The sequence below is a fragment of the Stenotrophomonas mori genome, assembly GCF_023556335.1.
GTDB classification, from domain to species: Bacteria; Pseudomonadota; Gammaproteobacteria; order Xanthomonadales; family Xanthomonadaceae; genus Stenotrophomonas; species Stenotrophomonas mori.
Genome location: NZ_JAIKTS010000005.1, coordinates 57672 through 171969, shown reverse-complemented (window position 1 = coordinate 171969; position 114298 = coordinate 57672). Strand labels below are relative to the sequence as shown.

The 114298-nt window shown below is 71.1% G+C and carries 96 protein-coding genes and 1 other RNA gene (2 of these 97 only partly in view); 37 read left to right on the top strand and 60 right to left on the bottom strand.

The genetic code is table 11. From position 1 onward, the window contains the following. Positions 1-881, bottom strand: partial view of a YihY family inner membrane protein gene (locus K5L01_RS13675; RefSeq protein WP_250065155.1) — the 5' portion only. Its footprint begins 394 nt before the window's first position; only the first 881 of its 1275 coding nucleotides appear in the window; its start codon is at positions 879-881; the stop codon falls past the left edge of the window. Between the two features lie 77 nt (positions 882-958). Here K5L01_RS13675 and wrbA point away from each other — a divergent pair, with 77 nt between their 5' ends. The 4 genes from wrbA to ybaK all read left to right on the top strand — a co-directional run bounded on the left by wrbA (position 959) and on the right by ybaK (position 2996). Continuing rightward, positions 959-1552, top strand: a complete 594-nt coding sequence (gene wrbA, locus K5L01_RS13670) for an NAD(P)H:quinone oxidoreductase (RefSeq protein ID WP_250065154.1) — start codon at positions 959-961, stop codon at positions 1550-1552. Beyond that, positions 1549-1893 carry a DUF2069 domain-containing protein gene (locus tag K5L01_RS13665; RefSeq protein WP_250065153.1) on the top strand — a complete coding sequence of 115 codons (345 nt, stop codon included), beginning with the start codon at positions 1549-1551 and terminating at the stop codon, positions 1891-1893. Before wrbA ends, K5L01_RS13665 begins: the two co-directional genes overlap by 4 nt. Before the next feature lie 140 nt (positions 1894-2033). After that, a complete protein-coding gene (locus K5L01_RS13660) occupies positions 2034-2519 on the top strand; it encodes an asparaginase domain-containing protein (protein WP_250065217.1) in 486 nt (161 codons plus the stop codon). Beyond that, positions 2520-2996, top strand: a complete 477-nt coding sequence (gene ybaK / locus K5L01_RS13655; RefSeq protein WP_250065152.1) for a Cys-tRNA(Pro) deacylase — start codon at positions 2520-2522, stop codon at positions 2994-2996. It begins immediately after the preceding gene. Between the two features lie 73 nt (positions 2997-3069). On the opposite strand, the gene K5L01_RS13650 is transcribed toward ybaK, so the two are convergent. Further along, on the bottom strand, positions 3070-4167 hold the full coding sequence (locus tag K5L01_RS13650) for a branched-chain amino acid aminotransferase (RefSeq protein WP_250065151.1): 1098 nt from the start codon (positions 4165-4167) through the stop codon (positions 3070-3072). Positions 4168-4239: 72 nt separating this feature from the next. Further along, positions 4240-4791, bottom strand: coding sequence for a putative Fe-S cluster assembly protein SufT (sufT, locus tag K5L01_RS13645; protein ID WP_250065150.1), 552 nt, complete (start codon positions 4789-4791; stop codon positions 4240-4242). Positions 4792-4901: 110 nt separating this feature from the next. Here sufT and K5L01_RS13640 point away from each other — a divergent pair, with 110 nt between their 5' ends. Next, positions 4902-5327: a hypothetical protein gene (locus K5L01_RS13640; protein WP_250065149.1), complete on the top strand. Its 426-nt coding sequence runs from the start codon at positions 4902-4904 to the stop codon at positions 5325-5327. Positions 5328-5378: 51 nt separating this feature from the next. Here the strand turns inward: K5L01_RS13640 and K5L01_RS13635 are convergent, their stop codons facing one another. Continuing rightward, a complete protein-coding gene (locus K5L01_RS13635; protein WP_250065148.1) occupies positions 5379-6827 on the bottom strand; it encodes an NAD(P)(+) transhydrogenase (Re/Si-specific) subunit beta in 1449 nt (482 codons plus the stop codon). Next, on the bottom strand, positions 6824-7132 hold the full coding sequence (locus K5L01_RS13630; RefSeq protein WP_250065147.1) for an NAD(P) transhydrogenase subunit alpha part 2: 309 nt from the start codon (positions 7130-7132) through the stop codon (positions 6824-6826). The genes K5L01_RS13635 and K5L01_RS13630 overlap by 4 nt, the downstream gene beginning before the upstream one ends. 132 nt (positions 7133-7264) lie before the next feature. Between K5L01_RS13630 and K5L01_RS13625 the strand changes: the two genes are divergently transcribed. The 3 genes from K5L01_RS13625 to K5L01_RS13615 are packed head-to-tail and all read left to right on the top strand — an operon-like array spanning position 7265 to position 8576. Next, positions 7265-7819: an RNA polymerase sigma factor gene (locus K5L01_RS13625; protein ID WP_250065146.1), complete on the top strand. Its 555-nt coding sequence runs from the start codon at positions 7265-7267 to the stop codon at positions 7817-7819. Beyond that, positions 7816-8172, top strand: a complete 357-nt coding sequence (locus tag K5L01_RS13620) for a hypothetical protein (protein WP_250065145.1) — start codon at positions 7816-7818, stop codon at positions 8170-8172. The genes K5L01_RS13625 and K5L01_RS13620 overlap by 4 nt, the downstream gene beginning before the upstream one ends. Positions 8173-8177: 5 nt before the next feature. Next, a complete protein-coding gene (locus K5L01_RS13615; protein ID WP_250065144.1) occupies positions 8178-8576 on the top strand; it encodes a DUF3106 domain-containing protein in 399 nt (132 codons plus the stop codon). Positions 8577-8770: 194 nt separating this feature from the next. On the opposite strand, the gene K5L01_RS13610 is transcribed toward K5L01_RS13615, so the two are convergent. After that, positions 8771-9874 (bottom strand): NAD(P) transhydrogenase subunit alpha, encoded by a 1104-nt coding sequence (locus tag K5L01_RS13610; protein WP_250065143.1) that lies wholly within the window; start codon positions 9872-9874, stop codon positions 8771-8773. Positions 9875-9958: 84 nt separating this feature from the next. Continuing rightward, positions 9959-12241: a DUF1631 domain-containing protein gene (locus K5L01_RS13605; RefSeq protein WP_250065142.1), complete on the bottom strand. Its 2283-nt coding sequence runs from the start codon at positions 12239-12241 to the stop codon at positions 9959-9961. Positions 12242-12478: 237 nt separating this feature from the next. On the opposite strand from K5L01_RS13605, the gene K5L01_RS13600 reads away from it, so the two are divergent. Genes K5L01_RS13600 through K5L01_RS13585 form a run of 4 tightly spaced genes read left to right on the top strand, consistent with a single transcriptional unit; the run spans position 12479 to position 15385 of the window. After that, the gene (locus K5L01_RS13600; RefSeq protein WP_250065141.1) at positions 12479-13063 is read left to right on the top strand and encodes a nitroreductase family protein; all 585 of its coding nucleotides are present in this window, start codon (positions 12479-12481) and stop codon (positions 13061-13063) included. 51 nt (positions 13064-13114) lie between these two features. After that, positions 13115-14035, top strand: a complete 921-nt coding sequence (locus tag K5L01_RS13595; RefSeq protein WP_250065140.1) for a 5'-3' exonuclease — start codon at positions 13115-13117, stop codon at positions 14033-14035. Continuing rightward, positions 14032-14583, top strand: coding sequence for an NUDIX hydrolase (locus K5L01_RS13590; protein ID WP_250065139.1), 552 nt, complete (start codon positions 14032-14034; stop codon positions 14581-14583). Before K5L01_RS13595 ends, K5L01_RS13590 begins: the two co-directional genes overlap by 4 nt. After that, entirely contained in the window at positions 14576-15385 is an 810-nt protein-coding gene (locus K5L01_RS13585; protein WP_250065138.1) for an N-formylglutamate amidohydrolase, read from the top strand. The genes K5L01_RS13590 and K5L01_RS13585 overlap by 8 nt, the downstream gene beginning before the upstream one ends. 336 nt (positions 15386-15721) lie before the next feature. On the opposite strand, the gene pip is transcribed toward K5L01_RS13585, so the two are convergent. From pip to K5L01_RS13570, 3 genes are all read right to left on the bottom strand, one after another. Then, complete coding sequence (gene pip / locus K5L01_RS13580) at positions 15722-16663, bottom strand: prolyl aminopeptidase (RefSeq protein WP_250065137.1); 942 nt, start codon at positions 16661-16663, stop codon at positions 15722-15724. A gap of 104 nt (positions 16664-16767) precedes the next feature. After that, positions 16768-19929, bottom strand: coding sequence for an efflux RND transporter permease subunit (locus K5L01_RS13575; RefSeq protein WP_250065136.1), 3162 nt, complete (start codon positions 19927-19929; stop codon positions 16768-16770). Positions 19930-20027: 98 nt separating this feature from the next. Further along, a complete protein-coding gene (locus K5L01_RS13570) occupies positions 20028-21155 on the bottom strand; it encodes an efflux RND transporter periplasmic adaptor subunit (RefSeq protein WP_250065135.1) in 1128 nt (375 codons plus the stop codon). Between the two features lie 100 nt (positions 21156-21255). Between K5L01_RS13570 and K5L01_RS13565 the strand changes: the two genes are divergently transcribed. The 3 genes from K5L01_RS13565 (at position 21256) to K5L01_RS13555 (ending at position 24081) form a co-directional block, all read left to right on the top strand. Beyond that, entirely contained in the window at positions 21256-21921 is a 666-nt protein-coding gene (locus K5L01_RS13565; RefSeq protein WP_250065134.1) for a TetR/AcrR family transcriptional regulator, read from the top strand. Positions 21922-22050: 129 nt separating this feature from the next. Continuing rightward, positions 22051-22698 (top strand): protein-L-isoaspartate O-methyltransferase family protein, encoded by a 648-nt coding sequence (locus K5L01_RS13560; RefSeq protein ID WP_250065133.1) that lies wholly within the window; start codon positions 22051-22053, stop codon positions 22696-22698. Positions 22699-22722: 24 nt separating this feature from the next. Beyond that, on the top strand, positions 22723-24081 hold the full coding sequence (locus tag K5L01_RS13555; protein WP_250065132.1) for a TolC family outer membrane protein: 1359 nt from the start codon (positions 22723-22725) through the stop codon (positions 24079-24081). A 725-nt stretch (positions 24082-24806) separates the two neighbouring features. On the opposite strand, the gene waaA is transcribed toward K5L01_RS13555, so the two are convergent. Then, positions 24807-26102, bottom strand: a complete 1296-nt coding sequence (gene waaA / locus K5L01_RS13550) for a lipid IV(A) 3-deoxy-D-manno-octulosonic acid transferase (RefSeq protein WP_250065131.1) — start codon at positions 26100-26102, stop codon at positions 24807-24809. Positions 26103-26185: 83 nt separating this feature from the next. On the opposite strand from waaA, the gene K5L01_RS13545 reads away from it, so the two are divergent. Beyond that, complete coding sequence (locus K5L01_RS13545) at positions 26186-27115, top strand: LpxL/LpxP family Kdo(2)-lipid IV(A) lauroyl/palmitoleoyl acyltransferase (RefSeq protein WP_250065130.1); 930 nt, start codon at positions 26186-26188, stop codon at positions 27113-27115. Here the strand turns inward: K5L01_RS13545 and K5L01_RS13540 are convergent. From K5L01_RS13540 to K5L01_RS13530, 3 genes are read right to left on the bottom strand one after another with little or no spacing between them, the layout of a single operon-like run. After that, positions 27097-28431, bottom strand: a complete 1335-nt coding sequence (locus K5L01_RS13540) for an O-antigen ligase family protein (protein ID WP_250065129.1) — start codon at positions 28429-28431, stop codon at positions 27097-27099. The two genes, K5L01_RS13545 and K5L01_RS13540, sit on opposite strands and share 19 nt — an antisense overlap. After that, a complete protein-coding gene (locus K5L01_RS13535; RefSeq protein ID WP_250065128.1) occupies positions 28412-29524 on the bottom strand; it encodes a glycosyltransferase in 1113 nt (370 codons plus the stop codon). The genes K5L01_RS13540 and K5L01_RS13535 overlap by 20 nt, the downstream gene beginning before the upstream one ends. 7 nt (positions 29525-29531) lie before the next feature. Next, entirely contained in the window at positions 29532-29726 is a 195-nt protein-coding gene (locus tag K5L01_RS13530) for a zinc-finger domain-containing protein (protein WP_250065127.1), read from the bottom strand. A gap of 185 nt (positions 29727-29911) precedes the next feature. Between K5L01_RS13530 and K5L01_RS13525 the strand changes: the two genes are divergently transcribed. Continuing rightward, positions 29912-31516, top strand: a complete 1605-nt coding sequence (locus tag K5L01_RS13525) for an N-acyl-D-amino-acid deacylase family protein (RefSeq protein ID WP_250065126.1) — start codon at positions 29912-29914, stop codon at positions 31514-31516. Between the two features lie 248 nt (positions 31517-31764). Next, the gene (locus tag K5L01_RS13520; RefSeq protein WP_250065125.1) at positions 31765-34851 is read left to right on the top strand and encodes a TonB-dependent receptor plug domain-containing protein; all 3087 of its coding nucleotides are present in this window, start codon (positions 31765-31767) and stop codon (positions 34849-34851) included. A 541-nt stretch (positions 34852-35392) separates the two neighbouring features. Here K5L01_RS13520 and K5L01_RS13515 read toward each other — a convergent pair. The 3 genes from K5L01_RS13515 to K5L01_RS13505 all read right to left on the bottom strand — a co-directional run bounded on the left by K5L01_RS13515 (position 35393) and on the right by K5L01_RS13505 (position 39972). After that, entirely contained in the window at positions 35393-37684 is a 2292-nt protein-coding gene (locus K5L01_RS13515; RefSeq protein WP_250065124.1) for an NADP-dependent malic enzyme, read from the bottom strand. 201 nt (positions 37685-37885) lie between these two features. Next, positions 37886-39157 carry a sensor histidine kinase gene (locus tag K5L01_RS13510; RefSeq protein ID WP_250065123.1) on the bottom strand — a complete coding sequence of 424 codons (1272 nt, stop codon included), beginning with the start codon at positions 39155-39157 and terminating at the stop codon, positions 37886-37888. 101 nt (positions 39158-39258) lie between these two features. Beyond that, positions 39259-39972: a response regulator transcription factor gene (locus K5L01_RS13505; protein ID WP_250065122.1), complete on the bottom strand. Its 714-nt coding sequence runs from the start codon at positions 39970-39972 to the stop codon at positions 39259-39261. A 148-nt stretch (positions 39973-40120) separates the two neighbouring features. Between K5L01_RS13505 and K5L01_RS13500 the strand changes: the two genes are divergently transcribed. After that, complete coding sequence (locus K5L01_RS13500) at positions 40121-40474, top strand: DMT family protein (RefSeq protein ID WP_250065121.1); 354 nt, start codon at positions 40121-40123, stop codon at positions 40472-40474. A gap of 439 nt (positions 40475-40913) precedes the next feature. Here K5L01_RS13500 and hemP read toward each other — a convergent pair whose 3' ends face one another. Together hemP and K5L01_RS13490 are read right to left on the bottom strand one after the other, a co-directional pair. After that, positions 40914-41111 carry a hemin uptake protein HemP gene (hemP, locus tag K5L01_RS13495; protein WP_250065120.1) on the bottom strand — a complete coding sequence of 66 codons (198 nt, stop codon included), beginning with the start codon at positions 41109-41111 and terminating at the stop codon, positions 40914-40916. 130 nt (positions 41112-41241) lie between these two features. Beyond that, positions 41242-42213 carry an aldo/keto reductase gene (locus tag K5L01_RS13490; RefSeq protein ID WP_250065119.1) on the bottom strand — a complete coding sequence of 324 codons (972 nt, stop codon included), beginning with the start codon at positions 42211-42213 and terminating at the stop codon, positions 41242-41244. Positions 42214-42398: 185 nt separating this feature from the next. Between K5L01_RS13490 and K5L01_RS13485 the strand changes: the two genes are divergently transcribed. The 3 genes from K5L01_RS13485 to dusB all read left to right on the top strand — a co-directional run bounded on the left by K5L01_RS13485 (position 42399) and on the right by dusB (position 46109). After that, positions 42399-43697, top strand: a complete 1299-nt coding sequence (locus K5L01_RS13485) for a NupC/NupG family nucleoside CNT transporter (RefSeq protein WP_250065118.1) — start codon at positions 42399-42401, stop codon at positions 43695-43697. Between the two features lie 176 nt (positions 43698-43873). Beyond that, a complete protein-coding gene (locus K5L01_RS13480; protein WP_250065117.1) occupies positions 43874-44827 on the top strand; it encodes a ribokinase in 954 nt (317 codons plus the stop codon). 292 nt (positions 44828-45119) lie between these two features. Continuing rightward, complete coding sequence (gene dusB, locus K5L01_RS13475; RefSeq protein WP_250065116.1) at positions 45120-46109, top strand: tRNA dihydrouridine synthase DusB; 990 nt, start codon at positions 45120-45122, stop codon at positions 46107-46109. 382 nt (positions 46110-46491) lie between these two features. On the opposite strand, the gene K5L01_RS13470 is transcribed toward dusB, so the two are convergent. The 8 genes from K5L01_RS13470 to olsF form a co-directional block, all read right to left on the bottom strand. Then, positions 46492-47091: a nitroreductase family protein gene (locus tag K5L01_RS13470; protein WP_250065115.1), complete on the bottom strand. Its 600-nt coding sequence runs from the start codon at positions 47089-47091 to the stop codon at positions 46492-46494. 133 nt (positions 47092-47224) lie between these two features. Next, positions 47225-48286 (bottom strand): metal-dependent hydrolase, encoded by a 1062-nt coding sequence (locus K5L01_RS13465; protein ID WP_250065114.1) that lies wholly within the window; start codon positions 48284-48286, stop codon positions 47225-47227. A 97-nt stretch (positions 48287-48383) separates the two neighbouring features. Continuing rightward, positions 48384-49508, bottom strand: coding sequence for an ABC transporter permease (locus K5L01_RS13460; protein ID WP_250065113.1), 1125 nt, complete (start codon positions 49506-49508; stop codon positions 48384-48386). Beyond that, positions 49505-50668 carry an ABC transporter permease gene (locus K5L01_RS13455; RefSeq protein WP_425603899.1) on the bottom strand — a complete coding sequence of 388 codons (1164 nt, stop codon included), beginning with the start codon at positions 50666-50668 and terminating at the stop codon, positions 49505-49507. The genes K5L01_RS13460 and K5L01_RS13455 overlap by 4 nt, the downstream gene beginning before the upstream one ends. A gap of 64 nt (positions 50669-50732) precedes the next feature. Beyond that, positions 50733-51743, bottom strand: a complete 1011-nt coding sequence (locus tag K5L01_RS13450; protein WP_250065111.1) for an HlyD family secretion protein — start codon at positions 51741-51743, stop codon at positions 50733-50735. Then, positions 51740-53095, bottom strand: a complete 1356-nt coding sequence (locus K5L01_RS13445) for a TolC family protein (protein WP_250065110.1) — start codon at positions 53093-53095, stop codon at positions 51740-51742. Before K5L01_RS13445 ends, K5L01_RS13450 begins: the two co-directional genes overlap by 4 nt. 105 nt (positions 53096-53200) lie before the next feature. Next, a complete protein-coding gene (locus tag K5L01_RS13440; protein ID WP_250065109.1) occupies positions 53201-54004 on the bottom strand; it encodes a UDP-2,3-diacylglucosamine diphosphatase in 804 nt (267 codons plus the stop codon). Continuing rightward, on the bottom strand, positions 54001-55713 hold the full coding sequence (olsF, locus tag K5L01_RS13435; protein WP_250065108.1) for a bifunctional ornithine lipid synthase OlsF: 1713 nt from the start codon (positions 55711-55713) through the stop codon (positions 54001-54003). Before olsF ends, K5L01_RS13440 begins: the two co-directional genes overlap by 4 nt. A gap of 345 nt (positions 55714-56058) precedes the next feature. On the opposite strand from olsF, the gene metK reads away from it, so the two are divergent. Further along, entirely contained in the window at positions 56059-57294 is a 1236-nt protein-coding gene (metK, locus tag K5L01_RS13430) for a methionine adenosyltransferase (protein WP_250065107.1), read from the top strand. Between the two features lie 310 nt (positions 57295-57604). Then, positions 57605-58102: an acyl-CoA thioesterase gene (locus K5L01_RS13425; protein WP_250065106.1), complete on the top strand. Its 498-nt coding sequence runs from the start codon at positions 57605-57607 to the stop codon at positions 58100-58102. A 33-nt stretch (positions 58103-58135) separates the two neighbouring features. Here the strand turns inward: K5L01_RS13425 and ppc are convergent, their stop codons facing one another. Beyond that, positions 58136-60847 carry a phosphoenolpyruvate carboxylase gene (gene ppc, locus K5L01_RS13420; protein ID WP_250065105.1) on the bottom strand — a complete coding sequence of 904 codons (2712 nt, stop codon included), beginning with the start codon at positions 60845-60847 and terminating at the stop codon, positions 58136-58138. A 417-nt stretch (positions 60848-61264) separates the two neighbouring features. Then, complete coding sequence (locus tag K5L01_RS13415) at positions 61265-63763, bottom strand: alpha/beta hydrolase family protein (RefSeq protein WP_250065104.1); 2499 nt, start codon at positions 63761-63763, stop codon at positions 61265-61267. A gap of 276 nt (positions 63764-64039) precedes the next feature. Here K5L01_RS13415 and ahcY point away from each other — a divergent pair, with 276 nt between their 5' ends. Next, positions 64040-65500 (top strand): adenosylhomocysteinase, encoded by a 1461-nt coding sequence (gene ahcY / locus K5L01_RS13410; RefSeq protein WP_250065103.1) that lies wholly within the window; start codon positions 64040-64042, stop codon positions 65498-65500. A 101-nt stretch (positions 65501-65601) separates the two neighbouring features. Continuing rightward, the gene (locus K5L01_RS13405; RefSeq protein ID WP_250065102.1) at positions 65602-66798 is read left to right on the top strand and encodes a GNAT family N-acetyltransferase; all 1197 of its coding nucleotides are present in this window, start codon (positions 65602-65604) and stop codon (positions 66796-66798) included. Between the two features lie 10 nt (positions 66799-66808). Here K5L01_RS13405 and K5L01_RS13400 read toward each other — a convergent pair whose 3' ends face one another. Together K5L01_RS13400 and K5L01_RS13395 are read right to left on the bottom strand one after the other, a co-directional pair. After that, complete coding sequence (locus K5L01_RS13400) at positions 66809-67363, bottom strand: DUF3228 family protein (protein ID WP_250065101.1); 555 nt, start codon at positions 67361-67363, stop codon at positions 66809-66811. Positions 67364-67441: 78 nt separating this feature from the next. After that, positions 67442-69049 (bottom strand): APC family permease, encoded by a 1608-nt coding sequence (locus tag K5L01_RS13395; protein ID WP_250065100.1) that lies wholly within the window; start codon positions 69047-69049, stop codon positions 67442-67444. 310 nt (positions 69050-69359) lie between these two features. Between K5L01_RS13395 and metF the strand changes: the two genes are divergently transcribed. After that, positions 69360-70190, top strand: coding sequence for a methylenetetrahydrofolate reductase [NAD(P)H] (gene metF, locus K5L01_RS13390; RefSeq protein WP_250065216.1), 831 nt, complete (start codon positions 69360-69362; stop codon positions 70188-70190). Positions 70191-70235: 45 nt separating this feature from the next. Here metF and K5L01_RS13385 read toward each other — a convergent pair whose 3' ends face one another. The 3 genes from K5L01_RS13385 to K5L01_RS13375 all read right to left on the bottom strand — a co-directional run bounded on the left by K5L01_RS13385 (position 70236) and on the right by K5L01_RS13375 (position 75723). Continuing rightward, the gene (locus tag K5L01_RS13385; RefSeq protein WP_250065099.1) at positions 70236-71183 is read right to left on the bottom strand and encodes a Nudix family hydrolase; all 948 of its coding nucleotides are present in this window, start codon (positions 71181-71183) and stop codon (positions 70236-70238) included. 588 nt (positions 71184-71771) lie between these two features. Beyond that, complete coding sequence (gene secA / locus K5L01_RS13380) at positions 71772-74507, bottom strand: preprotein translocase subunit SecA (protein ID WP_250065098.1); 2736 nt, start codon at positions 74505-74507, stop codon at positions 71772-71774. 265 nt (positions 74508-74772) lie between these two features. Continuing rightward, entirely contained in the window at positions 74773-75723 is a 951-nt protein-coding gene (locus K5L01_RS13375) for a M23 family metallopeptidase (RefSeq protein ID WP_250065097.1), read from the bottom strand. A gap of 12 nt (positions 75724-75735) precedes the next feature. Here K5L01_RS13375 and K5L01_RS13370 point away from each other — a divergent pair, with 12 nt between their 5' ends. Continuing rightward, on the top strand, positions 75736-76173 hold the full coding sequence (locus tag K5L01_RS13370; protein WP_250065096.1) for a DciA family protein: 438 nt from the start codon (positions 75736-75738) through the stop codon (positions 76171-76173). A gap of 181 nt (positions 76174-76354) precedes the next feature. Here the strand turns inward: K5L01_RS13370 and lpxC are convergent, their stop codons facing one another. The 14 genes from lpxC to mraZ all read right to left on the bottom strand — a co-directional run bounded on the left by lpxC (position 76355) and on the right by mraZ (position 92519). Continuing rightward, positions 76355-77266, bottom strand: a complete 912-nt coding sequence (gene lpxC, locus K5L01_RS13365) for a UDP-3-O-acyl-N-acetylglucosamine deacetylase (RefSeq protein ID WP_250065095.1) — start codon at positions 77264-77266, stop codon at positions 76355-76357. 395 nt (positions 77267-77661) lie between these two features. Further along, entirely contained in the window at positions 77662-78900 is a 1239-nt protein-coding gene (gene ftsZ, locus K5L01_RS13360) for a cell division protein FtsZ (protein WP_250065094.1), read from the bottom strand. A 174-nt stretch (positions 78901-79074) separates the two neighbouring features. Then, positions 79075-80310: a cell division protein FtsA gene (gene ftsA / locus K5L01_RS13355; RefSeq protein ID WP_054667596.1), complete on the bottom strand. Its 1236-nt coding sequence runs from the start codon at positions 80308-80310 to the stop codon at positions 79075-79077. Next, entirely contained in the window at positions 80307-81035 is a 729-nt protein-coding gene (locus tag K5L01_RS13350) for a cell division protein FtsQ/DivIB (RefSeq protein WP_250065093.1), read from the bottom strand. Before K5L01_RS13350 ends, ftsA begins: the two co-directional genes overlap by 4 nt. 97 nt (positions 81036-81132) lie before the next feature. Continuing rightward, positions 81133-82569, bottom strand: a complete 1437-nt coding sequence (gene murC, locus K5L01_RS13345; RefSeq protein ID WP_250065092.1) for a UDP-N-acetylmuramate--L-alanine ligase — start codon at positions 82567-82569, stop codon at positions 81133-81135. Beyond that, positions 82566-83624 carry an undecaprenyldiphospho-muramoylpentapeptide beta-N-acetylglucosaminyltransferase gene (gene murG / locus K5L01_RS13340; RefSeq protein WP_250065215.1) on the bottom strand — a complete coding sequence of 353 codons (1059 nt, stop codon included), beginning with the start codon at positions 83622-83624 and terminating at the stop codon, positions 82566-82568. Before murG ends, murC begins: the two co-directional genes overlap by 4 nt. An 83-nt stretch (positions 83625-83707) precedes the next feature. Beyond that, entirely contained in the window at positions 83708-85021 is a 1314-nt protein-coding gene (gene ftsW / locus K5L01_RS13335) for a putative lipid II flippase FtsW (RefSeq protein ID WP_250065091.1), read from the bottom strand. Continuing rightward, positions 85021-86106, bottom strand: coding sequence for a phospho-N-acetylmuramoyl-pentapeptide-transferase (mraY, locus tag K5L01_RS13330; RefSeq protein ID WP_250065090.1), 1086 nt, complete (start codon positions 86104-86106; stop codon positions 85021-85023). The genes ftsW and mraY overlap by 1 nt, the downstream gene beginning before the upstream one ends. Next, the gene (locus tag K5L01_RS13325) at positions 86096-87478 is read right to left on the bottom strand and encodes a UDP-N-acetylmuramoyl-tripeptide--D-alanyl-D-alanine ligase (protein WP_250065089.1); all 1383 of its coding nucleotides are present in this window, start codon (positions 87476-87478) and stop codon (positions 86096-86098) included. Before K5L01_RS13325 ends, mraY begins: the two co-directional genes overlap by 11 nt. Further along, the gene (locus K5L01_RS13320) at positions 87475-88962 is read right to left on the bottom strand and encodes a UDP-N-acetylmuramoyl-L-alanyl-D-glutamate--2,6-diaminopimelate ligase (RefSeq protein ID WP_250065088.1); all 1488 of its coding nucleotides are present in this window, start codon (positions 88960-88962) and stop codon (positions 87475-87477) included. The genes K5L01_RS13325 and K5L01_RS13320 overlap by 4 nt, the downstream gene beginning before the upstream one ends. Next, a complete protein-coding gene (locus K5L01_RS13315) occupies positions 88959-90818 on the bottom strand; it encodes a peptidoglycan D,D-transpeptidase FtsI family protein (RefSeq protein ID WP_250065087.1) in 1860 nt (619 codons plus the stop codon). The genes K5L01_RS13320 and K5L01_RS13315 overlap by 4 nt, the downstream gene beginning before the upstream one ends. Beyond that, positions 90815-91078 (bottom strand): cell division protein FtsL, encoded by a 264-nt coding sequence (ftsL, locus tag K5L01_RS13310; RefSeq protein ID WP_250065086.1) that lies wholly within the window; start codon positions 91076-91078, stop codon positions 90815-90817. Before ftsL ends, K5L01_RS13315 begins: the two co-directional genes overlap by 4 nt. Then, positions 91075-92058 carry a 16S rRNA (cytosine(1402)-N(4))-methyltransferase RsmH gene (gene rsmH / locus K5L01_RS13305; RefSeq protein ID WP_250065214.1) on the bottom strand — a complete coding sequence of 328 codons (984 nt, stop codon included), beginning with the start codon at positions 92056-92058 and terminating at the stop codon, positions 91075-91077. Before rsmH ends, ftsL begins: the two co-directional genes overlap by 4 nt. Positions 92059-92072: 14 nt before the next feature. Continuing rightward, positions 92073-92519 carry a division/cell wall cluster transcriptional repressor MraZ gene (gene mraZ / locus K5L01_RS13300; protein WP_336254142.1) on the bottom strand — a complete coding sequence of 149 codons (447 nt, stop codon included), beginning with the start codon at positions 92517-92519 and terminating at the stop codon, positions 92073-92075. Positions 92520-92852: 333 nt separating this feature from the next. Between mraZ and K5L01_RS13295 the strand changes: the two genes are divergently transcribed. After that, a complete protein-coding gene (locus K5L01_RS13295; RefSeq protein ID WP_250065084.1) occupies positions 92853-93611 on the top strand; it encodes an NRDE family protein in 759 nt (252 codons plus the stop codon). Here K5L01_RS13295 and tetR read toward each other — a convergent pair. Beyond that, positions 93608-94249, bottom strand: a complete 642-nt coding sequence (gene tetR / locus K5L01_RS13290) for a tetracycline resistance transcriptional repressor TetR (protein ID WP_250065083.1) — start codon at positions 94247-94249, stop codon at positions 93608-93610. The genes K5L01_RS13295 and tetR overlap by 4 nt on opposite strands. 73 nt (positions 94250-94322) lie before the next feature. Between tetR and tet the strand changes: the two genes are divergently transcribed. Beyond that, positions 94323-95561, top strand: a complete 1239-nt coding sequence (gene tet, locus K5L01_RS13285; protein WP_250065082.1) for a Tet(A)/Tet(B)/Tet(C) family tetracycline efflux MFS transporter — start codon at positions 94323-94325, stop codon at positions 95559-95561. A gap of 183 nt (positions 95562-95744) precedes the next feature. Here tet and rnpB read toward each other — a convergent pair. Together rnpB and rsmI are read right to left on the bottom strand one after the other, a co-directional pair. After that, positions 95745-96096: RNase P RNA component class A (gene rnpB, locus K5L01_RS13280), an RNA gene on the bottom strand. Positions 96097-96235: 139 nt separating this feature from the next. Further along, positions 96236-97060 (bottom strand): 16S rRNA (cytidine(1402)-2'-O)-methyltransferase, encoded by an 825-nt coding sequence (gene rsmI / locus K5L01_RS13275; protein ID WP_425603898.1) that lies wholly within the window; start codon positions 97058-97060, stop codon positions 96236-96238. An 81-nt stretch (positions 97061-97141) separates the two neighbouring features. Between rsmI and K5L01_RS13270 the strand changes: the two genes are divergently transcribed. From K5L01_RS13270 to K5L01_RS13250, 5 genes are all read left to right on the top strand, one after another. Then, complete coding sequence (locus K5L01_RS13270; protein WP_250065081.1) at positions 97142-98869, top strand: penicillin-binding protein activator; 1728 nt, start codon at positions 97142-97144, stop codon at positions 98867-98869. Further along, positions 98859-99233, top strand: coding sequence for a YraN family protein (locus K5L01_RS13265; protein WP_250065080.1), 375 nt, complete (start codon positions 98859-98861; stop codon positions 99231-99233). Before K5L01_RS13270 ends, K5L01_RS13265 begins: the two co-directional genes overlap by 11 nt. A gap of 107 nt (positions 99234-99340) precedes the next feature. Further along, on the top strand, positions 99341-99508 hold the full coding sequence (locus tag K5L01_RS13260) for a hypothetical protein (protein WP_250065079.1): 168 nt from the start codon (positions 99341-99343) through the stop codon (positions 99506-99508). A gap of 132 nt (positions 99509-99640) precedes the next feature. Next, positions 99641-101020 carry an FAD-binding oxidoreductase gene (locus tag K5L01_RS13255; RefSeq protein WP_250065078.1) on the top strand — a complete coding sequence of 460 codons (1380 nt, stop codon included), beginning with the start codon at positions 99641-99643 and terminating at the stop codon, positions 101018-101020. A gap of 28 nt (positions 101021-101048) precedes the next feature. Beyond that, positions 101049-101435 (top strand): nuclear transport factor 2 family protein, encoded by a 387-nt coding sequence (locus tag K5L01_RS13250; protein ID WP_250065077.1) that lies wholly within the window; start codon positions 101049-101051, stop codon positions 101433-101435. Positions 101436-101459: 24 nt separating this feature from the next. On the opposite strand, the gene thiL is transcribed toward K5L01_RS13250, so the two are convergent. The 9 genes from thiL to K5L01_RS13205 all read right to left on the bottom strand — a co-directional run bounded on the left by thiL (position 101460) and on the right by K5L01_RS13205 (position 110856). Then, positions 101460-102434, bottom strand: coding sequence for a thiamine-phosphate kinase (gene thiL / locus K5L01_RS13245; RefSeq protein WP_250065076.1), 975 nt, complete (start codon positions 102432-102434; stop codon positions 101460-101462). 96 nt (positions 102435-102530) lie between these two features. Beyond that, complete coding sequence (nusB, locus tag K5L01_RS13240) at positions 102531-103010, bottom strand: transcription antitermination factor NusB (RefSeq protein ID WP_250065075.1); 480 nt, start codon at positions 103008-103010, stop codon at positions 102531-102533. After that, positions 103007-103474, bottom strand: coding sequence for a 6,7-dimethyl-8-ribityllumazine synthase (gene ribH, locus K5L01_RS13235; protein WP_250065074.1), 468 nt, complete (start codon positions 103472-103474; stop codon positions 103007-103009). The genes nusB and ribH overlap by 4 nt, the downstream gene beginning before the upstream one ends. A gap of 83 nt (positions 103475-103557) precedes the next feature. Further along, positions 103558-104658, bottom strand: coding sequence for a 3,4-dihydroxy-2-butanone-4-phosphate synthase (gene ribB / locus K5L01_RS13230; protein WP_250065073.1), 1101 nt, complete (start codon positions 104656-104658; stop codon positions 103558-103560). Beyond that, the gene (locus tag K5L01_RS13225) at positions 104655-105257 is read right to left on the bottom strand and encodes a riboflavin synthase (RefSeq protein ID WP_250065072.1); all 603 of its coding nucleotides are present in this window, start codon (positions 105255-105257) and stop codon (positions 104655-104657) included. Before K5L01_RS13225 ends, ribB begins: the two co-directional genes overlap by 4 nt. 1045 nt (positions 105258-106302) lie before the next feature. Beyond that, a complete protein-coding gene (gene ribD, locus K5L01_RS13220) occupies positions 106303-107397 on the bottom strand; it encodes a bifunctional diaminohydroxyphosphoribosylaminopyrimidine deaminase/5-amino-6-(5-phosphoribosylamino)uracil reductase RibD (protein WP_250065071.1) in 1095 nt (364 codons plus the stop codon). A 462-nt stretch (positions 107398-107859) separates the two neighbouring features. Then, the gene (gene nrdR / locus K5L01_RS13215; protein WP_250065070.1) at positions 107860-108384 is read right to left on the bottom strand and encodes a transcriptional regulator NrdR; all 525 of its coding nucleotides are present in this window, start codon (positions 108382-108384) and stop codon (positions 107860-107862) included. Positions 108385-108731: 347 nt separating this feature from the next. After that, entirely contained in the window at positions 108732-109985 is a 1254-nt protein-coding gene (glyA, locus tag K5L01_RS13210; protein ID WP_250065069.1) for a serine hydroxymethyltransferase, read from the bottom strand. 421 nt (positions 109986-110406) lie between these two features. After that, positions 110407-110856, bottom strand: coding sequence for an RcnB family protein (locus K5L01_RS13205; RefSeq protein WP_250065067.1), 450 nt, complete (start codon positions 110854-110856; stop codon positions 110407-110409). 219 nt (positions 110857-111075) lie between these two features. Between K5L01_RS13205 and ettA the strand changes: the two genes are divergently transcribed. Together ettA and K5L01_RS13195 are read left to right on the top strand one after the other, a co-directional pair. Beyond that, entirely contained in the window at positions 111076-112740 is a 1665-nt protein-coding gene (gene ettA / locus K5L01_RS13200) for an energy-dependent translational throttle protein EttA (RefSeq protein WP_250065065.1), read from the top strand. Positions 112741-113105: 365 nt separating this feature from the next. Next, positions 113106-114298, top strand: the 5' portion of a protein-coding gene (locus tag K5L01_RS13195; protein ID WP_250065063.1) for an NCS2 family permease. Its footprint extends 124 nt past the window's final position; the window shows 1193 of its 1317 coding nt (coding positions 1-1193); its start codon is at positions 113106-113108; its stop codon lies off the right edge, out of view.

Sequence of the window (114298 nt, the reverse complement as noted above, 5' to 3'; positions counted from 1 at the left end):
CAGCCCTGCGGCAGGCGCAGCGCGGCCGGCTGGTAGCGGAAGGCGGCGATCGAGGAGGACAGCGAGGCGCCGAGCAGCACCGAGACCCAGCCCAGGTAGATCCACAGCAGCAGGATCGGCACGAACGCCACCGTGCCGTAGAGCTTCTGGTAGGACTGGAAGCTGCCCAGGTACATGCCCATGCCCCACTTCACCAGCTCCAGCATGGCCACCGCCAGCAGCGCCCCGGGCACCGCGTGCCGCCAGCGCACCGTATGGTGCGGCACCACCCGGTAGACCAGCATGACGCAGGCGAACTCGATCAGCACCGGCGCCAGCCGCAGCGCCAGGTCGGCCAGCCAGCGCCCCTCGACGGTGCCGAACAACGGCAGCGCGAACACCTTGGCCGACACCGCCAGCGAGGCCGCGGCCAGCATCGCGCCCAGGGTCAGCACCGTCCAGTAGACCAGGAAGCGGGTCAGCCGCGGCCGCGCCGAGGCCACCCGCCAGATCCGGTTGAAGATCTGCTCGACGCTGTTGAGGGTGATCAGCAGCGAGACCACCAGCGCGATGAAGCCGGCCGCGGTGAGCTGGCCGACACTGGTCGAGAACTGGCGCAGGTAGCCTTCCGCGGCCCGCGCGGCCGAGGGTACGAAGTTGGAGAACACATAGTCGCTCAGCGCCTCGCTCCAGCGGTCGAACATGGGGAAGGCCGACAGCACCCCGAACACCACGATCGCCAGCGGCACCAGGGCGAACACCGTGGTGTAGGCCAGCGCGCCGGCCGCCTCGAACAGGCGGTCGTCGAGGAAACGCTGCCACAGGAAACGGGCGAAGCTGGCCCGGCGTCCGCGGTCACGGACCCGTTCCATCCATAGATTGAGCGAATCCAGGGGTTCCATGCGGCAAGGGTACCCGATGCAAAGCGCGCCCCGCATCGCCGATACTGCCGCTCCCTGCGTGATGAGTGGATGGTGCGATGGCGGAGATCCTGGTGCTGTACTACAGCCGCGGCGGTTCGGTGGCGCGGCTGGCGCGGCAGATCGCCCGCGGCATCGGCGAGGTGCCGGGCATGAGCGCGCGCCTGCGCAGCGTGCCGCCGGTGGCCGCGATCACCCAGGCCAGCGCGCCGCCGGTCCCGGAAGAGGGCGCGCCCTACGTGGAGATCGCCGACCTGGCCGCCTGCGACGGCATCGTGCTCGGCAGCCCCACCCGGTTCGGCAACATGGCCGCGCCGGTCAAGCATTTCCTCGACGGCCTGGGCGCCGAATGGGTCAACGGCACCCTGGCCGGCAAGCCGGCGGCCGTATTCACGTCCACCGCCTCGATGCACGGCGGGCAGGAGTCGACCCTGCTGTCGATGCAGCTGCCGCTGCTGCACCATGGCTGCCTGATCGTCGGCATTCCGTTCACCGAGCCGGCGCTGAGCCACACCACCACCGGCGGCACCCCCTATGGCGCCAGCCACGTGGCCGGCGTGCAGGACGACCCCCAGCCCAGCGAGGACGAGGCGCAGCTGGCACGCGCGCTGGGCCGGCGCGTGGCCGACATCGCGCGGAGGCTGGCACGATGAACCGGACCGCGCCGCGCCACTCCACCCTGCTGCTGGCGCTGATGGCGCTGGCGGCCCTGTATACGTGGTGGTTCCTGCACGACCGCCATTGGCTGGCGACACAGCTCGTATTCACCGCACCGCCCCTGCTGCTGGCCATCGCCCTGCGCCTGGGCTGGCGGCGGGCGCCATTCTGGTCCGGCGTGCTGGCGCTGGGCTGGTTCAGCCACGGCGTGATGAGCGCCTGGAGCCACCCGGAAACCCTGCGCCTGGCACTGCTGGAGATCGTGCTGTCGCTGGTGGTGGTCACCGTGGTCAGCCTGCCCGGCCTGCGCGCGCGGTTCGGCAAGCGCAGCCCCTGACCCCGGGCCGCCCGCCCCGGGGCAGCGGGAGCCTGTTCCACGCAGGGCCGCGCCCGGGAGGCCGGCGGACGCGGCGCGGCACGCCCCGCATCCGCCACGCCTTATCATTCCCACCTTCACCGTTTGGATCCACCGCAATGATCGAAGACCTCCTGATCGTCACCACCGGCGGCACGATCGACAAGATCTATTTCGACGACAAATCCGACTACCAGATCGGTGACCCGCAGATCGGCATGATCCTGCGCGAGCTGGGCGTGACCTTCCGCTTCAACGTGATCCCGATCCTGCGCAAGGACTCCCTGCACATCACCGATGAGGACCGCGAACTGATCCGCGCCACCATCGCCGCGCAGCCCAGCCGCCACGTACTGGTCACCCACGGCACCGATTCGATGGTGGCCACCGGCAAGGTGCTCAAGGCCCTCACCGGCAAGACCATCGTGATGACCGGTGCGCTCAGCCCGGCGCGCTTCCGCGGGTCCGATGCCGAGTTCAACATCGGCTGCGCGATCGGCGCGGTCCAGTCGCTGCCCGAAGGCGTCTACATCGCCATGAACGGGCGCGTCTGGAACCCGGACAAGGTGCGCAAGAACGTCGAGGCCAACCGCTTCGAGCCGGCCTGAATGGCCCGGGGAACCCGCGCCACCGCCGCGCTGGACAAGGCCGGCATCGACCACGGCCTGCATGCCTACGATTATTCGGCCGAGGTGGACAGCAAGGGCCTGGCCGCGGCGCAGGCGCTGGGCATCGATCCGGCGCGGATGTTCAAGACCCTGATGGCCTGGGTGGACAAGCAGCCGGTGGTGGTGGTGATTCCGTCCGACCGGCGGCTGTCGCTGAAGAAGCTCGCCGCCGCCTGCGGTGGCAAGCAGGCGCGGATGATGGAGATCCCCGAGGCCGAACGCCGCAGCGGCTACCGGGTTGGCGGCATCAGTCCGTTCGCCCAGCAGCGCCCGGCAACCGTGCTGGTCGCCGACGCCGCGCAGGCCCACCCGCGCATCTGGATCAATGCCGGCCAGCGCGGCCTGCTGCTGGACATCGCCCCGGCCGACGCCCTGCACCTGCTGCAGGCCCGTGCCGCCGACCTCTGCGAAGAGTGACCCCGCGCGCCCCAACGCACGCGCCCCGCTCGAGGCGGGGCGCGTGCAGGCGGGCAGCTACTCCGGCGCGGACTCAGGCGTCCAGGCGCAGCATCCAGCCATGGCGGTCCGGCAGGCGTCCGTACTGGATGTCGGTCAGCTCGCGGCGCAGCGACAGGGTGACCTCGCCGGCCGGCGCTTCCAGGTCGCCCACCGAGAAGCCCTCGCCCTTGAGCTGGCCGATCGGGGTGATGACCGCGGCCGTGCCGCAGGCGAACACCTCGGTGATGTCGCCCGAGGCCACGCCCTGCTTCCATTCGTCGATGGTCACCTGGCGCTCCTCCACGGTCATGCCGCGGTCGCGCGCCAGCTGCAGGATCGACTCGCGGGTGATGCCCTCCAGGATCGAACCCGACAGTGCCGGGGTGACCAGCGTGTTGCGCTTGCCATAGACCAGGAACACGTTCATGCCGCCCAGTTCTTCGAGGTACCGGCCCTCGACCGGGTCGAGGAACAGCACCTGCGAGCAGCCCTGGGCCTGTGCCTGCTGCTGCGGCAGCAGCGAGGCGGCATAGTTGCCGCCGCACTTGGCCGCGCCGGTGCCGCCCTTGGCCGCACGCGCGAAATCGGTGGACAGCCAGATCGCCACCGGCGCCACGCCCTTGGCGAAGTACGGGCCAGCCGGGCTGGCGATCACGTAGTAGCTGGCCTGGTGCGCACCGCGTACGCCGAGGAACGCCTCGTCGCCGATCATGAACGGGCGGAAATACAGGCTGGCCTCCTCGGCATCGGACACCCAGTCCTTGTCCACGGCGATCATCTGCTTCAGCGACTCGACGAAGACCTCCACCGGCAGCTGCGGCAGCGCCAGGCGCGCGGCCGAGCGCTGCAGGCGGCGGCCGTTGGCATCCGGACGGAAGGTCCACACCGAGCCGTCGGCATGCCGGTAGGCCTTGATGCCTTCGAAGATCTCCTGGCCGTAGTGCAGCACCGCCGCCGCCGGGTCCAGCGCGATCGGGCCGTAGGGCCGCACCTCCGCGTCGTGCCAGCCCCCGTCCTTGTCCCAGCGCACGGCCACCATGTGGTCGGTGAAGTGCACGCCGAAGCCCGGCTTCTCCAGGATCCTGGCGCGCTCTTCCGCGCTGCGCGGACGGTCCGAACGGGTGACATGGAAGTTCAGGGACTGGGACACCGGATATTTCCTTTCCAGATTGCGGAGGGGAGCCGGCCGCCGCCCACGGGCGCGCCGGCATGGGGCACCACCTTACAACATGCCCGTTTCGAGCCGCGCCGCCTCGGACATCATGTGCCGCCCCCACGGTGGGTCGAACACCAGCTCCACGTCGGCCTCGGCGACCGTGGGGATCATCTCCAGCTTGCTGCGCACGTCGTCGACCAGGATCTCGCCCATGCCGCAGCCCGGCGCGGTCAGCGTCATCTTGACGTCGACCTCGCGCTGGCCGTCGTCCAGGTGCTTGATGTCGACCTCGTAGATCAGCCCAAGATCGACGATGTTGAACGGGATCTCCGGATCGAAGCAGGTCCGCAGCTGTTGCCAGACGAGCTTCTCCACGTCCTCGTCGCCGGCGTCCTGCGGCAGCTCCAGCGCCGCGGGCGGCTCCTTGCCGATCGCATCGCCGTCCTTGCCGGCGATGCGGAACAGGTTGCCCTCGACGAACACGGTATAGCTGCCGCCCAGGGCCTGGGTGATGTAGCCATAGCTGCCGGCGGGCAGGGTCACGCTGTCGCCCTGCGGCACCATCACGGCCGGGCAATCGCGTTCGAAATGGACGGGTTCGCTGCTGCGGGAATACATGGGAATCGATATGGGGACGCGGAGGCCTGCCCGCAAGACAGGCTATTTTATCCGACTGGGCGTGCCGGCCGCTGAAGGGCTATGCTGCGCCGATCTTTCCAGGAATGCCCATGCCTCCCCCTGTCCCGTCGCCTGCCGGCCGCTCCCAGCACTGGCTCTGGCCCCTGCTGTTGCTGCTGGGGAGCTGCACCCTGGTTGTCGCCTGGCTGATGGCCGCGCTGTATACCGGCACCCAGGCCGGCTGGATGGCCATCGCCGCCGCGCTGGAGGTGGTGTGGATGCTGCGCCTGGGCACGTTGGGACGGGGCCGGTTCCGCGTCCTGGTGGCCCTGCTGGCGACGCTGGCGATCACCGCGGCCGCCAACTGGGGCATCGCCGCCACCTACATCGGCGGCCCGATGGGCCTGTCGCCCTGGGAGTCGGCCCTGCGGCTGGGGCCGCACCTGGCCTGGACCCTGGTCGGGCTGGCCAATGGCGCGGTCGAGCTGGCCTGGTTGCTGGCCGCGTTGCTGCTCGCCTGGCGCATGGCCCGCTGACCACGGGCGGCGGCCCCCCCTCCGCGGCGGCCGGCCAACCGCCGGGCGTCCTCAGTGCCCGCCGTCCAGCGCCTTCAGCTCGCTGACCAGCGCGCTCGCCGCCTCGGCGCCGTCGCCGTACAGCATGCGGGTGTTGTCGGCATAGAACAGCGCATTCTCGATGCCGGCGAAGCCGGTGCCCTTGCCGCGCTTGATGACGACGGTGTTCTTCGAGTTGACCACGTCCAGGATCGGCATGCCGTAGATCGGGCTGCCCGGGTCGGTCTTGGCCACCGGGTTGACCACGTCGTTGGCCCCGATCACCAGCGACACGTCGGTGGTGGCGAATTCGGGGTTGATGTCGTCCATGTCGGCGATCAGGTCATAGGGCACGCCGGCCTCGGCCAGCAGCACGTTCATGTGGCCCGGCATGCGGCCGGCGACCGGATGGATGGCGAACTTCACCTTGACGCCGCGCTCGACCAGGCGCTGCGCGAGCTCCCAGATCTTGTGCTGCGCCTGCGCCACCGCCATGCCGTAGCCGGGCACGATCACCACCCGCTCGGCATAGGCCATCATCGCCGCCACGTCGGCCGCCTCGATCGGCTTCTGGCTGCCGGCGATCTCCGCCGCCGCCTGCCCGCCGCCGCCGAAATGGGAGAACAGCACCCCGCTGATCGGGCGGTTCATCGCCTTGGCCATCAGTCGGGTCAGCAGGATGCCCGCGGCACCGACCATCATGCCGGCGATGATCAGCGCCTCGTTGCCCAGCACGTAGCCCTCGAACGCCACGGCCAGCCCGGTGAACGCGTTGTACAGCGAGATCACCACCGGCATGTCGGCACCGCCGATCGGCAGGGTCATCAGCACGCCCAGCGCCAGCGCCGCCACGAAGAAGGCGATGATCGCCACCGGCTGCAGGCTCAGCGCCGCCCACACGCCCAGCGCCACCATCGCCACGGCCACCAGCAGGTTGAACGCCTGCTGCCCGGGAAAGGTGACGCGCTTGTCCAGGCGGCCGTCGAGCTTGGCCCAGGCGATGACCGAACCGGACAGCGACACCGCGCCGATGGCCGAGCCGATGATCGCCAGCACCAGCACGGTGGCCGAGGGCTGGCGTGCCGCTAGCGCGGCGATGGCTTCCGCGCTCCAGTGGCTGGTATCGCGCCCCGCCACGTCGGCGAAGCGCAGCAGCTCCACCGCGCCGATGGCCGCGGCCGAGCCGCCGCCCATGCCGTTGTACAGCGCCACCATCTGCGGCATGTCGGTGATGGCGACCTTCTTCGCCGACACCCATGCCAGGCCGGTGCCCAGCACCAGCGCCACCAGGATCAGCGCGAGGTTGTGCAGGCCCGGCAGGAAGAACGTGGCGACGGTGGCGAGCAGCATGCCCGCGCCCGCCCAGTGGATGCCGCTGCGCGCGGTCCTGGGCGAGGCCATGCGCTGCAGGCCGAGCAGGAACAGCGTCGCCGCCACCAGGTAGCTCGCGCTCACCAGCCAGGACAGCCCCTGCGCGGTCACCGCGGCGGCTCCCCGGCGCCCGGCTTGCGGCTGGACTTGAACATTTCCAGCATGCGCTCGGTGACCACGTAGCCGCCGGCCGCATTGCCCGCCCCCAGCGCCACGGCGATGAAGCCGATGATCTTCTCCAGCGGCGTGTCGGCGTGGCCCAGCACCACCATCGCGCCGATCAGCACGATGCCGTGGATGAAGTTGGAGCCCGACATCAGCGGCGTATGCAGGATCACCGGCACCCGCGAGATGATCACGTGGCCGGCGATCGCCGCCAGCATGAAAATGTACAACGCCACGAACCCGTCGCTCATTGTCGTCCTCTCCGCGGCTGCGGCCGCACAGCGCGCATCATAACCATGCGATGAACGCGCGCGCGACCCGGCCTGTCAACCGATGCGGCCTCCGGGCGTTGATACCGCCAGGACCGACCGGAACGCTACCCTGTGCTGGTGACCAGCTCCCCCATCGCCCCTGCCGCCGAGACCGCCCCCCCGGCCTCCCTGGACGCCTTCCTGGCCGGTATCGGGCCGCGCGCCTTCCGCTTCGCCGAGGCCGGCCTGCGCCAGCGCGAAGACGCCCTGGACGCGGTCCAGGACGCCATGGAGCGCATGCTCGGCTACCGCGGACAGCCGGCGAGCGAATGGACGCCGCTGTTCTGGAGCATCCTGCGGCGGCGCATCATCGACCTGCAGCGCCGCCGCAGCTTCCGGCTCCGCTTCTGGGCACCCGCGCAGGACGACGAGGACGCCAGCATCGACTGGGCCGACGACGGGCCCGGCCCGGCACAGCGGCACGAACAGCGCGAGGACTACGAGCGGCTGGTACGGGCGCTGCGGCAGCTGCCGGCGCGCCAGCGCGAGGCCTTCTCGCTGCGGGTGCTGCAGGAGCTGGACGTGGCCACCACCGCCAGGGCCATGGGCTGCTCGGAAGGCTCGGTCAAGACCCACCTGTCGCGCGCGCGCGACGCGTTGCAGAAACAACTGGAGGCCACGCGATGAACCGCCTGCCCACATCCCCGCACGGCGACCCCGACCGTTCCCTGCGGCACCTGCAGCGGCAGGCCGACGCCGCGCTGTCCCCGGCCACCCTGGCGCGCCTGCGCCAGGCGCGGCACCAGGCCACCCACGGTGCGCCCGCCCCGCGCCTGCGCCACCGCGGCTGGTGGCTGGCCACCGCCTGCTCGGCGGTACTGGCGGTGACCGTCGCGGTGCAGTTCCATCGCAGCGCGCCGCCGCTGCCGGCCGATGTCGCCGCCGATGCCAACCAGGCGCTGGCCGACGACGCCCTGCTGTTCGACGAGAGTCCCGAAATGTACCTGTGGCTGGGCTCTGATGCCCTGGCGATGGAGTGAGACCCATGAAGACCCGCCTGTACCTGTTGCTGCTGCTCCTGGCCTGCACCGCGCCCGCCTTCGCCCAGCCACGGCTGCCCGAATGGGACCAGCTCACCCCGGCCCAGCGCGAGACCCTGATCGCTCCGATGCGTGAGCGCTGGAACGCCTCGCCCGAGCGCCGCCAGCGGATGTACGACCATGCCCGCGGCTGGCAGCAGATGTCGCCGGAGCAGCACTCCCAGGCACGCCGCGGCATGCGCCGTTTCGAGAACATGTCGCCGCAGCAGCAGCGCGAGGCGCGCGCCCTGTTCTCGCGCATGCGCACCATGGACAAGGCCGAGCGCGAACAGCTGCGCGACCGCTGGCACCGGATGACGCCGGAGCAGCGCCAGCAGTGGCTGGACGCCCACCCCGAACACTGAGCCCGTACCCGCTGCTGACGGCGCAGCACTGGCCGGCGCCTGTCGAGGGCGGCCCGTGCCGGCCATCCGTACCGGCCTGCCTGCACCGCGTCCTGGTCACCGCATGACCGGACCCGGTGCGCACCGCCCCCGCCCACCGCCGTCCACAGGCCCCGGACACGCTTCCCCGGGGCGGTGGCTTGGGCCGCCGCCCGTCAGGCCGTGGGCGCGGCTGCGTCCGCGGGCCGTTCCGGCCAGACCGTCTTCGCCAGCAGTTCGTCGTCCCAGTCGAAGGCCAGCGCAGCGTCCTTCAGGAACAGTGCAACGAAGTTGAACACGTTGCGCGCGTACATCTCGCTGGCATGGACCGCTCCCATGCTCGCCAGGTCGAGCGGACCGGCGACGGTCACGCCGTCGACCTGGAAGGTTTCGCCCGGGCGCGTCGCCTCGCAGTTGCCGCCGGTCTCGGCCGCCAGGTCCACGATCACGCTGCCCGGTCGCATGCCGGCGACCATCGCCGCGCCGATGATCTTCGGCGCGGGCCGGCCCGGGACCGCCGCGGTGCAGATCACCACGTCCACGCTCCGGAGGTGTTCGGCCAGCCGGCGCTGCTGTTCGGCGCGTTCCTCCTCGGTGAGCGCACGCGCGTAGCCGCCCTCGCCGGCGGCGCTGACCCCCAGGTCCAGGAACTTGCCACCGAGCGACTCGATCTGCTCGCGGGTTTCCGGGCGTACGTCGAACCCTTCCACCTGCGCGCCCAGGCGCTTCGCGGTGGCGATCGCCTGCAGTCCGGCCACGCCGGCGCCCACCACCAGCACCCGCGAGGGACGGATGGTGCCGGCGGCGGTGGTCAGCATCGGGAAGAAGCGCGGCGCCAGTTGTGCGGCGATCAGCGTGGCCTTGTAGCCGGCCATGCCGGCCTGCGAGCTGAGCACGTCCATCGACTGCGCGCGGGTCGTGCGCGGCAGGCGTTCCAGCGGGAACACCCGCAGTTCCCCGGCCCGCAGCGCCGCGGCGCGTGCCGGGTCGGCGTCCGGATGCAGGCTGCCCACCAGCACCGTGCCGGGCCGCAGCTGCTCGATCAGGGCAACCGGCGGCGCCTGCACGCACAGCACCAGGTCCGCCTCGGCGAGCGCATCGTCGATCCGCGCCCCGGCATCGCGGTAGGCCTGGTCGGTGAACCCGGCGGCGCTGCCGGCGCCGGCCTGCAGCGCGACCCTCGCGCCCGCCGCGACCAGCTTCCCGACCGTTTCCGGCGTGGCCGCCACGCGCCGCTCGCCCACCGCGGCCTCCTTCAACACCCGTACCTCAACGGCCATGCCGGTCTCCGCTGCGCAGTCAAGAAGCTAGGCGCCGAATCGTAGCAAAGCCGGTACGGGTGCCGCGCCTCCCCCCGCCCGCGCTCAGTGCAGCGTGGCCGACGGCGGGCCCAGGCGGTCGATCACCCCCTGCATCGCGCTGTCGAACGCGCCGTCGTCCTCGTGTGGCCGCAGCCGCCCCAGCCGCTCCATCACCAGCAGCTCCTCCGGCGAGGCCACGCAGAAACGGATGCCGCGGCGGTTGACGAACAGCAGGCGCGAGGAGATCGGACTGATCCACGACAGCTTGCCCGCCTGCACCCGGCCGTCCTTGTCGACGAAATCCAGCCAGGTGCCGATCTCCATGCGCCGGAAACGCTCGGCGTCGGCCTGGTCGATGGCGTCGGTGCGGACGTCGGCGCCCAGGTCCAGGGCCACCGGCTCCGGCTCGGGCGCCGCCGGCAGGCTCACCCGCGGCAGTTCCGGCAACGCGCGTTCCAGGTCCGGGCGCGCCTGGGCGATGGCCTGCAGGGTGTCGTGCAGCGCCTCGATCGCCCCGGTGCTGCTCTCGCCGTGCAGGCCGACGCTGGCGAACACCTTGCGCAGCTGCGGCTGGATGGCCTGCAGCCAGGGCTTGCCGACGACATGCCGGCGCGCCTGCGCGACTTCCTCCAGCAGCACGTCGGCGGTGGCCAGCGCCTCGCCGACCGCGGGACCGTCCTCGCCCTCGCGCAGCAGGCTCAACACCAGGTGATGGTTCCAGGGCTCGCGCAGGAACCCCAGCACCGCCGCCGGCAGCATCCCGTCCTGCACCCGCGCCTCCAGCTCCAGGGCGGCGCGGGCGCGCGCCATCTCGAGCTTCTCCTGGCCGCGCTGGGTCTCGGCGGCACGGCGCTCGGCGATCTCGGAACGACGCCGGTGCTGGGCGAGGAAGTCGCGGAACTCCTCCTCCAGGGTCAGGAAGATCGTCAGGTTCTCGTTGAACCCGGCGATCAGCCGGTCCACGATCTCCTCGACCTTGCCCATCAGTGTCCGTTCGGCCTGGCTCTGCCCGGTATTGCCCTCGCAGGCCTCGGCCAGCGAATTGAGCAGGCGCCGCGCCGGGTGGGTCTTCTGCACGAACATGCGCCGGTCCAGCATCGCCACCTTGACGAACGGCACCACCAGGCGGCCGATCAGCTCGCGCGGCCGCCCTTCCAGCTCGCGCTCGTCGAGCATCACGTCGAACAGCATGCCCACCAGGTCGATGGCGTCCTCGTCCTTCGGGTCCAGCCGCGCCTGGCCCGGGTCCACGCCCAGGCGGGTGGCGCCGGACAACACTTCGTTCTTCAGCCGTTGCGCCAGCGACTCGCTCTGGTCGCCCACCGCCGCCCGCAGGGTCTCGGTCGGCGTGGCCTGCAGCAGCGACAGCACCGACATCATCTCGTGCTGGCTCAAGGGCCGCTCGTGCGCGCGCGGCTCCGGTGCGCCGGTAGCCGACGCGCCCCGTGCATCGCGCGACTGCGCGAGCAGTTCGTGCAGCGCTTCCAGGATCATGCTCTGGCTGCCCCCCGCGGCGTCGCCCTCCTGCGGGTCCGCCTGCGCGGCCCAGTGCGCGTTGAAGCGCCGCGCCCAGGCCGGCGGCTGCTGCATGCCGGCCGGGTCGGCATCGCCGGCCGGGCCGGCGTCGGCGCCCGGCTCGCCCGCCACCGGTGCCGGCCGCGCGGACGCATCGCGGCGCTGCAGCGGCGAGATGTCCGGCATCACTCCCGACTGCGCCAGGTGCTCGTCCAGCTCGCGGTAGATGCGCCCGGCCTGTGCGGCGAACTCGCGCTCGCACAGCTTGATCAGCACCAGCCGCACCTCGGCCGCCAGGTCGCACAGGCCGAAGGCCTCGTGCATGGCCACGCCGATGTGCTCGGGCCCGATCGGGTTGGTGTCCGCGTCCAGCGCGCCCAGCCCGGCGATGCAGGCCAGCCGGCGGTCGAGCCGCGCCAGCACCGGCTTCCAGTCGCGCAGCACCACGCCGGCGAAATTGCGCACCGCCAGCCGCGATTCCAGCTCATGCTCGGACACCAGGCTCAGGCCGGCCTCCTGCTGCCCGGGGCGGGCCATCACCGTCTCGGCCGACAGCGGCGTGCCCGCCTCCAGCGCGTCCCAGGCCTGCTGCAGGTGCGCGGCGAACCGCGCGGCGGCATCCTCGCGACGCCGGCGCAGTTCGCGCATGCCGTCCAGGAACGGGGTCTGCGCCGCGCCGGCATTGGCCGCGCGGTCGAACAGCACATCGTCGAAACCGGCCAGGGCCCGGCCGAACGCCGCCGCCAGCGCCGGCACCGCGATCCCGCGCGACAGCGCCAACAGTTCCGGCGTGCGTCCGGAACCTTCGGGAGACTGCGGATTGAAGATCATGCGCGACAACTCCGCACCCATGGCAGGTGACGATCGGCCATGGGCTGTAGGTGAGGAAGGCGGCCCCCTGCTTCCCGCTCCTGCATGGTAGAAGTCCCGGCCGGAACCGGCCAGTGATGCAGTCCGCACTTTGTGCCTCATGGTCGCCGCCGCGCGGTGCCGCGGTGCCGCGCACCTGCAGCGGCCGTGCAGGAACCATTGTCTATACTCGCTGGCCACCCTCACCGCACCCGAGCCATGACCGACTCCTGTTTCCTGCGTGCGCTGGGCCAGCGCCGTTCGGTGCCGTCGCTGCAGCTGGGCGAACCCGCCCCGGACCCCGCCACGTTGATGGCGATGCTGGCCGCGGCGGTGCGCGTTCCCGACCACGGCAAGCTGGTGCCGTTCCGCTTCCTGCGGCTGCAGGGCGACGCCCGCCATGCGCTGGGCGACTTCCTTGCCCGGCGCAGCCTCGAACGCACCCCGGACGCGTCGCCGGCGATGATCGAGAAGGACCGCCAGCGGTTCGCCCGCGCGCCGCTGATCGTGACCGTGATCGCGCGCCTGCAGGACAACCCCAAGGTGCCCGAGCAGGAGCAGCTGCTGACTGCCGGCTGTGTCTGCTTCGCCCTGCTGCAGGCGGCCCAGGGCTTCGGCTTCGGCGCGCAGTGGCTGACGGCCTGGATGGCCTACGACCCCGAGGTCGCCCGCCACCTGGGGCTGGCCGGCAACGAGCGCATCGTCGGCTTCATCCATATCGGCACTCCCCGTCTCCAGGTGCCCGAGCGCGAGCGCCCCGACCCCGCGCCCCTGCTGCAGGACTGGAGTCCCGGCCATGCGTGACCGGCGGCGGCCGCGCCCCGCCGCCCGCAGCCGCCCGCGGGGCGCGCCGGCATGACCCCGCTGTACCTGGTCGATGCCAGCCTGTACGTGTTCCGCGCCTGGCACTCGATGCCCGACAGCTTCCAGGATGCGCAGGGCTGGCCGAGCAATGCCGTGCACGGGTTCGCGCGTTTCCTGCTGGACCTGCTGGAACGCGAGCGCCCGCTGCACATCGCGGTGGCCTTCGACGAGGCGCTGGACAGCTGCTTCCGGCACCGCCTCTATCCCGACTACAAGGCCAACCGCGATCCGGCGCCGGAAGCCCTGCGCCGGCAGTTCGCCCACTGCAAGGCGCTGTGCGCGGCCCTCGGCCTGGCGGTACTGGCCGACCGCGACTACGAGGCCGACGACCTGATCGGCAGCGCCCTGCACGCTGGACGCGGCCGTGCGCTGCGCGGGGTGATCGTCTCCGCCGACAAGGACCTGTCGCAGCTGCTGGCCGGCCACGACCAGCAGTGGGACTACGCCCGCGACCAGCGCTGGGACGCGGCCGGGGTCAAGGCACGCCACGGCGTGCACGCCCACCAGATCGCCGACTACCTGGCGCTGTGCGGCGACGCCGTGGACAACATCCCCGGCGTCAGCGGCATCGGCGCCAAGTCCGCAGCCGTGCTGCTGGCCCACTTCGGCAGCCTGGACGCACTGCTGGCGCGCATCGACGAAGTGCCGTTCCTGCGCCTGCGCGGCGCCGCGACGCTGGCCACGCGCCTGCGCGAGCAGCGCGACCGCGCCCTGCTGTTCCGGCAACTGACCACCATCGCCCTGGACGCACCGCTGGACGGCGCGCCGGCGGACTTCGCGCGCGGCAAGGCCGATGCGGACATGCTCGCCGGCCTGTGCGAAGCGCTGCGCTTCGGCCCGCTTACCCGGCGCCGGCTGCTGGCCGCCGCCGGCCTGGACACCGCCGCCCCTCCCGCCCGTGAGCCCGCATGAACCCGAACTCCGCAGAACCCCGCATCGTCTATGAAGGCAAGTACCAGCGCATGGTCGTGCGCGGTACCTGGGAATACAGCGAGCGCACCCACGCCGGCGGCCTGGCCGCGATCATCGTCGCCGTCACGCCCGAGGACCGGGTGCTGTTCGTGGAGCAGTTCCGCGTACCGCTGCAGGCGCGCAGCATCGAGATGCCGGCCGGGCTGGTGGGCGATGTCGATGCCGGCGAGTCGATCGAGGCCTCGGCGGTGCGCGAGCTGGAAGAGGAAACCGGCTGGACCGCCGACCACGCCGAGGTATTGATGATCGGGCCCACCTCCTCGGGCGCCAGCAGCGAGCGGGTCGCCTTCGTCCGTGCCACCGGCCTGCGCCGCGTCGGCCCCGGCGGCGGCGATGCCAGCGAGGACATCACCGTCCACGAAGTGCCGCGCGCCGAGGCCGCGGCGTGGCTGGTGCGGAAGATGGCCGAGGGCTACGAGGCCGACGCCAAGCTGTGGGCCGGGCTGTGGATGATCGAGCACCACCTGGACGGCCGCCGCCGTGGCTGACGCCGGCCTGCCCCCCCTGCCGGCACTGCTGGATGCCGACGACCCCGCCGTCTACACCGTCCACCAGCCCGGCGGCAGCTCCCCGTTCCTGCTGCTGGCCGACCACGCCGGGCAGCAGGTGCCGCGCGGACTGGCCGGGCTCGGACTGGCCCAGGCCGAGCTGGACCGTCATATCGGCTGGGACATCGGCATCGCCGCCACCACCCGTGCGCTGGCCCGGCGGCTGGATGCCTGGGCGATCGAACAGACCTATTCGCGGCTGCTGATCGACTGCAACCGCCCGCTGGCCTCGCCGACACTGATCCCCGACGTCAGCGACCACACCCCCGTACCGGGCAATGCCGGGCTGAGCGATGCGCAGCGGCAGCAGCGCATCGCGGCCATCCACGCGCCGTACCATGCGCGCATCGCGGCCGAGCTGGATGCGCGCCGCGAGGCCGGCCGCCCGACCCTGCTGGTGATGATGCACAGCTTCACCCCGGCGATGAACGGCATGCAACGGCCGTGGCAGGCCGGCGTGCTCTACCACCAGGACACGCGCTTCGCCCATGCCCTGCTGGCGGCGCTGCGTGCCGAAGGCGACCTGGTGGTGGGCGACAACGAACCCTACGCGGTCACCCGCACCAGCGACTACGCCGTGCCGGTGCATGGCGAAGACCGCGGCCTGGTGCACGTGGAGCTGGAGATCCGCCAGGACCTGATCGCCGACGCCGCCGGCCAGGAAGCCTGGGCGGAGCGGCTGGCGCGGATTTTCCGCGACCTGCAGCCCGCACTGCTGGCACAGACCGCGGTAACGGCGTAACCGCGGCACCAGACCACAGCCGGAAGGACCGGACCGCGGGAACGCCCCGGCGGGGCACGGCCCCGCTCTACGGGAAACCAGCGGGTAGCGCCGGGCCATGCCCGGCCGGGATTGCCCGGGAACGCCCCAGCGGGGCGTGGCCCCGCTCTACGGGAAACCGGTGGGCAGCGCCGGGCCATGCCCGGCGGGGACTGCCCGGGAGGGCCTCAGCGGGGCAAGGCCCCGCTCTACAGGAAACCGACGGGTAGCGCCGGGCCATGCCCGGCGGGGACTGCCCGGGAGGGCCTCAGCGGGGCAAGGCCCCGCTCTACAGGGGACGGGTATGCAATCCCGGGCTCAGGCGAAGCGGTCGGTGGCGCGCACCAGGGCGTCCACGTTCTCCGCCTCGAACGCGGAATGCCCGGACGCCGGGGTGATCTCCAGCTGCGCCTTCGGCCAGGCCTTGTGCAGGTCCCAGGCGTTGCCCAGCGGACACACCACGTCGTACCGGCCGTGGACGATCACGCCCGGGATGTCGGCGATGCGGTGCACGTCGCGCAGCAACTGCTCTTCCACCTCGAAGAAGCCGCCGTTGACGAAGTAGTGGTTCTCGATGCGCGCGAACGCCAGGGCGAACTGCGGGTCTTCATGGCTGTCGACGAAGTCGTCGTCCACGTGCAAGAAGCTGGTCGCGCCTTCCCAGACGCTCCAGGCCTTGGCCGCGGCGAGCCGGGTGGCTTCGTCGTCGCTGGTCAGGCGGCGGTTGAAGGCCGAGATCAGGTCGTGGCGCTCCACCGCCGGGATCGCCGCGATGTAGTGGTCCCAGGCATCGGGGAACAGGCGGCTGGCGCCTTCCTGGTAGAACCACTCCAGCTCCCAGCGGCGCAGCATGAAGATGCCGCGCAGGACCAGCTCGGTCACCCGCTGCGGGTGGGCCTCGGCATAGGCCAGCGCGAGGGTCGACCCCCAGCTGCCACCGAACACCTGCCAGCGGTCGAGCCCCAGGTGCTCGCGCAGCTTCTCGATGTCGGCCACCAGGTGCCAGGTGGTGTTGTCCACCAGGTCGGCATGCGGCGTGGAGCGTCCCGCGCCACGCTGGTCGAACAGGATGATGCGGTACTTCGCCGGGTCGTGGAACTGGCGCATCTTCGCCGTGCAGCCGCCACCGGGACCGCCGTGCAGCATCACCACCGGCTTGCCATCCGGGTTGCCGCACTGTTCGTAGTACAGCGTATGGCGGTCGTCGACCTTCAGGGTGCCGACGTCGTAGGGAGTGATGGCGGGATAAAGCGTGCGCATGTGCGGACTCACTTGCTGGGAGAACCCCGATTGTAGAGCCGCGCGGCGCCGCGACGAACCCGGCACGCGGACCGCCGGGCGCCACTGCGCCACGGCGGACGCATTCAGTCCGCGAGCGGCTGTGGGCGCACCCGGAACCAGGCCGCATACAGGGCCGGCAGGAACACCAGGGTCAGCACCGTCCCGACGATCAGCCCGCCCATGATCGAGATCGCCATCGACCCGTAGAACGCGCTGCGCGACAGCGGGATCATCGCCAGCACCGCGGCCAGCGCGGTCAGCACGATCGGCCGGAAACGGCGCACCGTGGCATCGATGATCGCGTGCCAGCGGTCGTGCCCGGCGTCGATGTCCTGCTGGATCTGGTCCACAAGGATCACCGAGTTGCGCATGATCATGCCGGCCAGCGCGATGGTGCCCAGCAGCGCCACGAAACCGAACGGCACCCGGAAGATCAGCAGGAACAGGGTGGCGCCGATGATGCCCAGCGGCGCGGTGACCAGCACCATCGCCGCACGCGAGAAGCTGCGCAGCTGCAGCATCAGCAGGGTGACCACCACCGCCAGGAACAGCGGCATGCCGGCCTTGATCGAATCCTGCCCGCGCGCCGAATCCTCCACGGTGCCGCCCACCTCGAGCAGGTAGCCCTGCGGCAGGGCGGCACGGATGCCGTCCAGCGACGGCAGGATCTGCGCGGTGACCTCCGGCGGCAGCTTGCCGTCGGCGATGTCGGCGCGCACGGTGACGGTCGGCAGGCGGTCGCGGTGCCAGATGATGCCGTCCTCGAAGGCGTATTCCAGCCGCGCCACCTGCGACAGCGGCACCGCGGTGCCGCTGGGCGTGGGAATGGCCAGGCTCGCCAGCAGGTCCAGCTGCGCCCGCTCCTGCGCCGGCCCGCGCAGCAGCATGCCGATCTGGCGGTTGCCCTCGCGGTAGGTGCTCACCTCCATGCCCGACAGCGAGCTGCCCAGGAAGCGCGCGATCTGCGCGCTGCTCACGCCGAGCACGCGCGCACGCTCCTGGTCGACCACCAGCCGCACCACCTTGCTCGGTTCGGACCAGTTGAGGTTGACGTTGGCCACATGCGGATTGGCCCGCACCTGGTCGGCCACCTGGCGGGCGATGGCCTGCACCCGTGGCACATGCTCGCCGGACACGCGGAACTGCACCGGGTAGCCGACCGGTGGACCGTTCTCCAGCCGGGTCACCCGCAGCTGCACGTCGGCGAACTGCGGCACCACTTCGTCCAGCAGCCAGTCGCGCACCGCCTCGCGGGCATGGATGTCCTGCGCCAGCACCACGAACTGGGCGAAGTTGGTCGCCGGCAGCTGCTGGTCCAGCGGCAGGTAGAAGCGCGGCGACCCGCTGCCGACGTAGCCGACGTAGTTGGCGATGCCTTCGCGCTGCTGCAGCAGCGCCTCCAGCTTCCGCACCTGCGCCTGGGTCGCGGTCAGCGACGCGCCTTCGGCCAGCTCGATGTCCACCATCAGTTCGGGACGGGTCGAATCGGGGAAGAACTGCTGCGGCACGAAGCGGAACATCACCAGCGAGAACACGAACAGGGCCACGGTGCTGAAGATCACCAGCCAGCGCCGCCGCAGGCAGGCGTCCAGGAAGCGCCGGAACCGGCGGTAGAACGCGCTCTGGTAGGGGTCATGCCCGTGTTCGAGCTGCCGGGGCCGGACCAGGTTGGCCAGCGCCGGGTGGCGGTCCGCCCAGCGCAGGCGTGCCGCATGCCAGCGCGCGCCCAGGCTGCCCGGCCGCGGCGGCTGCGGGTTGTGCAGGTCCGGCAGCATCTTGTCGCCCAGGTAGGGGATGAACAGCACCGCGGCGATCCACGACACCACCAGGGCGATGGTCACCACCTGGAACAGCGAGCGGGTGTATTCGCCGGTACTGGACGCGGCGGTGGCGATGGGCAGGAAGCCGGCCGCGGTGATCAGGGTGCCGGTGAGCATCGGGAACGCGGTCGACTGCCAGGCGAAACTGGCCGCGCGCAGCCGGTCGTAGCCCTGCTCCATCTTGGTGGCCATCATCTCCACGGCGATGATCGCATCGTCCACCAGCAGCCCCAGCGCCAGCACCAGCGCGCCCAACGAGATCTTGTGCAGGCCGATGTCGAACTGGCGCATCACGAAGAAGGTCATCGCCAGCACCAGCGGGATCGACACCGCCACCACCAGCCCGGTGCGCCAGCCCAGCGAGAAGAAGCTCACCAGCAGTACGATCACCACCGCCTCGGTCAGCACCTTCACGAACTCGCCCACCGAGTCCTTCACCGTATGCGGCTGGTCGGAGACCTTGCGCAGCTGCATGCCGGCCGGCAACGTCTTCTGCAGCTCGGCGAACTCGTCGTCCAGCGCCTTGCCGAGCCGCAGGATGTCGCCGCCGCCCTTCATCGCCACCGCGATGCCGATGGCGTCCTCGCCCATGAAGCGCACCTTCGGCGAGGCAGGGTCGGCGAAACCGCGCTGGACCTCGGCGATCTCGCCGAGCCGCACGGTGCGGTCGCCGGCGCGGATCGGGAAGGCGGCGATGTCCTCGACCGACCGGAACGGGCCGCTCACCCGCAGCTGCACGCGGTCGCTGGGAGTCTCGAACCAGCTTGCCGGGACGATCGCGTTCTGGTCGGCCAGTGCCTGCTGCACCTGCTGCAGCGACACTCCCAGCGTGGCCAGCTTGGTGTTGGACAGCTCGATCCACACCTTCTCGTCCTGCAGGCCGAGCAGGTCCACCTTACCCACGTCCGGTACCCGCTGCAGCACCAGCTGGATGCGGTCGGCATAGTCGCGCATCAGCGCGTAGTCGAAGCCCTTGCCGGTCAGCGCATAGATGTTGCCGAAGGTGTCGCCGAACTCATCGTTGAAGAACGGGCCCACCACTTCGGCCGGCAGCTGCGCACGGATGTCGCCGACCTTCTTGCGCACCTGGTAGAACAGCTCGGGCACGTCCTTCGAGGGCATCGCGTCGCGGGCCATGAAGATCACCTGCGACTCGCCCGGGCGCGAATAGGACTGGATGAACTCGTACTGGCCGGTGTTCATCAGCGCCTTCTCGACCGGCTCGGTCACCTGGCGCGACACCTCTTCGGCGGTGGCGCCGGGCCACAGGGTCTGCACCACCATCGCCTTGAAGGTGAACGGCGGGTCTTCCGACTGGCCCAGGTGGCGATAGGACCAGGGGCCGATGAACGCCAGCGCGATCATCATGAACAGCACCAGCGGGCGGTTGCCCAGCGCCCACTCGGAGAGGTTGAAACGGCGCATGCCTCAGCCCTCCCCGCGCGCGGCGGGCGGTCGCCGGCCCGGCAGGACCGGCACCGCGGGCAGGCCGGCACCGGTCGCGCACCACCGAGCCGACACCCTCATCGCGGGGCCCCGTTCGACGCCGCCGGGGCGGGAGCCGCCACCGGCTGGTTGCTGCGGTCCACCGCCGCCACCGGCTGGCCTTCGCGCAGCAGGTGGCCGCCGGCCGCGACCACCCAGTCCCCGGCCGCCAGCCCGGACAGGACCGGCACCTGCTCGGCCCCGTAGGCACCCAGCCGGACCGCACGCAGGTGCACCGTGCCCTTGGCCGGGTCCAGTACCCATACCGCCGCCTGCTGCGGCGACGCGCCGGGCTGCACCGCCGCCAGCGGCACGCGCAGCGCACCGGTGCGCGGATGCGCGGCGAACACCCGGGCGCTCTGCCCCAGCTCCACCGCCTCCAGCGCCTCGTCGGCCAGGCTGACCCGCGCCGCATAGGTGCGTGCCTGGGCATCGGCCGCCGGTGCGATCTCGCGCAGCGTACCGGGCCAGCGCTTGCCCGGCCGGCTCCACAGCTCGACCTGCATCGCCTGGCCCACGGCGAAATCGCGGATGCTGCTTTCCGGCAGCGCGATGGCCACCTCGCGCGCGCCGTCGGCGGCCAGCGTGTAGATGGTCTGGCCCGCGGCGACCACCTGCCCCGCCTCGGCCTGGCGGCTGGCGATCACCCCGTCCTCCGGCGCGCGCAGCTGCGCGTACCCGGCCTGGTTGCGGGCGACGTCCAGATTGGAGCGGGCGGCATCGGCCTGCCCCTGCGCCGCCTTGAGCGCCGCGGTCTGCGCATCCAGTGCCGAGCGGCTCACCAACTGCTGCTCGGCCAGCGCCGCATAGCGCCGGTGGTCGTCGCGGGCACGCACCAGGTCGGCCTCGGCCGCAGCGTACTGGGCCTGCGATGCCCGCGCCTGCAGGGCGTAGTCGGCCACGTCCAGCTCGGCCAGCAGCTGGCCCTTCTTCACCCGCTGGCCGGCATCGACACTGCGCCGCAGCAGGTTGCCGCCGACCCGGAAGGACAGCGCGGCTTCCTCGCGCGCCCGCACTTCGCCGGGGTAGGCGGCCAGTGCCGCGCCCTCACCTTCGGGATGGACGACCAGGGCCGGGACCGCGGGGGCGGAGGCTGTTTCCGGTCCGCCGCAGGCGGCCAGTGCCGCCACCAGCAGGGAACCGCCAATCCATCGAACTGGGCTCATGGGTAAAGATCGCCTCGGGGGAGGAGGTAGGGGTATGGGCGTCCATACTGTACGAATCGGTATGGTATAAATATCGAACCCGCTGGTCTAGTATTGATCCATGTCCTCGCATCCTCGTCCCCGCACTCCCGGCAAGGCCACCGCGCGTGGTGCCGGTCCCGGCCGGCCCAAGGACCTGGGCAAGCGCGCGGCCATCCTGGAGACGGCCAAGGAGATGTTCATTGAGCTGGGTTTCAACGGCGTGAGCATGGACGGCATCGCGACCGGCGCGGGCGTTTCCAAGCTTACCGTCTACAGCCATTTCGGCGACAAGGAAACCCTGTTCACCGAGGCGATCCAGGCCAAATGCGTGGAAATGATGCCCGACGAACTGTTCGTGACCGACAGCGAAGGCCCGCTGCGCGAGCAGCTGCGGGGGATCGGCCACGCCTTCTTCACCCTGGTCAGCAGCGACGCGGCGATCGCCACCCAGCGCATGATGCTGACCCCGGAAACCGACGACCGGATCCGGCAGATGTTCTGGCAGGCCGGCCCGCAGCGCACCGAGACCGCGCTGGCCGAGTTCCTCGGCGCCCGCGTGGCGCGCGGCGAGCTGGCCATCGACGACCTGCCGCTGGCCGCCCGCCAGTTCTTCTGCCTGATCAAGGGCGAACTGCACGCGCACATGATGTGCGGGCTGTGCCCGGCACCGGCGCCCGGCGATGCCGCGGCCCATATCGACACCACCGTCGATTTCTTCATCCGCGCCTATGCACCGCGCGCGTAAGCTGAACGGACCGGAGGTCCGGATGACTTCCGGCACTGCGGCCGGTACGGGGGCGCGGCGATGCTTGCCACGCACCGGCGGCGCCAACAGGTAAAATGGCCGGCCCACTGCGCCGGATTGACGAGAACCATGACGATCGATTACTCCCACGCCCGCGAAATGATGGTCGAACAGCAGGTACGTCCCTGGGACGTGCTCGACCTGCGTGTGCTGGATGTCCTGGCGCGGCTGCCGCGCGAGGCCTTCGTGGCCGAATCGCACCGGGCCCTGGCCTATGCCGACACCGAGCTGCCGCTGGGGCATGGCCAGAAGATGATGAAGCCGGTCGTCGAAGGCCGCATGCTGCAGGCCCTGGACCTGCAGCCCGGCGAGGAAGTGCTGGAGATCGGCACCGGCAGCGGCTTCATCAGCGCCTGCCTGGGCGAGCTGGCACGCGAGGTGGTGAGCCTGGAGATCCAGCCCGAACTCGCCGCGCGCGCGCGCGCGAACCTGGACGCCGTCAAGCTGGGCGCGAATGTCCGCATCGAGGTCGCCGATGCGCTGCAGTGGCAGACCACGCGCCATTTCGATGCGGTCTGCGTCACCGCCGCGGTGGACACGCTGCCGACCCTGTTCCTCAATTGGCTGCGCCCGGGCGGCCGCCTGTTCGTCATCCGCGGCCAGTCCCCGGTGATGGAAGCGGTGCTGGTCAAGGCCGACGGCAGCACCGAATCCCTGTTCGAAACCGACGTCGATTACCTGCAGGGCGCCGCACCGGCGCCGCAGTTCCAATTCTGATCCGATACACCCAAGGAAGCCGCAATGATTCGCCGATCCCTCGCACTTGCGCTGGCTGTCTCCCTCTCGCCCCTGGCCGCCAACGCCGCCGACCTGCTGCAGGTCTACGAAATGGCCCGCAACGGCGACCCGCAGCTGGCCTACGCCGAGTCCAACCGGCTGTACACCAAGGAAGGCCAGGTGCAGGCGCGCGCGGCCCTGCTGCCCGCACTGGGCGGTGAGGCATCGCTGAACCGTACCCGCACCGAAGCGGACGGCGTCAGCGGTTCCACCACCAGCAAGCAGCGCCAGTACAGCGTCAGCGGTTCGCAGACGCTGTTCAACTGGACCCAGTTCGCCAACCTGCAGGCCCAGCGCGAAATCAGCAAGGCGGCGGATTTCGACCTCGAATCCGCCAACGACGACCTGATCGTGCGCACCGCCACCACCTACTTCAATGTCCTGGTGGCGATCGAATCGCTCAGCGCCGCACAGACCAACGAGGCGGCCGCGAAGAAGCAGTTCGACTATGCCGACAAGCGCCTGGAAGTCGGCCTGGCGCCGATCACCGACGTGCACGAAGCCCGCGCCCAGTACGACCAGGCGCGCGCCGACACGATCCTCGCCCGCAACACCCTGGCCGACGCCTACCAGGCGCTGAGCGAACTGACCGGCCAGCCGGTGCAGGGCCTGCGCAGCCTGCCGGAGGATTTCCGTCCGGAGCTGCCCGCCAACCGCGGCGACGTCGACCTGCTGGTCAACGAAGCGTTCACCCGCAATCCCGCGCTCAAGGCCCAGGAGCTGAAGGTCAGCGCCGCCGAATCCGGCATCTCCGCCGCGCGCGGCGGCCACTACCCGACCCTGTCGCTGGGCGGCCGCTGGGGCAAGAACGCCAACTGGGGCGACAGCATCGGCGCCTCGTCGGCCGGCCCCGACACCACCACCAATTCGATCGGCCTGACCCTGAACGTGCCGATCTTCGCCGGTGGCGCCACCCAGTCCGGGGTACGCCAGGCCCTGGCCCAGCGCGACATGGCCCAGGACGGCTACGAGCAGCAGAAGCGCGCCCTGGACCGCAACACCCGCAACGCCTACCAAGCGGTGGTCGCGGGCATCAGCGAAGTGGAAGCCCGCCGCCTGGCGGTGGTCTCCGCGCAGAGCGCCTACGACGCCTCGCAGGTCGGCCTGGAAGTCGGCACCCGGACCGTGCTGGACGTGGTGCAGAACCAGCGCACCCTGTTCCAGGCCCAGCTCTACTACGCGCAGGCCCGCTACAACTTCCTGCTCAACCGGCTGCAGCTGAGCCAGGCCATCGGCGGCCTGGACATCGCCGAGGTGCAGGACATCAACCGCCTGCTCACCCGCGACGCCGAAGCGCAGCTGGAGCCGGGCAGCGTGCAGTAATACCCGTCGCCACGCCGCGGCAGGGAAACGGAGAAGGCGGGCCGAGGCCCGCCTTCTCCGTTTCCGTCCCCCTCACTCACCGGCAACGGCGGCCCGCCTCCAGCGAGCGCACCGGATTCCTGCGGTGCCGGGCCATGCCCGGCGGAGCCGTTGGCGATGCACGCAACGGGAAGGCCCAGCGGGGCGAGGCCCCGCTCTACCCCGCAGCCGTCGGACGACACCCGGCGACACAGGGCGGGCACGACCCGACGGGGACGCTCCCCGGCTGTTTCGGCTCTACCCCCACCATCCAGCTCTGTAGCGCCGGGCCATGCCCGGCGGAGCCGTTGGCGACGCCCGCAACGGGAAGGCCCAGCGGGGCAGAGCCCCGCTCTACCCCGCTGCCGTCGGACGACACCCGGCGACACAGGACGGGCACGACCCGACGGGAACGCTCCCCGACTGCTTCGGCTCTACCCCGCCATCCGGCTCTGTAGCGCCGGGCCATGCCCGGCGGGGCCGTTGGCGATGCACACAACGGGAAGGCCCAGCGGGGCTAGGCCCCGCTCTACCCCGCTGCCGTCGGACGACACCCGGCGACACAGGGCGGGCACGACCCGACGGGAACGCACCCCCCGGCTGTTTCGGCTCTATCCCGCCATCCGGCTCTGTAGCGCCGGGCCATGCCCGGCGGGGCCGTTGGCGATGGCCCGCACCGGGAAAGCCCAGCGGGGCAAGGCCGCGCGTTACTCGGGGGCCGGCAGGCGCGGTCCGATCAGCGCCAGGATCCGCTCCAGCGCGCCGCGCCCGTCGGCCACCAGTTCCAGGCCGGCATCGACCATCCGCGCGCGCGCCGGGGCGTCCTCCAGCAAGTGGACCAGGGCGGCCCCCAGGTCGTCGGCGGTACGGCAGATCCGCAGCGCGCCGGCCTCGTTCATGCGCCGCGAGATCTCGGCGAAATTGTGCAGGTGCGGGCCGGTGATCACCGCCGCGCCCATCGCCGCCGGCTCGAGCAGGTTGTGCCCGCCGATCGGCTGCAGGCTGCCGCCGACGAAGGCCACCTGCGCGCAGGCGAAGAACGGAACCAGTTCGCCCAGGGTGTCGATCACGAAGGCCTGGGTGCCGGCCGCCGGCCACTGCGCGCCACTGCGGGTGGCCACCCGCCAGTCCTGCGCCTGTACCAGGGCTTCGACCTTGGCGAAGCGTTCCGGATGCCGCGGCGCCCACAGCAGCAGCGCATCCGGGAAGCGCTCCAGTAGCCGCGCGTGCAGCGCCACGACCGCCAGCTCCTCGCCTTCGTGCGTGCTCGCCGCGATCCACACCGTGCGCCCGGCAGGCACATGCGCATGGAACAGCGCCCGGATCTCGGAAGGATCCGGCGGATGGATGTCGAACTTCAGGTTACCGGCCACCTGGATCTGGTCCGCGCGCGCGCCGAGCAGGCCGAAGCGGCGTGCATCCTCGCGCGACTGCGCGGCGATGCAGGTCACCGTGCGCAGTGCGCGCCCCAGCAGCGGCCGGAGCAGCCGGTAGCCCTTCAACGAACGCGCCGAGAGCCGTGCATTGAGGATGTAGACCGGTATCCGCCGATCGCGGCAGCCGAACAGCAGGTTCGGCCACAGTTCGGTCTCCAGGATCAGCGCCAGGCTGGGCCGGAAATGGTCCAGGAAGCGTCCGACGCTGTCCGGCACGTCGTACGGCAGGTACACATGGTCCACCGCCTCGCCCCACAGGGCGCGCACCCGCTGCGAGCCGGTCGGGGTGATGGTGGTGATGACCCAGCGGATGTCCGGGCGCTGCCGGCGCAGCGCATCGACCACCGGCGCGGCCGCGTTGACCTCGCCCACCGAGACGGCATGCAGCCAGACACAGGGCCGGCGGCCGCTCTCCGGATACGACGCGTAGCGCTCGTCCCAGCGCTTGAAGTATTCGCGGACGCGGAAACCACGCCAGACCAGATGGTAGACGGTGATCGGCAGCAGCAGGTACAGCAGGGCCGAATACAGGCTCCGCAACAGCAGTTCGACGGGATCCTTGCGCATGCGCCCAAGGATACGGGCTGGCACCGGCGAAAGGCAGCGGGCGGCCGGCGCACGCACTTTCCCGCTTCACTTAGAATCCCCCCATGGCCGATACCCCCACCACCGCCACCCGCCCCTCGCTGTGGCACCCGCGGCACTGGCCGACGTTCGCCTGGCTGGCGCTGGCGGTACTCGGCGCGCGCCTGCCGTGGACGCTGCAGCGCGCCATCGGCCGCGGCATCGGCTGGCTGGCGCTGCACCTGGCGCGCTCGCGCCGGCATGCGGCGGAGGTGAACATCCGCCTGTGCTTCCCGGAACAGGACGCCGCCTGGCGGCAACGGCTGCTGCGCGACAGCTTCGATGCGCTGGGCGTGGGCATCTTCGAGTTCGCGCGGGCCTGGTGGGGCAGCATCGACCCGATCCGCCCGCAGGTCGAGGTGGAGGGTCTGGAGCACCTGCAGGCGCTGAAGGCGCAGGGACGCGGCGTGCTGCTGGTCTCGGGCCACTTCATGACCCTGGAGATGTGCGGCCGGCTGTTGTGCGACCACGCGCCGCTGGCCGGCATGTACCGCCGCTACCGCAACCCGGTTATGGAGTGGGCGGTCAAGCGCGGGCGCCTGCGCTACGCCGCCGCGATGTTCGCCAACGAGGACATCCGCGCCACCGTCCGCCACCTCAAGAAGGGCGGTTTCCTGTGGTATGCCCCCGACCAGGACATGCGCGGCAAGGATTCGGTGTTCGTGCCGTTCTTCGGCATGCCGGCCTCCACCATCACCGCGACCCACCAGTTCGCCCGCCTCACCGGCTGCGCGGTGGTGCCGTACTTCCACCGCCGCGAGGGCGGCCGCTATCTGCTGAAGATCGCGGCGCCGCTGCCGGATTTCCCGACCGAGGACGCCGTCGCCGACACCGCCCGCGTCAACACCGCGATCGAGGCGATGGTGCGCGAGGCGCCCGACCAGTACCTGTGGATCCACCGCCGCTTCAAGCGCCAGCCGGAAGGCCGCAGCCGCTTCTACGCACGCGGCGGCTGAGCCGGATCCCGCGCACGCAGCGCACCGGCGAACAGCGCCGCCAGCAACAGCGTCAGCCCGCCCCAGAAGGTGGAATAGAACGCGAGATGGGTGTTGAGCGGGAAGACCGTGACCGCCAGCGCCAGCGTCGCCGGACGCGCGCGGGCACGCGCCGCGGCATCGGCCCGGTGCCACGCCCGCCATGCCGCCAGCCCCCCCGCCAGCCACAGCAGCAGGCCGAGCAGGCCGGTCTCGGCCAGGATCTCCAGCACGATCTGGTGCGCATGCAGGGCCGGCCCGGCGCCCCAGGCACCCGGTCCGTCCTCCGCCGGACTGCAGGCGGGATAGGCTTCGCGGAAACCGCGTGCGCCGACCCCGGTAACCGGATGCGCGCGGACCATGCACACAGCCGCCGTCCAGATCCGGCCGCGCCCGGACAAGGCCGCGTCCACGCCGCCGGCATCGCCGTTGACGGCCAGCGCCGTGCGCGCGACCCGCTCGCGCACCTGGCTGGACACGCCCGCCAGCGCCGCCACCCCCAGCGCACCGCACAGCAGCAGCACCACCATCCAGCGGCTCCCCAGCAACCGCCACCCGCTGAACAGCAGGACCAGCGCATAGGTGATCCACGATGCCCGCGAACCGGCCAGGACCAGCACGCCGCCGACCGCCAACGCCGCCAGCAGCCAGCCCGTGCGGCCCCAGCGCCGGGCGACGGCGAACAGCAGGAACGGCGAAAGGCTGGCCAGCACCTGGCCGAACTTCAGGTTGCAGGGCCCGAACGCGCCGCTGAGCCGGTCCGCCGCCGCGGCCTCCGCGGCGCTGCACACGGCATGCCCATCGATCAGCACCTTCAGCCGGTCCATGGTCCAGAACAGCGGGCTGCCACCGGCCAGCGCCTGCAGCACCCCGTCCAGGGTCCAGAGGCCGGTGATCACCGCCAGGCCGGTGAACGTCGCCTGGCGCCGCGCATCGGTGGCCACCGCCGCGGCCGCCATCCACATGAAGGGCAGGTAGCGCACGCCGGCCAGCGCCTTGCGCCACGCCCGCGCCGGATCGACCGCCGCCGGCGCCGACAGCAGCTGGGGCAGCCAGTACGCCAGGAACAGGCCGCCGACCAGCGCCAGCGCAGGCGCCCCCGGCGCCATCACCGGCGCACCGCGCAGGCGGCCCTGCATCCGCTGCAGCGCCATCAGTCCGGCGCCCGCGAGCAGTACCGTCTCGGCCAGGCCCGGTGCCGGCCACAGCGCGACGAACGCGAGCACCGCGGCCGGCGTCCATCCGCCCGCGCGCTCCGGCGCCCGCGGCAAGGGCGCGTCAGCCGGCAAGTTCGGCATAGGTCTCCAGCGTCGCGCGCTGCATTGCATCCAGGGTATAGGGCAACAGGCGCGGCAGCGCCGGCGGCTGCAGCAGCAGGGCCCGTGCGCGGGCGGCCAGGGCATCGCGGTCGCCGTGGGCAACCGCGCCGGAAGGCTGCAGTTCTGCGAGCAGCTCGCCCACGCCGCCATGGTCCCAGCCCAGCACCGGACGGCCGCAGGCCAGGGCCTCCAGGACCGTGCGGCCGAAAGCCTCCGGCTTGTCCGACAGCTGCAGCACCAGGTCGCTGGCGGCGTAGGCCTGCGCCATCCGGGCGGTCGCCTCGGTCAGCGCCAGGCCCTCGCTCACGCCCAGTGCCCGCGCCTGGCGCTCGAGTTCACGGACATAGGCCTCGCGGCCGGGCGCACGTGCGCCGGGCATCCACAGGCGTGCGGCAACCCCCTGCCCGCGCAGGGCCGCCAACAGGTGCAGCGCATGGACATGGCCTTTCAGGCGGGTGCCGCGGCCCGGCAGCAGCAACAGCGGACCGGCACCGGCCAGCGCCGGATGCAGGGCCTCCACTGCCAGCCGCGGCCGCCGGTCGCCGGGACGGGCCCGCGGGAACTGCGCCAGGTCCACGCCGCGCGGGATCACCCGCAGGCGCTGCGCGTCGGTGTCCGGATAGTGCGCCAGCAGGTACTCGCGCACGGTCCTGGAGACGCAGATCACGCGCTCTCCGCCGGCCATGATGGCGCTGTAGCGCCCCGGCGAATTCAGCCCGTGCATGGTCGTCACCCAATGCGGGCGCCGCGCCTCCGGCAGCCCCCGCAGGGCATGCCAGCCGAGCCAGGCCGGCAGGCGCGAACGGGCGTGCACGATATCGGCCCCGAGCTCGGCGAACAGCCGCCGCAGGGTGGGTACATGCCGCAGGGTCAGCAGCGACTTGCGGCCGATGTCCAGGGTCAGGTGCTCGGCACCGCTGTCCAGCAGCGCCGGCACCATCCGCCCGCCCGCCGACACCACGACCGCACGGTGGCCCGCGGCCACCAGCGCCTGCGCGATCTCCACGGTCGAGCGCTCGACGCCGCCCGCATGCAGTGCCGGCAACAGTTGCAGCACTGTCAGGCGGCGCATCGCCGGCTCAGTCGGCCAGCACGAACACGGCGCCGCAGTACGGGCAGGCCGCCTCGCCGCTGGGCTCGTTCTCGATCGGCAGGTAGACCCGCGGATGCGAGTTCCACAGCGCCATCTCCGGCGTCGGGCAGCTCAACGGCAGGTCGGCGCGGTGAACGCTGTAACGCTTCTCGGTGTTGGCGGGCGCGGCGGTAGGGCTCATGGCGTCATTCACACAAGGGAAAATTCGGGACCGGCCAATTCTAGCAGCGCCGCGTGGAGGCACCAGCCACGGCGGGCATAGCCCCACCCCATGGGCATCGGCGTTTTTTTCAATGGTCGCAGCGGCCGCTGCTGCCTATGGTGGGAAGACGTCCGCCCCTACATCGGGCCTGCCGGGGAATCGCCATGCCGTCCATCGTCCGTCTCGCCGCCGCCCTCGCCCTGCTGGCCGGCCTGCCCTGCGGACAGGCCGCCACACTGCCGCCGGCGGACCTGGTGATCGCCGGCGGGCATGTCCACGACGGCAGCGGCGCGCCGGCCGTGGTCGGCGACGTGGTGATCGCCGGCGACCGGGTGATCGCGGTCGGTCCCGCGGCCGGCCGCCGCTACGCGGCCACGCGCACCATCGATGCCACCGGCAGGATCGTCGCGCCCGGTTTCATCGACCCGCACACCCATCCCTACACCTACCTGCGGTCGGCCGACGCCCGGATCCGCCGCAATGCGCCGTGGCAGTACCAGGGTGTGACCACCATCGCCCACGGCGTCGACGGCGGCGGCACCCCCGAGGTGGAACGCGAGCGCACCGCCTTCGAACAGGCCGGCATCGGCACCAACCTGGTGCCCTATGTCGGCTTCGGCCCGGTACGCCGTGCGGTGCTCGGGGACGCCGCGCGCGCGCCGGACGCCGACGAGCTGGCGCGCATGCGCGCCCTGGTGGCGCAGGGCATGTGCGAAGGCGCGTTCGGCTTCTCCACCGGCCTGTTCTATGCCCCGCAGCGCTTCGCCAGCCAGGCCGAGGTGGTCGCGCTGGCGCGCGAAGCCGCGCGCCGCGGCGGGCTGTACGACACCCACCAGCGCGACGAGTCCTCGTACGACATCGGCCTGCTCGCCTCCACCCGCGAGGCGCTGGCGATCGGCCGCGAGGCCGGGCTGCCGGTGCACATCGCCCACCTGAAAGCCCTGGGCAGCGACGTGCATGGCCAGGCGCCGGCGCTGGTGGCCCTGATCGAGCAGGCCCGCGCCGAGGGCCAGCGGGTCACCGCCGACCAGTACCCCTGGCTGGCGTCCAGCACCGGCATCACCGCCGCGCTGCTGCCCGGCTGGGCCGTGGACGGCGGCGACCGGGCACTGCTGCAACGCTTGCAGGCACCCGAGGCGCGCGCGCGCATCCGCGCCGCGATGGCCGACAACCTGCGCCGCCGCGGGGGCGCCGAGGCCCTGCTGCTGATTTCGGCCGGACAGGAATGGACCGGCAGGACCCTCGCACAGATGGCCGGGCAGTGGCGGATCGATCCGCTCGACGCCGCGCTGCGCATCATCGAGCACGGCATCCACCACCCCGGCCGCAGCGGCGCGGTCGCCTCGTTCAACATGGACGACGACGATGTGCAGCTGCTGATGCGCCAACCGTGGATGGTGACCAGCTCCGATGGCAGCGACGGCCATCCCCGCCAGTACGCCAGCTTCCCGCAGAAGTACCAGCGCTACGTGCGCGAACTCGGCGTACTGAGCACCGAGGCATTCATCCACCGCTCCACCGCATTGACCGCACGCATCCTCGGACTCGAACAACGCGGCGAACTGCAACCGGGTTTCTTCGCCGACGTGGTGGTGTTCGATCCGCGGCACTACCTGCCGCACGCCGACTACCTGCATCCGAGCGAGCTGTCCTCCGGCATCGCCCTGCTCGTGGTCAACGGCCGCATCGCCATCGAGGACGACGTGCAGACCGAGGTGTTGGCCGGACGCGTGCTGCGGCATTCGCCGCCGGCCGGCACCTGCCCCTGAAGCAATGCCGCAGCGGCGGCCGGACTCCGGCCGCTGCTCCGCGGCATGTACACGCATGCGCGTTCCGTCCCGCACGGTGCGTGGATTTTCCGTGCCCGCAGGACGCGTTGCACGCGCGCATCGCCATGTTTCCCGCGATAGCCACAAGCTATGCCTGACCAACGGAACGGAAAGTCAGCTCCCGTACATCCGTGGCTATCCTCGTGACAAGCGGATTTTCTCCGCGTCCATGCAAGGGGAAACGTCTGATGAAACCACAACCCGCTCTTTCCATCCTGAGCATCATGCTCGCGTCGGCCATCGCCATGGACGCCTCCGGCGCCGCCCAGGAGCAGGAGCAGGCGACGCCGGATTCCGACAGCGATGCGCAGCCCGCCTCCGCCACCACGCTCGACAGCGTGGTGGTGGTCGGCAGCCGCTTCGCCGGCAACAGCCAGACCGGCATGCTGCCGGTCAACACCGTCTCCGAAGAGGACATCCAGGCCACCGGCGCGGTATCCGGCGAGGACTTGCTGCAGAGCCTGCCGCAGGTCGGCGACATGATGTTCGACAACACCGACACCGCGTCCAACCTCAACGCCGCGCGCGGCGACGTGGGCTCGGTGAACCTGCGCAACCTCGGCACCGGCAACACCCTGCTGCTGGTCAACGGCCGGCGCATGGTCAACCACCCGGGCACCCAGACCGAGAACTACGTGCCGCGGCAGACCGCGAACATCAACGCCATCCCGCTGTACGGCGTGAAGCGCATGGAGACGCTGCTCGGCGGCGCCTCCGCGCTGTACGGTTCCGATGCGGTGGCCGGGGTGATGAACGTGGTGATGGACACCCACTTCCAGGGCCTGAAGGTCCAGGGCCAGTACGGCGGTTCGGAGGGTACGGACTTCCGCCAGGGCAACATCAACTTCAAGGCCGGACACTGGTTCAACGACGGCCGCACCCGCGTCACCGTGCTCGGCGGGCACACCTACCGCAGCGTGATGGAAGCGTCCGAGCGCGACTATTCGGCCAACCAGAACCACCTGGACTTCATGGTCGGCACGCCCTGGGAAGGCATGCCGGCGTTCGACGACCGCACCACCTCCAGCGCCTGGGGCGTGTTCCAGGCCCTCAACGGCCGCCAGGTCATGCAGAACGGCACGGCCATCACCAACAGCAGCGGCAGCTTCCACATCGAGCCGATCGCCAATGGCTGCGCCACCCGCCTCAACGACGATGTCTGCATCCAGAGCGGCGCGCAGAGCACCGCCATCGACCGCCCGCTGCGCTTCAACGCCAACTCGCAGCGTTACCTGATGGGCGGGCTGGACCGCAACAACCTGTTCAGCACCCTCGAACACGACCTGGACGACAACTTCGTCGCCTTCGGCGAGCTGAACTACTACGCGTCCCGCTACAAGGGCATGCGCGAACAGGCCGCCGCGCTCGCCGCCGCGCCGATCATCGTGCCGGCGTCCAACTACTGGAATCCGCTGGGTGCGAAGTACCTGGCCGACGGTTCGCTCAACCCCAACCGCCTGCCCGGGTTGGACATCGCCGATGAGGGCGTGGACCTGCGGCTCAGCAACTACCGCGCCACCGAGACCACGCGCCCGTACACGGTCGACGACGACTCCTACCGGGTCATGGCCGGCGTGCGCGGCATGCTGGGCGGCTTCGACTGGGAGAGCGCGGTGCTCTATTCGCGTGCCACCACCGTGGACACCCAGCACGGCTCGATCAGCAACACGCTGTTCTCCGAAGCCCTGGCGCGCAACGATCCCGGCGCCTACAACCCGTTCGGCGGCGGCAACCTGCTGGACTGGTCGGCACCGAGCACCGCCGCCAACGACCCGGCCACCATCGCCAGCTTCCTGGTGCCGGTGCGGCGCCGCGCCAGCGCCTCGCTGTTCCAGGTCGACACGCGCTTCACCCACGAACAGCTGTTCAGCCTGCCCGCCGGCGACGTGGGCCTGTCCTTCGGTGCCGAATGGCGGCGCGAATCGCTGAGCGACCGCCGCGACGGCCGCATGAACGGCCGCATCACCTACGCCAACCCGCTGACCGACGCTCCCACCTCCGATGTTCTCGGCGCCAGCCCGGCCGGGGACACCAGTGGCGACCGCAACGTGGCCTCGGCGTACGTGGAGTTCGCGCTGCCGCTGGTGAAGCCGGACATGGGCATTCCGCTGGTGCGCTCGCTGGACATGCAGATCGCCGGGCGCTGGGAGCACTATTCGGACTTCGGCGACGTCTCCAACCCCAAGGTCGCGCTGGCCTGGGATGTCGCCGACGGCTTCATGCTGCGCGGCAACTGGTCCACCAGCTTCCTCGCCCCCAACATCCTGCAGATGCACTCCGACGGCACCGTGGTCAGCAACACCCGGCTGGACTACTACCAGTGCGAGGCCGACATGCGCGCCGGACGCATCGCCAGCTTCAGCCAGTGCGGCAAGTCCTACAGCACCCAGGCGGTGCGCGAGGGCAACCTGGACCTGAAGCCGGAGACCTCCGACGCCTGGTCGGCCGGCATGGTCTTCCAGCCGCGCTTCCTTCCGCAGGCGGCCGGGCAGTTCACCTTCACCATGGACTACTGGTCCATCAAGCAGGAGGACATGATCGCCGTCACCGGCGAGCAGACCCACCTGGCACTGGACTACCTGCTGCGCATGCAGGGCTCGCACAACCCCAACGTCGTGCGTGATGCACCCGACGACGCCAAGCGGGACAACTTCGCCGGCACCGGGCTGGACCCGGTCGGCAACGTGCTGCAGCTGCGCGACCAGTACACCAACCGCCTGCCGCGGCGCACCCGCGGCGTCGACTTCGGCCTGTCCTGGCGCCTGCGCAGCGAGCGCTTCGGCCTGTTCAACGCCAGCCTCGACGCCAGCCGCCTGATCGAACAGACGCAGATGCCGTCGGACCTGGAGAACCTGATCGAGCAGGCGCAACAGTCGGGCCTGATCGACAGCGGTTTCACCATCCGCAGCGCCGGCAACCTGCTCGGCATCAACGGCACCCCGGAATGGCGCGCTTCGTTCAACGCCAGCTGGCGCTACCGCGACTGGAGCGTGGGCACCTTCGTGCGCCACGTCGGCGGGTTCGATTCCAGCGATGCGCAGCTGGCCGACGGCACCCTGTACCGGATCCCGTCCTGGACCACCACCAACCTGTGGCTGGAACGCCGCTTCGGCGAGACCGGCAACCTGGCGGCCAACAGCAGCGTACGCCTGACCGTGCGCAACATCGCCGACCGCGAACCGCACCTGTCCGGCCGCAGCCTGGGCTTCTACTCGTCGCTGCACAACGCCCTGGGGCGTGGCTACTACCTCACCCTGACCAAATCCTTCGACTGATTGAAGGACGCCAGCGGCCGTGCCTCCCATCCCGGGGATGCACGGCCGCCCCGGCCCCGCACCGGAGCCCCTGCGCTCCCGCCACGAACAGTGCCTGCACACGTACCGCACGCCACGTATCGGCGGCCACCGGCGAGTGCACGGCCCCATCCCGCCACCTGCACGGCTCTGCGAGCCCGCCCGCGCCGACCGGCGTGCGGGCCCACACCATCCGCGGCGCGGGCAGCGGGAGCATGACGTACTGAAAGGGAACCGGCCGGCGCCATCAGCCCGGACCGGCACGCAGCTGCAAGCCGCCGCACGGCCTCCTCCGGCACGCTCTCCCGCCCGGGGCCCCCAGTGCGGCCCCACATGGGCGCCGCCTCCCGCCTTTGCCCACCAACGCCGACTGGAAAGGCCGGCGCCGGCGGCCACCAGGCAGACCTTCATCGCCGGACGGCACACACCCCGCCCGCCGTCCGCGGCCATCCCGCAGGCGGCCACGGATACGACAAGGCCGGCATGACGCCGGCCTTGTCGCTGTCGATACCGAAGCCCCGGGTCAGCCGCCGCGCTCGCTGTCCATCTGCTTGCGGATCTGCGCATCCACCGCGGCGATCGCGCTCATGTTCAGGATCCGCCGCGAGGTCGCGCTGGTGGTCAGGATGTGCACCGGCTTGGCCACGCCCATCAGGATCGGCCCGATCGCCACGCCGTCGGTGAACACCCGCACCAGGTTGTAGGCGATGTTGGCCGCCTCCAGGTTCGGGAGCACGAACAGGTTGGCACGGCCCTGCAGGGTCGAGCCCGGCAGCAGCTTCTGCCGCAGCGCTTCGTCCCAGGCGGTGTCGCCCTGCATTTCGCCGTCCACGTTCAGGCGCGGATTGCGCTTGCGCAGCAGTTCGCGGACCTCGCGCATCTTCCGCGCATCCTTCGAATCGTGGCTGCCGAAGTTGGAGTGCGACAGCAGCGCCACCTTGGGCTCGATGCCGAACAGCTTCATGCGGTAGGCCGCCTGCAGGGTGGCTTCGCACAGCTGCTCGGCGGTCGGATCTTCCTGCACGTGGGTGTCGACGAAGAAGAACACGCCCTGCTGGTTGATCACGCCGGTCATGGCCGAGGTCGAGGTGACCCGCGGCTCCAGCGGCAGCACGCTGCGCACGTACCCGAGCTTCTTGTGGAAGCGGCCGACGACGCCGGTGAGCATGGCGTCGGCCTCGCCGCGGGCGACCATGACCGCGGCGATCAGGGTCGGACGCGAGCGCATCAGGTTCTTGGCCGCGGCCACGGTGACGCCACGGCGCCCGGTCAGCCCATGGTAGTACTGCCAGTACTCGTTGAAGCGCGGGTCGTCGTTGATGTTGGTGACTTCGATGTTGCCGCCGATCTTCAGCCGCAGGCCCAGGCGCGCGATGCGGGCCTCGATGACGTCCGGGCGGCCGATCAGGATCGGGTGCGCCAGGCCTTCATCGACCACGTTCTGCACCGCCTGCAGCACCACCTCTTCTTCGCCCTCGGCATAGACCACGCGCTGCTTGTCGGTGCGCGCGCGGTCGTACACCGGCTTCATCATCAGGCTGGTGCGGTAGACGAACTGCGCCAGCTTCTCGCGGTAGGCGGCCATGTCGGCGATCGGGCGGGTGGCCACGCCCGAATCCATCGCCGCCTGCGCGACCGCCGAGGACAGTTCCACCAGCAGGCGCCGGTCGAACGGGCGCGGGATCAGGTAGTCACGGCCGAAGCTCGGGGTCTCGCCGCCATAGGCGGCTCCCAGGTCGGAGGCCTCCTTGCGGGCCAGCGCCGCGATGGCGCGCACGCAGGCGACCTTCATGGCTTCGTTGATGCCGGTGGCGCCGACGTCCAGCGCGCCGCGGAACAGGTAGGGGAAGCACAGCGCGTTGTTGACCTGGTTCGGGTAGTCCGACCGGCCGGTGCCGATGATCGCGTCCGGACGGGCGCCGCGCGCCACTTCCGGCATGATCTCCGGGGTCGGGTTGGCCAGGGCGAAGATCACCGGATCCTTGGCCATGGTCTTGACCATGTCGGCGGTGAGGATGCCCGGGGCCGACAGGCCCAGGAAGATGTCGGCACCCTCGACGATCTCCGCCAGCGTGCGCTTGTCGGTCTCGCGCGCATAGCGCGCCTTCTCCGGGTCCAGGCCGGGGCGGCCCTTGTAGATCACGCCGTCGCGGTCGAACGCCATCACGTTCTCCGGCTTGACGCCCAGCTCCACCAGCATGTTCACGCAGGAGATGCCGGCCGCGCCCATGCCGGTGGTGGCGACCTTGACCTCGCCGATCTTCTTGCCGGTGATGTCCAGCGCGTTGAGGATCGCGGCGCCGGCGATGATCGCGGTGCCGTGCTGGTCGTCATGGAACACCGGGATGTTCATGCGCTCGCGCAGTTTGCGCTCGACCACGAAGCATTCCGGTGCCTTGATGTCTTCCAGGTTGATGCCGCCGAAGGTCGGTTCCAGCGACGCGATGGTCTCCACCAGCTTGTCCGGATCGCTTTCGTCCACCTCGATGTCGAACACGTCGATGCCGGCGAACTTCTGGAACAGCACACCCTTGCCTTCCATCACCGGCTTGCTCGCCAGCGGGCCGATGTTGCCCAGGCCCAGCACGGCGCTGCCGTTGCTGATCACCGCCACGAGGTTGCCGCGCGCGGTCAGCTCGCTGGCTGTCGCCGGGTCGGCCACGATGGATTCGCAGGCATACGCCACGCCCGGCGAGTAGGCCAGCGCCAGATCGCGCTGGGTCAGCATCGGCTTGGTCGCCACGACCTTGATCTTTCCCGGCGGGGACAACCGGTGGTAATCGAGGGCGGCCTGCTTGAAATCTTCGTTGGACATCGACGTAGGGACATGAATGGGCGGGGGAACGACCGATGATACCCCCGTTGGGTCGCCTGGACCTGTCGTTTTCCTGTCGGAATGATGCTGCAACCGCACATTTCCAGGCGATTGCCAAGCCCCCGATGGAACGTGCCGCGCTCCCCTCTCCCTGCCGTGTCCCGGCATCCGCGACGAGGCGCGGCCGCGCCGCGGCGATGCTCAGTGCAGCTGCAGGGTCACCGTGGTCCCGCGGCCGAGCGTGCTCTGCAACTGGATCTTCCAGCCAAAGCGCTCGCACAGCCGATAGACGATCGGCATGCCCAGACCGTGCCCCTTGCGGCGTTCCGGCTCGACCCGGAAGAACGGCTCGAAGATGCGCGCGAGCGCCTCCTGCGACATGCCGATGCCGGTATCGGCGACGACCAGCCGGTCGGCCTCGACGGTGACGTCCACCCTGCCCGCCTCGGTGTAGTTGCAGGCATTGCGCAGCAGGTTGCCGATCACCACATGCAGCACCTGCGGTGGTACCCGCAACGGGCAGGGCGCGGCGACGTGCACCTCCAGTTCGACCGGACGGCCGGCCAGGCTGGCGGCGGCGCTGAGCGCTTCGTAGCGGACCACGTCGGCCACCTCGATCCATTCGGCCTGCGGCTCGATGTTCGCCTCGCGGGCAAGGATCAGCAGTGCGTCGATCAGCGCCTCCATGTCCTGGCCGGCGCGCTGGATGCGCTGCAGGCTGCGCTGCAGCCCCGGGGTCAGCGCCTGCGACGCCAGCGCCATGTCGCTGGCCATGCGGATCACGGTCAGCGGCGTGCGCAGTTCATGGCTGGCGTCGCGGGTGAAGTTGCGTTCGCGCGCGACATGGTCGCCGATGCGCCCGGCCATCCCGCGCAGCGCCGCGGCCAGCTGCCGCACTTCGCCCTGCACGTCGGGCGGCAGGCGCTCCGGCGACAGTTCGCTGGCGTCCGGATACAGCGGGTCCCACTGCGACACCCGCCGTGCCAGCCAGTTCACCGGCGACACCGCGCGGTGCGAGACCCGGTAGGTCACCCAGGACGCCCCGTAGACCGCCAGCAGCACCAGCAGAACCGGCACCAGCCCGAACCACAGCGCCATCCGTTGCGCCTGCGAGCGCAGGAACACCAGGTACAGCCGCCCCGCGGGCTGCTCGTCCACCAGCACCAGCTGGTCGGAAGCCCCCATCTCGTGGAAGCCCGGCGCCAGCCCGCGCAGGTTCCGCGGCAGGCTCATCGGCGAACTGCCGCTCTCCAGCAGGTAGCCGCGGATCATGGCGGTGTTGGGCGGCGGCTGCACCGGCGACGCCGCATGCAGCTCCCAGAAATGCGCCGCCTCCTCTTCGAGCACCGCGTTGACCAGGCCGAACTTGATCACCAGCAGCACCAGATAGCCGCCCAGCAACAGCGCAAGGCTGGCAAGCAGCGCCTGCAGCATGAAAGCGGTCCTGATCTTGCGCGGCAAACCGTGCAGCATTGGAAGCCCGTCGTCGGTCCTGTGCTGTTAGGGGAAGCGCGCCGGGGAACAGGCCACCGGATGCCGGCTCCCATCGCGGCAGGGCGCGCGCCAGGACATCCTCAGCCCATCGGCTGGGCGATGTCGGCGATCCGGTAGCCGGCGCTCTGCACGGTATGCAGCAGGGGCCGATCGAAGGGCTTGTCGATGATCTTGCGCAGGTTGTACAGATGGCTGCGCAGGGTATCGGAGTCGGGCAGGCCGTTGCCCCAGATCTCGCGCTCGATCTCCTGCCGGGTCACCACCCGCGGCGACTCACGCATCAGGATGGTGAGCAGGCGCAGGCCGATCGGCGAAAGCTGCAGCTCGGTACCGGCACGGGTCGCGCGCATGCTCACCGGATCCAGCACCAGGTCGGCGACCTTCAGCACCTCCGCGCCGACCTGCCGGCGCTCGCGGCGGATCAGCGCGCGCAGCCGTGCTTCCAGTTCCTGGATGGCGAACGGCTTGGTCAGGTAGTCGTCGGCACCGAAGCCCAGCCCGGTGAGCTTGTCGTCGAGCGTGTCGCGCGCGGTCAGCATCAGCACCGGCGTGGACTTGCGCGCCTCGTTGCGCAGCCGGCGGCAGACCTCGATGCCGTCCAGTCGCGGCAGCATGAGATCGAGCACCACCACGTCATAGCTGTTCTCAGCCGCCAGGCGATAGCCGTCCAGCCCATCGCAGGCGTAGTCCACCTCGAACCCTTTGCCTTCCAGGTACTCGCCGATCATCTCGGAAATGTTGCGGTTGTCCTCGACGACCAGCACGAGTCCGGACGATTCCTTTGTCTGTCGCATGGAGCCTCCACGTTCTTCAGCTTTGTGAAAGATGCCGCATCCGGAGTGGACCCGACGTGAAGAAATGCCCATCGGCGGACCGGGCGGGCAACGCCGCGCATACCGCCCCACGGCTTAAGCTGGCGGCGTCGCCCGCCGGACCCGCCCAATGCCTGCCCCGCCCCTGACCGCCTATGTCTACCCGGTACTGCTGCTGGTCGCCAGCAACGTATTCATGACCCTCGCCTGGTACGGCCACCTGAAGTACCGCTCGGCGCCGCTGCTGGCGGTCATCCTGGTCAGCTGGGGCATCGCCTTCTTCGAATACTGCCTGCAGGTCCCGGGGAACCGGCTGGGTGCGGCGGTGTACTCGGCACCGCAGCTCAAGGGCCTGCAGGAAGTGATCACCCTGCTGGTGTTCGCCGGCTTCTCCGCGGTGTACCTCGGGCAACCGCTGAAATGGAACCACTGGGCCGCGTTCGCGTTGATCGCGGTCGCCGCGCTGTTGATGTTCAAGGAATAGCCGGCCACCGGACGGCAGCCCGTACGACCGGGGCCGCCACCGTGGAGGTGCTGCACGCTGGAGCGGCGCGGACGGTTCCCCGCCGGCGCCGGCGGCCGCGGGGACGGGCCCGCGCGGCGACAGGGTCCGGACGCGGCTGGCGCGCGGCCACACGACGGCCACGCCCAGCGGCGCGCACATGCGCAGCCCGCATGGCACGTCTCGACGAGGAACAGGAACAACGCAGCGCGGCCGGCCCGCATCGCGGCGGAGGACGCGGCACCCGGTGGAGGCCGCTTCCCGGCAACGCCGGCAGCCGCACGGGTACGGACGGCACCGGCCGGCCCTCCCGCGGGGCTCGAACCCTTGGCTTGGCGGCCGGGCCGCGGAAGCGGCCCGGTCGCGGCCAAGGGGGGAGAGAGCGGATGACGGCACCGGCCGGGCGGCCGGGCCGTGGGAATTACTTGGTCAGGATCAGCTTGTCGTTGCTGGTATGCCGCAGCCGGTAGACGCGGTCACCATGCCGGATCAGGATTTCACGCTGCCCCTTGAGCAGGGCGCCGCTGTCGATGGTCTCATCCACGGCCACCGGCTGCGGGGCAGGCCGTTGCGGAAGGTGCAGCGTGCGGGGGCGAAGCAGGACGGGTTGGGCGAACATCATCAAGGTTCCGTGGCGGGGACGGATTTAATGATAATGATTCTCATCTACAGTGCAAGGGGGCGCGGCAACTTTTTTCTGAACGCCGCCACCGCCGGGCCGCGGACGGCCCGCTGGTTTCCCGCACGCCTCAGGCGAACACCGCCTCCAGCCGCGCCCAGGTGTCCTCGCCATGCCGCTCCAGCAGCGTCAGCGCACGCAGGTTCTCCTCCAGCTGCGCCACCCGGCTCGCGCCGAGGATCACGCTGGACACCCGTGGATTGCGCAGGCACCAGGCAATCGCCAGCTGCGCCGGCGATTCACCCAGCTCGGCGGCCAGGGCGGTGAAACGGCGCACCTTGCCCAGGCGGTCGTCGGCCGGCTCGCCCAGCACCGCCGGCTGCAGCCAGCCCAGCGAGGGCTGCCCGAGCCGCGAATCGGCGGCGATGCCGTCGTTGTACTTGCCGGTCAGCAGGCCCGAGGCCAGCGGCGACCAGACCGTGGTGCCCAGCCCGGCATCGGCATACAGCGGCGCATACTCCTGCTCCACCCGCTGCCGGTGCAGCAGGTTGTACTGCGGCTGCTCCATGGTCGGCGCCTGCAGGCCGTTGCCGCGTGCGAACGCCACCGCCTCGGCGATCTGCGCCGCGGACCATTCCGAGGTGCCCCAGTACAGCACCTTGCCCTGGCGGATCAGCGCATCCATCGCCTGCACGGTCTCGGCGATGGGCGTTTCCGGGTCCGGGCGGTGGCAGTAATACAGGTCCAGGTAGTCCACCCGCAGGCGCTTGAGCGCGGCATGGCAGGCATCGTGCACATGCTTGCGGGACAGCCCGCGCTGCAGCGGGTTCGGCGCATCGGCGGCGCCGAAGAACACCTTGCTGGAAACGCAGTAGCCGTCGCGCGGCAGCCGCAGGTCGACGATCACGTCGCCCATCACCTCCTCGGCGCGGCCCTGCGCGTAAACCTCGGCGTTGTCGAAGAAGTTGACCCCGTTGTCCCAGGCCGCGGCGATCAGGTTGCGGGCTTCGCCCCGGGCGATCTGGCTGCCGAAGGTGACCCAGGTGCCGAAGGACAGGGCGGAAAGCTGCAGGCCGGAGGCCCCCAGACGGCGGTAGTGCATGACAGGCTCCTGGTGGACGCCCCGGCGCGGGGGGCGCGGAGCGGGCGCCCAGTGTACCTCCGGGCCCCGCCCGGCCCGCCCGCGCAGCGGGGTCCGGCGGGCGCCTCCGGCGACGCCGTTGTTGCCGGCCACAGGCCGCTGCACTAGGCTTTCGGCTTTTGCAGGCTGGCCCCGGGGAACTACTCATGGTCGAAGGATTGGGCAGGATCGGCTTCGGCCTCTTCGGCCTGTTGGTGCTGATCGGCATCACCTGGCTGTTTTCCAACAACAAGCGGGCGGTGGACTGGAAGCTGGTCGCCACCGGCATCACCCTGCAGATCGGCTTCGCCGCCCTGGTGCTGCTGGTGCCCGGCGGCCGCGACGTCTTCGACTGGCTGGGCCGCGGCTTCGTCAAGATCCTCAGCTTCGTCAACGAGGGCTCCGGCTTCATCTTCGGCGACCTGATGGACACGAGCCGCTACGGCTTCATCTTCGCCTTCCAGGTGCTGCCGACCATCATCTTCTTCTCGGCGCTGATGGGGGTGATGTACCACCTGGGCGTGATGCAGGCGGTGGTCAAGGTCATGGCCTGGGCCATCACCAAGGTGATGCGCGTGTCCGGTGCCGAGACCACCAGCGTCTGCGCCAGCGTCTTCATCGGCCAGACCGAGGCGCCGCTGACGGTGCGCCCCTACATTCCGAAGATGACCGAATCGGAGCTGATCACGATGATGATCGGCGGCATGGCGCACATCGCCGGCGGCGTGCTGGCCGCCTATGTCGGCATGCTCGGCGGCGGCGACACCGCGGCCCAAGCGTTCTACGCCAAGCACCTGCTGGCCGCGTCGATCATGGCCGCCCCGGCCACCCTGGTGATCGCCAAGCTGCTGGTGCCCGAGACCGGCAATCCGCTGACCCGCGGCACCGTGAAGATGGAGGTCGAGAAGACCTCCTCCAACATCATCGATGCCGCCGCCGCCGGTGCCGGCGATGGCCTCCGGCTGGCGCTGAACATCGGCGCGATGCTGCTGGCCTTCATCGCCCTGATCGCCCTGCTCAATGCGCCGCTGACCTGGCTGGGCGAGGTCACCGGCCTGGCCCAGGCCCTGGGCAAGCCGACCAACCTGGCCACCCTGTTCGGCTACGTGCTGGCGCCGCTCGCCTGGGTGATCGGCACCCCCTGGGCCGACGCCACCACGGTCGGCTCGCTGATCGGCCAGAAAGTGGTGATCAACGAGTTCGTGGCCTACCTGCAGCTGTCGGAGATCCTCAAGGGCAATGTCGAGGGCGTGATGCTCAGCGACGAGGGCCGCCTGATCGCCACCTACGCACTGTGCGGTTTCGCCAACTTCAGCTCGATCGCCATCCAGATCGGCGGCATCGGCGGGCTCGCCCCCGAGCGCCGCCAGGACCTGGCCAGGTTCGGCCTGCGCGCGGTCCTCGGCGGCACCATCGCCACCCTGATGACCGCGACGATCGCCGGCGTCCTCACCCACTTCGGCTGAGGACGCTGCCCGGCCGGCACCGGGTGCCGGCCGCATGCCACAATGCCCGCACCACCGCTGCGGGGCGCCGCGGTCCCGCCCGCCGCGGTCCGCGGGAGCGGGCGACGGACGCCGCCACCGCCGTCGCGCGTGCCCCCTTCCGGCCACCCCCCGGCCACCTTAGAGACGTAGATTCCATGAGTTCTGTTGTCGTTGTCGGTTCCTTCAATGTCGACCACGTCTGGCGCTGCGATGCGCTGCCCGCCGCCGGCGCGACCATTGCCGGGCGCTACAGCACCGGCCCGGGCGGCAAGGGCTTCAACCAGGCCGTCGCCGCCTGCCGCGCCGGCGCCGACACCACCTTCGTCTGCGCCCTGGGCGAGGATCTCGGCGGCACCCTGGCGCGCCAGCTCGCCGCGGCCGACGGCATCACCCTGGCCGCCGAGGCCAGCAGCGAACCCACCGGCACCGCCGGCATCTACGTGGACAACCGCGGCCGCAACTCCATCGTCATCGGTGCCGGCGCCAACGCCTCGCTGGGCACCGCGTTCATCGCCGCCAACACCGCGCTGATCGGCAACGCCAAGGTGCTGCTGGCGCAGCTGGAATCACCGGCCGAATCCATCGAGGCGGCCCTGCAGGCGGCCCGCACGGCCGGCGTGCTGACCGTGCTCAACACCGCACCGGCCAACGCGCCCTCGACCGTGGCCCTGCTCAAGCTCGCCGACGTGCTGACCCCGAACGAAACCGAGTTCGCCGCCCTGCTCGGCCGCCACGTCGGCGAACGCGTGGAGGCCGACGACGTCGCCGCGCTGGACGGCGCCAGCCTCCATGCGCTGTGCCGCAAACTGTCGGGCAACACCGTGGTGGTCACCCTCGGCGCGGTCGGCGTATTCGTCTCCCACGATGAGGAACGCCTGCGCGGCGACAGCCAGCCCTATTACCGGGTCGCCGCCGAATCCGTGCAGGTGGTGGACACCACCGGCGCCGGCGACGCCTTCAACGGCGCGCTGGTCGCCTCGCTGGCGCAGGCACCCGAGGCCGGCTTCATCAAGCATGTGCGCTTCGCCAACCAGTACGCCGCCCGCTCCACCGAGCGCGAGGGCGCGGCGGTATCGATGCCGCGGCTGACCCCGGCCGAAGCCGGCTGAGGAAACCCGCGGAGCACCGCGGCGGCGGCTCCGGCGGGTGCCTGCCCGTATCGGCACCCACCCCGGACCGCCCCCGGCAAGCACCGGCCATACCCGCCGCCGGTGCGTGGCCCCCTTTCCGGCCGGGGCTCCGTTCTCCGGCCACCCGCGGCGCAGGCCCTGCCGCGACCGGGCGCGGAACCGCACCACCACGGCCGCCACGGCGCGTTCTCCGCCGCCGTCGCGGCCGCCCCGCGCTCCGTTCCCGGGCGCGCACCGGCCCCCCGCCGGGCCACGCACTACAATGCCCGCCATGCAGATCGGCCCCTACACCATCGCCCCCAATGTGGTGCTCGCACCCATGGCCGGCGTCACCGACAAGCCGTTCCGGCAGCTGTGCAAGCGGCTGGGTGCGGGCCTGGCCGCGTCGGAGATGACCATCTCCGACCCGCGCTTCTGGAATACCCGCAAGTCCATCCACCGCATGGACCACACCGGCGAACCCGCGCCGATCAGCGTGCAGATCGCCGGCACCGAACCGCGGCAACTGGCCGACGCGGCACGCTACAACGTGGACCACGGTGCGCAGATCATCGACATCAACATGGGCTGCCCGGCCAAGAAGGTCTGCAGCGCCTGGGCCGGTTCGGCGCTGATGCGCGACGAGGCGCTGGTGACGCGCATCCTCGAGGCGGTGGTGGCCGCGGTGGAGGTGCCGGTCACGCTGAAGATCCGTACCGGCTGGTGCGCGGACGTGCGCAACGCCCCGGCCATCGCGCGCATTGCCGAGGACAGCGGGGTACGGGCCCTGGCGATCCACGGCCGCACCCGCGACCAGCACTACACCGGCCACGCCGAGTACGACACCATCGCCGCGATCAAGGCGGTGCTGCGCATCCCGGTGCTGGCCAACGGCGACATCGATTCCCCGCGCAAGGCCGCCCAGGTGCTCAGGCACACCGGCGCCGACGCGGTGATGGTCGGCCGCGCCGCACAGGGCCGGCCATGGATCTTCCGCGAGATCGCCCACTACCTGGCGACCGGCGAGGAACTGCCGCCGCCGTCGCTGCAGGAGGTCCGCGACATCCTGCTCGGCCACCTCGCCGACCTGCACGCCTTCTATGGCGAGCCACAGGGCGTGCGCATCGCCCGCAAGCACCTCGGCTGGTATGCGAAGGACCGACCGGAGAACGCCGCCTTCCGCGCCGTGGTCAACGCCGCCGAAACCGCCGACGCGCAGCTGCGCCTGACCCGCGACTACTTCGACGGCCTGATTGCCGGACAACCGCAGGCCGCCGCCTGACGCCGGCCCGGGGCCCGTGCCACCCGCGCTGCGTTGCCCGGCGGCGCCTGGCCGGCAAAGCCCCAGCGGGGCGGGGCCCCGCTCTACAGCGCCCCGGCATTCTGTAGCGCCGGGCATTGCCCGGCGGCGCCCTATCGGCAAAGCCCCAGCGGGGCGGGGCCCCGCTCTACAACGTCCCGGCATTCTGTAGCGCCGGGCATCGCCCGGCGGCGCCCGACCGGCAAAGCCCCGGCGGGCAGGACCCCGTTCCACAAGCCAACCGAGGTCTGCGGCATCGGGCAACACCCGGTCGAGCCCGCGACGAGTTCCTCGAATGCAGAAAGGCCCGCCGGCAGTGCAGGCGGGCCCGGAGCGGCGCGGGGGGAGGAGCGCGCCGGAACGGTCAGGCGAAAACCTTGAAGCGGGCGTCGTCGTCGATGTAGGCCTTTTCACCGAAGCCGCCCTGGTGCGACCCGAACGGCATCTGCGCGCGCAGGGTCCAGCTTTCCGGAATGCCCCATTCGTGGCGCACCGCCTCGTCCACCAGCGGGTTGTAATGCTGCAGGCTGGCGCCGATGCCGGCATCGGCCAGGGCGGTCCAGACCGCGAACTGGGCCATGCCGTTGGACTGCTCGCCCCAGACCGGGAAATTGTCGGCATACAGCGGGAATTTCTCCTGCAGGCCCTGGACCACGGTGCTGTCAACGAAGAACAGCACCGTGCCGGCACCGGCGGCGAAGCTGTCCAGCTTGGCCTCGGTGGCCGCGAAGGCGTCGGCCGGAACGATCCGCCGCAGCGCGTCCTTGGCCAGCCCCCAGAACTTCACGCTGTGCGCGCCATGCAGGATCAGCGAGCGCGAGGACTGCGCGTTGAATGCCGAGGGCGCTTCACGCACCGCATGCTTGATCAGCTGGGTGGCCTCGTCCCTGCCGATCGGCAGTTCACGGCCGAGCGCGTATTGGGAACGACGTTTCTTGTACAGGGCAATGGCTTGGCTGTTCATGGGGACTCCGGAAGAAGGAAGCGGCCGGACAGGCCGTTCGGGAAGACGGAGCCATCTTAATTGCCAACACAAACGGAACAAACATCATATAAATTACCATTTGTTCCAAATAAAGAACAATGACCTCCCCCGCTTACCCGCCGTTTCCGTCCCCCGCCGCGCCTGCCATCGGCTCGTTCCAGATACGCCATTCCATCTCCCGCAGCCGCTGCAGGAGCAGCGCCCGCCCTCCCGCCTCGCGATAGACCGGGCGCAGCTGCCTTGGCGGGATCGCCTCCCACCCGCCCTCGGCCTCACGGGCCACGGCGAAACTGAAGTTGTAGTCCGGTTCCAGCCCCATGCGCAGATCGCTGAGCACCAGCTCGCCGTCGACCACCTGCGCACGCATGAAGCCGCGGTTGAACCAGTGCAGCCGCGCCACCGCGGGAATCGACGCTGCCTGGCGCAGCGCCTGCACCTGCGAGGGATGGCCCTCGAAATGCATCGGCCCGCGGTCGGCCCACAGCGACCGGTCGCCCACCACGTAGCCCTGCGGGGTCATCGCCACCACCCGCCACAACAGGGTGTTGAACGGCATCGGCACCGAGAAGCGCGGGGCGTCGCCCAGGCCCAGCGCCGCCAGTGCCCGCCCCGCCTCGCGCTCCACCCGGTGCTTGGCCAGCAACGACCAGCCCAGGTAACCGCAACTGAGCACCAGCCCGGCCACCAACGCGCGCTGCGCCAACGGCCGCGCCCGGGCGAACCAGGCCACCACGCAGCCCAGACCCAGCCAGACCGTGTACAGCGGATCGATGATGAACACGCTGGACCACATCGCCGGGTGCGGTGCCAGCGGCCACCACAGCTGGGTGCCGTAGACCGTGAAGGCGTCCAGCAGCGGGTGGGTCACCAGCGCCAGCACGATGGCCCACCACCAGCGCACCGGCGCCTCGGCCACCCGGCCCCTGCCGAACCGCCGGTACAGCCACCAGAGCAGCGTGCCCAGCAGCGGCAGCACGAACAGCGAATGGCTGAAACTGCGGTGCACCGTCATCAGGCTCACCGGGTCGCGGGTGAACGCCGTCACCAGCAGGCCGTCCAGGTCCGGCAGCGTGCCCAGCGCGGCGCCGGCGAGCAGGGCGGCACGGCGGTGGCCGGCCGGGGCGATGGCGGCGGCGACCGCGCCGCCGAGAACGATCTGGCTCAATGAATCCATGGCCGCATTATGCCGGCTGCTGCGCCGCTGTCCGTGCCGGGGAGGACCGCGGACACGCCGCGCAGGCGCCGACCGCCATGCCGCCATCCGCGGTGCCCTATCGCCGCGGCGACGAACCCGGGTCGCGGCGGAACCGCCACAGCGCCAGCCCGCCGTACAGCAGTGCCAGCAGCAACAACGTGCACAGTTCGCCGCCCACCTCCGGCAGCCGCGCGCCCATCTGCTGGGTGCGCACGATGGCGTTGATGCCGGCCGTGGTCGGCAGCAGTTTCGCCAGCGCTACCAGCGCCGGCGGCGAGGCCAGCGCCGGCCACGACAGGTTGGACAGGAAGAACAGCGGTATCGATACCGCGGTCACGTACTGGAACGCACGCTCGCGGGTGGTGAAGAAACTGCCCACGAACAACCCGAACGCGACCGTCGCCGCGGCGAACAACAACGCCGCCAGCAGCAGGCCCGGCACGTTGCCGCCGCGCGGGTAGTCCTGCACCCAGGCACCGAAGCCGGCGTAATAGAGCAGCCCCGCCAGCGCCACCAGCAGGAACGCCGCGGCCATCGCCAGCAGCTGGGCCGGCGCGATGTGCAGGCGCCGGCCCAGCTGCGCGCGACGGCTGCCCAGCAGCACGCCGATGCCCAGCAGCAGGGTCTGGTGCACGATCAGCTCGGCCACGCCCGGCACCACGCTGCTGCCATAGCCTTCGCGGGTGTTGTACAGCGGCCGCTGCACCAGCTCCAGCGGCGCCGCCTGCGGCGGCCCCATGAACGCGGCCTGGCGCACCGCCTGCCCACGCGCGAAGGCGATGATGCCCTCGGCCAGTCCATTGAGGATCGCGCTGGCCCGGCTCAGATAGGCGCCGTTGCCCAGCAGCACCAGCTGGCCGCTGCCGCCCCGCAGGATGTCGCGCTCCAGCCGCGCCGGGATCAGCACGATGCCGTCGACCTGCCCGGCTTCCAGCTGCGCGCGCGCCTGGCCCAGGTCCGCAGGCTGCGCGACCACGCGCACCGCACGCAGCGCATCGAGGTGCCGCACCAGGTCGCGGCTGGTCGCGCTGCGGTCGGCATCGACCACCGCGATCGGCAGGTCGCTGGCGACCTGGTGGCGGTAGGCGGCCGGATAGAAGAACGAATACAGCAGCACCGCGCCGATCATCACCGCACGCGCGGAGCTGTCGGCGAACACCGCCCGCAGCGTGGCCCGGAACGTGGCGGCAACGCGCTTCATGCCGATGCCCGCGCACTGCCGGCCACACGCGCCAGCCGGCGCGCGCCGACCCCGCCGGCCAGCGCCGCCATCAGGCCGAGCACGCCCAGCGGCCACAGCGACACCGTCCACGGTGCACCCATGAACAGCTGCTGCATCTGGACCTGCACATAGGCGGTGAGCGGCAGCAACGCGTTCCAGACCCGGGTGAACAGCGGCGCCTCGATCACCGGGAACGTCGCACCGGAGAACGCCAGCGCGGTACCGATGCTCAGGCCCACCAGCGACAGGCCGGTACCCATGTCGCGGGTGACCGCGATGAACAGCAGCGCGAAACAGCAGCAGGCCAAGTAGAACAGCGGCTGCGCCAGCAACAGCAGCCACAGGCTGCCGGCCACCCCATCGCCGCGCACATAGGCCACGTACAGCACGCCCAGGGCCCCGTACAGCGAGAACAGCACCACGTACGGCGCCAGCTTGCCGGCGATGGCGGCCCATGGCCGGTCGCCCAGCCAGGCCGCCAGCAGCCCGTCGCGGCGCTCGCGGCCGAAGGCGCCGCCGGCGGCCAGCGCCGCCAGCAGCGACAGCACCGCCGGGAAGACCAGCGGCAACAGGAACAGCTCGTAGCTGCGCGCCGGGTTGTGCAGCACGGTCGCCTGCACCGTCACCGGCGCCGCGCGCAGGCGCGCCGGGCCGGTCTGGCGTCCGATCCGCTCGCGCAGCATGCGTGCGTTGAACGCGGTCACCGCGTCGGCGATGTCGCGCGCGGCCGATTGTCCGGTGGCCATGTAGGTGGCGTTGTAGAACGCGTAGACCGGCGCGGCCTCGCCACGCAGTGCGCGCCGGCTCATGTCGCGCGGCACCAGTACGATGGCGAACACCTCCAGCGCGCGCAGCTGCGCCTGCGCCTGCGGCAGCGACGCCGGCTGGCTGACGATCGCCACCCCGGGGCTGGCATCGACGGCACGCGCCAGCGCGCGGCTGTCCGGACTGTTGTCCAGGTCCACCAGCGCCACCGGCACCTGCCGCAGCACCGAGCCGGCGAACAGCCACATCATCGTCGCCATCAGCAGCAGCGGCAGCACGGTGACCAGCGCCAGTTCCCAACGATCCTGGCGCCAATGCCGCAGCTCCCGCCGCAGCGACGCCGTGAACGCGCGCCCGGAGCCGTTCATGGCCATCCACCGGGGCGGGTCCCGGCCCGGCCCCCGCGACACGGGCACAGCAGGTGCGCGCCGCGTGCGCTCAGCCCTGCGGCCATGCGAACAGCACGCTCATGCCCGGGCGGAAGCCCTCGATGGGCTGCTGCGGCCGCACGCGCACCTCGAAGCTGCGCACGTCGTAGCCGGAGGACTGGCGGGTGCTGCGCCAGGTGGCATAGTCGCCGGCCGGGTTGATGAAATAGACCTCGAAGCCCGCACGGCGTCCGCCCAGGGCGGGAATCGTGCCCTGCAGCGTCGCTCCGGGGGCGAGCCCGTGCAACTGGTCCTCGCGCAGGGTCAGCGCCACCCACATGTGGTCGATGTCGACCAGGGTGAAGACCGGGTAGCCGGCCGGCACCAGTTCGCCGATGTCGGACATGCGCTTGCCCACCTCGCCGGCCAGCGGCGCGCGGCCCACGGTTTCGCGGCGTGCGGCCTCGACCTCGGCCTGCGCCCCTTCGGCCTGCCGCACCTGGGCCAGGGCCGCGTCCTTGTCCTGGCGGCGCGCACCGGCCAGCGCCTGGTCGTACTGCGCCCGCGCCGCCCGCGCCAGTTCCGCGGAACTGCGTGCCTGCGCCTGCGCCTCGTCGCGCTTCTGCCGCGTCACCACGCCCTCGCCGAACAGCGTGTCCACGCGGCGGAAGGTGGCGGTGGCCAGGTCGGCGCCGGCCACGGCACGCTTCCAGTTCGCCTCGGCGGCGCGGATGTCCTCGCTGCGCGCGCCCTCTTCGGCCTTGGCCGCTTGGGCCTGCGCGGCCGCCACCATCGCACCGGCCTGGCGCTCCTTGGCCGCGACTTCGGGACTGTCCAGCTCGAACAGCGCCTGCCCGGCGGCGACCCGGTCGCCCTCGCGCACGTGCAGCGCCTGCAGCCGCGCGGTGACCTTGGCCGCGACATTGACGCTGTCGGCATCGGCCATGCCCTGCACTTGGTCGGCCGGCGTGCGCAGCCCCAGCCACAGGCCGAGCGCGACCAGCGCCAGCAGCACGGCGCCACCGATGGCGAAGGCGCGGCGGTGCCGCGGGCCCGCGCCCTGTCCCAGAGAGTCGCTCATTCCAGCACCTTGTCCGCCCGCCGGCGGTAATCGTCGAACCGTTCCAGCTGCCCGCTGACTTCCAGCAGCTGCGCCAATGCCACATCGAACTGGTAGGCGGCCTGCGCGCGCTCCACCCGTGCCCCGCCCAGCGCCAGGCGCGCGTCGATCACGTCCAGCGACGTCGCCTGGCCTTCGCGGAAGGCCAGCGCCTGCAGCCGCAGGTTCTCCTCGGCCTGGACGATGCTGCTGTCCAGCAGCCGGAACTGGACCCGCGCGGTGTCCAGCTCGTTCCACGCCTTGCCCACCCCCAGCCGCAGCTGGTTGGCGGCCTCCTCCATGCCCGCGCGCGCCTGCTCCAGCTGCGCGCGCGCGGCGCTGACCTGCAACGGCCGCGCGCCCGGCGACAGGAAGGTGTAGCGCAGGCCGATGCCGAATGCCCAGTCGGCGTCGGTCAGCAGCGCGTCGTCGCGGTCCAGGTCGTACTGGCCGAACAGGTACACCTGCGGCTTGAGCTTGGCCTGCTGCACGCGCACGCCCTGCTCGGCCTGGCCGGCCAGCGCGCGCAGGCGCTCGATCTGCGGATGCCGGTGCAGCGCGCTGCGCTCGAACGCCGCGCGTTCGCCCAGCGGAGCGTCGATCACGAACAGCGGCGAGACCGTCGCCACGGTGCCGCCGCTGCGCAGCAGGGTGGCCAGCGCCTGCTGCAGGGTGGCCAGGTCGTTGAGCGCTTTCTGGTACTCGCGCTCGGCCTTGTCACGGGCAACATTAGCCTGCAGCCGCTGGGCGCGGCTGGCGAAGCCCTCACGCTCCAACTTGAGCGCGTCGTCCAGGTGCCGCTGCAGACCGTCGCGCACCTCGCGCCGCACCTGCACCGCCTGTTCGGCCAGCTGCTGGCCGAAATAGGCCTGTACCAGCTGCAGGGTCAGGGACTGCCGCTGCGCCTCGCGCTCGGCGGCAGCCTGGGCGGTGGCGGCCTCGGCCGCCTGCTGCGCCGCCGGGATCAGCCCGCCGCTGTACAGCGGCATGCTGGCGGTGATGATCGGCCGGGTGCGCCAGTCGCGCTCGGCGAAGCGCAGCGGCGAAGCGATGCCGAACGCCTCGGCCACCGGCTCCAACGAGCCCAAGGGCAGCTTCAGGGTCTTCTGGAACTGCATGCGGCGCACGTCCGCGGTGATTTCCGGCAACCGCAGGTAACGGGTCGCATCCTGCAGGTCCTGCTTGCTGCGCACGCCGGAACCTGCCGCGGCCAGGGCATCGGACACCTGCTCCAGGCGCTCACGCGCCTGCTCGAAACTCAAGGCCGGCACCTCGCCGGCACTGGCGGTCGCCGCGGCCAGCATGCAGGCCGCGAACAGACGGACCCTGGCCATGCCTGCCGCCACTGGCTGCTTGCCCGACACCCGCTTGCTCCTTTCACCGAACGGCCCCGCGAAGCATAGCCGGCCCCCCCGTGACGGGAAAGCGTGCGGGCGTCCTCAGGCGGCGTGGGCGCGGGCCGTCGCCGAGGGCAGCCACACCAGGCTGCGGCCGGCATGGTCGAGCAGCCGCAGGCTGCCATCGGGATCCTCGGCCAGCGCGGTCAGACTCTCGACCCAGTCGCCGTCGTTGGCGTAGACCAGGCCGTCGCGCTCGACCAGTGCGGCGCGGTGGATGTGCCCGCAGACGATGCCGTCCAGACCGCGGCGGCGCACATCGTCCAGGCCGGCCTGGACGAAACGCTCGATATAGCGCTCGGCGGCCGTGCTGCGCCGCTTGAGGAACTCCGACAGCGACCAGTAGCGCAGGCCCAGCCGCCGACGCACGTCGTTGAGCAGCCGGTTGCCGGTGAGGATGCGGTAGTAGAGCCAGTCACCGAACCGTTCCTGCAGCCCGCCGAAGTGGGTGATGCCGTCGTAGTCGTCGCCATGCACCACCAGCAGCCGGCGGCCGTCCGCGGTGACGTGGATCGCCCGCCGCCGCACCTGCATCGCCGGCAGTACCAGCCCGCAGGTGCGCCGCAGCGGCGCGTCGTGGTTGCCGGGGATGTAGATGATCTCGGTGCCGCCGCGGCGCAGCGCATGCAGGGCCTCGATCACCTCGTTGTGCGCCGCGTGCCAAGTGGCGCGCGTACGCGAGAGCCACCACAGGTCGACGATGTCCCCGACCAGGTACAGCCGCTGGCAGCGCAGCGTGGACAGGAACCGCGCCAGCTCGGCGGCATGGCAGTGGCGCGCGCCCAGGTGGGTGTCGGAGAGGAACACCGCGCGCCGCAGCGGCAGCAGCGATGCCGGGGCGCTCATGCCAACGCTCCGGCGTCGCGCAGGTAGCGCTTGCGTTTCCTGGGCCGGACCGCCTGCAGGTCCACTTCGATCAGGCCGTCGATGGAGTCGCTGAAATCCGGGTCCACCCCGAATGCCAGGAAACGCGCGCCGCCCGGCTCGCACAGGTCGGTGTACTGGCGGTAGAGCGTCGGCACCCCGCTGCCCAGCACCGCCAGGTTGGCCTTGAGCAGCTCGAATGCGGCCTCGGCGTCCAGGTCGCCGAAGCACGGCGGCGCGGCGAAATACTGGAACGGCCGGTTGGATTCGGCCAGCCCCTGGCCGCCGCCGTAGTAGCGCTGGTAGTAGGCCACCAGCTGCTCGCGGGCCTCGCGCGGCAGCGCCGCACTGATCGACACCGCACCGAACAGGTAGCGGATGCCCGGCTGGCAGCGCAGGTAGGCACCGATGCCCTGCCACAGGTAGTCCAGGCTGCGGCTGCCCCAGTAGTCCGGCACCACGAAGCTGCGGCCCAGTTCCAGGCCTTCGGCGATGCGGGTGACGGCATCGTCGGAGTAGCGGAACAGCGCCGCGGTGTAGAGCCCGGCCAGCCCCTGCCGCGCCAGTGCCTGGGCGCCGCGCATGATCCGGTAGGCGCCGGCGATGCGCTGTGCGGCCGCGTCCCAGACCACGATGTGCTGGTAGAGCGGATCGAAATCGTCCAGGTCGCGGCTGCGGCCGGTGCCCTCGCCGACCTGGCGGAAGGTCAGCTCGCGCAGCCGCCCCAGCTCCAGCAGCAGCGGCGAACCGGCGGCGCAGCGCGCCAGCCGGATCTGCTTGCCGTCGCCGGTCTCCCCGAGCAGGTCGGCGGCCGCGATCTCGGCCGCCACCTGCGCCGCCGCGACCGGCGCGGCCAGCGGCGCCGGTCCGCGGTCCACGGCATCGGCCCGCGCGGCCTCGCGGCCCAGCGCGTACAGCGCGCGCCGGACCTCCGCCAGCTGCAACGCCGGATCCAGCCCCGGTTCCAGGCACATCGCCTGCCCCACCTGCAGCCGCAACGGCCGCCCGCGGCGGGCGAACATCTCGCGCGCCAGCAGGGCGGTGCCGGCCGGCTTGAACAGGGTCGATGCGCCGTAGAACAGCGCCGAATTGCGCGCCTGCACCCGCACCGGCAGCACCGGCGCCCGGGTGGCGTGGGCGAAGCGGACGAAGCCGCGGTTCCAGCGCCCGTCGCGGATGCCGCGCAGCGACAGCCGCGAGACCTCGCCGGCCGGGAACACGATCACGCACTGCTCGGCGGCCAGCGCCTGCTCCACCGCCGCCAGACTGGCGCGCTGCGCGCGGCCGCCCAGGATCCGCACCGGCAGCAGCAGCTCGCGCAGTGGCTCCAGGCCGGCCAACAGGTCGTTGGCGACGATCCGTACGTCACTGCGCACCCGCCCCACCGCATCCAGCAGCGCCAGGGCGTCCAGCGCGCCGGAGGGATGGTTGGCGACGACCAGCAGCCGCCCGCGGGCGGGGATCCGTGCCAGCGCCGCCGGCGCCAGCGCATAGTCCGCCTCCAGGAACGCCAGCGCGGCCTGCACGAAGGCCAGCCCGCGCACCCCGGCGCTGCGCTCCAGGAAGGTCTCGATGCGGTCGAACCGCGACCAGCGCCGCACCGTGCGCAGCAACGGCCGCGCTACCTGCCCGCGCGGCCCCTGGAACCACGCGGGGTAACGCTGCTGCAGGCGATGCTCGATCTGGTGCATGACGATCTCCGACGGCCCGGTTGGCCGGCAGCCTCGCCCCTGCAGGCGGCAGTACGGTTGCGCTTTTGCGGCAGTCCGGTGACAGCCGCCCCGGGCGCGCCACCGGCAGCGGCGCCGGCGGCCCGCGGCAGCGCCGCCAGGCCCGCCACGGTCCCGTATCCGCCACCCTGCAACGCCCCGCCGGCGCCGCCGCGACGGCGTCCGGCTGCAACCCGCAGGCCGCCGCGATGCCTGCTGCCAGCTGTATTAACCGTAGGGAAACACGCGCCGCTGCACTATTCTGGCCTCGTCCGCGCGTGTATCATGCGCGGCTATCTTTTCATCCGCATACAGGGATACAAGCTCATGTCCAGCTATCTCTTCACTTCCGAGTCGGTCTCCGAAGGCCATCCGGACAAGATCGCCGACCAGATTTCCGATGCGGTGCTGGACGCGATTCTGACCCAGGACAAGCGCGCGCGCGTCGCCTGCGAAACCCTGGTCAAGACCGGCGCCGCCATCGTCGCCGGCGAAGTCACCACCTCGGCGTGGGTCGACATCGAAGAGCTGACCCGCAACGTGATCAACGCGATCGGCTACGACAACTCCAACGTCGGTTTCGACGGCCACACCTGCGCCATCATCAACATGCTCGGCAAGCAGTCGCCGGACATCGCCGCCGGCGTCGACGGCACCGGCAAGAAGGCCAAGAAGCCCGAAGAGCAGGGTGCGGGCGACCAGGGCCTGATGTTCGGCTATGCCTGCAACGAAGCCCCGGAGTTCATGCCGGCGCCGATCTACTACTCGCACCGTTTGGTCGAGCAGCAGGCCAAGGTGCGCAAGAAGCGCAACTCGCCGCTGCCCTGGCTGCGCCCGGACGCCAAGAGCCAGGTCACCCTGCGCTACGGCAACGACGGCCGCATCGAAGGCCTGGACGCGGTGGTGCTGTCGACCCAGCACGACCCGGGCGTGAAGCAGAAGGACCTGATCGAGGCCGTGCGCGAGCACATCCTCAAGCCGGTGCTGCCCAAGGCATGGCTGGATTCGCTGCCGAAGAACAAGGTGCACATCAACCCGACCGGCATCTTCGTGATCGGCGGCCCGGTGGGCGACTGCGGCCTGACCGGCCGCAAGATCATCGTCGACACCTACGGCGGCATGGCCCGCCATGGTGGCGGCGCGTTCTCCGGCAAGGACCCGTCCAAGGTCGACCGCTCGGCCGCCTACGCCGCGCGCTACGTCGCCAAGAACGTGGTTGCCGCCGGCCTGGCCGACAAGTGCGAAGTGCAGGTCTCCTACGCCATCGGCGTGGCCGAGCCGACCTCGATCTCGGTCACCACCTTCGGCACCGGCAGGATCCCGGACGCGCAGATCGAGAAGCTGATCCGCGCCCACTTCGACCTGCGCCCGTACGGCATCATCAAGATGCTCGACCTGATCCACCCGATGTACCAGCAGACCGCGGCCTACGGCCACTTCGGCCGCAAGCCGAAGGCGTTCTCGTACGTCGACGGCGAGGGCAGGACCCAGAACGCCACCGCGTTCTCCTGGGAGCAGACCGACCGCGCCGACGCCCTGCGCAAGGCCGCCAAGCTCAAGTAAGCCGGCAGCGCATCGCGTGACCGGAAAGGCCGCCCGTACGGGCGGCCTTTCCGTTTGTGCGCGCGCCTGCACCCCGCATTCGCTTCCCGGTAGCGCGGGGCCACGTCCCGCTGCGGCCTTCCCGGGGAAGCCCCGCCGGGCGCTGCCCGGCGCTACATTCCCTCCCCCTGTGGAGCGGGGCCACGCCCCGCTGGCGCTTTCCCGCCCCCCCCTGCCCGGCGCTGCGGAACGCACGGATCCAGGCATCGTCGGCTACCGCCCTCCGCGGCACTGGGGTAGCCTGCGGCTCCCCCCCGCCGCGGTAGCCGCCATGTCCATCACGCCCACGCCCCACCAGTTGTCGATGACCGTGCTGATGACGCCGGAGATGGCCAACTTCTCCGGCAAGGTCCACGGCGGCGCGGTGCTGCGCCTGCTCGACCAGGTGGCGTATGCCTGCGCCAGCCGCTATGCCGGCAACTATGTGGTCACGCTGTCGGTGGACCAGGTGACGTTCCGCCAGCCGATCGCCGTGGGCGAGCTGGTCACGTTCCTGGCCTCGGTGAACTACACCGGCACCTCGTCGATGGAGGTCGGCATCAAGGTCGTGGCCGAGGACATCCGCAAGGGTGCCGTACGCCACGCCAACAGCTGCTTCTTCACCATGGTCGCGGTGGACGAGGAGGGCCGGCCCACGCCGGTGCCGCCGCTGCAACCGCAGGATGGCGACGAAAAACGCCGGTTCGCGGCCGCACGCATCCGCCGCCAGCTGCGCCAGGAGATGGAGCAGCGGCACCTGGAACTGCAGGCTTCCAGTCCATCGTCATGACCCCGGCCGGCACCGCCCGCCGGGGCCGCCGCCTCAGCCGGTGTTCTGCACGCCCTGCGAGACGCCGTTGACGCAGGCCACCAGTGCCCGCAGCAGGCCGTCGTCCTGGCGGTCGCTGGCGCGCCAGCGCTGCAGCAGGTCCACCTGCAGGGTGCTGATCGGGTCGATGTAGGGATTGCGCAGGCGGATGGACAGCGCCAGCCGCGGATCATGCTCCAGCAACTCCTGCTGGCCGCTCAGGCGCTTGACCCAGTGGGCGGTCAGCAGCAGCTCGTCGCGGATCTGCGGGAAGAAGTGCGCGTGCAGCGGTCCGGCCAGGCGCGAGAACTGTTCGGCGATGTGCAGGTCGCCCTTGCTCAGCACCATCGCCATGTCGTCGAGGAAGGTGGCGAAGAACGGCCAGTCGTGCGCCATCTCGCGCAGCGTGTCCTCGTGCCCCGCATCGACCGCCGCCTGCAGGCCGCTGCCGACGCCGAACCAGCCCGGGATCACCGCGCGCGCCTGGCTCCAGGCGAACACCCACGGAATCGCGCGCAAGTTGGACAGCGCCGCATCCTCGCCAAGCCGCCGCGACGGCCGCGAACCCAGGGTCATGCGCTCGATCACGTCGATCGGCGTGGCATTGCGGAAATACTCCATGAACCGCGGATCGCCGACGAAGGCGCGGTAGCGCTGCGTGCTCTCCGCGGCCACCACGTCCATCACCGGCGTCCAGCGCTGCTCGCGCGGCTCGGCCGCGCGCGGACGCAGGCTGGCGCGCAGCACCGCGCCGGCCGCCTGCTCCAGCGAGCGCAGCGCCAGCGCGCGGATGCCGTACTTGCGGTGGATGACCTCGCCCTGCTCGGTCACCCGCAGGCGGCCGTCGATGCTGCCGCGCGGCGAGGCGTCCACCGCGTGCGTGGTCTTGGTCCCGCCGCGGCTGATCGAACCGCCGCGACCGTGGAAGAAGGTCAGCCGCACACCCTGCGCGGCGGCGGCGTCGAGCAGCGCCACCTGGGCCTGCTGCAGGCCCCAGCGCGAAGCGGCGATGCCGCCGTCCTTGCCGCTGTCCGAATAACCCAGCATCACCATCTGCATGTCGCCGCGCGCGGCCAGGTGGGCCCGGTACACCGGATCGGCCAGCAGATCGCACAGGGTCGCGGTACCGTGCTGCAGGTCCTCCACCGTCTCGAACAGCGGCGCGATGTCCAGCGGCACCGCGCCCTGCGCGTCGACCAGCCCGCCGCGCCGGGCCAGCGCCAGCACCGCGAGCACGTCGCCGCGGTCGTGCGCCATCGAGATGATGTAGCTGCCCAGCGCATCGGCGCCATGCCGGCGGTGGGCATCGGCGAGCGCGGCGAAGACCTTGTCCAGGCGCTGCCCGGCGTCATCGTCGCCGGCGGGCAGGACGCTCTCACCGGCGGCGTACGGCGCCAGCAGCCGGGCCCGCGCGGCCGCGTCGAGCGCGTCGAAGGCCGCCTGCCCGCCCAGCACCTCGGCCAGCGCGCGTGCATGCACGCTGGACTCCTGGCGCACGTCCAGCCGTGCCAGGTGGAAGCCGAAGCTGCGCACCCGCCACAGCAGGCGGCGCACCGAGAACCACCCGGCATGCCGGCCCTTGTTGGCGGCCAGGCTGTCCAGGATCAACTGCACGTCCTCGATCAGCTCCTGCGGCGACGCATACGCGCCGGCGGCATCCTCGCGGGTGGCCTGCAGGCGCGCGCGCATGCGGTCGTTGAGCAGCCGGTAGGGCATCTCGGCGTGGCGGGGGCGCGACTGCACCTCCGGCAGCAGGGCCTGGTACTCGGCGACCCGCGCGCGCACCGCCTCGCTGACCTCCACCAGCTCGGTGGACTGGCTGAGCAGGCTGGCAAGCTTGAGCAGGTCCTGCAGGTACAGTTCCAGCACCGCATCGCGCTGCGCGTTGAGGGTGGCGGTGATGGTCGCCGCATCGACGTTGGGGTTGCCGTCCATGTCGCCGCCGACCCAGGTGCCGAAGCGCACCAGCCGCGGCAGCGGCAGCGCGCGTCCCCAGGTGTCCAGCAGCGCCTGTTCCAGCGATTCGTAGAGCACCGGCATCACCCGGTACAGCACGCGGGTCAGGTAGAAGCCGACATGCTCGCGCTCGTCCTCCACGCTCGGCCGCACCGGGGTGAAGTCGGCGGTCTGCCAGGACGCGGTCAACGCCATGCGCAGCCGCGCCGTATCCGCGGCGCGCTCGCCCGGCGTGCGCTGGCCATCCAGGTCGTCCACCAGGCTAGCCACCATCAGCTGCTCCTTCTCCAGCAGCGCGCGGCGCACGGCCTCGGTGGGGTGCGCGGTGAACACCGGCTCGATGTCGATGCGCGGCAGCCAGTCCGCCAGCTCCTCCAGCGTGACGCCCTGCGCCTTGAGCTGTTGCAGCGCATCCTGCAGGCCTTCCGGCTGCGGGCGCTTGGTGCCGGCACGCTGGTAGTCGCGGCGACGGCGGATGCGGTGCACGCGCTCGGCGATGTTCACCACGTGGAAATAGGTGCTGAATGCCCGCACCAGCGCCTCGGCCTGGCGCGGCGTGCGCCCGGCCAGCTGCGTGCTGAGGGTGGACAGGGGCTCCTGGGCCTGGCGCCGCGCGATCGCCGCGGTACGCACCTGTTCCACCTCATCGAGGAACGCGGGGGAAACCTGTTCGGACAGAAGATCGCCGACCATCGCACCGAGGCGACGCACATCGTCGCGCAGGGGCAGGTCGGGCGTGGCGAAGACGGCGCTGCTGCGGTACTCGTTCATCCAGGAAGCGGAACCTCGGGAGCGGAAAGTCCCCAAGCCTAACCGATAAGCCCGGCGTATTTTTGCAGTGCACCAATGCGCGATTGGTTGCATCTGCACCTTGTCCACCCCCTGTCCGCGCGGACACCCGCGCCGCCTGCAGACACCTCCGCCCGGGTCATGCCGTGGCCTGGACCGAGCGCCCGCGCGGCACCGCCAATGCCACGCCGGGCACGGCCCGGCGCTACAGAGCCGCGAGGTCTTCCCGCCCGTAGAGCGGGGCCACGCCCCGCTGAAGCATTGCCGGGCCAGGCCCCGCCGGGCACGGCCCGGCGCTACAGAGCCGCGGGGTCTTCCCGCCTGTAGAGCGGGGCCGCGCCCCGCTGGGGCGTTACCCTCCGGGCCGCGCGGCAGGCGCCGGCGCGGCCCGGCTCGACCTCAGCGGCGCTTGCGTTCGGTCGGCGCTCCCAGCCAGCGGTCCAGCCAGTCTTCGCTCTCGGCCAGCATGGTCATGATCGATTCGCGCGCGCGGTAGGCGTGCGATTCGTTGGGCAGCATCACCAGCCGCGCGGTGCCGCCCAGGCCCTTGACCGCGGCGAACATGCGCTCGCTCTGGATCGGGAAGGTCCCGGAATTGTTGTCGTCCGCGCCATGGATGAACAGGATCGGGTCCTTGATGTCACCGGCATGGTTGAACGGCGACATCGCCAGGTAGGTGGCCTGGGCCTGCCAGTAGTTGCGTTCCTCGGCCTGGAAGCCGAACGGGGTCAACGTGCGGTTGTAGGCGCCCGAGCGCGCGATGCCGGCCTTGAACAGGCGGGTGTGCGCGAGCAGGTTGGCGGTCATGAACGCGCCATAGGAGTGTCCACCCACGGCGATGCGGTCGCGGTCGGCCACGCCACGGCGCACCACCTCGTCCACCGCGGCCCTGGCACTGGCCACCAGCTGCGGGATGTAGGTGTCGTTGGGCTCGGTGTCGCCTTCGCCGACGATCGGCATGGTCGGGCGGCTCAGCACCACGTAACCCCGCGCCAGGAACGCTTCCGGCCCCCAGTAGCCGACCGCGTTGAAGCGGTAGGGCGAGCCGGTCACCTGGCTGGCGTCGTCGGCCGACTTGAACTCGGCCGGGTAGGCCCACAGCAGGGTCGGCCGCGGGCCGTCCTTCTTCGGGTCGTAGCCGGACGGCAGCAGCAGGTCGGCGGTGAGCGCGACGCCGTCCTCGCGCGTGTAGCGGATCTGCTCCTTGCGCACGCCGCGCAGCTGCGGCAGCGGATGCGGCGTGTCGGTCAGCGCCCGCGCCGGCGCATCACCGTCCAGCGCGCGGACGTACAGGTCCGACGGCGTGTCGTTGGATTCGCGGCTGAACAGCAACCGCGGCGCCGGGCCGTCGGTCACCGCGACCGGCACCTCGTAGTACGGCGCCTGTGAATGGAACAGGCGCTGGCTGCGGCCGTCCTCCAGCGCGACGCGGTCCAGGAACGGGCGGTCGCCCTCGGCGGAGGCGCCGTCGCCGACCCGGTAGTAGCTGCGCCCGTCGGCGGTGAACTGCAGCCGTGCACGGCCCTTGTCGTCGAGCTGCAGCAGCGGCTGTCCCGGATCGCCATAGCGGTCGTCGGCGGAACGTTCGGACACCAGCTGCGCCGCCTGTTCCGGATGGTCCGGGGCGATCCGCCACTCCTTCACCTGGCGGGTCTTCCACCAGTACTCGCGCAGCAGCGCGACATCGCCGCGGCCCCAGGTGATGCCGCTGTAGCGCGACTGCAGCCGCGCCAGGGTCAGCGGCGGCCGGTCGAACGGTGCCGCCTGCACCATGACCGCGTCGCGGATCGGGGCATCGCGCGACGGGTCGCCGCCATCCTGCGCTTCGGCCCAGACCAGGCTGGCCGGCGCATCGGCGCGCCAGCCGATCGAACGCACGCCGGTGGGCACGGCGTCGTTGCCGGTCGGCAGCCCTTCCACCAGCGGCAGCCGCGCCAGCGCATGCACCAGCGCCCCGTCCGCGTCGAGCACCTCGATGCGGCGCGGAAAACGGCTGACCGGCACCGCGTAGGAGAACGGCCGTTCGACCCGTTGGCTGAGCAGGTAGGCGCCGTCGGGCGAGAAGGACAGCCCCAGGTAGATGCCGGCCGGGCCCAGCGGCCGGGCCTGGCCATTGATCGCCACCCGCGCCGGCTGCGCCTGCAGGTAGTACTCGAACAGGCGGGCATCGTGTTCGTTCTTCAGCAGGTCCTGATAGGTGCGCACCGCGCGCACGCCCTGCCCCGCCTCGGTCTGCTGCACCGCCGGCCCGGCCGGAATGCCGTCGTCCACCGGCGCGTCCGGCTGCCCGGCGGGCCGCTGCATCACCAGCAGTCCGGCGCTGTCCGGCAGCCAGGCGTAGCCCTTGCCGAGCACGCTGTTCAGCCGTTCGGCGATGCGCCGTGCACTGCCGGCCGCGACGTCCACCAGCCACAGCTCGTTGTGGCCGCTGGCCGGATCGAGCTGGTTGAAGGCCAGGTAGCGCTGGTCCGGCGACCAGGCCATCGAGGCGACCGACAGCGGCTGCGGCAGGCCGTCGATCGGGCGCTTGGCGCCTTCGGCGGTGTCGATCAGCCACAACGCGCTGCCGAAGGAGAAGCGGCTGTCGGAGAAGGTCTTCGGGTTGATGCGCAGGCCGGCCAGCTTCAGCTCCGGCTGCGCCACCTGGGCGATGGACGGCAACGGCGGGGTCTGCAGCACCGCCGCCAGGTCACGGCGCGGCGACAGCAGCAGCGTCGGTGCGCGTGGCGCATCCACCACCGCCTGCAGCGCGGCCGATGGCAGGCGGTAGCCCTGCGCCTGCTGGCCGGCGGTGTCCGGCGGGGCCGCCAACAGGGCCGGTGGCGCCAGCAGCAGGCCGGCACACAGAGCCAGCAGCGCCGGCGCCCGGCGGATACGGCGGGAAGCCCTCATCGTCATGGAAATCCTCTCGAACGGAAAACGGAACAACGGCCCACGGTACCAATCCGGGCCGCACGATTCCCCTGCCGTTGGTTGGGACGGCGGCGGCACGCGATATAATCGGCGGCCCGACCGAGGGGCGCTGCGACCAGCGCGCGGAGACCTTCCCCCAGCCCGCACCCGCACGGTGCGCAGCGGCGGGAACCACCCGCGCATGGCCAGGCTCGGACGGCCCCGCATGCAACAACGGCGCCCGGCGAACGCGAGCCTGCTCGCATACCACCGGAGCCTTACATGAACGCTGTTGCCAAGACCTTCTCCACCGAAGGCGACTACAAGATCCGCGACATCACCCTGGCCGACTGGGGCCGCAAGGAACTGGACATCGCCGAGCACGAGATGCCGGGGCTGATGTCGATCCGCCGCAAGTACCAGGCCGAGCTGCCGCTGCAGGGCGTGCGCGTGACCGGCTCGCTGCACATGACCATCCAGACCGCGGTGCTGATCGAGACCCTGAAGGACATCGGTGCCGACGTGCGCTGGGCCTCGTGCAACATCTTCTCCACGCAGGACCACGCCGCGGCCGCGATCGCCGCCACCGGCACCCCGGTGTTCGCGTGGAAGGGCGAGACGCTGGAGGAGTACTGGGACTGCACCCTGGACGCGCTGACCTTCACCCTGGCCGACGGCACCCTGGCCGGACCGGAGCTGGTGGTCGACGACGGTGGCGACGTGACCCTGCTGATCCACAAGGGCTACGAGCTGGAGAACGGCAGCGACTGGGTCGACACCGCCTCCTCCTCGCACGAGGAACAGGTCATCAAGAACCTGCTCAAGCGCGTGGCCAAGGAGCGCCCGGGCTACTGGGGCCGCGTGGTCAAGGACTGGAAGGGCGTCTCCGAGGAGACCACCACCGGCGTACACCGGCTGTACCAGCTGGCCCAGGCCGGCAGCCTGCTGGTGCCGGCGATCAACGTCAACGACTCGGTCACCAAGAGCAAGTTCGACAACCTGTACGGCTGCCGCGAATCGCTGGCCGACGGCCTGAAGCGGGCGATGGACGTGATGCTGGCCGGCAAGGTCGCCGTGGTCTGCGGCTACGGCGACGTCGGCAAGGGCTGCGCGGCCTCGCTGCGCGCCTACGGCGCACGGGTGATCGTCACCGAGATCGACCCGATCTGCGCGCTGCAGGCGGCGATGGAAGGCTTCGAGGTCGACACCCTCGAATCCACCCTGGGCCGCGCCGACCTGTACGTCACCACCACCGGCAACAAGGACATCATCCGCATCGAGCACCTGAGCGCGATGAAGGACCAGGCCATCGTCTGCAACATCGGCCACTTCGACAACGAGATCCAGGTCGACGCACTGGTGGCGTTCCCGGGCGTGCAGCACGTGAACATCAAGCCGCAGGTGGACAAGTACGTCTTCCCGGCTTCTGATGGAAGTGCTGGCAACGCGATCTTCCTGCTGGCCGAAGGCCGCCTGGTGAACCTGGGCTGCGCCACCGGCCACCCGAGCTTCGTGATGTCCAACTCGTTCGCCAACCAGACCCTGGCGCAGATCGACCTGTGGGCGAACAAGGACCGCTACGCCAAGCAGGTCTACCTGCTGCCGAAGAAGCTGGACGAGGAAGTGGCGCGCCTGCACCTGGAGAAGATCGGCGTGAAGCTGACCACCCTGACCCAGGAGCAGGCCGACTACATCGGCGTGCCGGTGGACGGCCCGTTCAAGCCGGACCACTACCGCTACTGACCGGCTCCGCGGACCGGGGGACGGCGGCCGCCGCGGCGGCCGTCCTTCCACGTCCGGCGGCGGCGGTTCCGTGATGCCCCTCCTCTGCAAGGAAGCCGCAGATGCGCGTCCTTTCCATCGACCTCGCCTACCGTCGGCACGCGGATATCGGCCTCGCCCTGCTCGATGGCCATGACACCCCGGCGACGGCCCGTTTCCCCACGCTCGCCCTGAAGGGCACCCCGGACCCCGACCACCTCGCCGACCACATCGCCGGACTCGCCGGCGATCTCGGCGCCGGCCTGCTGCTGATCGACGGCCCCCAGGGCTGGAAGTCGCCCGACAACGGCCTGGTCCACTCACGGCTCTGCGAACGGCGGCTCAACACGCCGGCCAAGACCGGGCTTCCCGGCAACGTGAAGCCCGCGAACTACGCACCGTTCGTGGCCTTCTCCATTGCGTTCTTCGACCGTCTCGAACAGCGGGGCTGGCCGCGGCTGCGCGACCCGGACAGCACCTCGGGCGTGGCGGTGGAGAGTTTTCCGTTCGCGGCATGGCGCACACTCGGGCTGCCCCCGCTGCCCGCCAAGACGAAGACGACCGCCCCGGTCCTGCGCGAGCGCCTGGACGCACTGCTTGCCATCTTTCCCACCCGGCTGCAGTCGATGCCCAACCATGACCAGCTGCAGGCGCTGGTCACCGGTTATGCGGGGCTGGCCATCGCCGCCGCGCACCGGCAGGGGGTCGAGCTGGTCGGCCAGGCGCCGTTCGCGCTGGATGGCCACATCCGCGAGGGTTTCATCGCCTGCCCGCTGCGGCCCGCACCCGCACTCGCATCCACATCCGCGCCGCGCGACACCGCGGCCATCACCGAGATCCCGCCGGAGCAGGTGCCCCTGGCCCTGTTGCTGCTGGCCGATCCATCGGAATCGAAGGTACGTGGCTACCTGCCCGGCGCCCGCTGCTTCGCGGCGCTGCACGGCGGGCAGGTCGCGGGGGTCTGCGCGGTCGTGCCGCTGACGCCCGGCGTCCATGAGCTGATGAACATCGCCGTCGATCCGGCGCGACAGCAGCACGGCCTCGGCACGCAGTTGCTGGTCCACGTGATCGATACGTACCGGCGCGAAGGCGCGGCGCGACTGGAGGTCGGCACCGGTGCCTTCGGCTACCAGCTGGCGTTCTACCAGCGGCACGGCTTCCGTGTATTCCAGGTCGACCGCGGCTTCTTCCTGCGCAACTACGACGGCCCGCTGATGGAGGACCGGATCCAGCACAAGGACATGCTGCGGCTGGCCATCGACTACCCGGCCACGGCCTGAACCGGCGCGCTCAGCGCCAGTTCGCGTTCGCCTCCCAGAACGCCACCGCGCGGCGGTAGGCCTCGCGGTCGATGGGCACGCCGGAACCGCCCTCCTCCACGCCCAGCGCATTGCGCATCATGGTGATCGGCGCCATCGGGATCTCGGCGGGCTCGGCGGTGTACAGGCAGCCGACCACGCCCCAGTCGGCCTCGATCGGCGCCCCTTCCCTGGCGAGCTGGGCGCGGCTGTAGAGGATGGCCACCAGGTAGTCGGCCACCGGCGGATCCACGCCTTCGAACCAGCGCACCAGCACCGGCAGTTCCTCGCGCGTGCGCGCCTCGTAGGCCGAACGCAGCAGGTGCCGGTTGTCCTCGGTGACCGGCATGGTCAGGCAGCGGGTGGAGGTCCAGTTGCGGTGCACGTGCAGCTTGCAGAACGGCGCATAGCCATCGAGCACCTGCTGCGGCGCATGCTCGTTGAGATAGCGCTCGAACTGTTCGGGCGTGCAGTCGCGGACCGTGTTCGGGCGCGGCGTGCGCGGGAACAGTCGGGTGCGGGCGAAGGGCGTGAGGACGATGGACATGGCCTGACCGGTCGGGAAACCCCGCCATTGTCGGCCATCGCGGCGCGGCGGGCATGCGCGTGCCCGCCGCCTCCCGCGTTACGTCGTGGAGCCGCGTGCGGCCTGCTCGATCGACGGCGTGCGCCAGCCCGAGTTCACGCCCCAGAGATAGAACACGAGGCCGATCGCGGCCACCACCACCAGGTCCCAGCCGTAGCTGAGGTAACCGCGGCCGCCGAACGTGCGGCTGCCCAGCCACGACACCAGCGCCAGCGTGGGCAGATAGCAGACCAGCCACCCCGCGCCCTTCAGCTGCCGGCCGAAGTCGTGCCACCCCGATTTTGCCTGGTAGTAGAAATAGACCGGCAACGCCACCAGCATCAGCAGGATGATCTGCCCGGTCAGCGGCCAGCGCGCCCAGTACAGCAGTTCGGTCGCCATCACGAAGGCCACGCCGGCCAGCACCGGCAGCGCCGCCACCCGCAGCGGGCGCTGCAGTTCCGGCGCGGTGCGCCGCAGCGACATCGCACTGACCGGACCGGTCATGTACGAGATCACCGTCGCCACCGAGATCACCGCCGCCAGCGTGCCCCAGCCACGGAAGAAGAACAGGAACAGGAAGGACACCGCCAGGTTCAGCCACATCGCCGGGCGCGGTACGCCCCAGCGCGCGTGCACCTGGCCGAAGATCGCCGGCGCGGTGCCGTTGCGCTGCATGCCGTAGATCATCCGCGCGGTGGTCGCGGTGTAGGTCATGCCGGTGCCGCTGGGGCTGACGAAGGCGTCGACATAGAGCAGCATCGCCAGCCAATGCAGGTTGGCGATCAGTGCCAGCTGCGCGAACGGCGAGCGGAAGTCGATGCCGTGCCAGCCGGCCTTCTCGAGCATCGCCGGCGGCACCGCTCCCAGGTAGGCCACCTGCAGCAGCACGTACACCACGGTGGCCAGCAGGATCGAACCGACCACCGCCATCGGGATGCTGCGCCCGGGGTCGCGCGCCTCGCCGGCCAGGTTCACCGGGCTCTGGAAGCCGTTGAAGCTGAAGACGATGCCGGCGGTGGCGATCGCGGTCAGGATCGCCGAGAAGTCCAGCACCGGGCTGTCGCCGCCGTGCAGGCCGACCGCGAAGTTGCCGGTATGGAAACCGCTGGCGATCAACGCCACCGCGGTCAGCGCCGGCACCACCAGCTTGAACACCGTGATGATGCTGTTGGACCGTGCGAACAGCTTCACGCTCCAGTAGTTGAGCAGGAAGTAGACCACTACCAGCGCCGCGGAGATCGTCAGCCCGGGCACGGTGAGTTCGCCGTGCCCGCCCGGCGCCTGCACGTACAGGTCCTGGGCCCACTGCCAGGGCCAGGACGCCATGTACTGCACCGAGGCCTCGGCTTCCACCGGGATCACCGACACGATCGCGATCCAGTTGGCCCAGGCCGCGATGAACCCCACCAGCGAGCCGTGGGAGTAGTGGCTGTAGCGGACCATGCCACCGGATTCGGGGAACATCGCCCCCAGTTCGGCATAGGTCAGGGCGATGGTGAGGATGATGGCCGCACCGAGCACCCAGGCCCAGATCGCTCCCGGCCCGGCCAGGCCCGCGGCGCGCCAGGCGCCGAACAGCCAGCCCGAGCCGATGATCGACCCCAGTCCGGTGAGCATCAGGGCGATGGGACCGACGTCGCGGCGGATGGCGCTGGGTGGATTCATGGGGGCTCCGGCTGGCGGCGTGCCCGGATCGACACGGCAACGAGGGTGGCAGCGGCCGGTCCGGCTGTCAGCCCAACCTATGGCACGCAGGGCCACGCCCAAGGCGTGGCAAGGATGCGACAGGCCGCATTTTCCGCCATGCCCTGTCACGTCACCGTGTTCATCGCGCCCCGCGCCTGCCACCGCTCCGGCACCGGGCCTGCCGGGCGGCCATGGCCGGACACGACGGAAGCGGCCTGCCCGGAATCATGTAAATACATCCATCTTGATGAAGAGATACAATGCGCGTCCCATCCTCCGCTCCTCCGCCATGACCGCGCTCAGCTTCGAGTTCTACCCGCCCAAGACCGACGATCAGCGCGCGCAGCTGGACCGCGCCGCGACCCGGCTCAAGGCGTATGCGCCCGACTACGTGTCATGCACGTTCGGCGCCGGTGGTTCGACCCTGAGCTACACCTCCGAGACCGTCCGCCACCTCAACCAGCACCACGGCCTGCCGGCCGCGCCGCACCTGTCGTGCGTCGGTGGCACCCGCGAGGAGATCCGCGAGCTGCTCAAGCTGTACCGCGCCATCGGCGTGAAGCGCATCGTCGCCCTGCGCGGCGACCTGCCCTCGGGCATGGGCTACCCGGGCGACCTGCGCTATGCCGCCGACCTGATCGCCTTCATCCGCGCCGAGCACGGCGACGCGTTCCGCATCGAGGCCGCCGCCTATCCGGAGACCCACCCGCAGGCCAGCGACGCGCTGTCGGACCTGCGCCACTTCAAGGCCAAGATCGACGCCGGCGCCGACGCCGCCATCACCCAGTACTTCTACAACCCCGACGCCTATTTCCACTTCGTCGACGCCGTGCGGCGCCTGGGCGTGGAGGTGCCGATCATCCCCGGGATCATGCCGATCTCCAATTTCAGCCAGCTGCGGCGGTTCTCCGAGCAGTGCGGCGCGGAGATCCCGCGCTGGATCGCCAAGCGCATGCAGGCCTATGCCGACGATGCCGACGCGGTGCGTGCATTCGGCGCCGACGTGGTCGCCGCGCTGTGCGAACGCCTGGTCGCCGGTGGCGCACCGGCGCTGCACTTCTACACCCTCAACCTCGCCCGGCCCACCCGTGCGGTGCTGCAGCGCCTCGGCCACGGGTGAGCCGCCGGCCGTGAACGCCGTCGGCGGTGTGCCGGCGCCCTCGCCTCACCCCGCTGCCGGCCACAGCGCACGGATCGCCGCCACGCCCTGCGCGCCATGCCCGCGCGCGGTCGCGATGTCGGCCGCCGCCAGCCCGCCGATGGCGTAGATCGGCAGCGACACCTGTTCGCGCAGCTGTTCGAAGGCCTCCCAGCCCAGTGCCGGCGCACCGGGGTGGCTCGCCGTGGGCCGCACCGGGCCGAGTACCGCGAAATCACAGCCGAGCCGCTGCGCCGCCTGCAGCTGCGCCAGGTCGTGGCACGACGCGGCGACCGGAACGCTGGCCGGCAGCGGACGCTGCTGCACCTGCTGCAATTGTTCGCTGCCCAGGTGCACGCCCACCCCCAGTTCGCGCGCCAGCGCGATGTCGCGGTTGAGCAGCAGCTCGGTGCTGCGGCCGAGCCGGGCGACCGCCATCCGCGCCAGCGCGGCGCGCTCGGCCGCCAGCGGGGTCCGCAGGTGCACCCGCCGGACCCCGCCGGCAACCGCCGTCGCCAGCTGTTCGAGCCAGGCCTCGGCACCGGCGACCGGCTCCGGCGTGACCAGGTAGCGGTCGGCCTGGCGCATCGCCGCGACCACCGGCAGGTCCGCCGGCGGCATCGAATAGCGGGCCAGCTTGTCCGGCGCCACCCAGGTGATCGCCTGCCCTTCGCGCCCGCGGGCGGTGCCGCTCCAGCGTTCCACCTTCCGCACCTCCAGCCGCAGCCGCTTATCCGGATACCGCTGCGGCACCTCCATCATCCAGTCGCCGATCTCCGCCTGGATGCCGAGCTCCTCGTGCAGTTCGCGGGCCAGCGCCTGTTCGGAGGTCTCGCCCGCCTCGCGCTTGCCTCCGGGAAACTCCCACAAGCCCGCCATGTCGCTGTTGCCGGTGCGGCGGTTGAGCAGGATGCGGCCGCGCGCGTCGGTGATGACGGCGGCCACGACGTGGATGGAGCGCAGGGAACAGGTCATGTGTCGAGCATGCCGAAAAGCCGGTGGCCGACGCAATCGTCCGCGTTCGTGCGTTCCCGGCACCGCGGTTCATCAAGAAGGCCCGGTCTGGGGCAAACCTCCTACCTGCGGCCATGCGGCGTGCCCGGGGACGCCCCGCGGGTGGCGACCAACGATCGGCACCCGCCGGGATCGTGCATGGAGAAGAGCCCCGAGCCAGGGGACGCGCCACGGCGCGAAGCGCGAACGGTCGAGCCGGTTCGAAGGGTGGGCCGCGTGCGGCGGGGCAAGGTGCGGGAGGACGGCCTGCGTGCACGGTGGCGCGGCACAGATCAGCCGAGCGCCTGGTGCGCTGCACCGGGCCGGGGAGGAAAAAGAATGGCGGCCGCAATTTGCGGCGCAGATCGTGGGGCGGCAGCGCGTAGCGATGGCGTGCCGCGGCCAATGGCCGGCGTTGCTGCTATCCACCCGATGAGGCGCCCCTCCTTGGCAAGGGGGGCGCGCCGAAGGCACGGGGTATCGGCGATAAAGATCGTGCCCCCATGATCCGTTGCACGGATCATGGGGGCGTAGCCCGCCTGGCGGACTACACCACGGTCAACTCAACTTTCAGTTGAGTTGACCGTGGCAGTGCTTGAACTTCTTGCCGCTGCCGCACGGGCAGGGATCGTTGCGGCCCACCTTGGGCTCGTCGCGGGTGACCTGGGCCACGCCCGCCGCCCGCGCCTCCACCTGGGCCGCCTCTTCGTCGGCGCCGTAGCCGCCGTTGTCCTGGTGCTGGAACTGCGACATCTGCAGCCGCGCTTCGGCCTGCTGCCGCTCCAGCGCCTCCATCGCCGCCACCTCTTCCTCGCTGCGGATGCGCACGCGCGCGAGCAGGTGGATCACTTCGCGCTTGACGTTCTCCAGCATCTCCGAGAACAGCTCGAAGGCTTCCTTCTTGTATTCCTGCTTGGGCTGCTTCTGCGCATAACCACGCAGGTAGATGCCCTGGCGCAGGTAGTCCATGCGCGCCAGGTGCTCCTTCCAGCTCTGGTCGAGCACGGTCAGCATCACGTGCTTCTCCAGCGCGCGCATGGTCTCCGGACCGACCGCGCCCTCCTTCTGCACGAAGTGCCCGTCCAGCTCGCGGGCGACCGCCTCGGCGATGCCGTCGGCGTCCAGTTCCTCGTGCTGCTTGAACAGCCCCACCAGGTCCATCTGCATGCCCAGGTCCGCTTCCAGCGTGGCCTGCAGGCCCGGCAGGTCCCACTGGTCGTCGATCGAATTGGGCGGCACGAACCGCGCCACCAGGTCGTAGATCACGTCGTCGCGGATGCCGTCGATGTTGTCCTTGACCGACTCGGCGTCCAGCAGCTCGTCGCGCTGGGCGTAGATCACCTTGCGCTGGTCGTTGTTGACGTCGTCGAAGTCCAGCAGGTTCTTGCGGATGTCGAAGTTGTGGGCTTCCACCTTGCGCTGCGCCTTCTCGATCTGGCGGCTGACCAGGCGGTCCTCGATGACGTCGTCTTCCTTCATCCCCATCAGGCGCATCGCCTTCTGCACCCAGTCGGAGGCGAAGATGCGCATCAGGTTGTCTTCCAGCGACAGGTAGAACCGGGACGAGCCCGGGTCGCCCTGGCGGCCGGAACGGCCGCGCAGCTGGTTGTCGATGCGCCGCGATTCGTGGCGCTCGGTGCCGACGATGTGCAGGCCGCCGGCGGCCTTGACCGCATCGTGGCGCTCCTGCCAGGCAGCCTTGATGGCGGCCTTCTGCGCCTCGTCGGCCTCCTCGCCCAGTTCCTGCAGCTCGGTCTCCAGCGACCCGCCCAGCACGATGTCGGTGCCGCGGCCGGCCATGTTGGTGGCGATGGTCACCGAGCCGGGACGGCCGGCGTTGGCGACGATGGTCGCTTCGCGGTCGTGCTGCTTGGCATTGAGCACTTCGTGGTGGACGCCGGCCTTGCGCAGGTGCTCGGACAGCATCTCCGAGGTTTCGATCGAGGTGGTGCCGACCAGCACCGGCTGGCCGCGCTTGGCGCATTCCTCGATGTCGGCCAGCACCGCGTTGAACTTGCCCTGGCGGTTGAGGAACACCTGGTCCGGATGGTCCTTGCGGATGGTCGGCTTGTTGGTCGGGATGACCACCACTTCCAGGCCGTAGATGCTCTGGAACTCGAACGCCTCGGTATCGGCCGTGCCGGTCATGCCGGACAGCTTCTTGTACATGCGGAACAGGTTCTGGAAGGTGATGCTGGCCAGGGTCTGGTTCTCGCGCTGGACCGGCACGCCCTCCTTCGCCTCCACCGCCTGGTGCAGGCCGTCCGACCAGCGGCGCCCGGCCAGGGTGCGGCCGGTGAACTCGTCGACGATCACCACCTCGCCGTCGCGGACGATGTAGTCCACGTCGCGCTGGTAGATCGCGTGCGCGCGCAGGGCGGCATTGAGGTGGTGGACCACGGTCAGGTTCTGTGCCGCGTACAGGCCGCCCTCGTTGTCCGCGTCGATGATGCCGGCCTGGCGCAGCAGGTCCTCGGCGTGTTCCATGCCGGCCTCGGACAGGTGCACCTGCTTGCCCTTCTCGTCGACCCAGAAATCGCCTTCGCCGTCCTCCACTTCCTGCTTGACCAGCTGCGGCACGACGCGGTTGACGCGGATGTACAGCTCCGGCGAATCGTCGGCCGGGCCGGAGATGATCAGCGGCGTACGCGCTTCGTCGATCAGGATCGAGTCCACCTCGTCGACGATGGCGTAGTGCAGGCCGCGCTGGTAGCGGTCGGCCTTGGACAGCGCCATGTTGTCGCGCAGGTAGTCGAAGCCGAATTCGTTGTTGGTGCCGTAGGTGATGTCGGCGGCGTAGGCCTCGCGCTTGTCGCTGTGCGGCATGCCCGGGTAGACCACGCCGACGCTCAGGCCCAGCCAGGTGTACAGCCGGCCCATCTGCGCGGCATCGCGGCGGGCCAGGTAGTCGTTGACCGTGACCACGTGCACGCCCTTGCCTTCCAGGGCGTTGAGGTACACCGGCAGGGTCGCCACCAGGGTCTTGCCCTCGCCGGTGCGCATTTCGGCGATCTTGCCCAGGTGCAGGACCATGCCGCCGATCAGCTGCACGTCGTAGTGGCGCATGCCCAGCACTCGCCGCGACGCCTCGCGGCAGACCGCGAAGGCTTCCGGCAGCACCTTGTCCAGGGCCTCGCCGCCGGCGACACGCTCGCGGAACTCGGCGGTCTTGGCCTTCAGCTGGTCGTCGGAAAGCGGCTGGATCTCCGGCTCCAAGGCATTGATCTTGGCGACGATACGGTTGAGCTGGCGAAGCTGGCGCTCGTTGCGGCTGCCAAAAACGCGGGTAAGCAGGCTGTTGATCATTGAAGGAACCGGTTTGGATGGAATGCCGCGCACGGCCCCCACCCCAAGCGGGACCGGCCGGGCACAAACGAAACAGGGCGCAATGCGCCCTGTCGATGGCAAGACCTATTGTAACTTGGGGCAGCGCTCCGGCGATTCAAGCGCCGATCGCATGCCCGCGCGGCCCCGCCCGCTCAGGCGGGAATGCGGGGAGACGGCGGCACCCGGCGGCCTCGCGCCGCAGGCACCGTGGGACGGGGGTGCGGAAACCCGGAGCGGCGCGGCATCAGCCACGCTGTACGCGGCCCACCGGGGTATTGCCGCCTTCGCCCAGGAACTTGCGCGGGTTCACCACCCGGCCGTTCTGCCACACCTCGAAGTGCACGTGGGCGCCGGTGGAGCGGCCGGTGGAGCCGGCCTTGGCCACTTCCTGGCCGGCGCGGACCAGCCCGCCCTCGCGCACGCTGAGGCGCGAGTTGTGCGCATACAGGGTCTTGTAGCCGTTGCCGTGGTCGATCTCCACGACATTGCCGTAGCCCCCCTTCACCCCGGAGAAGGCCACCACCCCGTCGGCGACGGCCAGTACCGGGTCGCCGACGCGGGCGTGGAAGTCCATGCCCTTGTGGTTGCCGGCACCGCGGCCGAACGGGTCGGCGCGGGTACCGAAGTTCGAGGTGACGTAGGTGTTGCGGATCGGCATGCGCGACGGCACCGCGTTCTGCTCGAGCTGGTGATCGAACAGCAGCGACTCCAGCACCGACAGCTGCCGTCCCGACGCGGCGAAGCGCTGTTCCAGCGCCTGCAAGTCGCTGTTGACCGCGCTCACCGGGATGTCCTGGGTCGGGCCGGCATCGCCCTCGCCCAGGCCGGGGATTTCCTGGAAGTCGAATTCGCCGTCCTCCAGCTTGCCCATCTGGGTCAGGCGCTCGCCCAGGGCGTTCAGGCGCGTCGCCTGGGCCTGCAGCTCGCCCAGCCGTGCCGCCAGCGCATTGACCTGGGTCTGCGCATCGGCCTGCACCCGGGCCAGCTCCTGCTCCTGGTGCTCGACCTTCGCGCGCAGCGTGGCATTGCCGACCGCGCCGGCGGCCAGCGTGCCGCCTACACCCAGCAGACAGCCCACACCCAGTACGCTGGCGAACAACGCCTTTGGCCTATCCTCGAAAAACACCTGCAGGCGCCCCAAGGGTGTTTTCGCCTGCCGCCCCCGTGTTTTGATTACGATCTTTTTGAATGCCATCGAAGAATTCTTATGTCTGAGCCGAAATCCAGCAGTCGTTCCCGCACCGCGCCGAAACAGGCGCTGGACGCGGTCATGGCGGACAAGGCTGGAAATCCGTTGCGGCGAGCCCTGTGGCTCGATGCGCTGGACCGGCAGTTGCGCCCCCATTTGCCGCCTGCGCTGGCGAACCGTTGCCGGTTGGCCAATGTGGACGGCGAACACCTCGTTTTCCTCGTCGAGTCCCCGGTCTGGCATGCCAAGGTCAGGCTAGCCCAGAGCCAGTTGCTCGACGCGGCCCGATCCATCGGGCTGACGGCCACCCGGGTGACCGTCAAGACTGCCACGGCGCCCGCACCCTCCCCGGTACGCGACGACCAGCGCAGTTCCCACGCCGTCTCGGCCGCCACGCGCAAAGGCCTGCGCGACGCCCTGGCCTGCCTGGAGGATGTGAAGGGCACCCGTTCCTGAACACTGACCGGGAGGCCGCCCCGCGCCCCGTCATCCCGAGGGATGCCAACGCCAAGCCGGAGCAAATCCTAGCCGTGGTGGACCACCCGGGAGTTAGTGTTTTATTAAAAAATAGTTAAATTCAGCTTGAAAGCGGGGTGGGATTCACAGATCCTGCACTCCCCCGCCGGGGCCGCCCCATTCAGGCGTAGGCGGCCGCGCTGTAGACCACCGGCGCGTCGCGCGTCGGCGAATCGAAGCAGGCCCATTCCCAGGCACCGGCATCGGCCAGCAGCGCGCGCACCAGCTTGTTGTTGAGCGCGTGGCCGGACTTGTAGCCCTCGTAGGCGCCGAGCACCGGGCCGCCGGCCAGGTACAGGTCGCCGATGGCGTCGAGGATCTTGTGGCGCACGAACTCGTCGGCGTAGCGCAGGCCGTCGTCGTTGAGCACCCGGAACTCGTCCAGCACGATGGCATTGTCCATCGAGCCGCCCAGGCCGAGGTTGCGCTCGCGCATGTACTCCAGGTCGCGCATGAAGCCGAAGGTGCGCGCGCGGGAGATTTCCTTGATGTAGGCCGCGGTGGAGAAGTCGATCTCGGCCCGCGACTGCTTGGCCGGGATCATCGGGTGGTCGAACTGGATCGTGAACCCCAGCCGGTAGCCCTCGTACGGATCGAAGCGGGCGATCTTGTCGCCGTCGCGCACTTCCACCGGCTTGAGGATGCGCAGGAAGCGCTTGGCCGCCGGCTGCTCGACGATGCCCGCCGACTGCAGCAGGAACACGAACGGGCCCGACGAGCCGTCCATGATCGGCAGCTCGGCCGAGGACAGCTCGACGATGGCGTTGTCCACGCCGAGGCCGGCCATGGCCGACATCAGGTGTTCGACGGTCTGGATCTTGGCGCCCTCGCTGGTCAGCCCGGTGCACAGGGTCACCTCGGTCACCAGGTCGGCACGGGCCGGGACATCCACCACCGGCTCCAGGTCCACGCGCCGGAACACGATGCCATGGTCGACCGGTGCCGGGCGCAGGGTCATGTAGACCTTGTCGCCGCTGTGCAGGCCGACGCCGGTGGCGCGGATCGTGGTCTTGAGGGTGCGCTGCTGGATCATCGGGTGTCGGAGTCAGGAGGACCGCATGGGACGCGGCCATAGCCAATCAAGAATAACACGCATCCCCATCGCTCCCGGCGCGGTGCCCCGCGCTGCAGGGAAGAAGCGGGCAGGCCATCCTGGCCCGCCCGCAAAGGACATGGGTACCGCCACCGGGGAGGACAACCCCGGTGTTGTGCCGCCCGTACCTGCGCCGGCGTGGTGGGCCGCCGCAGTGCGGGCGCCTCCGCGGCGGGTCCGGAAAGGGACCGCCCACGGAAGGCCGGATCAACCGCCGTGGCGCTGCGCTGCGGCCGGCCACGCGCGCGCAATCCGGCTGCGCGCGTGGACGCCTCCCCGGCCCTGGAAGGCCGGGCCGGGCACCTGGCCCGGGCACCGCATCGCCGGCGACGGCATCAGTCGGCCTGGCGACGCAGGAACGCGGGGATGTCCAGGTAGTCGCTCGGCAGCTCGGCCGCGGCCGGCGCCGAAGCCGCCGGTGCCGGCGAGGATGCCGCCGCGGTATCCGAGCTCGGACGCCGCAGGCCCATGCCCAGCGAGCTGCCCACCGCCTTGGCCACGGCATCGGCCGGGCTCTCCTGGTCGCCGCCGAACTCGGCCTGGCCGGTGGTGGCGTTGCGCACCAGCTTGATCGGCGCGCGCTCGCCCGGGCGCTGGGCGTTCTTGGCACCGATGCGGTTCAGGCCGGTGGCGACCACGGTCACCCGCACTTCGTCCTGCATGTCCGGGTCGAGTACGGTGCCCACCACCACGGTGGCGTCCTCGGAGGAGAAGCCGTCGATGGTGCGGCCGATCTCGTCGAACTCGCTCATGGTGAAGTCCGGGCCGGCGGTGATGTTGACCAGGATGCCGTTGGCACCGGCCAGGTTCACGTCGTCCAGCAGCGGGTTCTGGATCGCCGCCTCGGCCGCGGCCTGCGCACGGTCGTCGCCGCGCGCGGTGCCGGTGCCCATCATCGCCAGGCCCATTTCCGACATCACGGTGCGCACGTCGGCGAAGTCGACGTTGATCAGGCCCGGGCGCACGATCAGGTCGGCGATGCCCTGCACCGCGCCCTGCAGCACGTCGTTGGCGGCGCGGAACGCCTGCACCATGGTGGCGTTGCGGCCGAGCACGGTGATCAGCTTCTCGTTCGGGATGGTGATCAGCGAATCGACGTGCTGGCTCAGTTCCTCGATGCCCTTCAGCGCCACCTGCATGCGGCGGCGGCCTTCGAACGGGAACGGCTTGGTGACCACGGCCACGGTCAGGATGCCCATCTCCTTGGCCAGCTGCGCCACCACCGGCGCGGCGCCGGTGCCGGTGCCGCCGCCCATGCCCGCGGTGATGAACACCATGTCCGCGCCCTGCAGCGCGTCCATGATGCGTTCGCGGTCCTCCAGCGCGGCCTGGCGGCCGACTTCCGGGTTGGCGCCTGCGCCCAGGCCCTTGGTCACATTGGTGCCCAGCTGCAGCTGCAGCTTGGCGCCACAGTTCTTGATGGCCTGCGAATCGGTGTTGGCGGTGATGAACTCCACCCCGTCCACCGCGGAGTTGACCATGTGCGCCACGGCGTTGCCGCCGCCGCCGCCCACGCCCACCACCTTGATCACCGCATTGGGTGCCATCTTCTCGATCAGTTCGAAATGTGCCATGTCCATGTCCTCGTTATAACCGCTTCCTTTGGCGTGGCCACCCGGCATCCTGTCCGTGCGTTCCGCGCCGCCGTTGCGGCAGTTGTCGTTAGAATCCGTCGTGGCTCGCGCCGCTCCGGGGTACCGCCCTGCTTCAATCCACCGGCCGGAGCCGGTGTCACCACCTGTCCCGCGTCAGAATTCGCCGCGGAACCAGTTCTTCAATTTGTTGAACAGCGTGCCGGCGCGCCCGGTGGGCAGCGACGGACGCCGCGGGTGTTCGATCTGGCTGCCCATCAGCAGCAGGCCCACGCCGGTGGCGTGCACGGGATTGCCGACCACCTCGCCCAGGCCGGTGACGTGCTGCGGGATGCCCACCCGCACCGGCATCTGCAGCATCTCCTCGGCCAGCTCGACCACGCCTTCCATCTTCGAGGCGCCGCCGGTGAGCACCATGCCGGCACGCACCATCTCCTCGAAGCCGGAGCGGCGCAGTTCGGCCTGCACCATCTCGAAGATTTCCTCGTACCGGCCCTGCACCGCCTGCGCCAGCGAGGCGCGCGGCATGCGCCGCGGTGGCCGGTCGCCGACCGACGGCACCTGGATGCTTTCCTCGGCGGTGGCCAGCTGCGCCAGCGCGCAGGCGTAGCGCACCTTGATCTGCTCCGCCTCCGGGGTCGGCGTGCGCAGCATGTGCGCGATGTCGTTGGTGACATGGTCGCCGGCGATCGGCAGCGAGGCGGTGTGGCAGATCGCGCCCTGCACGAACACCGCGATGTCGGTGGTGCCGGCGCCGATGTCCACCATCACCACGCCCAGTTCGCGCTCGTCGGCGGTCAGCACCGCCACCGACGAGGCCAGCGAGGACAGCACCAGGTCGTCCACCTGCAGGCCGCAGCGCTGCACGCACTTGCTGATGTTGGCCGCCGCCGACTGCGCGCACACCACCAGGTGCGCATGCACCTCCAGGCGCACACCGGTCATGCCGACCGGGTTGCGGATGCCTTCCTGCGAATCGTCCAGCACGTACTCGCGCGGGATCGCGTGCAGGATCTTCTGGTCGGCCGGGATCGCCACCGCCTTGGCCGCCTCCAGCACGCGGTCCAGGTCGCCCCAGGTCACCTCGCCCTCGCGGATCGGGGTGATGCCCTGCGAGTTTCGGCACTGCACGTGGTTGCCGGAGATGGAGGCGTAGACCGAACGGATCTCGCAGCCGGCCATCAGCTCGGCCTCCTCGATGGCGCGCTGGATCGACTGCACCGTCGATTCGATGTCCACCACCACGCCGCGCTTGAGCCCGCGCGACTCGTGCGAGCCGATGCCGATCACCTCGATCGGGCTGCCCGGCGAATACTCGCCCACCAGCGCCACCACCTTGGAGGTGCCGATGTCGAGGCCGACGATGAGCGATTTGTCACCCTTGCGATTCATGTCCTGTCCTGCTTCTGCTTCGCTGCCGGTGGCGGGGTTCCCCAGTTCAGCGTGAAACCGTTGGTGTAGCGGAGATCGGCGCGCTCGATCGGCACCTGGGTGCGGATGAGCTGCGGCAGCACCCGCACGAAGCGCCCGAGCCGCGAGCGCGCGTCGTCGCGGCCGACCATGACCTCGGTGCCGTTGTCCAGCGCCAGCGACCAGCTGCCGCGCGCGTCCATCGCCACCCGGCGCACGTCCACGCCGGCCGGCGCGAACAGCGCACGGGCGTGGTTGTAGAGTTCGACCACCTCGGCGGTCTTGCTGTCCGGGCCGTCGAGCTCGGGCAGCGGCGCATCCTCCAGGCCTTTCGGAGTGGCGAACAGGCGGCCCTGCTCGGACAGCAGCCGGTCCTTGCCCCAGCGCGCGAACGGCTGGTGCTCGACCACGCGGACCTCCAGCACGTCCGGCCACTGCTTGCGCACCTGTGCACTCTCCACCCACGGCAGCCGTTCCACCGCGTGCTGCGCGTCCTGCAGCCGGACCGCGAAGAACCCCGCCCGCGCATACGGCAACAGCGCCTTCTGCAGGTCCTCGCCGGGCACCCGCTTGAATTCGCCCTGCACCCGCAGGCGGGTCAGCGGCCAGCGCTCGGCACCGACCCAGCCGTTGAGCAGGGCGACCACCGGCGATGCCACCAGGGCGATGGCCAGCAGCCAGGCGAGGATGCGCAGCACCGCACTCATGCGCGCCTCCCGGCCGGCCGGCCGCCGCCGCGCGGGCAGCCGCGTCCGCCGGCCACTGCCGGGGAGCGCAGGCGCGATGGCGGGGGCAGAACGGCGATCATGCGTCCGCGACCTCCTCGAATCCGCCGGTGGCGATCTGCTGGGCGACATGGCCGATGTCGCCGGCGCCCAGCATCAGCAGCAGGTCGCCGTCGCGCAGGACGTCCGGCAGGACCGACACCAGGTCCTGGGCACTGCCGACCACGACCGGCTCGCTGCGGCCGCGGGCACGGATCGCCCGCGCCAGCGAGCGCGCATCGGCGCCCGGTATCGGCGCCTCGCCAGCCGGATAGACCTCGCTGAGCACCAGCGCATCCACATCCGACAGCACCGCGGCGAACGCGTCGAACTGGTCGCGGGTACGGCTGTAGCGGTGCGGCTGGAACGCCACCACCAACCGCTGTTCCGGCCAGCCGCCGCGCGCGGCCTCGAACACCGCCGCCAGTTCCCGCGGATGGTGCCCGTAGTCGTCGACCAGCCGCACCCGTGCGCCACTGGCCGTGGTCACCGTGCCCAGGTCGTTGAAGCGGCGGCCCACGCCTTCGAACTTCTCCAGCGCCGCGGCGATCGTCGCCGGCGCCACGCCCAGCTGCCAGCCGACCGCCGCGGCGGCCAGCGCATTGAGCACGTTGTGGCGGCCCGGCAGCGCCAGCGTCACCGGCACGCTGCTGCCCTCGGGCAGGCGCAGGGTGAAGCGCATCCGCGGACCGTCCTGCACCACGTCCTCGGCGCGCACGTCGGCGCTGCCGCTCAGGCCGTAGCTCATCACGTGGCGGGGCGTCCTGGCGGCCAGCGCGGCCACCTCCGGATCGTCGATGCACAGCACCGCCAGGCCGTAGAACGGCAGCCGCTGCAGGAACTCGGCGAACGCCGCCTGCACGCGCGCGAAGTCGTTGCCGTAGTTCTCCAGGTGGTCGGCGTCGATGTTGGTGATCACCGCGGCCAGCGGGTTCAAGCGCAGGAAGCTGCCGTCGCTCTCGTCGGCCTCGGCCACCAGCCACTGCCCGCCGCCGAGCTTGGCGTTGGCGCCGGCGGCCAGCAGCTGGCCGCCGATCACGAAGGTCGGGTCCAACCCGCCCTCGCTGAGCACCGCGGCGGTCAGCGAGGTGGTGGTGGTCTTGCCGTGGGTGCCGGCCACCGCGATGCCGTGGCGGAAGCGCATCAGCTCGGCCAGCATCGCCGCGCGCGGCATGATCGGGATGCGCTGGCTGCGCGCCTCCATCAGCTCCGGGTTGTCCTCGCGGATCGCGCTGGACACCACCACGCAGTCGGTGCCGAGCACGTTGGCGGCCGAGTGCCCGCGCATCACCCGCGCGCCCAGCCGCGCCAGGCGCCGGGTGGCGGCGTTGTCGGCGTTGTCGGAACCGGAGACGTCATAGCCCAGGGTCAGCATCACCTCGGCGATGCCGCTCATGCCGGTGCCGCCGATGCCGACGAAGTGCACCCGCGGAAAGGCCCGGACCAGGTCGGCGGTGTCGTGCAGGCGGCGGATCATGCGGTTTCCTCGAGAATGATGTCGGCGATGCGTTCGGCCGCATCGGCCTTTGCCAGGGCCCGCGCGGCGCCCGCCATCTGCAGGCGGCGGGCGGGATCGGCGGCCAGGGCGCGCAGGGCACGCTCCAGGTTGCCGGCCAGCGCGTCGTCCTGCGGCAGCCGTTCGGCGGCGCCGCGCTCGACCAGGTAGTCGGCGTTGCGGGTCTGGTGGTCGTCCACCGCCGCGGCGAACGGCACCAGCACGCTGCCGATGCCCACCGCGCACAGCTCGGCCAGGGTCGAGGCGCCGGAACGGCACACCACCAGGTCGGCCCAGGCATAGGCCGCGGCCATGTCCTGGATGAAGGCATCGACGCGGCCGTCGACGCCGGCCTCGCGGTAGGCCTGCTGCGCTTCACCGTGCAGCTTCTCGCCGCACTGGTGCCAGACCTCGATGGCGGCGCTGCCGCGCAGCGCGGCCAGCGCCTGCGGGACGGCGTTGTTGAGCACCCGCGCGCCCTGGCTGCCGCCCAGCACCAGCAACCGCATCGGGCCGCCACGGCCGGCCAGGCGCTGCTCCGGCGCCGGCAATGCGGCGATCTCGGCGCGCACCGGGTTGCCCACCACCTCTTCGCGGCCACCGGCGAAACTGTCCGGGAAGCCGCTCAGCACCCGCCGCGCGAAGCGCGACAGGATCCGGTTGGTCAGCCCCGGCGCGCGGTTCTGCTCGTGCACCAGCAACGGCAGCCCATGCAGCCGCGCGGCCATGCCGCCGGGGCCGGAGGCGAAGCCGCCGAACGCCACCACCGCGCGCGGGTTGCGGTCGCGCAGGATGAAGCCGGCGTTGCGGATCGCGCGCAGCACCCGCAGCGGCGCACCCAGCAGCGCCAGCTTGCCCTTGCCGCGCAGCCCGGAAATGGCCAGCGTGTCGATGGGAATGGCGTGCCGGGGCACCAGCCGGGTCTCCATCGCGCCGTCGGCGCCGAGCCAGGTCACCGGGATGCCGCGCTCGCGCAGCACCCTGGCGACGGCCAGGCCCGGGAAGATGTGCCCGCCGGTACCGCCGGCCATGATCATGACCGGACGTACGGTGGCGCCCGCAGCGGTGTCCTGCGGCTGGCGGCCCCGGGTCTGCCGGCGCGGGTCGGTGGGATCGACCATCAGGCCATCCTCCCGAATGTCGGTTCGATCCGCGGCTGCATGCGGCTGGTACCGCGGCCCGCATCGGCCTGCATCGCCGAGGCGACGGCCGACGCGCTGGCGGTCCCGGCCGGTGCCGGCTCCGCGGCGTCGATGGACGGGGCGTCGGCGATGTCGCTGTCCTCGCGCACTTCCTGGCGGCGCACCGCGCGGTTGTATTCCCAGGACACGCGCAGCAGCACCCCGACCGCCACGCAGGTCATCATCACGCTGGAACCGCCGGAGGAGATCAGCGGCAGGGTCAGGCCCTTGGTCGGCAGCATGCCCAGGTTCACGCCGATCGACACGAACGACTGCAGGCCGATCCACAGGCCGATGCCGAAGGCGATGTAGCCGGAGAAGTGGCGGCGCATCTCGATGCAGCGCATGCCCAGCCAGAATGCCCGCCCGACCAGCAGCGCGTACAGCGCGATGATCGCGCACACCCCGACGAAGCCCAGCTCCTCGGCGATCACCGAGAAGATGAAGTCGGTATGCGATTCGGGCAGGTAGTTGAGCTTCTGGATCGATGCCCCCAGGCCGACCCCGGTCCACTCGCCGCGGCCGATCGCCATCAGCGCGTTGGACAGCTGGTAGCCCGAGCCCAGCTGGTCTTCCCACGGGTCCATGAACGAGGTGACGCGACGCATGCGGTAGGGCTCGAACACCACCAGCAGGACCAGCGCCGGCAGCATCAGCAGCACCGGCAGCACGATGCGCTTGAGCTGGGCGCCGCCGAGGACCAGCATGCAGGTGGTGATGCCCAGCAGCAGCATCGACGAACCGAAGTCCGGCTGCATCAGCAGCAGCGCGACCAGCACGCCGACCACGCCCACCGGCTTGAGCATCGCCTGCCAGGTGGCGTTGACCTCGTCGCGGAAGCGCACCAGGTAGCTGGACAGCCAGACGATGTACAGCACCTTCACCGCCTCGACCGTCTGGAACTTGGAGAAGCCCAGGTTGATCCAGCGGCGCGCACCGTTGACGGTGCTGCCCAGGCCCGGCACGAACACCACCACCAGCAGCGCGAAGCAGCCCAGCAGCAGCAGGTGGTTGTACTTCTCGACCTCGCGCAGCTCCACGCGCATCGCCACCGCGGCCAGCACCACGCCGACCCCGACGAACACCAGGTGCCGGGTCAGGTAGTAGAACGGGCTCTGGGTCAGCGCGATGGAGCTGGACGCCACCATCACGATGCCCAGCGACGCCAGTGCCACGGCGGCGCCCAGCAGCCACTTGTCGTAGTGGCCGCCGATCGCTTCGAGCCGTGTCGCCTGGCGTGCGTAGTCGTCCATCAGCGCACCTTCAACGTCGCCAGGCCGATCAGCACCAGCACCACCGAGATGATCCAGAAGCGCACGATCACCCGCGGCTCCGGCCAGCCCTTCAGCTCGAAGTGGTGGTGGATCGGCGCCATCCGGAACACCCGCTTGCCGGTCAGCTTGAAGCTGGCCACCTGGATCATCACCGACAGCGTCTCGATCACGAATACGCCGCCCATCACCACCAGCACCAGCTCCTGGCGCACGATGACCGCGATGGTGCCCAGCACCGCGCCCAGCGCCAGCGCGCCGACGTCGCCCATGAACACCATCGCCGGGTAGGTGTTGAACCACAGGAAGCCCAGCCCGGCACCGGCGATCGCCGCGCAGATGATGACCAGCTCGCCCGCGCCCGGGATCTGCGGGATCTGCAGGTAGTTGGAGAACACCGCGTTGCCCGAGGCGTAGGCGAACACGCCCAGCGCGCAGGCGACCAGCACCGTGGGCATGATCGCCAGCCCGTCCAGGCCGTCGGTCAGGTTGACCGCGTTGGAGAAGCCGACGATCCAGAAGTAGGCGATCGCCACGAAGCTGATCCCGGCCAGCGGCAGCGCGATCGACTTGAACATCGGGATGTACAGGGTCAGCGCCGCCGGCACGTCGGCCGTGTAGAACAGGAACAGGCCGGCGCCGAGGCCGAAGATCGACTGCAGCAGGTACTTCCAGCGCGACTTCAGGCCGTTGGGATCGCGCTTGGCGATCTTGATCCAGTCGTCGTACCAGCCGATGGCGCCGAAGCACAGCATCACCGCGATCACCAGCCACACGTAGCGGTTGCGCAGGTCGCCCCACAGCAGCACCGCCATCAGCACCGACAGCAGGATCAGGCCGCCGCCCATGGTCGGCGTGCCGGCCTTGGAGAAGTGCGACTGCGGACCGTCCTTGCGGATCGGCTGGCCGCCCTTGAGCTGGGCCAGGCGGCGGATCGCGGCCGGCCCCAGCCACAGCGACAGCCCGAGCGCGGTCAGCGCCGCGAGGATGCCGCGGAAGGTGAGGTAGTTGAACAGCCGGAACAAGTCGTCCAGCTGCTGCAACCAACGGGCCAGTTCAAGCAACATGCGGTGCGTCCTCGCCGCGCTTGAGCAGCGCGGTCACGATCGTGTCCATGGCGCTGCCGCGCGAGCCCTTGACCAGGCAACGCACACCAGCATGAAGTTCGGGTTCCAGCGCGGCGGCCAGGTCGGCATGGCTGTCGAAGTGGCGCGCGCCCTCGCCGAACGCGGCGGTGGCCGCCGCGCTCAGCGGCCCCAGCGTGTACAGGCGCTTGATCCCGGCCGCGCGTGCGTGCGCGCCGGCCTGCGCATGCAGGGCCCGGGCGTCGGGGCCGAGTTCGCGCATGTCGCCCAGTACCAGCCAGCCCTCTTCCTTGCCCGCGGCCAGCGCGGCGATCGCCGCGGCCAGCGAGCCCGGGTTGGCGTTGTAGCTGTCGTCGACCAGCACCGCACCGTTGGCCAGCACATGCGCGACCTGGCGGCCGGCGACCGGGCGCGCCTGCGCCAGCCCCTCGGCGACCTGCGCCGGCGCGAGGCCGGCGGCCAGCGCCATCGAGGCCGCGGCCAGGGCGTTGAGCACGTTGTGGCGGCCGGGCAGCGGCAGCACCACGTCGGCCTCGCCCTGCGGCGCATGCAGGCGGAAGCGCGCGCCGGCCTCGGCCAGTACGATGCCGGTGGCGGTGACGTCGGCGCTGGCCTCCAGGCCGAAGCGGATCACCCGGTGCGCGCCGGCGCGTTCGGCGAAGAACGGGGCGAAGGCATCGTCGGCATTGACCACCGCCACGCCGCCATCGCGCAGGTCGTCGTAGACCGCCGCCTTGGTGTCGGCGATCTGCAGCAAACTGCCCATGCGCTCCAGGTGCGCCGGGGCGATGTTGTTGACCAGCGACACGTCCGGCGCGGCGATGGCGGTCAGGTAGGCGATGTCGCCCGGCTTGCCGGTGCCCATCTCGTAGATGGCGTCGTCGGCGTCCTCGGGTGCGTCGATCACCGCCAGCGGCAGGCCGATCTCGTTGTTGCGGTTGCCCGGCGTGGCATGGACACGGCGGCCGTCGGCCGTGGCGGCCTGCTGCAGGATCGCCAGCAGCAGCGCCTTGACGCTGGTCTTGCCGTTGCTGCCGGTGATGGCGAACACGCGCGTGGCGCGGTCGCGCTGCATCGCGGTGGCGATCTTCGCCAGCGCCCGTCCGGTGTCGGCCACCACCACCTGCGCCACTTCCAGCGGCAGCGGCCGCTCCACCAGCAGCGCACTGGCGCCGTTCTCCACCGCGCCGGCGGCGAAGTCGTGACCGTCGAAACGCTCGCCGCGCAGGGCCACGTACAGGCTGCCGGGCGCCAGCGCGCGGGTGTCGTTGCCGATGGCATCGATGTGCGCGTCGTCGCCGTGGAGCTCGCCGCCGGCCCAGTGCGCGATCAGCGACAGCGGGGTGCGCTTCATGCCGTCACCTCCCCGTCCGCCGCGCGTGCCCGCAGCGCGCGCGAGGCCACGTCGGTGTCGTCGAAAGGATGCTTGATGCCTGCGATCTCCTGATAGGGCTCATGGCCCTTGCCGGCGACCAGCACGATGTCGCCCGGACCGGCCTGCGCCACGGCCGCGCCGATGGCACGGGCCCGGTCGCGCTGCACGGTCACCCGGGCGGGATCGGCGAAGCCGGCCATGATGTCGGCGACGATCGCGTCACCGTTCTCGCCGCGCGGGTTGTCGTCGGTGACGAATACCGCGTCGGCATGCTGCTCGGCGATGGCCGCCATTTGCGGGCGCTTGCCGGTGTCGCGCTCGCCACCGCAGCCGAACACGCACAGCAGGCGCCCGTCGAGATGGCCATGCAGGCTGCGCAGCGCCTGTTCCAACGCGTCGGGCGTGTGCGCGTAGTCGATGACCACGGTCGGCTCGCCCTGCCCGCCGAGACGGTTCATGCGCCCGGGAATCGGCTGCAGGCGGCCCAGCACGTCGGCGATCGTCGCCGCCGGCCGGCCCAGCGCATGCAGTACGCCGGCCACGGCCAGCAGGTTGTCGACGTTGAAGCGCCCCAGCAGCGGCGAGCGCACCGGATGCGCGCCGTCTCCGGCCACCAGCGCGAAACCGATGCCCTGCCCATCCAGCACCAGCGCCTCGGCCCGCACCGTGGCGCCGGGCTGTCCGCACGAGCTCACGCCGACCGCCTGCACACCCGCGCCCAGCGTGCCGATCAGCCCGCGGCCGAAGGCATCGTCCAGGTTGACCACCGCCGCCTCCAGGCCATCGCGATGGAACAGCCGCGCCTTGGCCGCGCCGTAGCTGGCCATGTCGCCGTGGTAGTCAAGATGGTCGCGGGTGAGGTTGGTGAACACCGCCACGTCGTAATGCACGGCATCGACGCGGCCCTGGTCCAGCGCATGCGAGCTGACCTCCATCGCCACCGCCCGCGCTCCCTGGTCGCGCAGCCGCGCCAGCATCTCGTGCATCTGCAGCACCAGCGGCGTGGTGAACCCGGTGGGCACCACGTCGCCGTACAGGCCCACGCCGAGCGTGCCGATGCTGCCGCTGGCGGTCCCGAGCAGGTGCCAGGCCTGGGCCAGCAGCTGCACCGTCGAGGTCTTGCCGTTGGTGCCGGTGACACCGACCATCGTCATCGCGTGGGACGGGCGGCCGTGGAACTGGTCGGCCATCGCGCCCATGCGCGCGCGCAGGCCGGGCACGGCGATGGCATCGGCCGGCGCCGGCAGCGCGGCCGGGGCCGGCGGCTCGAACAGGATGGCGCTGGCGCCGGCGGCCCGGGCCTGGTCGACGAAGCCCAGGCCATGGGCGCCGAAACCTGCGATGGCCACGAAGGCGTCGCCGGGGCGGACATGCCGCGAATCCAGCACCAGCCCGCCGATCCGCGGATCGGCCGTCAGTTCCAGGTCGGGAAGCAGCTGCGACAGGGCCAGCAGGCGGCTCATTGGCGCACCTCCTGCGGGACCGGCTGCGGGGCGCTGGCGGTGGGCAGCGCGGCGTCGAACTCGGCCTCGGCGCTGGGCGCTTCGCCCGTGTCCTGCGGCACCGGCAGCAGCGCCGGCGTATTGCCGCCGACCTTGCCCGCCGCCTGCGCGGCCAGCCACGACTGGATGTCGTCCGGCGGCACGTCCATCAGCCGCAGGGTGCCTTCCATCACATGGTGGAACACCGGCGCCGACACCAGGCCGCCGTAGTACCGCCCGCCGCGCGGGTCGTTGACCACGACCACCGCCGCGAAACGCGGGTTGGTCGCCGGCACGACGCCGGCGAACAGCAGGTTGTAGCGGCCGCGCTCGTAGCCGTTGGGACCGTTCTTGCGCGCGGTTCCGGTCTTGCCGGCGACGTGGTAGCCCAGGATCGCCGCCTGCTTGGCGCCGCCCTGGGTCACGACCGTCTCCATCATCCGCACCACTTCGCCCGCCACCTCGGGCTGCACCACCTGGCGCGCCTCGTTGTGCTGGCCCTTGACGAAGGTCGGCTGGATCACTCGGCCGCCGTTGGCCAGTGCCGAGTACGCCTGGGCGATCTGCAGCGGCGTCACCGACAGGCCGTAGCCGTAGGACATGGTGGCCTTGGTGGTGCCGGACCAACCGGAGCTGCCCGGCGACGGCACCACGCCCGCCGACTCGCCCGGGAAGCCGCTGTGCGGCGCCACGCCGTAGCCGAAGCCGCGCACCGAGTCGTAGAACATCTGGTCCGGCAGGCGCGCGACGATCTTGGCGGCACCGATGTTAGAGCTGCGGGTGATCACGCCGGTGACGTTGAGCACGCCGTTGTTCCGTGGCACGTCGCGGATCGTGTAGCGCCGGTCCAGGGCCATGTAGCCCGGGTTGGTGTCGATCAGCGTCTCCGGGGTCACCACCCGGTTCTGCAGCGCGGTGGCGATGGTCAGCGGCTTCATCGTCGAGCCCGGCTCGACCAGGTCGGTCACGGCGCGGTTGCGCCGGGTGTCCGGGGTGGCGCCGCTCACCGCGTTCGGGTTGTAGGTCGGCAGGTTGGCCATGGCCAGCACCTCGCCGGTGGCCACGTCCATGATCACGATGGAGCCGCCGGCCGCCTGGTTCTCGGTGACCGCGTTGCGCAGCTCGCGCATGGCCAGGAACTGGATGCGGCGGTCGATGCTCAGCGTCAGGTCCTTGCCGGGCTCGGCCGGACGCACCAGGTCGATGCTCTCCACGATCGCGCCCTTGCGGTCGCGGATCACCTTCTTGGCGCCGGGCTTGCCACGCAGCCATTCGTCGAACGCCAGCTCCAGGCCTTCCTGGCCATGGTCGTCGATGTTGGTGAAGCCCAGCACGTGGGCCATCGCCTCGCCCTGCGGGTAATAGCGGCGGAATTCGCGCTGCGCGAACACGCCGGGGATCTTCAGCGCGACGATCCGCTCGGCCACGTCCGGGTTCATCCGCCGGCGCAGGTACATGAACTCCTTGTCGGCACGCTGGGTCAGCCGCGCGGTCAGTTCGTCCACCGGCAGCGACAGCGCCTGCGCCAGTTCGGCAATGCGCTCGGGCGTGCGCAGCAGCTCCTGCGGATTGGCCCAGATCGAGGCCACCGGGGTGGACACCGCCACCGGCTCGCCGTTGCGGTCGGTGATCATGCCGCGCGAGGTCGCGATCGGCACCTCGCGCAGGTAGCGCGCCTCGCCCTGGCGCTGGTAGAAATCGCTGTTGACCAGCTGCACGTAGGCCGCGCGGCCGACCAGGGTCACCGCGCACAGGCCCAGGCCCGCGCCCACCATCAGCATGCGGCTGCGCAGGTTGAACTGGCTGCGGTTGCGGTTGCGGCGGGGCGCGTTCTTCATGGCCGCACCACCACGATGTCGCCCGCTTCGGGGAACTTCATGCCCAGGCGCCCGCGCGCCTCCTGGTCCACGCGCGTGGCCTGGGCCAGGGTGGCCTGCTCCAGCTGCAGGCGGCCGAATTCGATGTTCAGCTCGTCGCGGGCGTGCTCCAGCCGCGCCAGCTCGACGAACAGCTGGCGGTGGCGGTGGCGCATGAACACCACGCCGATCGCCGAGGCGATGGTGCAGGCCAGCAGCACGATCAGCAGCAGCCGGCTCATGCCTCGCCCCCGCGCTTCTCGGCCACCCGCAGCACGGCACTGCGCGCGCGCGGGTTCGCCGCCAGCTCATCGTCGGCGGCCTTGGTCGCGCCGCCGACCAGGTCCAGGGTCGGCACGAACGCCGTCACCTCGGGCAGGCGGCGATTGCTCGGCGGCGCCTTGGCGTAGCGGTTCATGAACTGCTTGACGATGCGGTCTTCCAGCGAGTGGAAGCTGATCACCGCCAGCCGGCCGCCGGGCCTGAGCCGCGCGACCGCCGCCTCCAGCCCCGTTTCCAGGTCGGCGAGCTCGCGGTTGATGTGGATGCGGATGGCCTGGAAGCTGCGCGTGGCCGGGTGGATCCGGCTCTTGTCGGCACCGGGCTTGCCGCGCGGCATTGCCGAGGCGATCACCTCGGCCAGTTCGGCCGTACGGCTGAACGGCTGGCTGGCGCGGCGCGCAACGATGGCGCGGGCGATGCGGCGGCTCTGCCGCTCCTCGCCGTAGGTCCACAGCACGTCGGCGATCTCGCGCTCCTCGGCGCGGTTGATCCACTCCGCGGCGCTCTCGCCCGAGTCCGGATCCATGCGCATGTCCAGCGGGCCGTCCTTGCCGAAGCTGAAACCGCGCTCGGCCACGTCCAGCTGCGGCGAGGACACGCCCAGGTCGAACAGCACCCCGTCCAGGCCGGCGGCGGTCTCGTGCCAGTCCAGCAGGTCGGCGAAACTGCCGCGGTGGATCGCCACGCGGGCATCGGGCGCGAAGTCGCGCTCGGCCACGGCGATCGCCTCGGGGTCCTTGTCCATCACCAGCAGGCGCCCGTCCGCACCGAGCTGGCGCAGCACGCCGCCGGCGTGGCCGCCACGGCCGAACGTGCCGTCCAGGTAGGTACCGTCCTCGATCACCCTCAGGCCCTGCAGGACCTGGGTGTACAGCACCGGCAGATGTGCCGCCGGCGGCTGCGACACCGGAGGGTGACCGGCCTGCGCTTGACCGCGCACCCGGGCACCCCGGCTCACAACTTCAGGTCGAGCAGCCCATCGCCCAGATCCTCGTCAGACAATGTCTGCTGGATCAGCGCGCGATGCGCTTGCTCGCTCCATAGTTCGAACTTGTCGCCCATGCCCATCAGCACCGCTTTCTTCTCGATGCCGACCGCATGGCGGTGGCTGGAGGGCAGGCTGATGCGGCCGTTGCCGTCCAGCTCCAGGTGGGCGGCCGAGCCGACCAGCTTCTGCTGCAGGGTCCGCACCACCCGCTGGGTATTGGGCTTGGCCATCACGTCGTCGCGCACCCGTTCCCATTCCTTCTCGGCGTACAGCCACAGGCACCCGGACTCGAACGGGTTGTAGGTGAGCACCAGGCGGTTGCCACAGGCACGCGCGACCAGGTCGCGATGAGCGGTGGGCACCGCCATGCGTCCTTTGTCGTCAACCGTGATGGCCGTCTCGCCTTGAAACACGCCGTTCCTACCTGTTCAGTGCCTGAAAACGCTCGGGCAATCATTGAACCACGAAAAACCACCAAAAACCCGGTTTTCCCTCGGATGACCACCTTAGCAGCGACCAAAAGGTTGTCAACAATTTTCCTCAAGCAAAATCACCATTCACATCAATGGCTTGCGCCAATGTTTAGAGATTTGTTCAAACCTTATCCACAAGTTGCTGTTTCGTCTCAAATTTTGAGATTTCCATAAAATTCAGTGCTGTGGAGGTGGTGTGAAATTCCGGCACCGGTCCGGCCGGCGTTCAGCCCCCCATGGCCGCCGACTGCGCAAACCGGCACACTCCGGCACATGTGCCTGGTGACCCTCGCCTGGAAGTGCCACCCCCGCTGGCGCCTGCTCATGGCCGGCAACCGCGACGAGTTCCACGACCGGCCCAGCGCCGGGCTGTCGCGCTGGGAGCCACCGGCCGGCGGAGTCATCGCCGGCCGCGACCTGCGCTCGGGCGGCACCTGGATGGGGACCGACGGCCACGGCCGGGCGGCCGTGGTCACCAATGTCCGTGCGCCAGGCGCCGCGGCCGGCGGCCCCTCCCGCGGTGCGCTGGTGGCGGACTACCTGGCCAGCCCGGGTGCCGGAGCCGGCGCCACGGCCGATGCCCTGGCGCCCCGCGCCGCCGACTACGCCCCCTTCAACCTGCTGCTGGCCGATGCCACGGCCTGCCACTACCTGGGCAACCACCCGCTGTCGCGGCGCGCACTGGCCCCCGGCGTGCACGGCATGTCCAACGGCGCGCTGGAGCCGCCCTGGCCGAAGACCCGGCGGCTGACCACGGCACTGGAACGCTGGCTGGCACTGGACGACGCGCCGCTGGACGGGCTGTGGAATGCCCTGGCCGACGAGTGGCGGCCGGACGACAGCGCGCTGCCTGCCACCGGCATCGCGCCGCCGCTGGAGCGGCACCTTGCGGCGGCGTTCATCCGTGGCCCGGCCTACGGCACCCGCGCCAGCACCGTACTGGCGCTCGACGCCGACGGCCATGGCTTCATCTGCGAACGCCGCTTCGGACCCGGGGGCGAGCGGCTGGACGAGACCCGGATCGCGTTCTAGCCGGCGCCGCGGGACTGCCCGGCCATGGCCTCGGCACCGGCCACGAACAGCCGCAACTGGCGATCGAACACCTGGTCGGCCGACTCCTCCGCCAGGGCCGCCCATCCCTGGGCGGCAAGCGGATAGCGTGCCGCATCGGGGGCCTCGCCGGTGACCGGCGCGGCGGCCGGCGCGGCCTGTTCCTCCAGCACCCAGCCGACCACGAAGCGGCTCACCGCCAGCAGCAGCTCGATCGCCTGGGCCGGTGCGAAGCCGGCATCGACCAGCACGCCCAGCTTGGCCTCCACGTCGCCGAACACTTCTCCCCGCGGCCGGGTTCCGGCATGCAGCCGCGCACCGTCCCGGTATTCCAGCAGGGCCTGCCGGAAGCTGTGCGCATTGGCGATGAACCACGCCTGCCAGGACTGCCCGGGCGCCGGCAGCGGCTGCCGGTGCCGTTCGCGCATGATCGCCTCGGCCATGGCCGCCAGCAGTTCGCCCTTGTTGCGGAAATGCCAATACAGGGTCGGCGACTGCACTCCGAGGCGTTCGGCCAGGCGGCGCGTGCTCAGGCCGTCGATGCCGACCTCGCCGAGCAGCTGCAGCGCCGCCCGCATCACCGATTCGCGGCTCAACCGCGGCGACCTCGATCCGGCCATTTCTTTATCACCGATAGATAGTGTGGAACAATGCGCCCACCCTATCGCCGATAGAGAGTGGCTACAACCTCCCATGCGCACGCCTTTGTCCGCCCTGCTGGCGGTGCTGCTGATCGACGGCATCGGGCTCGGCCTGATCCTGCCCATCCTGCCCGGCCTGCTGCAGCAGCTGGCCGGCGCCGAGACCCCGCACAGCCTCCACTACGGCGCGCTGCTCTCGCTGTACGCGCTGATGCAGTTCCTCTGCGCGCCGCTGCTGGGCGCCCTGAGCGACCGTCATGGCCGGCGCCGGGTGCTGCTGGTCTCGCTGGCCGGTGCGGCGCTGGACTACCTACTGATGGCCGTCGCCCCGAGCCTGCCCTGGCTGTACCTGGGACGTGCGCTGGCCGGCGTCACCGGCGCCAACATGGCGGTGGCCGCGGCCTACCTCACCGACATCACCCCGCCCGGGCAGCGCGCCGCGCGCTTCGGACAGATGGGCGCGGCCTTCGGCATCGGCCTCATCGCCGGACCGGTCCTGGGCGGCCTGCTCGGTGAATGGCTGCTGCGCGCGCCTTTCCTGCTGGCCGCCGCGCTCAATGCCCTCAACCTGCTGCTGGTCTGGCGGCGGTTGCCGGAGTCACGCCCGGCCCGGCCCCCGGAACATCGCCGGATCAGCCTGAATGCCTTCGCCGCCCTGCATCGCCTGTCGCGCCGCCCGGGCCTGGCGCCGTTGCTGGGGATATACGCCGTGGTCACCCTGGTCGGACAATGGCCGGCGACCCTGTGGATCCTCTACGGCCAGGACCGGTTCGGCTGGAGCATGACCGTGGCCGGCCTGTCGCTGGCCGGCTATGGGCTGTGCCATGCGGTGACCCAGGCCTTCGCCGTCGCGCCGCTGGTCGCCCGGCTGGGCGAGCGCCGCGCGCTGCTGCTCGGCCTGGCCGGCGATTCGCTGGGGCTGCTGTTGCTGTCCCTCGCCCTGTCCGGCTGGGTGCCGTTCCTGCTGCTGCCGTTGTTCGCCGCCGGCGGCCTGGCTGCCCCGGCCCTGCAGTCGATGCTCACGCGCCGGATCGACGATCACCAGCAAGGCGAACTGCAGGGCACGCTGACCGGCATCACCAGCCTGATCGGCATCGCCGGCCCCTTGCTGGTGACCACGCTCTATGCCCTCAGCCACAGTCCCTGGCCCGGCCTGGTCTGGGCCGTCGGCGCCGCCACCAACCTGCTGGTCTTGCCCTTGCTGCTAGGCCGCAGGCGAGCGGACACGGCAATCGCCGAAACGGCCGAATCGACCATGCAGGCCCGCGCTGACAAGCAGCAAGCGCAATGAGCCAGGAACTCCAACGCGATGCGAAGCAAGCCAAGCCATGAATCTGGTGGAGAGCCCCCTTTAATAGAGGGGGCGCGCCGACAGGCGCGGGTCCTGGAAGGCAAGGGGCCCTAGGCCCGATGTTTTGTACCGCGGAGGCGGTACAAAACATTGGGGCCTTTCCCGCCCAGCGGGCGGGGAAAGCGGCGGAGCCGGCCTGTAAGCCGGGTTCTGTCGTGGACAGTCATTCTTCTAGGCGCCACGTCACCGTGACGCTCGAGCAACCTACCCGGACCCGGCGCGGGCCACGCCAATGGGTCCCTATTTGGTCTTGCTCCAGGTGGGGTTTGCCGTGCCGGTCCGTTGCCGGACTCGCGGTGCGCTCTTACCGCACCATTTCACCCTTACCGGCCTCCCGGAGGAGACGTAGGCGGTATCTTTCTGTTGCACTTTCCGTCGGCTCGCGCCGCCCAGGCGTTACCTGGCACCTTGCCCTGTGGAGCCCGGACTTTCCTCGGCACCCCCGAAAGGATGACGCGACTGCCCGGCCGACTCCGCCGTGCGCATTGTAAAGCGTCACGCCCGCTTTGCGGACACGGGCTGCCGGACAGGCCGCGCGAACGCCGCCCGCTCCTGGAGGGAGCCATCACTGTCCATCGGCCGCCGGCCGCCCCCACCCACCGCCAGGCACGGTCTCAGCCTCCGTAGAGGGCCTTGCGCGGCGCTCCGCTCAGGTCGGCCGCCAGCTTGGCGGCGGTGGACGGCGGCAGGTGCTCGTTGAGCCTGGCGTAGAGCCGGCGGCCCTCGGCGACCTTCGCGTCCTCATCGTCGCCGGCCCCCTGCACCATCACCACGAACTCGCCCTTGCGCTGGTTGCCGTCGGCCTGCACGGCGGCCAGCAGCGCTTCCAGGTCGCCGTCGAGCACGGTCTCGAACAGCTTGGTCAGTTCACGCGCCACCACCGCCGGCCGCGCCGCGCCGAATGCCTGCACCATGTCCGCCAGCGAATCGGCGATCCGGTGCGAGGATTCATAGAACACCAGGGTGCCGGTCTCGCCGGCCAGGCGCTGCAGCCGCTCGCGCCGGGCCGCGGCCTTGGCCGGCAGGAAGCCCTCGAACACGAAGCGGTCGCTGGGCAGCCCGGCCACGCTCAGTGCCGCGATCGCCGCGCAGGCGCCCGGCACCGGACTCACCCGGACACCGGCAGCCCGCGCCGCACGCACCAGCCGGAAACCCGGATCGCTGACCAGCGGGGTACCGGCATCGCTCACCAGCGCCAGTGATTCGCCCGCCAACAGGCGCGCGACCAGGCGTCCCGCGATCGCTTCCTCGTTGTGGTCGTGCAAGGCCAGCAGCGGGGTGGCGATGCCGAACTGCGACAGCAGCTGGCCGGTATGCCGGGTGTCCTCGGCGCAGATCGCCGCCACCGTGCGCAGCACCTCCTGCGCGCGCGGGCTGAGGTCGCCCAGGTTGCCGATCGGCGTGGCGACGACATGCAGGGTGGCGCTGGAAGCGGGCATCATCGGTTTTTCCATGGTCAAGAGTAGAATCCTACCGTGTCCTCCACCCGGTACCGCCGCATGCCGTCGAACGGATCCCGCATGAACCTGCCCACCGCACGGGTCGCCGTCCTGGCGCTGTCGCTCCTGCTGCTCGCCGGCTGCGCCACCACCGGCCTGGCGCCGGTGGCGTCACCGGGGCAGCAGGCCGCCCTCGTCCTGCTGGAGCAGGGCAAGCCGCGCGACGCCGCGCAGCAGCTCGAGGCCGAAGCATCGCAGGCGCGCGGCAGCGTCCGTTCGCAGCTGCTCGCCGATGCCGCGTTCGCCTGGCACGAGGCCGGCGACGACGCCCGCGCGCGCATGCTGCTGCCGCAGGTGCAGGCACGCCAGCTGGGCGGCGCCACCCGCCAGCGCCATGCGCTGCTGGTCGCCGAACTGGCCCTGGCCGACCAGCAGCCGGCCGCGGCGCTGCAGGCACTGGCCGCACAACAGCCGGACGAGCTGGCCGCCGCGCAGCAGGCGCGCTGGTACCTGGCCCAGGGCCTGGCGCTGGAGGCCGGCGGCGACGCGTTCGCCGCCGCCGGTGCCCGCGCCCGTGCCGGGGTACTGCTGTCGGGCACTGCGCGCAGCGACAACCAGCGCGCCATCACCCGCCTGCTGGCGGGCCTGGACGATGCCACCCTGGCCAGCCGCAGCGCCGCGCTGCCGGCCGGCGACGCCCTCTACAACCATGCAGGCCGCGCCCTGATCGGCCGCGGCCTGCCGCTGCCGCGCCCGTTCGACCGCGACGCCGCCTGGCAGGTGGACACCGGCAAGCGGCCCCCGGCCGACGCCGACGGCTACCGTCCGCCGCTGAAGATGGCGGTGCTGCTGCCGCTGAGCGGCAACCTCGCCACCGCCGCGGCCCCCGTGCGCGACGGCCTGCTCGCCGGCTACTACGGCGAACACCGCCGCCGCCCGCAACTAGACTTCGTCGATACCCGCGGCACCCCGGCCGGCGCCATCGCCGCCTATGACAAGGCCGTCGGCGGCGGCGCCGACTTCGTGGTCGGCCCGCTCGGCCGCGACGAGGTCGATGCCCTGTTCGGCCGCCAGCAGCTGCCGGTGCCGCTGCTGGCGCTCAACCGCGGCAAGGACACTCCGCCGCCCGGCAGCGCCGGCTTCTCGCTGGCGCCGGAAGACGACGGCATCATGGCCGCCGAGTACCTGCTCGCCCGCGAACGCCGCAATGTGCTGGTGATCGGCAGCAACGACGACACCGGCCGCCGCGCCACCGCCGCCTTCGCCGAGCGCTTCGCCGAGCGCGGCGGCAGGGTCGCCGCCAGCCTCACCATCGCCGACGCCCCCGGCGACATCGGTGCACGCCTGCGCGAGGCCGCGGCCGTGGATGCGGTGTTCCTCGCCGTGAAGGGCACACAGGCGCGGGCACTGGCGCCGCAGCTGGCACTGGCGGGAATCGGCGGTGCCACCCGCGTGGGCACCTCGCAGCTGGTGTCCGGCACCGGCAAGGCCGAGGAGGACATGGCACTGGACGGCATCGCCTTCCCCAGCGAAGCCTGGACCGCGCGCGGTGCGGCCGGCCTGCCGGCCGCCGGCGACCTGGCCGCGCGCCTGCCCACCGCGCGCGGCGGCGCCGCGCGCCTGTTCGCGTTCGGCTTCGATGCCTGGAAGCTGTCCGCCTACCTGGAGAAGCTGGCCAACAGCGCCCAGGGCGGACTGGCCGGCGCCACCGGCACCCTGCACCTGGACGGCTTCGGCAACGTGCTGCGCACCCCGGCCTGGTCCACCTTCCAGGGTGGCCTGCCGATGCCGATCGGTGATGGCCGCTGACAGGGCCGCACGCGGCGCGGCGGTGGAAGCCGCCGCGCGCCGCCACCTGGAAGATGCCGGCCTGCGCTGGCTGGCCGGCAACGTCCGCTACCGCAGCGGCGAACTCGACCTGGTGATGCTCGATCCGGCCGCCGGCAGTCTGGTCTTCGTGGAAGTCCGCTACCGCCGTGGCGGCACCTTCGGCGGCGGTGCCGCCTCGATCGATGCCGGCAAGCGCCGCCGACTGCTGCGGGCCGCGCAGCTCTACCTGTCCACCCACCCCGCGCATGCGCAGGTCCCCTGCCGCTTCGACGTGGTCGAAGCCGACGGCGAACCGCCACGGCTGCACTGGCTGCGCGATGCGTTCCGCGCCGACGACGGCTGATGCCCGACGCCCCCCTCCCCCCGGAACGACCGCGGCGGACAGCGGCGCGCGCGAGCGGTGCCGAGCCCCCGCTGTATCTCGGCGATCCGCTCATCGTCGCCATCGACATGCGGCCCCTCGCCGCCAGCGACGACGACGCGCCCGCGATCGATCTCCGCTTCACCGCCGACGCACGGCAACAGAGCGCGCAGCGGACCCGTCCACACGTGGGCCGCCAGCTGGCGCTGGTCGCCGGCGGCAAGGCGCTGTACGTGTCACCAGCGCTTCCCCGGTGACCGGGTCCATGCGCCCGGGCGGCCTGTCGCCGGTGGCGCGCGACACGCCGCCCGCGGCGATGGCCCAGCCCGGCGCCGCTCTCGATTAACATCGGTCCGGCGCTACCGCCCGCCCCGTCCAACCGTCCTGCGATGCCCTCCCTGCCCCCTGCGTTCGACCAGACCCTTTCGCGCCTGCTTGGCGACCATTGGCGCACCGATGCCGCCACGCGGACCGCGCATGCCCAGGACAACTCCTGGCGGCATGCGCTGCCGCTGGGCGTGGCACTGCCGGAAAACCGCGAGCAGGTGCAGGCCATCGTGCGCGCCTGCCGCGCGCATGGCGTGGCGCTGGTCGGCCGTGGCGCGGGCACCGGCACCACCGGTGCGGCGGTGCCGACCGCCGGCGGGGTGGTCCTGTCGTTCGCACGCATGAACCGCATCCTCGCGCTGCGCCCCGGCGACCGCTGCGCGGTGGTCGAGCCCGGCGTGCTCAATGGCGACCTGCAGCAGGCGCTGCAGCCGCATGGCTTGTTCTGGCCGCCGGACCCGTCCAGCTTCGAGAGCTGCAGCATCGGCGGCAACCTGGCCACCAACGCCGGCGGCCCGCGCGCGGTGAAGTACGGCACCAGCCGCGACAACGTGCTCGGCCTGGTGGCGGTGACCGGGACCGGCGAGCTCATCGAATGCGGCGGCCCGTGGACCAAGGACGCCACCGGCTACGACCTCACCCACCTGATCGTCGGCAGCGAAGGCACGCTGGCGCTGATCGTCGAGGCCACCCTCAAGCTGGCCGCCCGGCCGCGCGCGCAGGCCGGGCTGCGCGTGCTGTACCGCGACGCCGAGAGCGCCGCGGCCGCGGTGTCGCGGATCATGGCGCAGCCGGCCACCCCCACCATGCTGGAGTTCATGGATGCCCGCAGCCTGGCGCTGCTGCGCCGCAACGGTGCACAGGTGCCCGACGCCGGCGCGATGCTGCTGATCGATGCCGACGGCGACGACGACACCCTGCCCAACGTGCTGCATGCACTGGCCCAGGCGGCCGAAGGCGAAGGCCTGCTGGCGCTGGACGTGGCCACCGACGGCGGCGCCCGCGAGCGGCTGTGGGCGGCCCGGCGCGCGCTGTCGCCCGCGCTGAAGAGCATCGCCCCCGGCAAGATCAACGAAGACGTGGTGGTGCCGGTGTCGCGCATTCCCGAGCTCGTCGCCGGCGTACAGGCCCTGTCGGCTCGCTTCGAGCTGCCCATCGTCGCCTTCGGCCACGCCGGCAACGGCAACCTGCACGTCAACATCCTCTACCACCCGGACGACGCCGGCGAGAACGCCCGCGCGCACGCGGCGCTGCCGGAGGTCTTCGCATTGACCCTCGCCCTGGGCGGCACCCTGTCCGGCGAACACGGCATCGGCCTGGCCAAGCGCGACTTCATGGCGCAGGCGTTCACGCCCGCCACCCTGGCGGCGATGCGCGCGATCAAGCGGGCCCTGGACCCGGACGGCATCCTCAACCCCGGCAAGGTGCTGCCGGACGACTGACCCCTCACCGACGGAGCCGGCACAGACCATGCAGATCGATCCCTCACGCTTCGCCGCGGCCTGGGCCGCGGCCTGGAACGGCCACGACGTGGACGCGGTCCTCGCGCATTTCCACGACGAGGCGGTCTTCACTTCGCCCTTCGCCCGCCAGGTCCTGCCGGACACCGGTGGCGTGCTGCGCGGCAAGGCCGCCATTCGCACCTACTGGAGCGCGGGGCTGGCACGCATCCCGGACCTGCATTTCGACATCGAGGCGGTATATGCCGGCGTCGACACCCTGGTCATCGCCTACCGCAACCAGAAGGGCGTCCTGGTGAGCGAGGTGCTGCGCTTTGCCGGCGACCGGGTGATCGAAGGCCACGGCACCTACCCGCTGCAAGCGGACAACCCCACCGGCGCGCGCAGCCAGCGCTGAACGCGCCGGCCCGCTCCCGGCGCGCTAGCCGGCGAAGTGCCGGTAGCCGTGTGCGGGCCCGGCCACCGGCGCGCCGGCGCAATGCACCCCCTCGCCCGCCTCGATCCGGCCGATGCGCGTCAACGGCAGCGCCAGGTGCGCGGCCAGCGCCTGCAACGCCGCGCGCCGCGCCGGGGCGGCGGTGAAGCACAGTTCGTAATCGTCGCCACCGCGCAGCGCGCAGTCGCCCGCGGCCGCGTCGCCCAGGGCGCCGCACAGGGCCGCCGACAAAGGCACCGCATCGGCCTGCACCACCGCGGCCACGCCGCTGCGCGCGGCGATATGCCCGAGGTCGGCCAGCAGTCCATCGGAGACGTCGGCCGCCGCATGCGCCAGCCCGCGCAGCGCGCGCCCCAGCGCCAGCCGCGGGGTCGGCCGCTGCAGCCGCTCCCGCAGCCGTTCGTGGCCGGCATCGGCCGCGACGCCGCGCACGTCCAGCCGTCCCTGCTGCCAGAGCCGCAGTGCGCCGGCCGCTTCGCCCGGGCAGCCGCTGATCCAGACATCGTCACCCGGCCGCGCGCCGTCGCGGCGCAGCGCCTGCGCCGCCGGCACCCGGCCCATCGCGGTGATCGAGACCGACAGCGGTCCGCGCGTGGTGTCGCCGCCGACCAGGGCGATGCCGCTGGCATCGGCCAGCGCGAACAGGCCGTCGGCGAATCCGTCGATCCAGGCGGCATCGGCCTCGGGCAGCGACAACGACAGCGTGCACCAGACCGGCGTGGCGCCCATCGCCGCCAGGTCGGACAGGTTCACCGCCAGCGCCTTCCAGCCCAGGTCGGCGGCGGCCGTCTCCAGCGGGAAGTGCACACCGGCGTTGAGGGTGTCGGCGGTCACCGCCAACTGCTGTTCCGGCGACGGCTGCAGCAACGCGGCGTCGTCGCCGATGCCCAGCACGATGTCGGCGCGCGCCGGGACGCGGCGGGCGATGCGCTCGATCAGGCCGAACTCGTCAAGGCTCATGGTCAGGCATTCCTGGAACGGAAACGCCGGCACCGATGCTGCCGGCCCCGGCGTCGCGGCGGAACCGCCCGGCGCGTCCGCGCGCCGGCAGCGGCATCACTGGGCCGATTCGACCTTGCGCCACTCCAGCGCGGCGCGGTCCAGCACCCCGTTGACATAGGTGTGGCCATGCTCGGAGCCGAAGCGCTTGGCGGTCTCGATCGCTTCGTTGATCACCACCCGGTACGGCACGTCCTGGCGGTGGCACAGCTCGTAGGCCGCCACCCGCAGCACCGCGCGTTCGATCGCATCGACCTCCTCGACCGGACGGTCGAGGAACGGCAGCAATGCCTCGTCCAGGGTCCGGCGGTGCTCGAGCACGCCGCGCAGCAGACTCTCGAAGTACGCCAGGTCGGCCACTTCATGCGCCTGCTCGTGGGCGAACTGGGCCAGCAGCGAATCGGCGTTGCCGCCGGAGATCTGCCACGCGTAGATCGCCTGCAGTGCGCGGCGGCGCGCGCGCGAGCGCAGCACCGGATCGACGCCGTCGCGGCGGAAGGGCTTGCCGGCGGGCCGGCCCGGGGTCCGGTTGCTCATGGCAGCTGCTCCAGGAGGTTGACCATTTCCAGCGCCGCCAGCGCGGCTTCCTCGCCCTTGTTGCCATGGCTGCCGCCGGCGCGGGCCTCGGCATCCTCGACCCGCTCCACCGCCAGCACCCCGTTGAGGACCGGCACGCCGAAGTCCAGCTGGGCGCGCATCAGCCCTTCCGCGCAGCGGTCGGCGACATGCTCGTAATGACGGGTATCGCCCCGGATCACGCAGCCCAGGGTGATGATCGCCGCATGCCGGCCCGCGGCGGCCAGGCGCGCGGCGACCAGCGGGATTTCCCAGGCGCCCGGGACCCGCACCACGTCGACGGCATCCTCGCCGATGCCGTTGCCGGCCAGGCTCTGGCGCGCGCCGGCCACCAGCGCATCGGTGATGCGGGCGTTCCAGCGGCTGGCGATGATGACGAAACGGGCCGGTCCGGCCGGGCGGAGGTCGCCTTCGTAGTGGCTCATGGGCGTAGCGATGCAAAAGGTGGGCCAGTTTACCGTGTAGGTGCGCAACGTGCCCCGCCGCCGAGGCGGCGGGGCACCCGCGTTCACGGCTGCACGGTCTCGACGATCTCCAGACCGTAGCCGGCCAGGCCGACCTGCCGGCGCGGGGTACCGAACACCCGCAGCCTGCCCAGCCCCAGGTCGGCCAGGATCTGCGCGCCGGCCCCGTTGCGGCGCCATTGGCCGACATCCTTGTCCTTGCCCGGCGGGCGCACCTCCGGCTCGCGCCGCAGCCGTGCCAGCAACGCATCCGAATCACGCGGCGCCGACAGCACCACCATCACCCCCTGGCCCTCGGCGGCGATGGTGCGCAGCGCATCGGTGGCGGCCACGCCGAAATCGTCGCGGCGCCAGTGCAGCAGGTCGGCCAACGGGTTTTCCACCTGCACCCGGACCAGCGTCGGCGTGTCCTTGTCCGGACGGCCCTTGACCAGCGCGAAGTGCAGGTCGTGGGCGATCCGGTCGCGGTAGGTCAGCAGCCGGAACGCACCGAACTCGGTGTCCACCTCACGCTCGTCCACCCGCTCCACCGTGTGCTCGGTGGCCAGGCGCCAGGCGATCAGGTCGGCGATCGAGCCCATCTTCAGGCCGTGCTCGCGCGCGAACACCTCCAGCTCCGGACGCCGGGCCATGGTGCCGTCGGGGTTGAGGATCTCCACCAGCACGCCGGCCGGTTCCAGACCCGCCAGCATGGCCAGGTCGACCGCGGCCTCGGTATGCCCGGCGCGGGTCAGGACCCCGCCGGGCTGGGCGATCAACGGGAAGATGTGGCCGGGCTGGTGCAGGTCCGCCGGCCGCGCATCGGGCTTCACCGCGGTGCGGATCGTATGCGCGCGGTCGTAGGCGGAGATGCCGGTGGTCACGCCTTCGGCAGCCTCGATGCTGACCGTGAAGTTGGTCTGGAACTGGGCGGTGTTGGCGCGCACCATCGGCGCCAGGCCCAGCTGGCCGGCGCGCTCGCGGGTCAACGGCAGGCAGACCAGCCCGCGGCCGTTGGTGACCATGAAGTTGATGTCCGACGGCTTGACCAGCTCGGCGGCCATGATCAGGTCGCCTTCGTTCTCGCGGTCCTCGTCGTCGACGATCACCACCATGCGGCCGGCGCGGATCTCTTCCAGCAGTTCGGGAACGGGGGCGAAGTTCATGCGGTGGCTCCTTGGCCCAGCAGGCGCTCGACATAGCGCGCCACCAGGTCGATTTCCAGGTTGACGGCGTCGTCGACGCCGGTATGGGCGAAACGGGTATGGGCGACGGTGTGCGGGATCAGCGCCACCTCGAAGCCGGCGTCGTCGGCCTCGTTGACGGTGAGGCTGACGCCGTCCACGCAGATCGAGCCCTTCTTCGCGATGTACCTGAGCAGCGGCGCCGGCGCGGCGAAGCGCCAGCGCTGCGCGCGGGCGTCGTCGTGGATGGACAGCACCCTGCCGACGCCGTCGACGTGGCCGCTGACCAGGTGGCCGCCAAGGCGGTCGGTGGGACGCATCGCGCGCTCGAGGTTGACCGCGGCGCCGTCGGCCAGCTGCCCCAGGGTGGTCAGGCCGAGGGTCTCGGTCGAGGCATCGGCCTGGAACGAGGTCGCGTCGAAGGCGATGACGGTCAGGCAGACGCCGTTGACCGCGATGCTCTCGCCCAGCTGTACCTGCTCGAACGGCAGGCTGCCGACCGCGAAGGTGAAGCGGACATCGCCGCCGACGGGTTCGTGCGCGGCCAACCGGCCGACGCCTTCGATGATGCCGGTGAACATCAGCGCACCTCCATCGGGGAGGCGGGCCGGAAGAGCGGCAAGGGGATGACACGGATTTTCATGAACGTTTCCCGCGGTTGATGAGCGAAAAACGCCACAAGGCCTACAGGCACGCGCACGGCAACGGGCCGTGTGCGGGCCGTCTTCTTTCATCCGGACTCTAGGCGGCAGCGCCAGGCGCTGTCGCCAACCGTCGGCTCCGGCATCGGACCGGATCTGCTGACCCTCGGCACCGGGGAACCCGCGGACTGGAAGCGGGTTCCTGCGAGTGGACGACTCGCGTGGTGGCCTCGGCGCTCGCGGGCTCGTGCAGGCTCCCGTGGGAACCGCGCACCTACCGCCGGTGGGGAATCACACCCCGCCCTGAAGACGTTCGTGGTTGCCGGCGAACCGGCCGGCGCATTGTACCAGCCCACCCGCGGCCCACCTGTGCGGTGGATGGATGGCAGTGTTGCGCAGGACGCAGGTCGTCCTGGCCGGCGCAGCCCGGAACGCGCCGGGCCGTCAGCGCCGGAGGGCACCGCCCCGCACGGGGACGGGATCCCGTAGCGCCGGGCCCTGCCCGGCGGGGCCTGGACGGGAAGGCCCCAGCGGGGCGTGGCTCCGCTCTACAGAGCCGCAGGATTCTGTAGCGCCGGGCCCCGCCCGGCGGGGTTTGGCCGGGAAGGCCCCAGCGGGGCATGGCCCCGCTCTACAGGGCCGCGGGAATCTGTAGCGCCGGGCCCCGCCCGGCGGGGCCTGGACGGGAAGGCGCCAGCGGGGCATGGCCCCGCTCTACAAGGCTGCGGGAATCTGTAGCGCCGGGCCCTGCCCGGCGGGGCCTGGCCGGGAAGGCGCCAGCGGGGCGTGGCCCCGCTCTACAAGGCTGCGGGAATCTGTAGCGCCGGGCCCTGCCCGGCGGGGCCTGGCCGGGAAGGCCCCAGCGGGGCATGGCCCCGCTCTACAGGGCTGCGGGAGTCTGTAGCGCCGGGCCCCGCCCGGCGGGGTTTGGCCGGGAAGGCGCCAGCGGGGCGTGGCCCCGCTCTACAGGCGGGGTCGCGTTCCGCTAGGCGGTGGCCGGGCGCAGCCGCAGGCGCAGGTCCCGGCCGACCATGCGCAGGTCGTGCATCTCCAGCGGCACGGCCTGGGCCATCGCGGCGATCCCCAGGCCGGCCAGCAGCGGCCGGGCGCCCTCGCCCATCAACAGTGGCGCCATGTACAGCAGCAGTTCGTCGGCCAGCCCGCCGCGCAGCAGGGCGCCGCACAGCGTCGGACCGGCCTCGGCGTGCACCTCGTTGATGCCGCGCTCCGCCAACAGCGCCATCACCGCGGCCAGGTCGAAACGGCCATCGGCCTGCAGCGGCGCGGCCGCGAATGCGGCGCCCTCGATCCGCGGCGGAGTCAGCGCGGGGTCGTGCAGGTAGAGCGTGGGCGCCCCGCCGTCGCGCACCCGTGTACACGCCAGGCTGCGCAGGCGGGCGTCGAGCACCACCCGCAGCGGCGGGACGAACGCGCCTGCGTCCGGGCGCGCGGTCAGGGCCGGATCATCGGCCAGCACGGTCGCCGCGCCGGTCAGGATCGCGCCGGCACGCGCGCGCCAGCGCTGCACGTCGGCACGCGCGTCCGGCCCGGTGATCCACTTCGATTCCCCGTCGGCCATGGCCGTACGCCCGTCCAGGCTGGCGGCCAGCTTGATCCGCACGAACGGTCGGCCACGCTCGACGCGCGACAGGAAGCCGCGGTTGAGTTCGCGCGCGGCGTCGGCCATCAGGCCCACCGCCACCTCGACCCCGGCCTGGCGCAGCAGCGCGAAGCCGCCGCCATCGACATCGGGGAACGGGTCGCCCATCGCCGCGACCACCCGCGCCACGCCGGCCTCGATCAGCGCCAGCGCGCAGGGGGGCGTGCGCCCGTAGTGCGCGCAGGGCTCCAGGGTCACATAGGCGGTGGCGCCCCGAGCGCGCGTGCCCGCCTCGCGCAGCGCGAACACCTCCGCATGCGGGCCGCCGGCCCGCTGGTGGAACCCTTCGCCGACAACCTCGTCGCCCTGGGCGATGACACAGCCGACCATCGGGTTCGGCCGCGTGGTCCATGCGCCGCGTTCGGCCAGGCGCAGCGCGCGCGCCATCATCTGGTGGTCGGTGGCGGTGAAGTCCTGCATGGAAAACCTCATGGCGTGAGAGGGGGGAGCGCGCTTGCGCGCGGTCGGTGTCCAGCGGGCCCCCGGCAAGCACGGGCGCGCCCTCGCGGCGAAGGGCGGCAGGATCGCGACCTTGCCGCCAGGACAGCGGCGGCGCGATCCGCATCACGGGTCCGGTCCAGCTGGCGCTACCCCGCCCTCATCGCCGCCCGGCCGTAACGATACAGGCGCCAGACGCCCCGCTGCGAGGCCGGTCACGCGCGTCGGGCGTGCCCCGCCCGGGGCGAGCCGCCACGGACCTGCGCGGGCCGCTGTCGGCAGGCCAGCCGGTTCCCGCCGTCCACGCCTCCAGGTACAGGGAACGGCATCACCCCGCTGCGTATGCCACGGGATCCGGCCGGTCCGACACGCCCTTCCGGCAACAGCGCCACGCGCCCCTGCCAGGTGCCGGCCACCCCTGCGGTCCGGTGGACCGCAACCGCTTCAGCGCGGCGCCTTGCGTCCACGGCGCGCGGCGCCGGCATCGAGCAGCGACAGCTGGCTTTCGCCGGCAGGATGGTCGCGCTCGAGCTTCTCGATCTCGTCGCGAAAGTCGGCCACGTCCTCGAAGCTGCGGTAGACCGACGCGAAGCGGACATAGGCGACATGGTCGAGCTTGCGCAGTTCGTCCATCACGAACTCGCCGACGCGGATCGACGCCACTTCGCGCTCGCCGCTCATCCGCAGCTGGTGCACCACCGCGCGCACCGCCGCCTCGATCCGCTCCTCCGACACCGGCCGTTTCTGCAGCGCGCGGTCGAAACCGACCCGCAGCTTGCGCGCATCGAACGCCTCGCGGCCGCCATCGCTCTTGACGATGACCGGCAGTTTGAGCTCGATGGTCTCCAGTGTGGAAAAGCGTTCGCCGCAGGCCTCGCAGCCACGCCGGCGGCGGATGGTCGCGCCGTCCTCGGAAACGCGCGAATCGATCACGCGGGTGTCGGTGTGCTGGCAGAACGGGCAGTGCATGGGACAGCGTGCTCAGTCGTTGGGCGGGAAGATTCTGCGACACGCTACCAGCCGCAGCCAAATCGGGGACAGCGCAGGCACGCCCCCTCCGCCGCCGCCGGCCAGCCATGGCCGCCGCTCCGGGCGAACGGGGCCCCCGGACGGGCAGCCGGTGATGCCGTCACTGCGCCCGACAACCGGACCCCGTCCCTGCCCCTTGCCACGCGCGGGGACACGCGCGGCAAGGCGGCGGGCAGCGCCGGGAAGGATCGCGCGGCGACCCGCCGCCAGGAGTACCCCCGGCACCAGCGCCTCCGTCAGGCAGGCGCGCCGGAGTCCGCCTCGGCCGGAACGGGGGCGAAGTCCGTTCAACCGTAGACCGGGTACTTCCTGCACTGCGCGCTGACCGCGTCCCGCACGCGGGCGATCACCGCCTCGTCGGCCGGGTTGTCCAGCACGTCGGCGATCCAGTTGGCCAGCGCCACGCAGTCGGCCTCCTGGTAGCCGCGGGTGGTGACCGCCGGGGTGCCCAGGCGCAGGCCGGAGGTCACGAACGGCGAACGCGGGTCGTTGGGCACCGAGTTCTTGTTGACGGTGATGTGGGCCCTGCCCAGCGCCGCCTCCGCGTCCTTGCCGGACACGTCCTTGCCGATCATGTCCACCAGCATCAGGTGGTTCTGGGTGCCGCCGGAGACGATCCGGTAACCGCGCGCGATCAGCGTGCCGGCCATCGCCTGGGCGTTCTTGACCACCTGCTGCTGGTAGGCCTTGAACTCCGGCTCCAGCGCTTCCTTGAAGGCCACCGCCTTGGCGGCGATGACGTGCATCAGCGGACCGCCCTGGATGCCCGGGAACACGATCGACTGCAGCTTCTTCTCGATCTCCTCGCCGGCACCCTTGGCCAGGATGATGCCGCCGCGCGGGCCGCGCAGGGTCTTGTGGGTGGTCGAGGTGACCACGTGGGCGTGCTCGACCGGGTTCGGATAGACCCCGGCGGCGACCAGGCCGGCCACGTGCGCCATGTCCACGAACAGGTAGGCGCCGACCTTGTCGGCGATCGCACGGAAGCGCGCCCAGTCGACGATCTGCGAGTAGGCGGAGAAACCGGCCACGACCATCTTCGGCTTGTGCTCCAGGGCCAGCCGCTCGACCTCGTCGTAATCGATCAGCCCCTGCTCGTCCACGCCGTACTGGACGGCGTTGAAGATCTTGCCGGAGGCGTTGACCTTGGCGCCGTGGGTCAGGTGGCCGCCGTGGGCCAGGCTCATGCCCAGGATGGTGTCGCCCGGCTGCAGCAGCGCGAAGTACACCGCCTGGTTGGCCTGCGAGCCGCTGTGCGGCTGCACGTTGGCGTAATCCGCGCCGAACAGCTGCTTGAGGCGGTCGATGGCCAGCTGCTCGGCCACGTCCACGTATTCACAGCCACCGTAGTAGCGCTTGCCCGGATAGCCTTCGGCGTACTTGTTGGTCAGCTGGCTGCCCTGCGCCTCCATCACCCGCGGGCTGGCGTAGTTCTCGCTGGCGATCAGCTCGACATGGTCTTCCTGGCGCTGGCATTCATCGGCAATGGCCTTGGCCAACTCGGGGTCGTAGGACTCGATACGGGCGTCGCGCGGGAACATCACAGCTCCTGGGTACTGGGCGGGAAATCACGCGATTGTAGCCGGTTCGGGCGCCCGCGCCCGCGGCCTTTCCGCGTTTTCCGGCCACTGCCTGCCGGTACCGCCCGCACGCGGCGCACCACGCCGGAGGCCACCGCAACGGCTACCGCGGCAGGCGCTGCCGGCATCGCCGGCACTCCCGCAACGTGGCCCCGATGCCTCCGCCCGCCCTCCCGGCCGGGGTGCACCCCGTCTCCGGCGGCGACCGCCACGGCACCGGCCGAAGCGCCGTGCCCTGGAATGGCGCTTCCGGCCGCAGTCCCATCGACCGGAAGGGCTCCGGTCCGGTCACCGCCTCCGTCCGCTTCCCGCCATTCCGCCCCCAGACACGGGAAAGGCGCCCACGGGGGGCGCCTCGGTGCATTCCGTCCCTGCCGCCGGCTCAGTGGTTGAGCACGATGTCGGCGATGATGCCGGTGGCGATGGCCACCATCAGCAGGTTGCCGCGATCGTCGCGGATCCAGCGGTGTCCCTGCGGCGGCGCCCGCAGCCGGTAACGGCCGTAATCGTTGACCACATAGACCGGCCCGCCATAGTAATTGCGGTAGCCATGGCCGCGCTGGAAGCCGTAGGGGCGGTAGACCACCCGCGGCGGGGGCGGCGCGTAGTAGCGGCGGGTGTCGTAGCGCGCATCGCGGTAGCCCGTGCGGTAGCCGGCATCGTAGTGCCGGCGGCCATCGCGCCAGCCGCGCTCGGGGCCACGGCCGCGGTCGTTCCAGCCATGCCGGCCGCGGTCGTGGGAGCGGTCGCCGGCGGCGGACACGGGCGCCACGGCCACGGTCACCAGCAACACCGACAGGGCGACAGCGAACAGGCGGGTGATCTTCTTCATGGGTGGCCCCCGGCGGATGCGATGAACGCCTTCATCATGCCCATGGCGCATGAACGGATTCCGGCTGCGGCGGTCCGCCGGCCCGCGCCCATTCAGGGAGCAGCCAGACGCTGCCGGCGGGTCCGGCGCGCCATGCGTTGCGGCTATAATTGCCCGTTCCCTTTTACCCTGGGGCCTGTCCGACCCGGACCGGGCACGGGTGTGCGCTACGGAGACGTCATGTCCTCGCAATACATCTACACCATGAACCGCGTCAGCAAGGTGGTCCCGCCCAAGCGGCAGATCATCAAGGACATCTCGCTGTCGTTCTTCCCGGGCGCCAAGATCGGCCTGCTGGGCCTGAACGGCGCCGGCAAGTCCACCGTCCTGAAGATCATGGCCGGCGTGGACCAGGACTTCGAGGGCGAGGCCCGCCCGCAGCCGGGCATCAAGGTCGGCTACCTGGCCCAGGAGCCGGAGCTGAACCCGGAACACACCGTGCGCCAGGCGGTGGAGGAAGGCGTGGGCGACGTGCTGCAGGCGCAGGCCGCGCTGGAAGCCGTGTACGCGGCCTATGCCGAGGAAGGCGCCGATTTCGACGCGCTGGCCAAGGAACAGGAACGCCTGGAGGCGATCCTGGCCGCCGGCGACGCCCACACCGTGGAGCAGCAGCTGGACGTGGCCGCCGACGCGCTGCGCCTGCCGCCGTGGGACGCGGTGGTCGGCAAGCTGTCCGGCGGCGAGAAGCGCCGCGTGGCGCTGTGCCGCCTGCTGCTGCAGAAGCCGGACATGCTGCTGCTCGACGAACCGACCAACCACCTCGATGCCGAGTCGGTGGAGTGGCTGGAACAGTTCCTGCACCGCTACACCGGCACCGTGGTGGCGGTCACCCATGATCGCTACTTCCTGGACAACGCCGCCGAGTGGATCCTGGAACTGGACCGCGGCCGCGGCATCCCGTGGAAGGGCAACTACACCCAGTGGCTGGAGCAGAAGGAAGAGCGCCTCAAGCAGGAAGAGAACCAGGAAAAGGCCCGCCAGAAGGCGATCCAGAAGGAGCTGGAGTGGTCGCGCCAGAATGCCAAGGGCGGCCGTTCCAAGGGCAAGGCCCGTCTGGCCCGCCTGGAAGAGCTGCAGAGCGTGGATTACCAGCGCCGCAACGAGACCAACGAGCTGTTCATCCCGCCGGGTGAGCGGCTGGGCAACTCGGTGATGGAGTTCCGGAACGTCTCCAAGAAGTTCGGCGACCGCCTGCTGATCGACAACCTGTCGATGATCATCCCGCCGGGCGCCATCGTCGGCATCATCGGCCCGAACGGCGCCGGCAAGTCGACCCTGTTCAAGATGATCACCGGCCAGGAAAAGCCCGATTCGGGCGAGATCGTGGTCGGCCCGACCGTGCAGCTGTCCTACGTGGACCAGAGCCGCGACGCGCTGGAGGGCAACCACAACGTGTTCCAGGAAATCTCCGGCGGCCTGGACATCCTCAACATCAACGGCACCGAGATCCAGTCGCGCGCCTACATCGGCCGCTTCAACTTCAAGGGCCAGGACCAGCAGAAGATGGTCGGCTCGCTGTCCGGCGGTGAGCGCGGCCGCCTGCACATGGCCAAGACCCTGCTGCAGGGCGGCAACGTGCTGCTGCTCGACGAACCGTCCAACGACCTGGACATCGAGACCCTGCGTGCGCTGGAAGACGCGCTGCTGGAGTTCCCGGGCAACACGTTCGTGATTTCGCACGACCGCTGGTTCCTGGACCGCATCGCCACGCACATCATCGCCTTCGAGGGCGATTCGCACGTGGAGTTCTTCCAGGGCAACTACCGCGAGTACGAAGAGGACAAGAAGCGTCGCCTCGGCGACGATGCCGGTCCCAAGCGCCTGCGCTTCAAGGCACTGAAGTAAGCGACACCCGGACGGCCGCAGCGATGCGGCCGTCCGTTTTCCGCCCTCCCGCTTCCGCCGGGAACGGGACGCTGCGACGCCCCCGCGGACACCGGCCGGTGCCGGTCATGACCGGGGCACGGCCAGGCGCCCGCAGGGCGGCCGGCGGTACCGTTTTCCCAAGGCCCGGCCGCGGTGGTACGCGCTGACGCGGCCGTCATGGCGGCGGCCGCAGGATCGCCGTGGCCCGTCCATCCGCGCCTGCGGGGCAGCGGCATCCGGCACATCCCTGTGCCTCCCTTCGGGCGGCGTCCGCCGTGCCGTCCGGCACGCCTGCCGGGCACGCTCCCAGAGCGAGAAGGGCCTACTCCGTCACGGAAATCCCCATGCCCCTCCTCGATCGCCTGTTCAAGCTCCAGCAGCACGGCAGCACCGTCCGCACCGAACTGCTGGCCGGACTGACCACCTTCCTGACGATGTCCTACATCGTCTTCGTCAACCCCGAGATCCTCGGCACCACCGGCATGGACCCGGGCGCGGTGTTCGTGGCCACCTGCCTGGCCGCGGCGATCGGCTCGGCGGTGATGGCGCTGGCCGCCAACTTCCCGGTCGGGATGGCGCCGGGCATGGGCCTGAACGCATTCTTCGCCTTCACCGTGGTCGGCTCGGCCGGGCTGCCGTGGCAGCAGGCGCTGGCGGCGGTGTTCATTTCCGGACTGGTGTTCCTGGCGCTCTCGCTGAGCGGCGTCCGCGCCTGGCTGGTGGCCGGCATCCCGGGCTCGCTGCGCTCGGCCATCGTCGCCGGCATCGGCCTGTTCCTGGCGATCATCGCGCTGCAGAAGTCCAACGTGATCGTCGCCAACGAGGACACGATGCTGGCGCTGGGGCCGCTCAATACCGTGCCACCGCTGCTGGCGCTGGGCGGCTTCCTGCTGATCGCGGTGCTGGAGGCGCGGCGCGTGCGCGGCGCGATCCTGATCGGCATCCTCGCGGTCACCGCCGCCGGCTGGCTGGTCGGCGATGTGGAGTACCGGGGCCTGGTGTCGCTGCCGCCGAGCCTGGCGCCGACCTTCCTGCAGCTGGACCTGCCGGGCCTGCTGCACCATGACGGCGGCGCGCCGCTGACGGTGCTGCTGCAGGTGGTGTTGGTGTTCGTGCTGGTCGAGGTGTTCGACGCCACCGGCACCCTGTACGGCGTGGTCGGCCGCGCCGGCCTGCTGGAGCTGGCCGACGGCCGCAAGCGCTTCGGCCGGGCGCTGCTGGCCGACAGCAGCGCGATCGTCGCCGGCTCGCTGCTGGGCACCAGCTCCACCACCGCGTTCGCCGAGAGCGCCTCGGGCGTGCAGGTCGGCGGCCGTACCGGGCTGACCGCGCTGGTGGTCGCGGCGCTGTTCCTCGCCGCCCTGCTGTTCTCGCCGCTGGCGGCGATGGTTCCCGGCTACGCCACCGCGCCGGCGCTGCTGTTCGTGGCCGGGCTGATGCTGCGCGAGCTGGTCAACGTGGACTGGAGCGACCTGACCGAATCGGTGCCGGCGGCGCTGTGCGCGCTGGCGATGCCGTTCACCTACTCCATCGCCAA

Coding starts and splice junctions, on each gene's coding strand:
- wrbA (WP_250065154.1), top strand. CDS start 959: ATGGCGGAGATCCTGGTGCTGTACTACAGCCGCGGCGGTTCGGTGGCG.
- K5L01_RS13665 (WP_250065153.1), top strand. CDS start 1,549: ATGAACCGGACCGCGCCGCGCCACTCCACCCTGCTGCTGGCGCTGATG.
- ybaK (WP_250065152.1), top strand. CDS start 2,520: ATGGCCCGGGGAACCCGCGCCACCGCCGCGCTGGACAAGGCCGGCATC.
- sufT (WP_250065150.1), bottom strand. CDS start 4,791: ATGTATTCCCGCAGCAGCGAACCCGTCCATTTCGAACGCGATTGCCCG.
- K5L01_RS13640 (WP_250065149.1), top strand. CDS start 4,902: ATGCCTCCCCCTGTCCCGTCGCCTGCCGGCCGCTCCCAGCACTGGCTC.
- K5L01_RS13630 (WP_250065147.1), bottom strand. CDS start 7,132: ATGAGCGACGGGTTCGTGGCGTTGTACATTTTCATGCTGGCGGCGATC.
- K5L01_RS13620 (WP_250065145.1), top strand. CDS start 7,816: ATGAACCGCCTGCCCACATCCCCGCACGGCGACCCCGACCGTTCCCTG.
- K5L01_RS13615 (WP_250065144.1), top strand. CDS start 8,178: ATGAAGACCCGCCTGTACCTGTTGCTGCTGCTCCTGGCCTGCACCGCG.
- K5L01_RS13610 (WP_250065143.1), bottom strand. CDS start 9,874: ATGGCCGTTGAGGTACGGGTGTTGAAGGAGGCCGCGGTGGGCGAGCGG.
- K5L01_RS13605 (WP_250065142.1), bottom strand. CDS start 12,241: ATGATCTTCAATCCGCAGTCTCCCGAAGGTTCCGGACGCACGCCGGAA.
- K5L01_RS13600 (WP_250065141.1), top strand. CDS start 12,479: ATGACCGACTCCTGTTTCCTGCGTGCGCTGGGCCAGCGCCGTTCGGTG.
- K5L01_RS13595 (WP_250065140.1), top strand. CDS start 13,115: ATGACCCCGCTGTACCTGGTCGATGCCAGCCTGTACGTGTTCCGCGCC.
- K5L01_RS13590 (WP_250065139.1), top strand. CDS start 14,032: ATGAACCCGAACTCCGCAGAACCCCGCATCGTCTATGAAGGCAAGTAC.
- pip (WP_250065137.1), bottom strand. CDS start 16,663: ATGCGCACGCTTTATCCCGCCATCACTCCCTACGACGTCGGCACCCTG.
- K5L01_RS13575 (WP_250065136.1), bottom strand. CDS start 19,929: ATGCGCCGTTTCAACCTCTCCGAGTGGGCGCTGGGCAACCGCCCGCTG.
- K5L01_RS13570 (WP_250065135.1), bottom strand. CDS start 21,155: ATGAGCCCAGTTCGATGGATTGGCGGTTCCCTGCTGGTGGCGGCACTG.
- K5L01_RS13565 (WP_250065134.1), top strand. CDS start 21,256: ATGTCCTCGCATCCTCGTCCCCGCACTCCCGGCAAGGCCACCGCGCGT.
- K5L01_RS13560 (WP_250065133.1), top strand. CDS start 22,051: ATGACGATCGATTACTCCCACGCCCGCGAAATGATGGTCGAACAGCAG.
- K5L01_RS13555 (WP_250065132.1), top strand. CDS start 22,723: ATGATTCGCCGATCCCTCGCACTTGCGCTGGCTGTCTCCCTCTCGCCC.
- waaA (WP_250065131.1), bottom strand. CDS start 26,102: ATGCGCAAGGATCCCGTCGAACTGCTGTTGCGGAGCCTGTATTCGGCC.
- K5L01_RS13545 (WP_250065130.1), top strand. CDS start 26,186: ATGGCCGATACCCCCACCACCGCCACCCGCCCCTCGCTGTGGCACCCG.
- K5L01_RS13540 (WP_250065129.1), bottom strand. CDS start 28,431: ATGCCGAACTTGCCGGCTGACGCGCCCTTGCCGCGGGCGCCGGAGCGC.
- K5L01_RS13535 (WP_250065128.1), bottom strand. CDS start 29,524: ATGCGCCGCCTGACAGTGCTGCAACTGTTGCCGGCACTGCATGCGGGC.
- K5L01_RS13530 (WP_250065127.1), bottom strand. CDS start 29,726: ATGAGCCCTACCGCCGCGCCCGCCAACACCGAGAAGCGTTACAGCGTT.
- K5L01_RS13525 (WP_250065126.1), top strand. CDS start 29,912: ATGCCGTCCATCGTCCGTCTCGCCGCCGCCCTCGCCCTGCTGGCCGGC.
- K5L01_RS13520 (WP_250065125.1), top strand. CDS start 31,765: ATGAAACCACAACCCGCTCTTTCCATCCTGAGCATCATGCTCGCGTCG.
- K5L01_RS13515 (WP_250065124.1), bottom strand. CDS start 37,684: ATGTCCAACGAAGATTTCAAGCAGGCCGCCCTCGATTACCACCGGTTG.
- K5L01_RS13510 (WP_250065123.1), bottom strand. CDS start 39,157: ATGCTGCACGGTTTGCCGCGCAAGATCAGGACCGCTTTCATGCTGCAG.
- K5L01_RS13505 (WP_250065122.1), bottom strand. CDS start 39,972: ATGCGACAGACAAAGGAATCGTCCGGACTCGTGCTGGTCGTCGAGGAC.
- K5L01_RS13500 (WP_250065121.1), top strand. CDS start 40,121: ATGCCTGCCCCGCCCCTGACCGCCTATGTCTACCCGGTACTGCTGCTG.
- hemP (WP_250065120.1), bottom strand. CDS start 41,111: ATGTTCGCCCAACCCGTCCTGCTTCGCCCCCGCACGCTGCACCTTCCG.
- K5L01_RS13490 (WP_250065119.1), bottom strand. CDS start 42,213: ATGCACTACCGCCGTCTGGGGGCCTCCGGCCTGCAGCTTTCCGCCCTG.
- K5L01_RS13485 (WP_250065118.1), top strand. CDS start 42,399: ATGGTCGAAGGATTGGGCAGGATCGGCTTCGGCCTCTTCGGCCTGTTG.
- K5L01_RS13480 (WP_250065117.1), top strand. CDS start 43,874: ATGAGTTCTGTTGTCGTTGTCGGTTCCTTCAATGTCGACCACGTCTGG.
- dusB (WP_250065116.1), top strand. CDS start 45,120: ATGCAGATCGGCCCCTACACCATCGCCCCCAATGTGGTGCTCGCACCC.
- K5L01_RS13470 (WP_250065115.1), bottom strand. CDS start 47,091: ATGAACAGCCAAGCCATTGCCCTGTACAAGAAACGTCGTTCCCAATAC.
- K5L01_RS13465 (WP_250065114.1), bottom strand. CDS start 48,286: ATGGATTCATTGAGCCAGATCGTTCTCGGCGGCGCGGTCGCCGCCGCC.
- K5L01_RS13460 (WP_250065113.1), bottom strand. CDS start 49,508: ATGAAGCGCGTTGCCGCCACGTTCCGGGCCACGCTGCGGGCGGTGTTC.
- K5L01_RS13455 (WP_425603899.1), bottom strand. CDS start 50,668: ATGGCCATGAACGGCTCCGGGCGCGCGTTCACGGCGTCGCTGCGGCGG.
- K5L01_RS13450 (WP_250065111.1), bottom strand. CDS start 51,743: ATGAGCGACTCTCTGGGACAGGGCGCGGGCCCGCGGCACCGCCGCGCC.
- K5L01_RS13445 (WP_250065110.1), bottom strand. CDS start 53,095: ATGGCCAGGGTCCGTCTGTTCGCGGCCTGCATGCTGGCCGCGGCGACC.
- K5L01_RS13440 (WP_250065109.1), bottom strand. CDS start 54,004: ATGAGCGCCCCGGCATCGCTGCTGCCGCTGCGGCGCGCGGTGTTCCTC.
- olsF (WP_250065108.1), bottom strand. CDS start 55,713: ATGCACCAGATCGAGCATCGCCTGCAGCAGCGTTACCCCGCGTGGTTC.
- metK (WP_250065107.1), top strand. CDS start 56,059: ATGTCCAGCTATCTCTTCACTTCCGAGTCGGTCTCCGAAGGCCATCCG.
- K5L01_RS13425 (WP_250065106.1), top strand. CDS start 57,605: ATGTCCATCACGCCCACGCCCCACCAGTTGTCGATGACCGTGCTGATG.
- ppc (WP_250065105.1), bottom strand. CDS start 60,847: ATGAACGAGTACCGCAGCAGCGCCGTCTTCGCCACGCCCGACCTGCCC.
- K5L01_RS13415 (WP_250065104.1), bottom strand. CDS start 63,763: ATGACGATGAGGGCTTCCCGCCGTATCCGCCGGGCGCCGGCGCTGCTG.
- ahcY (WP_250065103.1), top strand. CDS start 64,040: ATGAACGCTGTTGCCAAGACCTTCTCCACCGAAGGCGACTACAAGATC.
- K5L01_RS13405 (WP_250065102.1), top strand. CDS start 65,602: ATGCGCGTCCTTTCCATCGACCTCGCCTACCGTCGGCACGCGGATATC.
- K5L01_RS13400 (WP_250065101.1), bottom strand. CDS start 67,363: ATGTCCATCGTCCTCACGCCCTTCGCCCGCACCCGACTGTTCCCGCGC.
- K5L01_RS13395 (WP_250065100.1), bottom strand. CDS start 69,049: ATGAATCCACCCAGCGCCATCCGCCGCGACGTCGGTCCCATCGCCCTG.
- metF (WP_250065216.1), top strand. CDS start 69,360: ATGACCGCGCTCAGCTTCGAGTTCTACCCGCCCAAGACCGACGATCAG.
- K5L01_RS13385 (WP_250065099.1), bottom strand. CDS start 71,183: ATGACCTGTTCCCTGCGCTCCATCCACGTCGTGGCCGCCGTCATCACC.
- secA (WP_250065098.1), bottom strand. CDS start 74,507: ATGATCAACAGCCTGCTTACCCGCGTTTTTGGCAGCCGCAACGAGCGC.
- K5L01_RS13375 (WP_250065097.1), bottom strand. CDS start 75,723: ATGGCATTCAAAAAGATCGTAATCAAAACACGGGGGCGGCAGGCGAAA.
- K5L01_RS13370 (WP_250065096.1), top strand. CDS start 75,736: ATGTCTGAGCCGAAATCCAGCAGTCGTTCCCGCACCGCGCCGAAACAG.
- lpxC (WP_250065095.1), bottom strand. CDS start 77,266: ATGATCCAGCAGCGCACCCTCAAGACCACGATCCGCGCCACCGGCGTC.
- ftsZ (WP_250065094.1), bottom strand. CDS start 78,900: ATGGCACATTTCGAACTGATCGAGAAGATGGCACCCAATGCGGTGATC.
- ftsA (WP_054667596.1), bottom strand. CDS start 80,310: ATGAATCGCAAGGGTGACAAATCGCTCATCGTCGGCCTCGACATCGGC.
- K5L01_RS13350 (WP_250065093.1), bottom strand. CDS start 81,035: ATGAGTGCGGTGCTGCGCATCCTCGCCTGGCTGCTGGCCATCGCCCTG.
- murC (WP_250065092.1), bottom strand. CDS start 82,569: ATGATCCGCCGCCTGCACGACACCGCCGACCTGGTCCGGGCCTTTCCG.
- murG (WP_250065215.1), bottom strand. CDS start 83,624: ATGATCATGGCCGGCGGTACCGGCGGGCACATCTTCCCGGGCCTGGCC.
- ftsW (WP_250065091.1), bottom strand. CDS start 85,021: ATGGACGACTACGCACGCCAGGCGACACGGCTCGAAGCGATCGGCGGC.
- mraY (WP_250065090.1), bottom strand. CDS start 86,106: ATGTTGCTTGAACTGGCCCGTTGGTTGCAGCAGCTGGACGACTTGTTC.
- K5L01_RS13325 (WP_250065089.1), bottom strand. CDS start 87,478: ATGAAGCGCACCCCGCTGTCGCTGATCGCGCACTGGGCCGGCGGCGAG.
- K5L01_RS13320 (WP_250065088.1), bottom strand. CDS start 88,962: ATGAGCCGCCTGCTGGCCCTGTCGCAGCTGCTTCCCGACCTGGAACTG.
- K5L01_RS13315 (WP_250065087.1), bottom strand. CDS start 90,818: ATGAAGAACGCGCCCCGCCGCAACCGCAACCGCAGCCAGTTCAACCTG.
- ftsL (WP_250065086.1), bottom strand. CDS start 91,078: ATGAGCCGGCTGCTGCTGATCGTGCTGCTGGCCTGCACCATCGCCTCG.
- K5L01_RS13295 (WP_250065084.1), top strand. CDS start 92,853: ATGTGCCTGGTGACCCTCGCCTGGAAGTGCCACCCCCGCTGGCGCCTG.
- tetR (WP_250065083.1), bottom strand. CDS start 94,249: ATGGCCGGATCGAGGTCGCCGCGGTTGAGCCGCGAATCGGTGATGCGG.
- tet (WP_250065082.1), top strand. CDS start 94,323: ATGCGCACGCCTTTGTCCGCCCTGCTGGCGGTGCTGCTGATCGACGGC.
- rsmI (WP_425603898.1), bottom strand. CDS start 97,060: ATGCCCGCTTCCAGCGCCACCCTGCATGTCGTCGCCACGCCGATCGGC.
- K5L01_RS13270 (WP_250065081.1), top strand. CDS start 97,142: ATGAACCTGCCCACCGCACGGGTCGCCGTCCTGGCGCTGTCGCTCCTG.
- K5L01_RS13265 (WP_250065080.1), top strand. CDS start 98,859: ATGGCCGCTGACAGGGCCGCACGCGGCGCGGCGGTGGAAGCCGCCGCG.
- K5L01_RS13260 (WP_250065079.1), top strand. CDS start 99,341: ATGCGGCCCCTCGCCGCCAGCGACGACGACGCGCCCGCGATCGATCTC.
- K5L01_RS13255 (WP_250065078.1), top strand. CDS start 99,641: ATGCCCTCCCTGCCCCCTGCGTTCGACCAGACCCTTTCGCGCCTGCTT.
- K5L01_RS13250 (WP_250065077.1), top strand. CDS start 101,049: ATGCAGATCGATCCCTCACGCTTCGCCGCGGCCTGGGCCGCGGCCTGG.
- thiL (WP_250065076.1), bottom strand. CDS start 102,434: ATGAGCCTTGACGAGTTCGGCCTGATCGAGCGCATCGCCCGCCGCGTC.
- nusB (WP_250065075.1), bottom strand. CDS start 103,010: ATGAGCAACCGGACCCCGGGCCGGCCCGCCGGCAAGCCCTTCCGCCGC.
- ribH (WP_250065074.1), bottom strand. CDS start 103,474: ATGAGCCACTACGAAGGCGACCTCCGCCCGGCCGGACCGGCCCGTTTC.
- ribB (WP_250065073.1), bottom strand. CDS start 104,658: ATGAACTTCGCCCCCGTTCCCGAACTGCTGGAAGAGATCCGCGCCGGC.
- K5L01_RS13225 (WP_250065072.1), bottom strand. CDS start 105,257: ATGTTCACCGGCATCATCGAAGGCGTCGGCCGGTTGGCCGCGCACGAA.
- ribD (WP_250065071.1), bottom strand. CDS start 107,397: ATGCAGGACTTCACCGCCACCGACCACCAGATGATGGCGCGCGCGCTG.
- nrdR (WP_250065070.1), bottom strand. CDS start 108,384: ATGCACTGCCCGTTCTGCCAGCACACCGACACCCGCGTGATCGATTCG.
- glyA (WP_250065069.1), bottom strand. CDS start 109,985: ATGTTCCCGCGCGACGCCCGTATCGAGTCCTACGACCCCGAGTTGGCC.
- K5L01_RS13205 (WP_250065067.1), bottom strand. CDS start 110,856: ATGAAGAAGATCACCCGCCTGTTCGCTGTCGCCCTGTCGGTGTTGCTG.
- ettA (WP_250065065.1), top strand. CDS start 111,076: ATGTCCTCGCAATACATCTACACCATGAACCGCGTCAGCAAGGTGGTC.